General features: G+C 69.8%; 84 protein-coding genes and 15 pseudogenes (1 of these 99 running past the window's edge). 58 read left to right on the top strand and 41 right to left on the bottom strand.

What is annotated here, in order from left to right; translation table 11 throughout:
* Positions 1 to 233, bottom strand: the beginning of a protein-coding gene (locus CW359_RS18665) for a helix-turn-helix domain-containing protein (protein ID WP_232838453.1). It extends 376 nt beyond the left edge of the window; the window shows 233 of its 609 coding nt (coding positions 1-233); its start codon is at positions 231 to 233; the stop codon falls past the left edge of the window.
* A gap of 360 nt (positions 234 to 593) precedes the next feature.
* Here CW359_RS18665 and CW359_RS18660 point away from each other — a divergent pair, with 360 nt between their 5' ends.
* Together CW359_RS18660 and CW359_RS18655 are read left to right on the top strand one after the other, a co-directional pair.
* On the top strand, positions 594 to 1,136 hold the full coding sequence (locus tag CW359_RS18660) for a DUF485 domain-containing protein (RefSeq protein ID WP_198655275.1): 543 nt from the start codon (positions 594 to 596) through the stop codon (positions 1,134 to 1,136).
* Positions 1,133 to 2,698 carry a sodium/solute symporter gene (locus tag CW359_RS18655; RefSeq protein WP_105971081.1) on the top strand — a complete coding sequence of 522 codons (1,566 nt, stop codon included), beginning with the start codon at positions 1,133 to 1,135 and terminating at the stop codon, positions 2,696 to 2,698. Before CW359_RS18660 ends, CW359_RS18655 begins: the two co-directional genes overlap by 4 nt.
* Before the next feature lie 15 nt (positions 2,699 to 2,713).
* Here CW359_RS18655 and CW359_RS18650 read toward each other — a convergent pair whose 3' ends face one another.
* Positions 2,714 to 4,102, bottom strand: a complete 1,389-nt coding sequence (locus CW359_RS18650) for an aldehyde dehydrogenase family protein (protein ID WP_105971080.1) — start codon at positions 4,100 to 4,102, stop codon at positions 2,714 to 2,716.
* Positions 4,102 to 5,199, bottom strand: coding sequence for an acyl-CoA synthetase family protein (locus tag CW359_RS18645; protein ID WP_105971079.1), 1,098 nt, complete (start codon positions 5,197 to 5,199; stop codon positions 4,102 to 4,104). The genes CW359_RS18650 and CW359_RS18645 overlap by 1 nt, the downstream gene beginning before the upstream one ends.
* A gap of 341 nt (positions 5,200 to 5,540) precedes the next feature.
* Between CW359_RS18645 and CW359_RS18640 the strand changes: the two genes are divergently transcribed.
* From CW359_RS18640 to CW359_RS18625, 4 genes are all read left to right on the top strand, one after another.
* Positions 5,541 to 7,280, top strand: coding sequence for an NAD(P)/FAD-dependent oxidoreductase (locus CW359_RS18640; RefSeq protein ID WP_198655274.1), 1,740 nt, complete (start codon positions 5,541 to 5,543; stop codon positions 7,278 to 7,280).
* A 156-nt stretch (positions 7,281 to 7,436) separates the two neighbouring features.
* Positions 7,437 to 8,744, top strand: coding sequence for a cation:proton antiporter (locus CW359_RS18635; RefSeq protein WP_232838452.1), 1,308 nt, complete (start codon positions 7,437 to 7,439; stop codon positions 8,742 to 8,744).
* Positions 8,745 to 8,830: 86 nt separating this feature from the next.
* Positions 8,831 to 10,168 (top strand): MFS transporter, encoded by a 1,338-nt coding sequence (locus tag CW359_RS18630; protein WP_105971078.1) that lies wholly within the window; start codon positions 8,831 to 8,833, stop codon positions 10,166 to 10,168.
* A 60-nt stretch (positions 10,169 to 10,228) separates the two neighbouring features.
* Positions 10,229 to 11,296 carry a pyridoxal phosphate-dependent aminotransferase gene (locus tag CW359_RS18625; protein ID WP_157968577.1) on the top strand — a complete coding sequence of 356 codons (1,068 nt, stop codon included), beginning with the start codon at positions 10,229 to 10,231 and terminating at the stop codon, positions 11,294 to 11,296.
* 144 nt (positions 11,297 to 11,440) lie between these two features.
* On the opposite strand, the gene CW359_RS18620 is transcribed toward CW359_RS18625, so the two are convergent.
* Positions 11,441 to 12,100, bottom strand: coding sequence for an O-methyltransferase (locus CW359_RS18620; protein WP_105971076.1), 660 nt, complete (start codon positions 12,098 to 12,100; stop codon positions 11,441 to 11,443).
* Between the two features lie 123 nt (positions 12,101 to 12,223).
* On the opposite strand from CW359_RS18620, the gene CW359_RS18615 reads away from it, so the two are divergent.
* From CW359_RS18615 to CW359_RS18590, 5 genes and pseudogenes are all read left to right on the top strand, one after another.
* Entirely contained in the window at positions 12,224 to 19,489 is a 7,266-nt protein-coding gene (locus tag CW359_RS18615) for a type I polyketide synthase (protein WP_105971075.1), read from the top strand.
* Between the two features lie 120 nt (positions 19,490 to 19,609).
* Positions 19,610 to 20,422 (top strand): SDR family oxidoreductase, encoded by an 813-nt coding sequence (locus CW359_RS18610; protein ID WP_105971167.1) that lies wholly within the window; start codon positions 19,610 to 19,612, stop codon positions 20,420 to 20,422.
* A gap of 100 nt (positions 20,423 to 20,522) precedes the next feature.
* Positions 20,523 to 20,966: pseudogene (locus tag CW359_RS47355) on the top strand (transposase).
* A complete protein-coding gene (locus CW359_RS18595; RefSeq protein WP_105971072.1) occupies positions 20,941 to 21,456 on the top strand; it encodes an IS5 family transposase in 516 nt (171 codons plus the stop codon). Before CW359_RS47355 ends, CW359_RS18595 begins: the two are co-directional and overlap by 26 nt.
* Before the next feature lie 78 nt (positions 21,457 to 21,534).
* Positions 21,535 to 22,023, top strand: coding sequence for a GNAT family N-acetyltransferase (locus CW359_RS18590; RefSeq protein WP_105971071.1), 489 nt, complete (start codon positions 21,535 to 21,537; stop codon positions 22,021 to 22,023).
* Positions 22,024 to 22,307: 284 nt separating this feature from the next.
* Here CW359_RS18590 and CW359_RS47805 read toward each other — a convergent pair whose 3' ends face one another.
* Positions 22,308 to 22,520, bottom strand: coding sequence for a hypothetical protein (locus tag CW359_RS47805; RefSeq protein ID WP_456300555.1), 213 nt, complete (start codon positions 22,518 to 22,520; stop codon positions 22,308 to 22,310).
* A 107-nt stretch (positions 22,521 to 22,627) separates the two neighbouring features.
* Here CW359_RS47805 and CW359_RS18580 point away from each other — a divergent pair.
* Positions 22,628 to 22,779, top strand: a pseudogene (locus CW359_RS18580) (ATP-binding protein); the annotation flags it as partial.
* Positions 22,780 to 22,783: 4 nt separating this feature from the next.
* Here CW359_RS18580 and CW359_RS18575 read toward each other — a convergent pair.
* The 3 genes from CW359_RS18575 to CW359_RS18565 form a co-directional block, all read right to left on the bottom strand.
* Positions 22,784 to 23,566, bottom strand: a complete 783-nt coding sequence (locus CW359_RS18575; RefSeq protein WP_105971070.1) for a class I SAM-dependent methyltransferase — start codon at positions 23,564 to 23,566, stop codon at positions 22,784 to 22,786.
* Between the two features lie 302 nt (positions 23,567 to 23,868).
* Positions 23,869 to 24,630 (bottom strand): hypothetical protein, encoded by a 762-nt coding sequence (locus CW359_RS18570; RefSeq protein WP_105971069.1) that lies wholly within the window; start codon positions 24,628 to 24,630, stop codon positions 23,869 to 23,871.
* 160 nt (positions 24,631 to 24,790) lie between these two features.
* Positions 24,791 to 25,108, bottom strand: coding sequence for a hypothetical protein (locus CW359_RS18565; protein ID WP_157968576.1), 318 nt, complete (start codon positions 25,106 to 25,108; stop codon positions 24,791 to 24,793).
* Between the two features lie 83 nt (positions 25,109 to 25,191).
* On the opposite strand from CW359_RS18565, the pseudogene tap reads away from it, so the two are divergent.
* A pseudogene (gene tap / locus CW359_RS18560) lies at positions 25,192 to 26,774 on the top strand (telomere-associated protein Tap); the annotation flags it as partial.
* A gap of 3 nt (positions 26,775 to 26,777) precedes the next feature.
* A pseudogene (gene tpg / locus CW359_RS18555) lies at positions 26,778 to 27,302 on the top strand (telomere-protecting terminal protein Tpg).
* Between the two features lie 105 nt (positions 27,303 to 27,407).
* Here tpg and CW359_RS47350 read toward each other — a convergent pair.
* Positions 27,408 to 28,583 (bottom strand): eCIS core domain-containing protein, encoded by a 1,176-nt coding sequence (locus CW359_RS47350; protein ID WP_105971067.1) that lies wholly within the window; start codon positions 28,581 to 28,583, stop codon positions 27,408 to 27,410.
* A 104-nt stretch (positions 28,584 to 28,687) separates the two neighbouring features.
* On the opposite strand from CW359_RS47350, the gene CW359_RS18545 reads away from it, so the two are divergent.
* Positions 28,688 to 28,897, top strand: coding sequence for a hypothetical protein (locus CW359_RS18545; RefSeq protein WP_105971066.1), 210 nt, complete (start codon positions 28,688 to 28,690; stop codon positions 28,895 to 28,897).
* Positions 28,898 to 28,909: 12 nt separating this feature from the next.
* Here CW359_RS18545 and CW359_RS18540 read toward each other — a convergent pair whose 3' ends face one another.
* From CW359_RS18540 to CW359_RS18530, 3 genes are all read right to left on the bottom strand, one after another.
* A complete protein-coding gene (locus CW359_RS18540; RefSeq protein ID WP_157968575.1) occupies positions 28,910 to 29,590 on the bottom strand; it encodes a sulfite exporter TauE/SafE family protein in 681 nt (226 codons plus the stop codon).
* 396 nt (positions 29,591 to 29,986) lie between these two features.
* Positions 29,987 to 30,451 (bottom strand): hypothetical protein, encoded by a 465-nt coding sequence (locus tag CW359_RS18535; protein WP_105971064.1) that lies wholly within the window; start codon positions 30,449 to 30,451, stop codon positions 29,987 to 29,989.
* Between the two features lie 14 nt (positions 30,452 to 30,465).
* Positions 30,466 to 31,014 (bottom strand): RNA polymerase sigma factor, encoded by a 549-nt coding sequence (locus CW359_RS18530; protein ID WP_105971063.1) that lies wholly within the window; start codon positions 31,012 to 31,014, stop codon positions 30,466 to 30,468.
* 454 nt (positions 31,015 to 31,468) lie between these two features.
* On the opposite strand from CW359_RS18530, the gene CW359_RS18525 reads away from it, so the two are divergent.
* The 3 genes from CW359_RS18525 (at position 31,469) to CW359_RS18515 (ending at position 32,511) form a co-directional block, all read left to right on the top strand.
* Entirely contained in the window at positions 31,469 to 31,828 is a 360-nt protein-coding gene (locus CW359_RS18525) for a DUF6247 family protein (RefSeq protein WP_232838451.1), read from the top strand.
* Positions 31,825 to 32,091, top strand: a complete 267-nt coding sequence (locus CW359_RS18520) for a hypothetical protein (RefSeq protein WP_232838450.1) — start codon at positions 31,825 to 31,827, stop codon at positions 32,089 to 32,091. Before CW359_RS18525 ends, CW359_RS18520 begins: the two co-directional genes overlap by 4 nt.
* Positions 32,092 to 32,190: 99 nt before the next feature.
* Positions 32,191 to 32,511, top strand: a complete 321-nt coding sequence (locus CW359_RS18515; RefSeq protein ID WP_105971062.1) for a DUF3892 domain-containing protein — start codon at positions 32,191 to 32,193, stop codon at positions 32,509 to 32,511.
* 176 nt (positions 32,512 to 32,687) lie between these two features.
* On the opposite strand, the gene CW359_RS18510 is transcribed toward CW359_RS18515, so the two are convergent.
* Positions 32,688 to 34,589 (bottom strand): CYTH domain-containing protein, encoded by a 1,902-nt coding sequence (locus tag CW359_RS18510; protein ID WP_105971061.1) that lies wholly within the window; start codon positions 34,587 to 34,589, stop codon positions 32,688 to 32,690.
* A 1,129-nt stretch (positions 34,590 to 35,718) separates the two neighbouring features.
* On the opposite strand from CW359_RS18510, the gene CW359_RS18500 reads away from it, so the two are divergent.
* A protein-coding gene (locus tag CW359_RS18500; RefSeq protein WP_232838449.1) for an IS3 family transposase occupies positions 35,719 to 36,956 on the top strand; the annotation gives its coding sequence in 2 pieces (ribosomal slippage) (positions 35,719 to 36,042 and positions 36,045 to 36,956; 1,236 coding nt in all).
* A 477-nt stretch (positions 36,957 to 37,433) separates the two neighbouring features.
* On the opposite strand, the gene CW359_RS18495 is transcribed toward CW359_RS18500, so the two are convergent.
* The 4 genes from CW359_RS18495 to CW359_RS45875 all read right to left on the bottom strand — a co-directional run bounded on the left by CW359_RS18495 (position 37,434) and on the right by CW359_RS45875 (position 45,640).
* Entirely contained in the window at positions 37,434 to 40,661 is a 3,228-nt protein-coding gene (locus CW359_RS18495; RefSeq protein ID WP_198655273.1) for an alpha-L-rhamnosidase, read from the bottom strand.
* Between the two features lie 145 nt (positions 40,662 to 40,806).
* Positions 40,807 to 43,611 carry a family 78 glycoside hydrolase catalytic domain gene (locus tag CW359_RS18490; protein WP_105971058.1) on the bottom strand — a complete coding sequence of 935 codons (2,805 nt, stop codon included), beginning with the start codon at positions 43,609 to 43,611 and terminating at the stop codon, positions 40,807 to 40,809.
* Positions 43,612 to 43,791: 180 nt separating this feature from the next.
* Positions 43,792 to 44,835 (bottom strand): LacI family DNA-binding transcriptional regulator, encoded by a 1,044-nt coding sequence (locus tag CW359_RS18485; RefSeq protein ID WP_105971057.1) that lies wholly within the window; start codon positions 44,833 to 44,835, stop codon positions 43,792 to 43,794.
* A gap of 433 nt (positions 44,836 to 45,268) precedes the next feature.
* Positions 45,269 to 45,640, bottom strand: a complete 372-nt coding sequence (locus CW359_RS45875; RefSeq protein ID WP_198655286.1) for a hypothetical protein — start codon at positions 45,638 to 45,640, stop codon at positions 45,269 to 45,271.
* Between CW359_RS45875 and CW359_RS46520 the strand changes: the two are divergent.
* Positions 45,528 to 45,929, top strand: a pseudogene (locus tag CW359_RS46520) (transposase); the annotation flags it as partial. The gene CW359_RS45875 and the pseudogene CW359_RS46520 sit on opposite strands and share 113 nt — an antisense overlap.
* Before the next feature lie 425 nt (positions 45,930 to 46,354).
* On the opposite strand, the gene CW359_RS18470 reads toward CW359_RS46520, so the two are convergent.
* Positions 46,355 to 46,945 carry a TetR/AcrR family transcriptional regulator gene (locus CW359_RS18470; protein WP_105971056.1) on the bottom strand — a complete coding sequence of 197 codons (591 nt, stop codon included), beginning with the start codon at positions 46,943 to 46,945 and terminating at the stop codon, positions 46,355 to 46,357.
* A gap of 257 nt (positions 46,946 to 47,202) precedes the next feature.
* Between CW359_RS18470 and CW359_RS18465 the strand changes: the two genes are divergently transcribed.
* Positions 47,203 to 47,520, top strand: a complete 318-nt coding sequence (locus CW359_RS18465; RefSeq protein WP_105971055.1) for a hypothetical protein — start codon at positions 47,203 to 47,205, stop codon at positions 47,518 to 47,520.
* A 32-nt stretch (positions 47,521 to 47,552) separates the two neighbouring features.
* On the opposite strand, the gene CW359_RS18460 is transcribed toward CW359_RS18465, so the two are convergent.
* The gene (locus tag CW359_RS18460; RefSeq protein ID WP_105971054.1) at positions 47,553 to 50,360 is read right to left on the bottom strand and encodes an ATP-binding protein; all 2,808 of its coding nucleotides are present in this window, start codon (positions 50,358 to 50,360) and stop codon (positions 47,553 to 47,555) included.
* Between the two features lie 405 nt (positions 50,361 to 50,765).
* Positions 50,766 to 51,572, bottom strand: coding sequence for an AfsR/SARP family transcriptional regulator (locus tag CW359_RS18455; protein WP_332874983.1), 807 nt, complete (start codon positions 51,570 to 51,572; stop codon positions 50,766 to 50,768).
* Between the two features lie 149 nt (positions 51,573 to 51,721).
* Here CW359_RS18455 and CW359_RS18450 point away from each other — a divergent pair, with 149 nt between their 5' ends.
* Both CW359_RS18450 and CW359_RS18445 read left to right on the top strand, forming a co-directional pair.
* A complete protein-coding gene (locus CW359_RS18450) occupies positions 51,722 to 52,660 on the top strand; it encodes a helix-turn-helix domain-containing protein (RefSeq protein ID WP_105971053.1) in 939 nt (312 codons plus the stop codon).
* Between the two features lie 297 nt (positions 52,661 to 52,957).
* Positions 52,958 to 54,001 (top strand): pyridoxal-phosphate dependent enzyme, encoded by a 1,044-nt coding sequence (locus CW359_RS18445; RefSeq protein ID WP_105971052.1) that lies wholly within the window; start codon positions 52,958 to 52,960, stop codon positions 53,999 to 54,001.
* A gap of 8 nt (positions 54,002 to 54,009) precedes the next feature.
* Here CW359_RS18445 and CW359_RS18440 read toward each other — a convergent pair whose 3' ends face one another.
* Both CW359_RS18440 and CW359_RS18435 read right to left on the bottom strand, forming a co-directional pair.
* Complete coding sequence (locus CW359_RS18440; RefSeq protein WP_105971051.1) at positions 54,010 to 54,756, bottom strand: thioesterase II family protein; 747 nt, start codon at positions 54,754 to 54,756, stop codon at positions 54,010 to 54,012.
* Between the two features lie 56 nt (positions 54,757 to 54,812).
* Positions 54,813 to 55,634 (bottom strand): hypothetical protein, encoded by an 822-nt coding sequence (locus CW359_RS18435; protein ID WP_105971050.1) that lies wholly within the window; start codon positions 55,632 to 55,634, stop codon positions 54,813 to 54,815.
* Positions 55,635 to 55,838: 204 nt separating this feature from the next.
* Here CW359_RS18435 and CW359_RS18430 point away from each other — a divergent pair, with 204 nt between their 5' ends.
* Entirely contained in the window at positions 55,839 to 59,006 is a 3,168-nt protein-coding gene (locus CW359_RS18430) for a non-ribosomal peptide synthetase (protein ID WP_157968574.1), read from the top strand.
* A gap of 52 nt (positions 59,007 to 59,058) precedes the next feature.
* On the opposite strand, the gene CW359_RS18425 is transcribed toward CW359_RS18430, so the two are convergent.
* Positions 59,059 to 60,504 (bottom strand): MDR family MFS transporter, encoded by a 1,446-nt coding sequence (locus tag CW359_RS18425; RefSeq protein ID WP_105971048.1) that lies wholly within the window; start codon positions 60,502 to 60,504, stop codon positions 59,059 to 59,061.
* A gap of 163 nt (positions 60,505 to 60,667) precedes the next feature.
* Here CW359_RS18425 and CW359_RS18420 point away from each other — a divergent pair, with 163 nt between their 5' ends.
* The 8 genes and pseudogenes from CW359_RS18420 (at position 60,668) to CW359_RS18385 (ending at position 71,206) form a co-directional block, all read left to right on the top strand.
* Positions 60,668 to 61,483 (top strand): thioesterase II family protein, encoded by an 816-nt coding sequence (locus CW359_RS18420; RefSeq protein ID WP_157968573.1) that lies wholly within the window; start codon positions 60,668 to 60,670, stop codon positions 61,481 to 61,483.
* Positions 61,480 to 67,389, top strand: a pseudogene (locus tag CW359_RS18415) (beta-ketoacyl synthase N-terminal-like domain-containing protein); the annotation flags it as partial. The gene CW359_RS18420 and the pseudogene CW359_RS18415, both read left to right, overlap by 4 nt.
* Positions 67,390 to 67,532: 143 nt before the next feature.
* A complete protein-coding gene (locus CW359_RS18410; protein WP_157968572.1) occupies positions 67,533 to 68,084 on the top strand; it encodes a 2-oxo acid dehydrogenase subunit E2 in 552 nt (183 codons plus the stop codon).
* On the top strand, positions 68,081 to 69,205 hold the full coding sequence (locus CW359_RS18405; protein WP_198655272.1) for an alpha/beta fold hydrolase: 1,125 nt from the start codon (positions 68,081 to 68,083) through the stop codon (positions 69,203 to 69,205). The genes CW359_RS18410 and CW359_RS18405 overlap by 4 nt, the downstream gene beginning before the upstream one ends.
* Positions 69,195 to 70,259, top strand: a complete 1,065-nt coding sequence (locus CW359_RS18400) for a methyltransferase (RefSeq protein WP_105971045.1) — start codon at positions 69,195 to 69,197, stop codon at positions 70,257 to 70,259. Before CW359_RS18405 ends, CW359_RS18400 begins: the two co-directional genes overlap by 11 nt.
* Before the next feature lie 29 nt (positions 70,260 to 70,288).
* Entirely contained in the window at positions 70,289 to 70,747 is a 459-nt protein-coding gene (locus tag CW359_RS18395) for an allene oxide cyclase barrel-like domain-containing protein (RefSeq protein ID WP_157968571.1), read from the top strand.
* 10 nt (positions 70,748 to 70,757) lie between these two features.
* Complete coding sequence (locus tag CW359_RS18390) at positions 70,758 to 70,976, top strand: DUF6059 family protein (protein ID WP_157968570.1); 219 nt, start codon at positions 70,758 to 70,760, stop codon at positions 70,974 to 70,976.
* Between the two features lie 20 nt (positions 70,977 to 70,996).
* On the top strand, positions 70,997 to 71,206 hold the full coding sequence (locus CW359_RS18385; RefSeq protein WP_105971042.1) for a DUF5988 family protein: 210 nt from the start codon (positions 70,997 to 70,999) through the stop codon (positions 71,204 to 71,206).
* A 425-nt stretch (positions 71,207 to 71,631) separates the two neighbouring features.
* Here CW359_RS18385 and CW359_RS18380 read toward each other — a convergent pair whose 3' ends face one another.
* Together CW359_RS18380 and CW359_RS47115 are read right to left on the bottom strand one after the other, a co-directional pair.
* Positions 71,632 to 74,991, bottom strand: a complete 3,360-nt coding sequence (locus CW359_RS18380) for a S8 family serine peptidase (protein WP_105971041.1) — start codon at positions 74,989 to 74,991, stop codon at positions 71,632 to 71,634.
* A 274-nt stretch (positions 74,992 to 75,265) separates the two neighbouring features.
* Complete coding sequence (locus CW359_RS47115; RefSeq protein WP_269805597.1) at positions 75,266 to 75,397, bottom strand: hypothetical protein; 132 nt, start codon at positions 75,395 to 75,397, stop codon at positions 75,266 to 75,268.
* A 328-nt stretch (positions 75,398 to 75,725) separates the two neighbouring features.
* Here CW359_RS47115 and CW359_RS18375 point away from each other — a divergent pair.
* From CW359_RS18375 to CW359_RS47585, 4 genes and pseudogenes are all read left to right on the top strand, one after another.
* A pseudogene (locus tag CW359_RS18375) lies at positions 75,726 to 75,887 on the top strand (branched chain amino acid aminotransferase); the annotation flags it as partial.
* 549 nt (positions 75,888 to 76,436) lie between these two features.
* Positions 76,437 to 77,492 carry a TolB family protein gene (locus CW359_RS18370; protein ID WP_232838448.1) on the top strand — a complete coding sequence of 352 codons (1,056 nt, stop codon included), beginning with the start codon at positions 76,437 to 76,439 and terminating at the stop codon, positions 77,490 to 77,492.
* On the top strand, positions 77,492 to 79,543 hold the full coding sequence (locus tag CW359_RS18365) for a TolB-like translocation protein (protein ID WP_107503112.1): 2,052 nt from the start codon (positions 77,492 to 77,494) through the stop codon (positions 79,541 to 79,543). Before CW359_RS18370 ends, CW359_RS18365 begins: the two co-directional genes overlap by 1 nt.
* 694 nt (positions 79,544 to 80,237) lie before the next feature.
* Positions 80,238 to 80,435 carry a hypothetical protein gene (locus tag CW359_RS47585; RefSeq protein WP_408647492.1) on the top strand — a complete coding sequence of 66 codons (198 nt, stop codon included), beginning with the start codon at positions 80,238 to 80,240 and terminating at the stop codon, positions 80,433 to 80,435.
* A 69-nt stretch (positions 80,436 to 80,504) separates the two neighbouring features.
* Here the strand turns inward: CW359_RS47585 and CW359_RS46515 are convergent, their stop codons facing one another.
* Positions 80,505 to 80,687: a hypothetical protein gene (locus CW359_RS46515; protein ID WP_232838447.1), complete on the bottom strand. Its 183-nt coding sequence runs from the start codon at positions 80,685 to 80,687 to the stop codon at positions 80,505 to 80,507.
* 46 nt (positions 80,688 to 80,733) lie between these two features.
* Positions 80,734 to 80,943 carry a hypothetical protein gene (locus CW359_RS46510; RefSeq protein WP_232838446.1) on the bottom strand — a complete coding sequence of 70 codons (210 nt, stop codon included), beginning with the start codon at positions 80,941 to 80,943 and terminating at the stop codon, positions 80,734 to 80,736.
* A 201-nt stretch (positions 80,944 to 81,144) separates the two neighbouring features.
* Between CW359_RS46510 and CW359_RS47345 the strand changes: the two are divergent.
* The 4 genes and pseudogenes from CW359_RS47345 to CW359_RS18330 all read left to right on the top strand — a co-directional run.
* Positions 81,145 to 81,648: pseudogene (locus tag CW359_RS47345) on the top strand (hypothetical protein); the annotation flags it as partial.
* 1,427 nt (positions 81,649 to 83,075) lie between these two features.
* On the top strand, positions 83,076 to 84,506 hold the full coding sequence (locus tag CW359_RS18340) for a VWA domain-containing protein (protein ID WP_232838445.1): 1,431 nt from the start codon (positions 83,076 to 83,078) through the stop codon (positions 84,504 to 84,506).
* A 66-nt stretch (positions 84,507 to 84,572) separates the two neighbouring features.
* A complete protein-coding gene (locus tag CW359_RS18335; protein ID WP_105971036.1) occupies positions 84,573 to 85,697 on the top strand; it encodes an ATP-binding protein in 1,125 nt (374 codons plus the stop codon).
* Entirely contained in the window at positions 85,694 to 88,501 is a 2,808-nt protein-coding gene (locus CW359_RS18330; RefSeq protein WP_105971035.1) for a DUF5682 family protein, read from the top strand. Before CW359_RS18335 ends, CW359_RS18330 begins: the two co-directional genes overlap by 4 nt.
* Here CW359_RS18330 and CW359_RS18325 read toward each other — a convergent pair.
* A complete protein-coding gene (locus CW359_RS18325; protein WP_105971034.1) occupies positions 88,484 to 90,061 on the bottom strand; it encodes a hypothetical protein in 1,578 nt (525 codons plus the stop codon). The genes CW359_RS18330 and CW359_RS18325 overlap by 18 nt on opposite strands.
* 1,591 nt (positions 90,062 to 91,652) lie before the next feature.
* On the opposite strand from CW359_RS18325, the gene CW359_RS45870 reads away from it, so the two are divergent.
* Both CW359_RS45870 and CW359_RS47580 read left to right on the top strand, forming a co-directional pair.
* The gene (locus CW359_RS45870) at positions 91,653 to 91,931 is read left to right on the top strand and encodes a hypothetical protein (protein WP_198655285.1); all 279 of its coding nucleotides are present in this window, start codon (positions 91,653 to 91,655) and stop codon (positions 91,929 to 91,931) included.
* Positions 91,873 to 92,217, top strand: a complete 345-nt coding sequence (locus CW359_RS47580) for a nucleoside 2-deoxyribosyltransferase domain-containing protein (protein ID WP_198655270.1) — start codon at positions 91,873 to 91,875, stop codon at positions 92,215 to 92,217. The genes CW359_RS45870 and CW359_RS47580 overlap by 59 nt, the downstream gene beginning before the upstream one ends.
* A 140-nt stretch (positions 92,218 to 92,357) precedes the next feature.
* Here CW359_RS47580 and CW359_RS18305 read toward each other — a convergent pair whose 3' ends face one another.
* From CW359_RS18305 to CW359_RS18295, 3 genes are all read right to left on the bottom strand, one after another.
* Positions 92,358 to 92,534, bottom strand: coding sequence for a hypothetical protein (locus tag CW359_RS18305; protein WP_198655269.1), 177 nt, complete (start codon positions 92,532 to 92,534; stop codon positions 92,358 to 92,360).
* Positions 92,535 to 92,743: 209 nt separating this feature from the next.
* A complete protein-coding gene (locus CW359_RS18300; RefSeq protein ID WP_157968569.1) occupies positions 92,744 to 93,097 on the bottom strand; it encodes a hypothetical protein in 354 nt (117 codons plus the stop codon).
* Positions 93,098 to 93,775: 678 nt separating this feature from the next.
* Complete coding sequence (locus tag CW359_RS18295; RefSeq protein ID WP_105971030.1) at positions 93,776 to 95,077, bottom strand: helix-turn-helix transcriptional regulator; 1,302 nt, start codon at positions 95,075 to 95,077, stop codon at positions 93,776 to 93,778.
* A 192-nt stretch (positions 95,078 to 95,269) separates the two neighbouring features.
* Here CW359_RS18295 and CW359_RS18290 point away from each other — a divergent pair, with 192 nt between their 5' ends.
* Positions 95,270 to 95,746, top strand: coding sequence for a glycine-rich domain-containing protein (locus CW359_RS18290; protein ID WP_408647491.1), 477 nt, complete (start codon positions 95,270 to 95,272; stop codon positions 95,744 to 95,746).
* Between the two features lie 135 nt (positions 95,747 to 95,881).
* Positions 95,882 to 96,562 carry a class I SAM-dependent methyltransferase gene (locus tag CW359_RS18285; RefSeq protein WP_105971029.1) on the top strand — a complete coding sequence of 227 codons (681 nt, stop codon included), beginning with the start codon at positions 95,882 to 95,884 and terminating at the stop codon, positions 96,560 to 96,562.
* A gap of 104 nt (positions 96,563 to 96,666) precedes the next feature.
* On the opposite strand, the gene CW359_RS18280 is transcribed toward CW359_RS18285, so the two are convergent.
* The 7 genes from CW359_RS18280 to biuH all read right to left on the bottom strand — a co-directional run bounded on the left by CW359_RS18280 (position 96,667) and on the right by biuH (position 101,577).
* Entirely contained in the window at positions 96,667 to 96,876 is a 210-nt protein-coding gene (locus tag CW359_RS18280; protein ID WP_105971028.1) for a DUF397 domain-containing protein, read from the bottom strand.
* A gap of 49 nt (positions 96,877 to 96,925) precedes the next feature.
* Positions 96,926 to 97,141, bottom strand: coding sequence for a Scr1 family TA system antitoxin-like transcriptional regulator (locus CW359_RS18275; protein ID WP_157968568.1), 216 nt, complete (start codon positions 97,139 to 97,141; stop codon positions 96,926 to 96,928).
* Positions 97,120 to 97,521 (bottom strand): hypothetical protein, encoded by a 402-nt coding sequence (locus tag CW359_RS18270; RefSeq protein WP_105971026.1) that lies wholly within the window; start codon positions 97,519 to 97,521, stop codon positions 97,120 to 97,122. Before CW359_RS18270 ends, CW359_RS18275 begins: the two co-directional genes overlap by 22 nt.
* A gap of 82 nt (positions 97,522 to 97,603) precedes the next feature.
* The gene (locus tag CW359_RS18265; protein WP_232838444.1) at positions 97,604 to 98,020 is read right to left on the bottom strand and encodes an AtzH-like domain-containing protein; all 417 of its coding nucleotides are present in this window, start codon (positions 98,018 to 98,020) and stop codon (positions 97,604 to 97,606) included.
* A 91-nt stretch (positions 98,021 to 98,111) separates the two neighbouring features.
* Entirely contained in the window at positions 98,112 to 99,833 is a 1,722-nt protein-coding gene (locus tag CW359_RS18260; RefSeq protein ID WP_105971024.1) for a regulator, read from the bottom strand.
* Between the two features lie 145 nt (positions 99,834 to 99,978).
* Positions 99,979 to 100,719 carry a cysteine hydrolase family protein gene (locus tag CW359_RS18255; RefSeq protein WP_105971023.1) on the bottom strand — a complete coding sequence of 247 codons (741 nt, stop codon included), beginning with the start codon at positions 100,717 to 100,719 and terminating at the stop codon, positions 99,979 to 99,981.
* 123 nt (positions 100,720 to 100,842) lie between these two features.
* Positions 100,843 to 101,577: a biuret amidohydrolase gene (gene biuH / locus CW359_RS18250; RefSeq protein ID WP_198655268.1), complete on the bottom strand. Its 735-nt coding sequence runs from the start codon at positions 101,575 to 101,577 to the stop codon at positions 100,843 to 100,845.
* Between the two features lie 709 nt (positions 101,578 to 102,286).
* Between biuH and CW359_RS18245 the strand changes: the two genes are divergently transcribed.
* The 4 genes and pseudogenes from CW359_RS18245 (at position 102,287) to CW359_RS18230 (ending at position 106,945) form a co-directional block, all read left to right on the top strand.
* Entirely contained in the window at positions 102,287 to 102,514 is a 228-nt protein-coding gene (locus tag CW359_RS18245; RefSeq protein WP_105971022.1) for a hypothetical protein, read from the top strand.
* 101 nt (positions 102,515 to 102,615) lie between these two features.
* Positions 102,616 to 103,055, top strand: a pseudogene (locus CW359_RS18240) (ATP-binding cassette domain-containing protein); the annotation flags it as partial.
* A gap of 795 nt (positions 103,056 to 103,850) precedes the next feature.
* Positions 103,851 to 105,101: a group II intron reverse transcriptase/maturase gene (gene ltrA, locus CW359_RS18235; protein WP_105971021.1), complete on the top strand. Its 1,251-nt coding sequence runs from the start codon at positions 103,851 to 103,853 to the stop codon at positions 105,099 to 105,101.
* A gap of 200 nt (positions 105,102 to 105,301) precedes the next feature.
* A complete protein-coding gene (locus CW359_RS18230; protein WP_232838442.1) occupies positions 105,302 to 106,945 on the top strand; it encodes an ISL3 family transposase in 1,644 nt (547 codons plus the stop codon).
* Between the two features lie 56 nt (positions 106,946 to 107,001).
* Here CW359_RS18230 and CW359_RS45865 read toward each other — a convergent pair whose 3' ends face one another.
* Positions 107,002 to 107,535 (bottom strand): hypothetical protein, encoded by a 534-nt coding sequence (locus CW359_RS45865; protein ID WP_198655267.1) that lies wholly within the window; start codon positions 107,533 to 107,535, stop codon positions 107,002 to 107,004.
* A gap of 160 nt (positions 107,536 to 107,695) precedes the next feature.
* Between CW359_RS45865 and CW359_RS18220 the strand changes: the two are divergent.
* Positions 107,696 to 108,010, top strand: a pseudogene (locus tag CW359_RS18220) (endonuclease/exonuclease/phosphatase family protein); the annotation flags it as partial.
* Between the two features lie 226 nt (positions 108,011 to 108,236).
* Here CW359_RS18220 and CW359_RS18215 read toward each other — a convergent pair.
* Positions 108,237 to 108,802, bottom strand: a pseudogene (locus CW359_RS18215) (transposase); the annotation flags it as partial.
* A gap of 268 nt (positions 108,803 to 109,070) precedes the next feature.
* Here CW359_RS18215 and CW359_RS18210 point away from each other — a divergent pair.
* The 4 genes and pseudogenes from CW359_RS18210 to CW359_RS46495 all read left to right on the top strand — a co-directional run bounded on the left by CW359_RS18210 (position 109,071) and on the right by CW359_RS46495 (position 112,819).
* Positions 109,071 to 110,324, top strand: coding sequence for a phospholipase D-like domain-containing protein (locus tag CW359_RS18210; protein ID WP_105971019.1), 1,254 nt, complete (start codon positions 109,071 to 109,073; stop codon positions 110,322 to 110,324).
* A 371-nt stretch (positions 110,325 to 110,695) separates the two neighbouring features.
* Positions 110,696 to 111,062: pseudogene (locus tag CW359_RS18205) on the top strand (catalase); the annotation flags it as partial.
* A 269-nt stretch (positions 111,063 to 111,331) separates the two neighbouring features.
* A pseudogene (locus CW359_RS18200) lies at positions 111,332 to 112,501 on the top strand (PP2C family protein-serine/threonine phosphatase); the annotation flags it as partial.
* A 21-nt stretch (positions 112,502 to 112,522) separates the two neighbouring features.
* A complete protein-coding gene (locus CW359_RS46495) occupies positions 112,523 to 112,819 on the top strand; it encodes an ANTAR domain-containing protein (RefSeq protein WP_408647494.1) in 297 nt (98 codons plus the stop codon).
* Positions 112,820 to 112,825: 6 nt separating this feature from the next.
* Here CW359_RS46495 and CW359_RS18195 read toward each other — a convergent pair whose 3' ends face one another.
* Entirely contained in the window at positions 112,826 to 113,194 is a 369-nt protein-coding gene (locus CW359_RS18195; RefSeq protein WP_105971017.1) for an STAS domain-containing protein, read from the bottom strand.
* A gap of 205 nt (positions 113,195 to 113,399) precedes the next feature.
* On the opposite strand from CW359_RS18195, the pseudogene CW359_RS18190 reads away from it, so the two are divergent.
* The 5 genes and pseudogenes from CW359_RS18190 to CW359_RS47340 all read left to right on the top strand — a co-directional run.
* Positions 113,400 to 114,131: pseudogene (locus tag CW359_RS18190) on the top strand (sensor histidine kinase); the annotation flags it as partial.
* A gap of 13 nt (positions 114,132 to 114,144) precedes the next feature.
* Positions 114,145 to 114,471 carry an IS110 family transposase gene (locus CW359_RS45860; protein ID WP_198655266.1) on the top strand — a complete coding sequence of 109 codons (327 nt, stop codon included), beginning with the start codon at positions 114,145 to 114,147 and terminating at the stop codon, positions 114,469 to 114,471.
* Entirely contained in the window at positions 114,440 to 114,799 is a 360-nt protein-coding gene (locus CW359_RS45855) for a hypothetical protein (RefSeq protein WP_198655265.1), read from the top strand. Before CW359_RS45860 ends, CW359_RS45855 begins: the two co-directional genes overlap by 32 nt.
* A 5-nt stretch (positions 114,800 to 114,804) precedes the next feature.
* On the top strand, positions 114,805 to 115,227 hold the full coding sequence (locus CW359_RS45850) for a transposase (RefSeq protein ID WP_198655264.1): 423 nt from the start codon (positions 114,805 to 114,807) through the stop codon (positions 115,225 to 115,227).
* Positions 115,228 to 115,270: 43 nt separating this feature from the next.
* Positions 115,271 to 115,343 (top strand): annotated as a pseudogene (locus CW359_RS47340) (ankyrin repeat domain-containing protein); the annotation flags it as partial.

Genomic DNA, 115,343 nt, shown 5'->3' with positions numbered 1-115,343 from the left:
CGCTGCACGGTCATTACCTGTTCCTGTTCGGCCACCAGCCGTGTCACGGGTACGCCGAGTGCGCCCGCAATGGAGAACAGCGTGTCGACCGTGGGATTTCCCGTGCCCAACTCCAGTTTGGACAGCGTCTGTTTGGCCAGAGCCGCCTGACGGGCCAGTTCGGCCAACGACAGCCCCCGCTGTTCTCTGAGGTGGCGCACATTACGTGCCACCACGCTGTTTCCCGACGACATGCGTCCACTGTAAACGAGAAGGTAATCGGTGTGTACGGCGGTGCATTTCTGATGCGCCATCGTATTCGGGGAATTGCTCTCCGTCACCGGGGATTGGCGCGGCCGTCCCCGTTCACCTTCCGGAACCTCAAGAAAATGCCGGAGAAGTCCGGTCGGTTCCATCTGACAATGGATTCTCCGTCCCGTGGTCCTTTCCCGCGTCAGGAAGCGGAATGTGGCACGGGTTTCCGCGTGCCGTACAACGGTACGACCGCTGTGCCCGCCGTGGTGACAGAGCGTCTGATGGGGGCCCACATGCCGCTACGGCTCCTTCGTGGACAGGAGTCGGACACGCGGCGACCACCCCGCAGAGAGCCGCCCATGTATCCCCAGAACCGACCTTCCCAGCAGGACCCGCTCGCGGTCGTCGTCCTGTACCTGAGTCGACTCGACCACAGATGCCTGTACTCCGACGACCAGTTGTTCCGGGCGATGAACGACTGCTACGCGTCGTTCGGAGGCCCGGACGAGCTCAGTCTCCGGTACGTTCGATCGCTGACGTCAGGAGACCCCGAGGCCCACACCCTCCGCGAACGGCGGATGTGGGCCTTACGCGTCGCCGAGGACCTGGCAGGGCGCCATCCCCGTGCCCACACGGTGCCCGCCGCCCGCCGCCGCGCCCTCTTCGCGGGCGTCCCGGTCGTCGGGCTGTACGTGCTGATCATCGGCTCGGCCAACGCGGGCCGGGACTTCATGGCCCTGCCGGTGGCGGGCCCGCTGAACGTGGGTCTCGGCCTCGGTCTGCTCCAACTCGTCGTCGTCGCGGCCTGTGTCCTGTGGTACGGGCGGTATGCCGAGACGTCGTCCGGCCCTCTCCCCGAGGGCTCGGGGATCTCCGTCGAGGAGTCGGGGCACCGCCGATGACTCCGGATCGCGTCACCGCTTACCTGCCGGTCTTCGCCGGCTTCCTCGTCTGTGTGCTGTTCCTGGCGGTGTGGGCCGCTCCGCAACGAGGGACCCTCTCGGAGTTCTACGTCAGCGACGGCCGACTGAGATCGGGTCACAACGGTCTGGCCCTCTTCGGGGACGTCATGTCCGCGGCTGCCCTGCTGGGCAGTCCCGGCCTGATCGCCCTCACCGGATTCGACGGCACGCTGTCCGTTCTGGGGCCGGCCGTCGCCTGGATCGTCGTCCTCCTGCTGGTCGTTGAGCCGTACCACGGCAAGGGGGAGTTCACCATCGGCGACCGGCTGGCCCGTCGGCTGCGCCCGCGTGCGGTGCATCTGGCGGCGGGCATCGCCACACTCCTCGTCTGCCTGGTGTACCTGACCGCGCAGCTCGTCGGCGCGAGCGCGCTCACGGTGGGAATCCTGGGCCCGGCCGGCCGTGGCATGGAGGCGGGCATGACGGCCGTCCTCGGCGCTTTCATGATCCTGTACATCGTCCTGGGCGGAATGGGAGCGGCCACGCTGGTGCAGACGCTCAAGGCGGTCCTGTTGCTGGCCGGCGGCATCGCCCTCGCGCTGGCGGTGCTCTACAGATTCGACTGGAACCCGGGCGCGCTCCTGAGCGCCGCGGCCGACCACAGCGGTCACGGCGAAAGCTTCCTGGAGCCGGGGCTGCGCTTCGGCCACGGCGGAACGACGATCCTGGACTCCGCCAGCGAACAACTGGCCCTGCTGGTCGGAGCCGCCGGACTGCCCCATCTCCTGATGCGGATCAACACCGTGCCGTCCCGGCGCGACGCGCGGCGATCGGTCCAGTACGCGGCCCTGATGACCTCCGCGTTCTACGTGGCCGCCGGTGTACTCGGCTTCGGCGCGGCGGCACTGGTCGGCAGGGACGCCATCGTGGCGGACAACCCTTCCGGGAACACGGCGGTGCTTCTCCTCGCGGCCCAGCTCGGGGGTTCGTTCCTGCTCAGCCTCGTCGCCTGTCTGGCGTTCGCCACCGTGCTGGCCGTCGTGTCCGGAATCGTCCTCGCCGCCGCGATCTCGTTGGCCCACGACATCTACGGCGCGGTCATCACCCGGGACACCGCGTCCGAGCAGCGCGAGCTGTTCGTGACGCGGGTGGCGGCGGTGGCGGTCGGCACGACTGCCACGGTGCTGGCCCTGGCCGCCCGGAACCTCAACGTCTCCTTCCTCATCGGTCTGGCCTTCGCCGTGGCCGCCTCCGCGATCGTGCCCGCCCTCCTGTACGGCATGTTCTGGCGGGGCTTCACCACCCGGGGCGCGATGTGGAGCATCTACGGGGGCCTGGCCACCTCCGTGACACTGGTGGGCCTGTCGCCCGGGGTCTCCGGCAACGCCAACGCCCTGCTGCCCGGCCTGGACTTCTCGGTGTTCCCGCTCCACAACCCGGCCATCGTGTCGGTCCCGGTCGGATTCCTGCTCGGCTGGCTCGGATCGGCGCCCTTCCGCGCGGCCGGCCGGGAGACCTCCTTCGAGGACCGCGTCACGGTGGGTGTTCCGCCGTACCGATGACGCCACGGCGGACGATCAGCGGACGCAGGCCTTCGTGCGCATCAGGAACGATTCGAGATAGTCGTCGTGCGGGACGCCCGGGGCGAGCCAGTGCGTCGGACGGTCACCCAGGTAGACGTTGGCGATGCTGGGTTCGCCGACGAGCCGGTCCACCAGCGTCTCGTCGTCGGTGACGACGGTGAGCGCCAAGGTGTCCCTGAGCGGCCCGACCCCGACCTCCGGGCTCCACGGCGCCACCCACACGCAGGGGAAGGGCAGTTCGACGCCGGTCTGCCGGGCATCGGGCCCCGGCACCTGGTGCACGGCCGGGCGCAGTACCGCGGTGCCGTCCCCGAGGTCGTCGACGATCCCGTCGCCGCCCAGCCAGGGGACGGTGCCGACGGCCGTGGCCAGCAGGTGCCGCTCGATCCGCCGGGCTACGTCGAGCGGCTTCACGGGCAGCACCGCCTTGGGGTCCTGGGGCGGCAGGCTGGGCAGCGCGGCGAGCCGCTCGGCGATCGCCTGTGCCAGCGGGGCCGGGTCGCCCTCGACGAACACGGCGGTGGTGTTGATACAGGCTGCACCGCCGTGGGCGCTGACCGAGGAGACGACGGTGTCCAGACAGGACGTCCAGTCGGCGTCCTTGGTGATGAGGATCTTCGACCGCCCCGGCCCCTGCGGGAGCACCGTCGCCATCGAGGAGTACTTGCGGACCACCTCGTCGTCGCCGTACACCATCGCCAGGTCCGCCCCTCGTACGACCTCGTCGGCGGTGGCGTGGTCGGTCGGCAGCAGGGCGACCTGGTCGGCGCCGAAGCCGGCGTCCCGCAGAGCGGTGATCCACCGGTGCGGGCTGAACGGTTCGCGGCTCGACGGCCGTACCGCCACCCGGTAGCCGAGAGCCAGGGACTGCAGCCACAGGGTGTGGGCGCTCGGTGTGTTGCCCGGGGCGTGGACGGCGAACACGTCGCCGCGGCGGACCCATACGCCGCTGCCGCTGCGGGTGCGCGGGTCCCGCCAGTCGTCGACCGCCCCCGTGGGACGGGCCTGCTGGGCGCTGAGGTACGCGTGTTCCGTGTACCGCACGGTGGCCTCGATGGCCCTCTCCGTGGTGACCCAGGGCAGACCCGACACCCGGCACACCGCATGCTGGTAGTCCTCGGCGGACAGTCCACCGACGGTTTCGGTGGCGAAGGCCCGGCCCGCCCTGGCGATCGCGTCGAGGCGTTGTTCCAGCGGCAGCGGGTCGGCCCTGCGCAGCGCCGACATCGTCCTGGCGACGAACAGCGGGGGGACCAGGCTCAGTTCGGCGAACGGCTCGCCACGGATGTCGTTGACCGTCTGGACGTTCCTCGACCGGTACGCGCCGGCCGGCCCCAGCGCGTCGAGCCGTACGACGTCCCTGGTGCCGCTCGTGCCGCCCACTAATAGACTCCCTCGACCACGGCCTCGCCGTCGAAGACCTGGACCGGAGCCACATCCGCCAGGGAGTCGCCCACCTGCCCGCGCGGCCCCGGTACCCGGGTGGCCTCGTCGCGGTCGAGGTTGTTGGGCAGCAGGAAGCTCCGGCTGACGTGGTTGACGACCACCTGGCCACGGCCGCCGTGGGCGACCGGTCTCCCGCTGTCCGGGTCGACCACCCGGAAGGTGATGTACGGCGACGGCGGGTCGAAGACGACTTCGCCGGCGTCCTCGGTGACCCGCTGGGCGCAGCTGTGCATCATCATCGTGCTGCCGAAGCAGCCGATGAGCCGGACGCCGGGAAAGACCTCGCCGCCGAGCAGGTCGCGGGTGTCGGCGTCCATGTGTGTCCCGACCCAGATGACCGCCTTGACCTTCGCCCGCACCAGATCGGTCAACTCGTCGTCAGCGGCGAGACGTTCGAGCAGCGGCGGCGTGATGGCGAGCAGGCCCACATCCTGACTGCGCAACAGGTCCCGGGCCTGTTCGAGGAGATGGCCGGAGTAGTCGCGGGCGTCCTCGGCACGGCCGGCGGAGACGAGCCGCCTGGCCCAGCGCGGGTCCATGTCGATCGAGAACCCGTGGCCGCCACGGTCCCTCGCGAGCCGCGGATAGGCGTAGCCGGCCATGTGCGGACCGCTGGGAAGCAGCGTCAGCCAGTTCACGCCCCTCGGCACACCGTGGGCGTCCAGGTTCGTACTGATCCATTCCTGTGACCGGAGGAACCAGTCCCGCAGGACCACCACCCGCTTGGGCCGGCCGGTGGTGCCGCCGCTCTCGAAGAACCCACAGACGTCCGGATGCTCGCCGTACCCGCGTGGCACGAGGTCCTCGGCGCGTACGTCGCGCAGCTCGTCGCACACGTTCGGGAACAGCGCGAGATCGTCGACCACCTTCACGTCGGTCAGCGGGTCGAAGTCGAGTGTCCTCGCCCGCGCCAGCCAGAACGGGGACCCGGTCCCGGGGCCGAAGTGCCAGCGCATCGCCGCCCTGACGAACTCGTCCGGGTCGGGGCGGTCCCCGATCGGCGTATCGAGAACGCGGTCGATGTCGTCGACCATGGTGCCTCCAGTGTCTCGCTGCTCCTGCGGGCCACGCTCGGTGCCGTCATTCCAGTGCGGAGGCGGTGGTTCGGGAAGGACATGTGCCGGTGGACGGCACGGCGGCGCGCACGGGCCGGCGTCCCTGGCGGCGGGCCGGGGACCCCTCCGGATCTTCTCGGCCGAGGGGCGTCCTGCTCGCCCGCACTCCGCCATCCGTCGTGCCGCTCTACGGCACGACGGGGTGACGCGTGAGCGTCTCAGACCCTCTCCTGGTGCGGCCCGGTAGCAAGTTCTCCGTCCAGGGACGAAGGGACATCGAGGAAGCCGTCCACGAGCAGCCCGAGCAGTGAGGACATGGCATGAGCATGGCATACACGACGGAACAGCGGCCCGACGAGTACGACGTGGCGATCATGGGCGGCGGCCTGGCCGGCCTGACACTGGCGCTGCAGCTGAAGCAGAACCGCCCGGACACCAGCGTCCTGGTGATCGAGCGGCAGAAGCATCCCGTGCCCGAGGCGGCGCACAAGGTGGGCGAATCGACGGTCGAGATCGGCGGACGCTACCTGCGCAACGTCCTGGGGCTGGAGGACCACCTGGAGCGGCACCAGCTCAAGAAGTTCGGCATACGCATGTTCTTCAGCGACGACACCAACGAGGGCATCGCGAGCCGGCCCGAGATCGGGCACTCCGCCTTCCCGCCGCACAAGGTCATCAGCTACCAGCTCGACCGGGGACGGCTGGAGAACGCGCTGGGGCAGGAAGCCCACACGAGCGGTGTGACGTTCGTGTCCGGCTGGAAGGTGCAGGAGCTGGAGCTGCGGCCGGACCAGGATCGCCATCGGCTGAGCCTGGTCGGTGACGACGGTGCCGAACGCCGGATCACGGCCCGCTGGGTGGTGGACGCCACGGGCAGGTCGTCGACGATCAAGCGTCAGCTGGGGCTGGCCAAGCAGGTGGGGCATCGCGCCAACGCCGCATGGTTCCGGATCGGGCACCCCATCGACATCGATCAGTGGTCGGACGATCCCGGTTGGCACGACCGGATCGACGACGAGGTTCCGTACAGCGACCGTGAGCTGTCCACCAACCACCTGATGGGTCCCGGTTACTGGGTCTGGCTGATCCGGCTGGCCTCGGACGCGATCAGCATCGGCATCGTCGCCGATGCGGACATGCACCCGTTCGCCACCATCAACCGCTTCGAACGGGCCATGGACTGGCTGCGCGAGAACGAACCGGAGTGCGCCCGCGTGGTCGAGCGGTACCGCGACAAGCTCCAGGACTTCCGGGTCCTGAAGAACTACTCCTACGGCTGCGAGCAGGTCATGTCCGGCGACCGGTGGTGTCTGACCGGTGAGGCCGGAGTCTTCCTCGACCCGTTGTACTCGCCCGGCCTGGACATGATCGCCATCGGCAACGGCCTGATCACCGATCTCGTCACCCGTGCCCTGGACGGGGAGGACGTCGGGGAACGGGCGGCGATCCACAACCGGACGTATCTCACCGTGTTCGAGGACTGGCTGAACATCTTCGAGGGGCAGTACCCGCTGATGGGCAATGCCAGGGCCATGATGTCGAAGATCATCTGGGACACGACCCGCTACTGGGCCGGCCCCGGCTGGCTCTACTTCCACGACGTGTTCCGCCGCCTGGCCGAGTTCCCGCAGATGCAGGCCGACCTGGCCCGCTTCCACCGGGCCACCGAGCAGGCCCAGCGATTCCTCCGCGAGTGGCACGCCATCGACCAGTCCGGCCGGACGGACCCGTTCGTCCGCTACTACGACCTCGACTTCATGAAGCACCTGCACATCGCCATGTGCGAAAGCCTGTCCGACGAGGAACTGTCACCCCGGTTCGCCGCCAACGTGCGCTTCATGGAGCGGATGACGGGCCACCTGGTCAGCACGGTCATGGCGGAGTGCAGGGAGCAGCCCGAGAACGAGGTCGTGCGGCAGCAGCTCAAGCTGTGGGAGAGCGACGCGTCGCTGATGGGCCTGGCCGAGATCTACCACGAGGACTCCCAGGAGAACCCGGTCAACGACCTCTGGATCACCCTCAGGAAGAGTCCGGAACGGGTCAGGCAGACCACCGGCTGAGAACCTCCACGCAGAGCCCGGCCGCGGCCGGCCCCGGCCGGGCGGGGCTGCCCCATTCCTCCTCCGGCCCGCCGCCGGAGCCCCGAGTCGTCCCGGGTGCCACGGTCCCTCACCGTCGGCGCCGACGCACCTTCCGCATGGGGAGAAGTGATCACGTTGGACCATTCCTCGGTTGCCGCCAGCCCCGCCGATGTCATCACCGGGCAGATGCTCGCGGGACTCGCCGTGATCCTCGCCGTGGCCTACCTGTTCGCCCGGCTGGCCAAGCGCGTTCGGCAGCCCCTGGTGATGGGGGAGATCGTCGCCGGTATCGCCCTGGGGCCGAGCCTGCTGGGCCTCCTGCCGGGAGACCCCGTCGGAGCGCTGTTCCCGGCGGAGGCGCGGCCGATCCTGCAGGCGCTCGCGCAGCTCGGACTGGTCCTGTTCATGTTCGGCATCGGCTACGAACTGGACTTCGCCCGTCTCCGGGGGGCCGGCCGCCGGGTCGTCTGGGTCTCGCTCAGTTCCGTGACGCTGCCGTTCGTGCTGGGGGCCGGGCTCGCCGTCCTTCTGTTCCCCTGGTACGACGAGGCGCAGCTCAGCACCGACGGCGTGCTCGCCCCGGCGCTCTTCCTCGGGGCGGCGATGTCGATCACCGCGTTCCCCGTGCTGGCCCGGATCATCACCGAAGGCGGCATGCAGCGCACCCGTATCGGCGCCATGGCGCTCACCTGCGCCGCCATCGAGGACTTCATCGCCTGGTGCGTGCTGGCCGTGATCGTGGTCATCGCCACCGCGAGCGGACTGTGGCCGCTGGCACGGATGGTGCTGGAGTCCGGTCTGTTCCTGGTCGTCCTCCTGTACGCCGTACGCCCGGGGCTGCGCTGGCTGATGGCTCCGGAGCGGCCGTGGGCGGCCCGTAGCTCCCTCATCCACACCGTCCTGGTCACCGGACTGCTGGTGTCCGCCTGGGCGACCAACGAGATCGGTCTGCACGCGGTCTTCGGTGCCTTCGCCTTCGGTGCCGCCGTGCCCCGCGGCCACATCGAGGCGCAGGCCCCGCAGGTCGCCGAGCGCATCGAGCAGACCAGCCTCTTCCTGCTGCCGGTCTTCTTCACCGTGACCGGGCTGTCGGTGAACCTCGGAGGGCTCGGCGGACACGGTGTGATCATGACCGTCGCCGTCGTCCTGGTGGCGTGCGTCGGGAAGTTCGTCGGGGCCGCCGGTTCCGCACGTCTCTCCGGCGCCTCGACGGCCGAGTCGATGACGCTCGGCGTGCTGCTCAATGCCCGGGGCCTCACCGAACTGGTCATCCTCAACGTGGGGCTGTCGCTCGGGGTGCTGGACACCCGCATGTTCAGCGCCATGGTCGTCATGGCGCTGGCCACCACCTTCATGACGGGACCGCTGCTGCAACGCCTCGGGTTCCACGAGGAACCCAGGCCACTGCCGGTTCCCCGCAAGAGCACGAAGAAGGCCGTCTGACCTCACCCCCCTCCCCATGCGTCACCCCCCTCCCCATGTGTCCCGGGTCCTCCCCGATCCGGGACCGGCTGGAAGCGAGCCGCTCCATGTCCGAGACCTCCAGCGCCGCAACGGTCGCCGTCCCCCCGCTGGGCACGGCCGCCGCCGAACGGAAAGCCACCGCCTCCCGGGTCGCCGTCGCGAGCCTCGTCGGCACCGTCATCGAGTACTACGACTTCGCCGTGTACGGCACGGCCGCCGCCCTCGTCCTCGGCCCGGCCTTCTTCCCCTCCGGCAACCCCACCGTGTCCACCCTGGCCGCCTTCCTCACCGTCGCCGCCGCGTTCGTGGCCCGCCCGGTCGGCGTCGTCGTGTTCGGCGCCATCGGCGACCGGCTCGGCCGCAAGCGCGCCCTCTTCCTCTCCCTGCTCCTGATGGGCGTGGCCACCGTCGGCGTCGGACTGCTGCCCACCTACGAGACCGCCGGACTCGCCGCCCCCGTGCTCCTGGTCGCCCTGCGCCTGCTGCAGGGCGTCAGCATGGGCGGCGAGTGGGGCGGCGCGGTGCTGCTGGCCGCCGAACACGCACCCCCCGGACGCCGCGCGCTGTACGCGTCGATCCCGCAGGCCGGCCCGCCGCTCGGCTTCCTGCTGTCCAGCGCCGTGATCCTGCCGACCCTCGCGTTCGCCGGCAAGGACGGCTTCGCCGACTGGGCCTGGCGCATCCCGTTCCTGCTGAGCACCGCCCTGATCGGCGTCGGGCTGTGGGTCCGCTCCCGGATCGCCGAGTCCCCCGTCTTCGAGGAGCGGCCCAGGGGCGACACCGCCGAGTCCCGCTTCCCGCTCGGCGACCTGGTCAAGGCGTACCCCGGCAGACTGCTGCTCGGCATGGGCGCGGCGGTCGGCGGTGCCTCGGTCTACTATCTGGCGACCGTCTACAGCCTCTCCTACGGTCCGACCGTCCTCGGCATTCCGCAGCGCACGATGCTGACCATCACCAGCATCGCCGCCGCCGTCGACGTGGCCGTCACCGTCCCGTTGGCGATCCTGGCCGACCGGATCGGCAGACGCCCGGTGATGCTGTCCGGTGCGGTGGGGTGCGTCCTGTGGGCCCTGCCCATGTTCGGCTCCCTGCAGACCCGTGACCCCGTACTGATCACCGGGGCCTTCATCGTCGGGCTGGTGCTGTTCAGCATGATGTTCGCGCCCATGGCCGCGTTCCTGCCCGAGCTGTTCCCGGCCCGGATGCGCTACACCGGGGCCTCGGCGACCTTCATCCTCGCCCTCACCCTCGGCGGCGGCTTCGCCCCGCTGGTCGCCACCTGGCTGACCTCGCACTGGCAGTCGCCGCTCGTCCTCGGCGTCTACTGCGGCCTGCTGTGCCTGGTCAGCCTGGGCTGCCTCCTGGCCCTGCCCGAGACGCGCGACAAGGACTTCAGCGTCTGACACCCCTCAGCCGGCGCCCCGCCCCGGCGAACTCTCCATCCGATGATGGCAGGAGACCTGATGCGTACCAGGACACCGACCGCTCACTTCGTCCCAGACGGCCCCTCTCTCGCCCCGATCCTGCTGGACCGGAGCGAGAACCCCTGGGGCGCCAGCCCCAAGGCGGTCGAAGCGGCACGCGCCGAGCTGCTGCGCGTTCACCGCTACCCCGACCCGCGGCACACCGCGCTCATCGACGCCCTCGCCGCCCACCACCGCGTCACCACCGACCGGGTCGCCGTCGGCAACGGGGTGGACGAGATCATCATGATGCTCGCCATCGGGATGCGCGACACCGGCCGCGCGGTGGTCAACGAGGCCACCTACCAGGGGTACCGCAAGAGCCTGGAGGCAGTCGGCCTGCGGGTCGCGTACATCCCCCTCGACCACCACCGGGTGGCGCCCGAGGCACTGATGGAGGAGATGGACAAGGGCCCGGCTCTCGTCTTCGTCTGCAATCCGCACAACCCCACCGGGTCCCTCCTGGACGCCGACGACGTGCGGAGCCTGTGCGAGACGGCTCGCGCGACCGGCTCGCACATCGTCTTCGACGAGGCGTACGCGGAGTTCGCCGACGTCTCCTTCACCTCGGCGCTGCCGTGGGCGCGGGAGGGCAATGCCGTCAGTGTGCTGCGGACCTTCTCCAAGGCGTACGGCCTCGCCTCCTTGCGCGTGGGCGCGCTGATCGGCGGCCCCGGCGTCGTCTCCCGCATAGAGACCGTGCAGGACGCCATGCCGTTCCATGTGAACCGGCTGGCGCAGGCGGCGGCCTGCGCGGCTCTGCAGGACCAGGCGTTCCTGGAGCAGACGAGGATCTACACCGCCACGGCGCGCACGGCGCTGTGCAGCTGCCTGGACCGGCTCGGCATCACGTACCTGCCCTCCCAGACCAACTTCGTCACCGTGCATCTGCCGGGGCACGCGCCCGAGGTCACCAGGCGGCTGCTCGCCGACCACATCCACGTGCGGGACGCCACGGACCTGGGCATGCCCGGCTGGATGCGGATCTCCGTCGGGACCCCCGCCGACGTCCTCACCCTCGTAGGGGCCCTCGAAACCGCCCTCGCCCTCGCCGGAAGGGTCCCCTAGCCACGAGCGGGTGCCGGTGCGCACAGAGGCCGCCGGCCCGGGCGGACATCGCACGGGCCGGCGGCCTCCGCGTACCCACAACGCGGCCGGCCCGCCGGGAGGGCGGGCCGTACGGGTTCCCCCACTGCTTATCGCTGCTTCTCGCTACTTCTTGCGGGCCAGGTTCAGGCCGTCGCCGATCGGGATCAGCACCTGCTCCACCCGGTCGTCCTCGCGGACCCGGGCGTTGTACGCGCGGATCCCCTGCACGTTGGTGGCGTTCTCCTCGGGGTCGACGACCTGCCCGTGGTGGAGTGTGTTGTCACCGAGGATCAGCCCGCCGGGACGGATCCGCGGCACCAGCTCCTCCCAGTAGTCGACGTAGTCCTCCTTCTCGGCGTCGACGAAGGCGAGGTCGAACTGCGGCTCCGCCGGCAGCGCGCGCAGCGTGTCCAGCGCCGGTCCGAGCCTGAGCGTGATCGTGTCGTCCAGCCCGGCACGCTTCCAGTACCGCTGGGCGACCGAGGTCCACTCCTCGCTGATGTCGCACGCCAGCAGCGTGCCGCCGGGCCGCAGACCGCGGGCCAGGCAGATGGCCGAGTAGCCGGTGAAGGTGCCGATCTCCACCACCTGCCCCGCCCCCGCGATCCGGGCGAGGAGCGTCATGAACGCCCCCTGTTCGGGGCCGATCTGCATGTAGTTGTCGTCGGGGAAGAGCTTCTCGGTCTCGGCCGCGAGGTCGAGCAGGACCTCGTCGGGCGGGGTGCTGTTCGCCGCCACGTACTCCTGCAGCTTCGGGATGAGGGCTTCCGTTGTCCGCGTCATGCGTTTCAGCCTCATCGATTCCCCGGCCGGTGGACATCACGTGTGCCGTCCTGCGGCACGGAGAGATGACGCGCGAAGGCCCCGGACCATCTCCTGACTGTCACTTCGAGAGAAGAGGCAGGCATGTCCGCGACACACCGTGCCGAACTGATCCGCCCGCTGCCCGAACTGCTGCGCGCACACGCGGCGTCGAGGGGCACCAAGGTCGCGTACTCCGACGCGCGACGGGCCGTGACCTACACGGAGCTGGAACGGCGTACGGCCCGGCTCGGCGGCCACCTGGCCGCCCTCGGCCTGCCCCGGGGCGCGCGGGTGGTGCTCCTGCTGGGCAACCAGGTGGAGATGGTGGAGAGCTACCTCGGCGTCCACCGCGCCGGCTGCGTCGGTGTGCCGGTCAACCCGCACTCCTCGGACGCGGAGCTGCGGCACCTGCTCGCCGACAGCGACGCCCGGGCGGTGATCACCGACACCGCCCACGCCGACCAGGTGCGCGCGGTCCTGCCGGCCGGACCACGGCACCTCGTCGTGGTCGGCGGCGCCCCGGACGCGGTGTCGTACGAGGATCTCGTCACCCACGAGCCGGCCGTCCCGGCGCGCGACGACCTCGGTCTGGACGAACCGGCCTACCTGCTCTACACCTCGGGCACGACGGGCCGCCCCAAGGGCGTGCTGGTCGCGCTGCGCGCCGTGCTGTGGAACGCCGCCACCTGCTACGCCCCGATCATCGGGCTGTCCGAGACGGACACCCTGCTGTGGCCGCTGCCGCTGTTCCACGCCTTCGGCTACAACCTGTGTGTGATGGCGGTGACGGCGGTCGGCGCCACGGCGCATCTGGTCCCGGGTTTCTCTCCGGCCGAGGTGCTCCACGAACTGCGCTCCCGGCCCTACACCTTCCTCGTCGGCGTGCCGACGGTCTACCACAACCTGGTCCGGGCCGCCGCCGCGGAAGACCTCACCCTGCCCGCGCTTCGCGTGTGCTTCGTCGCGGGCGCGGTCACCTCGGCCGCGTTCGCCGAGTCGTTCGAGACCGCCTTCGGTATCCCGCTCACCGACAACTACGGGTGCAGCGAGATGAGCGGGCCGGTCGCCACCATGCGGCCCGGCGGTGAGCGGGTGCCCGGCTCCTGCGGTCTGCCGCTGCCCGGACTGGACCTGCGCCTGGTGGACCCGGCCACCGGCGACGACGTACCGACCGGCGAGGTCGGCGAGATCTGGGTCAGCGGCCCGAACGTGATGCTGGGCTACCACAACCAGCCGGAGGCCACCGCCGAGGCGCTCCGCGACGGCTGGTACCGCACCGGAGACCTCGCCCGCCGCAACGACGCCGGCTACCTCTGGATCACCGGCCGACGCAACGACGTGATCATCCGGGGCGGGGAGAACGTGCATCCCAGCGAGATCGAGGCCGTCCTCGCCCGGGTGCCCGGGGTGCGCGACGCCGCCGTCACGGGACGGGCGCACGAGGAGCTGGGCCAGGTCCCGGTGGCCGTGGTGGTGCCCGGCCCCGATGGCCCGGACGGGCTCGACTGCGCGGAGCTGTTCGCCCGCTGCCGCCGCGAACTCGCCTACTTCAAGGTCCCGGTGGAGGTCCGCGCCGTGGCCGCGCTGCCGAGGACGGCCACGGGCAAGGTCGCGCGCGAGCCGCTGGCCGAGCTGCCCGGCCGACTGCTCGCGGTCGCCGGCTCCCACGACGGCCTGCACCTCATGGGGGCCGACGGCGAGCCGGAGCCCCTCCCGGCCACCGAACTGCCCGCGGTCAGCGGGCTCGCGGGCCGCGACGTGGCCCTGGCGGGGGACACCGGGGAACTCGCGGACCTGATCGCCCAGCACCTCGTGGCCGGCCACGGGGTCCGCCGTGCGGGGCCGACCGTCACCGAGTTCGGCGCCACGGTCACCGTCACCGGCCGGACCGTGACGATCGCCGTCGACCGGTCCGCCCCCACCACCCTGGTGCTCGCGGAGGATCTGGCCGGCCACCGGATCCGCGACGCCGTGGACGTCGCGCTGAGCCGGCCGGGCAGCACACTGGTCGCGACCGCGCGGTCCGCGCCGGCCACCGTGACGGACCGGCTGCCGCCCAGGGCGGACCTGTCCGGGCTCACCGGGGCCGACCTCGGCAGGGCGCTCGTGGACCTGGTGTCGGGCCAGGTCACCGAGGTCCTGGGGGAGACCGCAGGGGTCGAACCGGGCCGGGCCCTGCGCGAGTACGGGCTCACCTCGGCCGACGCGGTCCGGCTGCGGGACCGCATCGCCGCCGCCGTCGGACTGCGCCTGCCCACGACCCTCGTGTTCGACCACCCCTCCGTGCGCGCGATCGCCGGACACCTGCGCGGCGAGCTGACCGGTTCCCCCACGCCACGGGCCACGACCGACGCGCCGACCGGCGCCGCCGACGACGATCCCGTGGTGCTCGTCGGTATCGGCTGCCGCTATCCCGGCGGGGTCGGTTCCGCCGACGAGCTGTGGCGGCTGGTGGCCGACGGCACCGACGCCACCTCCGGTTTCCCCGACGACCGGGGCTGGAACCTCGACCGGCTGTTCGACCCCGACACCGAACGCAGCGGCACCTCGCGCACCTGGCGGGGCGGATTCCTCCGGGACATGGCCGACTTCGACCCCGAGTTCTTCGGGATCTCGCCGCGCGAGGCACTGGCCATGGACCCGCAGCACCGGCTGCTCCTGGAGACCTCCTGGGAAGCCCTGGAGCACGCCGGTATCGACCCGCTGTCCCTGCGCGAGGCGCGGGTCGGGGTGTACGCGGGCCTGATGAACCAGGACTACATCACCGACCCGGACCGGGTGCCCCCCGAACTGGAGGGCTACGTCGGCACGGCCACGGCCGGCAGCGTCGCCGCCGGGCGGGTCGCCTATGTGCTGGGGCTGCGCGGTCCGGCGATCATCGTCGACACCGGCTGCTCCTCGTCCCTGGTGGCCATCGACCTCGCGGTGCGGTCGATCCGCCGGGGCGAGTGCGAACTCGCGCTGGCCGGTGGGGTGACCGTGATGGCGACGCCGCAGCGGTTCGTGGAGTTCAGCAGGCAGCGCGCGCTGGCCGACGACGGCCGGTGCAAGGCGTTCGCCGCGACGGCGGACGGCACCGGCTGGGGCGAGGGCGTCGGAGTGGTGGTGCTGGAACGGCTGTCCAGTGCCCGCCGCGCCGGGCACCCGGTGCTGGCCGTGATCCGGGGTTCCGCCGTGAACCAGGACGGCGCTTCCAACGGCCTGACGGCGCCCAGCGGCGCGGCACAGCGACAGGTGATCCGGCTCGCCCTGCGGGAGGCCGGTCTGACACCGTCCGAGGTGGACGCGGTCGAGGCACACGGCACCGGCACCCGGCTCGGCGACCCGATCGAGGCCGGCGCGCTGCTGGCCACGTACGGGCAGGACCGCGACACCCCGCTCTGGCTGGGCTCGCTGAAGTCCAACATCGGGCACACCCAGGCGGCGGCCGGGGTCGGCGGCGTGATCAAGATGGTGCAGGCCATGCGGCACCGCACGCTGCCGAAGACCCTGCACGTGGACGAGCCGTCGCCGCACGTCGACTGGGCGGCGGGCGACGTCCGGCTGCTCACCGAGAACATGCCGTGGCCCGAACGGGACCGGCCGCCGCGCGCGGCCGTCTCCTCCTTCGGGATCAGCGGCACCAACGCGCACCTGATCCTGGAGGCACCACCCGAGGAGCCCGCCCCCGCACCGGCGCCCACCGCCGAGCCGTCCGCCGTCGCGTGGACCTTGTCCGGCCGCACCCCCGAGCGGCTGCGGGAGTGGGCGGCCCGCCTGCTCCCGGTGGCCGGTGACGTCGCACCGGCGCACCTCGCGCACGCGCTCACGGTGTCCCGCAGCCGCTTCACCCACCGAGCCGTCGTGGTCGGCGGCGACCGCGAGGAGCTGCTTGCCGGGATGCGGGCCCTCGCCGAGGGGCGGACGGCGCCCAACCTCGTCTCCGGAGCGTCGGGCACGGACGGGAAGGACGGGAAGGTGGCGTTCGTCTTCCCGGGACACGGCTCCCAGTGGGCGGGCATGGCGGCCGGGCTGATGGGGGAACGGGCGTTCGCCGAATCCCTCCAGGCCTGTGAGCGGGCGCTGAAACCCCACGTCGACTGGTCGCTCACCGAGGTGCTGGCCGGGGGCGCCGACCGGCTGGAGCGGATCGACGTCCTGCAGCCCGTGCTGTTCGCGACGACGGTGTCCCTGGCCGCCCTGTGGCGTTCCCGTGGCGTCGAACCGGACGTGGTGATCGGCCACTCCCTGGGCGAGGTGGCTGCCGCGCACGTCGCGGGTGCCCTGTCGCTGGAGGAGGCCGCCCGCGTCGTCGCCGTGCGCGGCCAGGTCATCGCCAAGCTGGGCGTCGGCGCCGGCACCGGCATGGTGTCGGTGACCGCGTCCCGCGCACAGGTCGACTGGCTGCTGGAGCGCTGGCCGGACCGCCTCTGGATCGCCGCCCTCAACGGCCCGTCCACCATCGCGGTCGCCGGTGACGACCTGGCGGTCAACGGACTGCTCGCCGAGTGCGCGCTCGACGGCGTGCACGCCCGCCGCATCCGCATCGGCTACGCCTCGCACTGCCCGAGGGTGGATGCCCTGCGCGACGAACTGCTGGACAGACTGGGGGAGGTGCGCACCACCGGTCCCTCGGTGCCGATGTACTCCACCGTGGACCTGGCACCGGTCGGCGCGGCCACGCTCTCCGCCGCGTACTGGTACCGCAACCTCCGCCAGCCCGTGCTGTTCCAGCCGGCCGTCGAGCATCTCCTCGGCCAGGGCGTCCGGGCCTTCGTGGAGTCCAGCGCGCACCCGGTGCTGACGCCCGCGATCGAGCAGACGCTGGAGGAGAGCGGCACCACCGGGACCGTCACCGGAACCCTGCGCCGAGACGACGGCGGCCCCGCACGGTTCCTGATGTCCGCCGCGCGGCTGTACACGCGAGGGATGGACGACGTACGCCTCACCACCACCACCGGCGGCCGGCCGGTGCCCCTGCCGACCACACCGTTCCAGCGGCGGCGGTTCTGGCTCACCACCACCGGCTCGCCGAGGGCGGGCACCGGTCACCCGCTGATCGGCCCCCCGGTCGAATCCGCGCGCAGCGGCGAGTTCGTGGCCGCCGGCCGGGTCTCGCCGGCCGAGCAGCCGTGGCTGGCCGACCACGCCGTGAACGGCACCTGCGTCCTGCCCGGCACCGCCCTCCTGGACCTCGCGCTGCGCGCCGCGCACCACGCAGGCGGCACCGGAATCGGCGAGCTGGTCATCGAGGCGCCCCTGGCGCTGTCCCGGCAGGGCACGGCGGAACTCCAGGTCGTGGCGGACCCGGACCGCCGTACGGTCGAGGTGTTCAGCAGGCCGGACCGCCCCGGCAGCCAGTGGCGACGGCACGCGCAGGGCACGTTCGACGACACCCGCGACGAGCCCTTCGCCGGGGAACTGCCCCCGGCCGACGCCGAGGAGATCGACTTCGCCTACGCGTCACTGGCCGAGCGCGGCTACGAGTACGGTCCGGCGTTCCGGGCCGTACGCAGGCTGTGGCGGCGCGGCCGGGAACTGTTCGCGGAGCTGCGGCTGCCCGAGGAGGCACCCGGAGGATTCACCGGCCCCGGACTGCACCCCGTGCTCGCAGACGCAGCCCTGCACGCCCTGGCCCTGACCGAACCGCTGCCGGACGGCCATGTCGCGCTGCCGTTCGTCTGGCACGACGTGTGGGCCGGCGACCGGCACAGCACCCACGCGTACGCCCACCTGACACCCGCCGGCCGGGACGAGTTCACGGTGTCCGTCGTCACCGCCGACCGCGAACCGCTCTTCCGGGCCACCCTCGGAACCCGTACGGTCGCCCTGCACGAGCTGGCGGCCACGATGCCGACGGACTCGGTGTACCGGACCCGGTGGACCGACCTCACCGGCCCGGCGGGCGCACCCGCACCGAAATGGGCGCTGCTGGGCACCGACCGCCTCGGGGTGACCGCCGACCCGGTCGATCCCGCCGATGCCGAGGCGGTCCTCTGCACCCCGGCACCCGACGACGTCCGCGCGGCGACGCTGGACACCCTCGCCCACATCCAGCACTGGCTGGCGGCCGACCGCCCGGCCGACGTCCCGCTCGTCGTGCTGACCCGCGGCGACGACCTCGCCCACGCGGCGGCGGGGGGCCTGGTGCGGTCGGCGCAGTCCGAGCACCCCGGACGCTTCCTGCTGGTGGAGACGGACGAGGACCCACGCTCCACGGCCCGGCTGGCCGACGCGGTGGCCGCCGGACGGCCGCACGTGCGGATCAGCGCGGGACGCCTCCAGGCGCCGGAACTTGCGCTGGCCGCGCCGGCCGGGAACACCCGGCCGGACCTCGCCGGCGGCACCGTGCTCATCACCGGCGGCACCGGCACGCTCGGGTCGCTGCTGGCACGGCACCTGGTGACCGAGTACGGCGTCCGCAGCCTCCTGCTCACCGCTCGCGGCGGGGCAAAGGACACCGACCCGCTCGTCACGGAGCTGCGAGAGCTGGGCGCCGAGGTCACCGTCGCAGCCTGCGACGTCGCCGACCGGGACGCCCTCGCCGCCGCCCTCGGCCTGGTGCCCGCCCGGTATCCGCTGATCGCGGTCGTGCACGCGGCCGGGGTGCTCGCGGACGGGGTGGTGACCGGGATGACCGCCGACCAGATGGAGCGGGTCCTGCGCCCCAAGGCCGACGGTGTGCTGAACCTGCACGAGCTGACCATGGACACCGAACTGGCCGCCTTCGTGCTGTTCTCCTCGGTGGCCGGACTGCTGGGCAGCCCGGGACAGGGCAACTACGCGGCGGCCAACGCGTTCCTGGACGCGTTCGCCGAACACCGCAGGGCCCAGGGTCTGCCGGCCCAGTCCCAGGTGTGGAGCGGATGGGAGGAGACGTCCGCCATGACGCGGACGCTGCGCACCCGCGACCGGGGGGATGCCACCCTGCCCCTGCCCACCCCGTTCGCGCTGGCCCTGTTCGACGAGGCGCTGCGGCGGGACGACCCGGTACTCACCCTCGCCAGGTTCGACACCGCCAAGCTGCGCACCCGCGGAGCCCCCGCGCTGCTGCGCGCTCTGGCGCCCGCCGGACCGGCGGCCCCCACCACCCCCACCGTCCCGCTGCGCGACCTGGCCCCGGCCGAACGGGCCGAACGCCTGCTGGCCGAGGTACGAGCGCTCGCCGCCGAGCTGCTCGGCCACCGGGACGCCGAGGCGCTGCCCCCGGACCGGAGCCTGCACGACTCCGGACTGGACTCGCTGACCGCGGTGGAACTGCGCAACAGGCTGAGCGCCCTGACCGGACTGCGACTGCCCCCCACACTCGTACTCGACCTCCCCGCCCCCCAGGCCCTGGCCGACCACCTCCACCGGGCGCTGGCGACCCTGGCGGAAGCGAACGAATGATGCGGGCGTACGGCTAAGCCGCCGACGGGGGATCACCGACCCGGCCCCTGTCACCAGCGCCTGGTCGGCGCAATCACAGCGGAGCCCTGGAAAACTCACTTGATCGTGGTGGAGGTTGTGATGTCTCAAGACACGACGGACCTGGCCGGGCTGCGGGTCCTGGTGACAGGCGCGGCCGGAGGGCTCGGGCGGGCCATCGCCGAGGCCGTCCACACGGCGGGAGGGCACCTGATGCTGACCACGCGCGATACCGACTCGCTCCCCAGGGCCGCCGCCGGTCTCGACCGAGGCCCCGAAGTCGTCACGGCTGCCGCAGACGTCACCAATGACGCCGAACTGGACAAGGCCGTCGAGCTGGCCACCGCCCGGCTCGGCGGGATCGACGTGTTGGTCAACAACGCCGGTGTGCCCGGGCCGGTCGGACCGGCCTGGGAGAGCGACCCGGCCGAGTGGTGGCACGCGATGGAGGTCAACTTGGGTGGCACGCTGGCAGCCTGCCGGGCGGTGCTGCCCGGCATGATCGAGCGCGGCGCGGGGAGGATCGTCACCATCTCCAGCAATGCGGGGCACACCCGCTGGCCGTACGTCAGCGCCTACTCGGTGTCCAAAGCGGCGGTGAACAAGCTGACCGAGAACATGGCCATCGAACTGCTGCCACACGGGATCACCGTGCTCAGCTACCACCCGGGGATCGTGGACGTCGGCCTCGGATCGGTCGCGGACGCACCACGGGACAGCGACAACCCGTGGCAGCGCCGAGTTGCTTCCTGGCTCGACACACAGCGCGCGGCCGGCCGGTACACCCCCGTCGCCGAGGCGATCGCCAACCTGCTTCCGCTGATCCGGGGCGAGGCCGACGCGCTCACCGGCCGCTACCTGACCTACGAGGACGACATAGCGGGGCTCGTGGCGGGGCTGGGGAGGCCGATTTAGGGATGCCGGGAATCAACACGTTCTTTTGTTCTTGATCTCGCCTAGGGGCTGTTCGGGGTTCGGATCTCTTTGTCTCGTTGGGTGCTGCTAGGACTCGGGTGTGGCGCGTCTTGATGTGACGGATGCCGAGTGGGCCCTGATCGAGCCGCTTTTGCCGGTGGCGGCCACGGGGCCGTTGCCCCGGCGGGTGCGGGACCAGTTCAACGGGGTGATCTGGCGGTTTCGTACCGGGTAGGGCTGGCGTGATGTCCCTGAGCGGTACGGTCCCTGGTCCACGGTGTACTCCCGGTTCAGCAGTTGGGCCGGGGTCGGCGTGTGCCAGGGGCTGACGGACGCGTTGATCGTGGAGGCGGCCGGGCGTGGGCCGGTCGGCCTGGATTTGGTGAGCGTGGACTCCACGGTGGTGCGCGCGCACCAGGACGCTTCAGGGCTGGCCGTCGCCGGGGAGACCCTGGACGCCCTGGAGCAGGCGCTGACGGAGGAAAAAGGGGGGTTCCGCTGGCGTACCAGCCGCCGGTGTGGCGGGTGGTGCAGCACACGCTGAGGCGGACGCGGCCGGTGCACACCGGGCGGGTGCGGATCGTGCCGCGAAGCGGCGGCGTCGCAGGGCCCGTGCGAAGGCTGCCGGACTCGGCAGGTCCCGGTGCGGCCTGAGCAGCAAGGTCCATGCCGCGGTCGACTCGGCCGGGCTGCCGCTAGCTTTCGTCCTGACGCCCGGTCAGGCAGCGGACTGCCCGCAGTTCAAAGCCGTGCTGGACAAGATCAGGGTCCCGGGGCCGGTCGGCCGCCCGCGCACCCGCCCGGACGCGGTCGCCGCCGACACGACCTACTCCTCCAGGGGCAACCGCTCGTACCTACGCAGGCGTGGCATCAAGGCCGTCATCCCGGAGAAGAGGGACGATGCCGCCAACCGCAAGAGGAAGGGCAGTAAGGGCGGCCGGCCCGTCAGTCACGACACCGACCTCTACAAGGAGAGAAACACCGTCGAACGCTGCTTTCAGAAGGTCAAAACCTGGCGCGGGGTGGCCACATGATCCGAACCCCGAACAGCTCCAGTGCTGTGACCGCGTAGGTTCGCCGGATCACTGAACTGCGAGCAGTAGCCTCATCGGATGATTGACCGCGAATTTTTCGACCGGACCGGACGGCGCGTCACCCTACGGGAGGTGGGCGACGAGAACTGGCGCGCGGTCGCCGACATCGTGCCTCTCGACGGGCAGCGAAGTCATGTCCCCGCCATGGCGGCCCGCTACCTCTTGTTGTCGATGCGTGAGGACAACTGGAACTCGCTGGCGGTCTACGCCGACGACGTGGTCGTCGGACACGTCATGTGGGGTCTGGACGATGACGGCTCGCACTGGATCGGGGGAATGCTGATCGACGGCGCCGAGCAGGGCAAGGGCATCGGCCGCGCCCTTCTGCTGACCATGACGGGCTGGTTGGCGGCGCAGGAGGGCTGCTGGACGATCCGGCTGTCCTATCAGCCGGACAACGCCGTTGCCGGACGGCTCTACACATCGCTGGGTTTCGTACCGACGGGAGCAGTTGACGGTGATGAGGTCATCGCCGAGTTGGCACCCAGCCGGGTCGGTATTCGCTGAGAAGTAACGGGGGCGGATCACCAGGCCCGGTCATGCTGCGGCCGGGTGGGGTTGTCCGCCCCGGCGGATGCCTTTCGCTGCGGATACGAGCACGCTCGCGGCGTTGGGCTGCCAGGCATCGGGGTGGCGGGCGTTGGCGTTGCGCGAACGCAGGCAGGCGTGCAGGGCACGGGTCTGGACGGGGTGGTTCGGATGGCGGGAGTAGTCCAGGGGAACTGCCGCAGCGGTCCGAAGTGGGCCTCGATCGGGTTGGCCCGGGAGGCGTTGGTCGGGGTGAAGCACAGTTACACCTTGTTTTTCTTCGCCCAGGCGCGGATCTTGGTGCCCTTGTGCGCGGAGAGGTTGTCCATGATCGCGTAGATCGGGGCGCCGTCCGGGCGCGCGGCGCGGATCGACTTCAGCGCGGTCAGGGAGTTCACGGCTTCCTTGCGTCGGCGGTTGACGCCCCACAGCGTGTCGTCGCCGACTGGGTAGCAGCCGTGGAAGCAGGTCACCACGTGGGTGCGGTGGTAGGTCGCCGGAACCCGGTCAGGACAGCCCCGTTCGTCCCAGTAGGACCCACCGATGGAGCGGATGCCCAGCGGGCCGAACTCGCCGAACGCGGAGCTTCAGCGGCTGGACGAAGATGTTCACCGACCCCCGGCTCTCTGCGCGGCCATCGTGGCCCGGCTCACCTTCGGCAGCAACATCATCGAAACCGAAACCGATTCCTACCGCCTCGCCCAGACCCGCGCCCAACAGGGCACGGTCAGCTGACAGTTCAACTCCGCAGACCGCTGACGAGCAGGAACGGCGGCAGCCCGGCCCGCAGCGGATGCTCGCCGACCACCCGCGCGTCCGGAGCCGGCTCCGCGACACTTTCGATCACGAACCCGTGCTCAACCAGGCTGGTCACATAGGTGGAGAGCATGCGGTGCTGGTTGCCCGCCCGACGGGCGCCGACGGGATTGACCGAGCGCCAGAATCCCTCGGCGAAGTAGTTCCCCACCACACGGCCCGGCGGCTCGTCCGCGCCAAGGCTCCACCGCGCATGCGGCGCCTCGAAACACGGGTGCGGAATGGTGAAGACCAGACGTCCCCCGGGCACCAGTACCCGCCGCACGGCACGGATCGCGGCTGCGAGGTCGGGCACGTTGTTCAAGGACAGTCCAGCGGTCACCCACTCCACACTGCCCGCCGCGACAGTGGCCGGCGAGGCCCCGTCGTCCACGGCATAGAGAGCGCCACTCGGGCTGGCCTGCTCGGCGGTCTGGGCATGGCCGATCATGCGAGGAGACGGGTCGATACCGACGACGGACCCGCCGCGAAGGGCCAGGGCGCGTGTGATCAGCCCTTCCCCGCACCCGAGATCCAGGATGCGCTGACCATCAAGGTCAGCAGGAAGCCCGTCGAGCAGGACATCGCGGGCGAATTCGTGCATCGCAGAGCCGGTGCGTACCCGCTCGACATACCAATCAGCGATCGTGTCCCAGGTTTCAGTCATCAAGACCTTCACGCTACTGACCAACCACCCGCCGAACCAACGGAATTGAAGAAGATCCACCGACCGACTCCGGGCGGGGCCAAAACACTCGGTCAGATCATGCTCTGGTGATCGCCAAACGGGGCCATCCCAAGCGGGGCGGATTCCAGGCACCGGCCCACGACCGAGTTCGGTGCTATCTCCAGGGAGGACTCTCAAGATCCCGACAGTTTCAGGTGTCAGCGGTCACGCTTTTCCCCACGATCTACATGATCAGCCTTACGTAATTCCCCACCCGCACGGTCACGCTTCCCCATGGGGATGGCGGTTGCGAATGGATGGCCAACGGCAGGGGAAGGCCGAACCCCGTCTCTTCCTGCCGTTCACCCGGACGACAGGTCGATCGGCGGCCATGGGTAGCCCAGTTGCTCGGCATCATGCGAACCTCCCCAGACCTCGGCGGTGGCACGGGGATCGCCTGCGGTCAGCCGCGCTTCAAGGCGTTCGGCTTGGACCGATGGGGCGTCCGCGGAGATCGGGAGGGTCATCCCGAACTGCAGCCAGGGCAGTTCTACATCGGCCCGGTTGCGGGGATGCCACAGGACGACGTGGATGCGATCGGGTTCCTTGCGGGAGGCCCAGACACCTTCCAACTCGCAGTCCCACCTGACGAGCCAGTCCCCGCGTCCTCTCAGCCCCGCCTCAAGTAGCCGCGCAACCGCTCCTGCCGGCCACTCCCAACTGCGGTCCTCGCCGGCTCGCAGGACCTCGGCCTCGTACTGACCTGCGGTGAACCGAAGCTCCGGCAGGTCGAAGTCCTGATTGGCCGGGTCGCGCCAGCCCGCCCAGACAATATGATCCTCGTTACGCGTGATCGTCATGTACAGCGCGCCACAGCACTCCTCCACGCCGCACCCGGACCAGGCGAGACGAACCTCGTGGGGTGTCGCCGTGGCATGCAACGGCCCGTCCTGGCCAAGCAGATGCCTGGGGCCCACTCCCAGGTACCGGGAGCCTCCCACGCCGCCGGGGATCACCTCGGCCAGAAGATCCCGGCCATTGACGATCGGGCGGACCTCCACGCTGCCCTCGTCGGGTGGAGGGCACGCGATGCTCAGACTGAGAAGGTCCGGTCTCGTGGTCATCGGCCAATGATCGCGGAGCCGGCTCGCACCTGTCCTGTGAATTCGCGTGGCCTCCGCTCAGGGCGGTAGGCCGGGCCGCCTTCAGGCACGCCTGCCCCGCCCTCCCTCCGGAACGACGGGAGGGCAGCCTGGGGATTACGTGACCGTCCACATCAGGCATTCAAGAGATGTGCGACAGCCCTTCCGGTACCTCGCCGGGGCCGCTGTCGGCGCATTCGGCGGTGCCGAGCGTGTTGGCGATGCTACAGGCGGTCTTCAAGATGGCGTTGAGGTCGTCTATGGTCTCGTCCGTCTGCACCGTCTGCACCGTCTGCACCGTCTGCACCGTCTGCACCGTCTGCTGGTCCTGCTCCTGTGCGGTCCGCGCGGCCTGCGCGTCTTCAGCCCAGCCGTTTTGCAGTAGGGAGCTGCACAGGCTCTGCCCGTATATCTGGGCGTTGGCGTCGCGGACCACCACGACGACGCCGCTCTTCTGCATGGCGCACACCGCGGGCACGAGTCCCTGCACGGTGACGGCCTGCGTCGTCCAGAAGTCACCGCTCTGGGACAGAGACGAGGCCAGACTGCGGCACTCACACCGTCCCGCAGCTGGTGGAGTGGACGCTCAAGGAGTCCGGGCTCGGTGCGCCGCGCCTGCACAAGAACGGCAAGGACAGCGACCCGCTGATCGTGCTCACCGCCACGGCCGCCGTGAAGCTCGCGCTCCCCGAGCGCCTCGAGCGACACGAGCAGCGCCGCTCGCTGCGCCTGCCCGAGGACCACCCGGTCGTCAAGCATGTGGCGAAGGCGAAGTGGGGGCTCACGCAGCGCGGGTTCGGCCCGTGGGCGCGGATCTACCGCAAGGCGCAGGGCAACCAGCGCCAGTGCGTGCAACTCGCGATCCTGTTCTGGGACGCGCTCGATCCCCGGTCGTGTCCCGGTGTCGCGGAGATGGAGCCGGCCGACGTCGCCCGAGTCCTGGGGGTGTACGCCCAGCGGGTCATCACTCCGCGCGGGTCGACGGCCGTCTCCGGGCTGGAGCTGATGACCGCGCTGCGCCCGCCCACGCGCGGTGCGCGACGACGCGACCGGGAACTGGGTGCCCGGCCACAACCCGGGTTCGCTCGGGAAGGAGCCGATGGACCCGGCGCCGCCGGAGGCCACCCCCGAGCACCCCGTGGTCGTGCACTCCGGCTGGACGGGCGGATTCCTCAATGAGGAGGCGTACCAGTGGGTGCGGCCGGTGAACCTGCTGACCGATGAGGAGTGCCAGCTGCCGTACGCGGTCGGCCTGGACCTCAACACGGCGTTCCTCGCCGCTGCCGCCCGCCTGGTCGTCGGCCTGTCGCAGCCCGACCACTTCCACGCCCCGGCCTTCAACCCGAAGATCCCCGGCTCCTGGCTGGTCGACCTCGCCCACATCGAGCTGGACCCGCGCCTGCCCTCGCCGTTCACGCCGACCGGCGAGCGCCCGACGGGCCCGGCCTGGTTCCAGACGCACACCGTCGCCTACGCCCAGGAGCTCGGCTACAACGTCGCTCCGATCGAGGCGTACCTGCGCCGCGAGACCGGCGCGTACCTGGACCGGTGGCACGACCGGCTCAAGAACGCGTACGTTGACACCCTCGCCGACCTCGGCGTCACCAAGGACCTGGACGACCGGGCCTTCCTCGCGGCGATGGAGCGGCACAAGGACGTCGACCCCGCGCTGGCGGCCGTCCTCGCGGCCATCAAGGGCACCGTCAAGGGGGCATCGGCAAGCTGCGCGAGCGTCACCAGGGCAAGAACTACCAGGACGGGGACCGGTGGCGGGCCCTGGAGCGCCCGACCTGGCGTCCCGACATCCGCGCCGCCGTCATCAGCAAGGTCCGGGTGAACATGCACCGCAAACTCAACAACATGGCCAAGATGACCGGCCTGTACCCGCTCGCCGTGCTCTCCGACTGCGTCGTCTACCCGAGCCCGGCCCCTCGCCGCTGGACTTCCTGCCGTACGCGGCCTCCGGCAAGCCCCAGCCCGGCGGCTTCCGCCTCGGGCCCACGCCGGGCCTGGCCAAGCTGGAGGGCATCCAGGAGCTGCCGTGGGCGGTCGACCTGATGGAGAAGGGCTACAACCCGGCCCGGCACATCAAGGGCGGCGACGCCGTCCTGGACGAAGGCGAGTAGACCATGGTGCGACGTATCCGGCCGACGAACGCGGACGCCGACGACGCGGCGATCAGCGACGCTGTCGAGCGCGCCAGCCAGGGGAAGTTCACCCGCGAGCCGCCCCGCACACTCCAGGGGCGTATCAACTTCCTGCTCAAGCAGCTCAAGACGACCAAGGGCGTGGCACAGGGGCTCGGCGTCACCCAGCGTTCCGTGGAGCGCTACCGCAAGGGCGAGCGCAAGCACCCGCCGAAGGCGATCACGGACCGGATCGACGCCGGATCACCGTGGAGACCCGGGCTCGGTTCGGCTACGACGCCCCCGGCGGAACCACCGACGACGGCCGCTTCCGCCGCCTCACCGTCCGTCTCCCGGCCTCCTGCGCCAGGCGGCTGTTCGACGCCCATCAGGGGACGTAGCACCGAGTCACCGAACGAGGCGATCGCCGAAGGCCTCCAGGAGCACTACTTCAAAGACAACGGCCACCGCGCCGACCACCTCGAAGTGGAATTCACGGATATCGGCTACATCGATTTCGAATACTGAGGGCACAGTGGCGAGTATCGATTACCCGTTTCCTGTGACTGAGCGCTTCATCTGGCGAGCGAGTGCGTGACCAGGCGGCTTGACAAGTGATTGAGCCGACTCTTTTCAGGACGCATTGGCAGGGCGTCGGCCGGAATCCTGCTGGCGTGTGCGGTCGACCATGTCCACCACGATAAGCGGCGCCTTGGGGCTCGCGATCCAGCCCTCCTCGCTGGAGCTGCCCTTGGAGAGATATTTCGCGGCAATGTAGACGACGACCAGCGCGTTCCGGAAGCTGAAGCCTTCGGCCACCCCCGTGTTCGTGGTGAACTCCGGGAGCTGGCCGCCATGTCCTACCTGGGATCGGCTGCTTGCGCTGCTCGGCGCTGCGACGCTGGCGTCGGCCGTCCTTCCTCCCGCGCTTCCCTTGCGTGCCATGGTGTTGGCGGTGCCCACGCTGGTGCCGCGCCAGAGGTAGACCCCGTCGTCAGATCCCTCCGCCACCATGCTTGCCACGGTCGCGTAGTCCGTGGGAGGAGTCAGATTCCCGATCAACGTGTCAAAGTTGTCGTCATCCGAGTCGTAGTTGTCGCTGTCCGGGTCACGCTCTGTTTTTGAGGTCTCGTAGCGGGCCCGTTGTACGGATGTCTCCGGGCCGGCCGACGCGGTCGTCTCCTCCGACTTCACGCGCTGCACGGCGGGGGTGGGCTGCGACATGACCCGTGAGGCGTTGGCCTCGGCCTCCCTCTCGAAGCGGTCGCCCGGGTCGCTGACCTTGAGGCCGTCGCTCCCGACAGTTCCGTCGACCGTGCCCGAGCGCTGCTGGATCACATGCGTGAGTTCATGGGCCAGCGTGTGATCGTCACTGCCATCCTTGCCCATGACGACATGGTTGCCCGAGGTCCAGGCCCGGGCGCCGAGGTCGGTGGCCGAACGCTGGGCCACAGCATCGGTGTGCACCCTGACATCTGAGAAGTCGGCCCCCAGCCGGGCTTCCATCTCGGTACGTTTGGCGGATTCGAGCGGTCGGCCGGCCGACCGCAGGACCTCGTCGGCGGTGGAACGCTGTACCGGCTGGTGCCCACAGGCCTCGCCGTGCTGATGCTCTTCCTCGGCTCGCTGGGCAGCAAGCAACTGCACCACGGCGGCATTGCCGACGCTGCGCTGCAAGGCCATCAGGGCGGCGGGAGACCGCACCCCTGACAAAGAAGCGTCCGCCGCTGCCGTCCGGGATGGCACCGGTTTCAGTGACGTCCGTGCCAGAGGCTGAGGGGACGTGCGGGCCTTGTCGTCGTAGCGCATCGGTGAGGACCTCTCCCTGGACTACCGGGAACTCCACCATGCCTAGCCGCAGAGGGAAACCGCCTGGCGCGGATCTTGCACCACGGTGCAACAGGTTTGCCTCTATGGGCAGCGACCGTTGGACATGTGCCTGCTCAACTCGCCAACTGAAGTGCTCAGTCACATTTCCCGACCCGAAGAACGACGCCGAACGCGCGGCGAACCTCGACGGCGAGGACGTGCGCATCGCGTCCGTCGGCCAACTGTCCGCCATCTTCTTCGCGAACCGCGCGCTCAGGCACCTGTCCGTGCTGGACATTGTCTGGCTCGGCTGACACGCGAAGCTCTCAACCCCCGCGCAATGCCTCGACGGCCTGCTCGGCAGCCATGACAGCATCGGCAAGCGCGCTGGTGGCCCGACCTTGCTGCGCGGCACGCTTGAGCAGTACCGCCAGGCTCCAGCTCAAGGGCACCTCGTCGGGCGTGGATGCCTTGCAGTAGATCTCCATCGCCTCAGCGACATCGGGGACGGCCGTGGCGATGTACGCGTCCATGCAGCCACTCACGACGCCAAACGGCTGCTTCAGGGCGTAGGGGCCCCGGTCGGCTACGCGCTCAACGCGCACTTGGAGATCTTGCAGGTGCGCGAGATCGCCTCGGCCTGCCGCGCTTTCCAGCCGGGACAGCCTCCGCATCTCAAGGTCGGCGTCTTCGAGAAGCCGGCGATTGGCGGCAAGGTCCTCCCGCTGCCGGTCTTGGTGACGGTGTTGATCGTCACGCCGGTGATCACCGTGTCGGTGCTCGTCTTCGCGTTGGTGGTCCTCGCGACGGTACGTACGAGTGAGCCACCAGCCGATGCAGGCAACTGCGATCACCGCGATGGCGCCGACGACGGGCACCCATGCTGGTGTGCCGCTGCTGTTCTGTGCGGCATTCCCCATGCTGAGGCGGACCAGACCCGAGTGATATCCGGAGTGGCTATTCGGGCCGGTATCGACCCATAGCTGGATGCCGCGTGCGATGTTCACGTCCCCTCCCAGGGATACTCAGCTCAGTGGTGCGTGAGGTGCTACTGGGGAAGACGTCGAACAGCTCAGAAGTTCACCATCCGCTGGTCAGGGGGACGGCACGAAAGAAGCGGTCCTCGCCGGTTAGACGAGGACCGCCTCGGTCACCGATACCGCTCCCAAGAGAGCGATTCGGGAAGTCAGACCCCGACTCCAGGGTCAGACTAGATCGAACGCGCATGGACTTACCGGTTTACGACCCCGGTAACCCTCAACGCTATTGATCTCAACCTTTCGAAAACTTTTCCTGTCTTTCCGCAATGTCATTGCGGATATTTTTTTCGTTGGTTTCTCTTTAGGCGACCTCCTAGCTATTGGCGCCACCGCCTAGGCTGAGGGGCGTAGCGAACGCCACCTTCAATCTCCGTGAGCTTGCCTTCTCCCGGGCCCATCGGGGGTTGTGCCCGTCCACTCCGTCACAATCATCTGAGCGAGCCTGTCACCCGCATCAGCCGCTCGGATCCACCACTCACGTGCCTCCTCATTCCCCTGGCTGAGGAGTTCCGTGAGTTCGGCGATCCTGCGCAGCACTCGTGGCTGTGTGTGAAGAATGGGTGTGTTAACGAGTTCTTGCAGCTCCAGGTTGAAGAACTCGTCGTGACCGGGGCAACGGTCACTGTCACTGCGCCTTCCGCCTCTCTCCGGGCCAGCCTGTGGCGGGCGGCCGACCCGGACAGAGGAATCCCCAGCGCAGCCCTCACTGGTTGCAGTGATCCCTAGCCTGTCCCGCATCTGCTGGATGAAGGCTTCGGAATCAATCTGGAGGGCCTCCCTGTTGAGGGATTCGGCGGCCAGGCGCAGACGCTCTTCAGCGTCAAGCATCCTGGACCTCCTTCTCATTCGTCGTCGCCGATGATCTCGCGCAGGAGCGCCAGTGCGTCGACGTGATATCTGCTGGCAGTTGTCCACTTAAGTCCTGCCACTCGGCAGGCCGCGTTCAGGGACAGTTGCTCAACATAGAGCAGATGAATCAGGGTCTGCTGTACTGGGTCCAGTGTGGCCACAGCAGCCCACAGATCGCGCGCCGTGTCACGGAAGATGGCTTCTTCCGATGTTTCCGACGATCCCGGGATCTGGCCACCCCTCTCGTCGTCCCATGGAATTTCGGATACAGGGGTTTTATTCTTACCCGTCAAGCGGCTCGTTTTCTTCCGGTGAAGATCGGTTGCCGCATTCTGGATAATCCTGTACGCCCATCCCTTAAGGGGTGCGCCTTCCTGATTCCTCTTGCTCGGCCATCCCTTCCACATTTTAGCTAGGGATTCCTGAAGTAGATCTTCTGCGAGATGTCGATTTCCGCAAACCCGGAAAGCAACGGCGTAGAGGTTGGTCAGGTTCCCCTGAACAAACTCGACAAACTCCCGCTCGGCTTCGTCCGTGTTCATAGGACTTCACCGATCTTCAGGACACGCGTCGGCTGAAAAGCAGCTGACGCGGCGGCCGAACCCTCCGCGACACGGTCGCCGATGACCGTGCGCACCTTCGGCTGTTCCCCGCTGTCCCGCCATCGTGCGCTGCGGTCGGCAGAGTCTGGCCCTTCCATACTCTTGTTCGGCGAGCAAGCCTGGAGCAATGCCCACCCCTCGGTCGGGGTCCTGGCAAGGAGGACCGGTGAAACCCGGCCCACCGGACGTGAGTCCGGGCTTGTTGCTCAATGGGATAGACGCAACGCGCGGCAGAGTTCACCACCACGGGAGCGCCTGAAGATAGCCAATCCCGAGAGAGAGCGGCACTGAGCTGCGCAGATGAATCAGAAAAAATCTTCAAGCTGTCGGTCACATGGCACTCCAGGCAGGTAGCAGCCGCCGCGGTGTACGGGTATCAACGAGGGATCACGGCATGTCCGTCCCCACCGCCCCGCACCGCGCGTACGGTGGCGATACGACCAGCCAGGAGGACTCGATGAGCGCGCAGCCCGAGGAAGCCCTCGCCCCGCCGGCCCCGGCCGCCGCCGCCCAGCTGCTCCGGGAGCTGCGTGCCGACCACCGCGCCGACACGTGGGTGTCGGCGTTCGAGCAGGACTGGGCGCGCGCCCTGGACGACGCTCGGCACAGCTTCAGCCTCGCCCCGGTCCACACCGTCATCGGAACCTGGCGGGCCCGCCTCGCCTCTGCCCCGGTCGTCGACGCATTCCTCGCCGGCGGCTGCGACGACTCCGACGGCGTCGACCTAGACCAGGTCCTCGGAGCCCGTACGTGAGCGACGGACAACCGCCCTGGCCCGCCCGCCTGTCGCCCCAAGCCGCAGGCACCGCAGCCGAGTTGCCCGACCACGCCCGCGAGATACCGCGGGACGTCCTGGACATCGCCGGCCGCGACCCGTGGTCCTTCCCGCCCTTCAACCCGCGCGACCCCGAAGGCGAGGACGTCCGCTCCGCCGCGGTCGGACCGCTCACCGCCGTCTACTGGATCAACCGCCCCGGCGGACGCCTGTGTGTCGTGGACATCGTCTGGCTCGGATAAGCCCCCGAACACGACAACGCCCCGTCCCCGGCATGTCCGCTGCCGGGGACGGGGCGTTTCGCCTGCTATCCGCGCCTGCCCAGCAGGTCAGCTGCGGACATGGACGGTCACCTTGACGATCACGCCGCCGGCCGCGACGGTTGCGCCGAACAGGGCCACGGCGGTGATCTGCTCCGTGTGTCCGAGGGCGGCCAGCAAGCAGATGGCGACCATGGCCAGGAGGGCGGTAAGACCGGCGACAACACGCGGGCCCAGCTCGTCGACTGGATCGAGAACCAGGGCGGCAAGGCCTACACCAGCGACCGAGCCGGGCACCGCACGGAGGTCGCCGTGGTGACGCCCGCCCGCGGCGAGAAGTACCTGCGGACTCGCGCCGACTGGGTGTGGACCAACAATCTTCTCGCTCTTCCCCAGCGCTGACCCCACAACGCGGCTGTCCGGCGTGCCGCCCCCGCGGTAGCCCGCCGGGTACCCGCCCCGTCCGGGGCACCTCCGGGCGGACACACGACGCCCACACTCCAGGAGGATCCCTACGTCCCAGGACGGCCACCGCCCCGAGCCCGTCACGGCCAGCGCGGTGGACATCCGCTCTCGTCTCAGTTTTGATGGGGGGTCTTCCGGTAAGACCACGCGAGGGCGATCAACCCGATGTACCCCGTCATGTTCGCTGTGAAGTCCCGTCCGGTCCAAGGCAGCGTGACGGCGATCGCGGCGAGCGCGGAGAGCGCTACGGCGATTCCCCTGTTGCGTCGGGAACTGCCCCGCTCGGCGTGCCTCGTCAAGGCACGCCAGCCCGCGCAGAGGCTGACGAAGCCGAAAGTCTGAAGGAGTACCGCAGGAATTTGGGAGGGCCCCCCGGCCAGAAGACCGTCGTCACCACCCATGCTCATGGCCAGGAGTCCACCGATCAACATGGCCAGGGAGCCTGTGAACCGGAAATACTCCCAGGAGATGCCCCCAGAGGGCACTTGGGCCGGTATACGGTGGGTGCCCCCGGTGGGCTCGTCAAGCACGGTGCTGGTACGCGTCTTGTACCAAGGGGGCTGCTTCCGGAGCCCAAGGTCCACGACTCCTTCGAAGTACTTTGCGCTAGTGAGCTTCCTTACCTCGCCCCCGGTGAACTCACTGCACTTCGATGAGAAGAGAAGCAGGAATGCCAGATACTGATCGGTCTGGTACCTCTGTGGTGAGTCAACCTCGTCCTCCACACCGGTGACCTCACACTCCCGGCGCGTAGCGGTGCGGCTACGCCCAGGGGGATGGTAGGTGATCTCGTCGAGTTTGAGCTTGACGATGGGTCGGTCTTCCCCCGTGAGGTGCGGCGAGTGCGAATCCGAGAACCGGCGTACCAGCCAGGCCTTCCGGGTCACCTGCACCTCAAGGCTCGGCCGAAGCCCCATTCTTTCCAGGGTGTCGTGGAGATCATCGAACGAGACCGGGGCTGGCGCTTCTGAGACATGCTGATATTTAGTCAGCAGGCGGCAGATGTCATCCCACTTGGCCTGGATATCGTCGCTTTCACGGATGGAGGACTCCTCCTGTTTGGACATGAAGCTCTTCGGGGCCCCTCTCTCCTTCAGGCGGCGGAAGGTCAGCTGCCGGCGCCCCTCTTCCCGCCGGATTCTGATGTACGCACCCCGCAAGAAGAGGTTGCGCGCCTTGGTGTCGTAGTACATGTCTGTGATCGTGCGGTTCGCGGCGCGCTGGAACCGATACCCATCAATGAACTGCTCGTTGTGCTCCAACTCGCGCAACAGGGCGACGTACTGGTCGTCGTTGCCGAACTGGAGCTTCAACTCCGCCTTCTCTACGGAGCCGTTCATGTCGGCTTGGATGATCGCCCGCTCGAATTTCGACTGAAACACCTCACGCGCCCCGTAATTGACCGCGACCATGCGCTTCATTTCGGTGAGGTCGGCGCTCCTGGTCTGGTCAAGCAGTTCGAGTTCGATCCGGTACTCGGGGGTGGAGGGGTCTTCCTTGCCGCGGTATTTGCTCTCGTCCAGACAGAGTTCAACGAGGTCGACTCCGTTGCTGCCCACGATCCAGAGTTCGCGGGTAGTTTCCACCGGATACTGATGATCCAAACCCATGGCCTGGAGGGTTGCAGCAGCGCCGACGCTGTGGACCGCGTACTCGATGTTCGTTCCGACCGTGGCACCGATGTTCTGGGCCGCGAGGATGGTGGCGACCTGGTTCATCACTTCCACCAAGGAACCGTCGCCGGGATTCTCGATCTCCTCACGCTGGGTGGGGTCGCCGCTGGGGTGCGGACGCTTGAAGGTCACTCGCAGCGAGTCCGCCTTCTCACGTATACGCAGTGACCAGTGACGGGCAGCGAGCTGACCCAGGGAATCGAAGTACGTGTCAAGTTGGACGTTGCTCTGATCGCGGCGGATCTCAAACCCACCAAAGTGGGATTGCTGCGCGAGATCCTCGCGGATTCGTTCGAACTCGCCTCGTGAGACTTCAAACCGGACCTCAACCTCGACAGCCATGCACGCCTCCTGTGAGTGTGAGGAGCAAGCCCTGAAGAACACTAATGTAGTCGCTGCCCGGTACAGCCGAGAATAGCTGTTTTCTAACGAAGTCCTTGGATGGGCAGAAGAGTTGGTCCGCTCGCTGCCTTGACGACCCAGACGGATCGCCGTCGACGGCGATACCCGCGAACTCCTGTGCGACGCCGCCCTTCTCGCTCGCACCTACACCCAGGCACGCCAGCTGGGCGAATTCCGTGCCATCCAACTCGCCGGAACACTCGCTATCTCACTACCCAATGCCAACAACTGTCTCAAGCGCCTCGTCGAAGCCGGCGCCCTGGTGTGTCCTTGCGGAAGTGACATCGCGAATAGAACAACGGGCGATTGTCCGCAACGCGGTACATGTCATGGAGTCCCTGAGGTTCCCCCTGCTGGCAGGACAGCTTGATACTGGGACGGATGGTCCCGGAGGAAGTAGTCACAGGTAGTGAGTAGCAAGAGCAACATGAGCAAGCGGTACACGGCCGAGTTCAAGCGGGACGTGGTCGCCTTGGCGTTGTCCTCGGAGAAGACGGTCGCCGAAGGTCGCGAGGGATCTGGGCGTGAGTCCGGAAGGGCTGCTGACGCTCGGAGGGGGGCTTGTTGGTGTACGGGGTGGTGGCTGACCTGGTGTGTTGATGGTTTGTTGAGAGGTAGTGGTTAGTGGGCGGGTGGGGAGGGTGGGGTGTGTGAGCTGGGGTTGTGTGTTCTGTGCGGAGAGGAGCTGGGTACGTTGTAGGTGTTGGTAGGGCTAAAAGGCTTGGTGCGTTTTTGTGCTGGTCAGGGCATTTTGAATGCTGTCGTTGGTAATGGCTGCTCGGTGTGTATCCGCTGGGTGGTGATCGATCTGTGGGGCTGCCGGACCGGTGCCCGCTACGTTTCCGGCTCGTAGAAGAACATGTCTTTCTCTGAGCCGATGTCGGAAGAGTGCCAGAGCGCGCGGATCTCCCCGACGGGGCTCGTGCGTGGTGGCATTGCTTCCCCCCCCCGGAGGTAGGCGCCCAGGCAGGCGATGGCGTCACGGCAGAGGTGGATCGGGGCCTCCCCCTGAGTGGTGGTCACGCTGATACTGGATCTGATTGATCCGGAGGAAGCGAGAAGACCGCCGATGGCGATGAAGGACTACTCGGACGAGTTCAAGGCCGATGCCGTGGCCCTGTACGAGTCCACACCCGGGGCGACGTACAAGAGCATCGCCGCCGATCTGGGCGTCAGCCGGGCGACCCTGCGTGAGTGGGTACTGCGGGGCCGCGAACGCCGCGGCGTCACCGCCACGGCTGCAAAGCCGGGCGCCCAGCCTCGGGAGACGGTGTCGTCCGCTGATCCGGACGAGCGGGTGCGGCAGTTGGAGGCGAGGGTGGCCGAGTTCGAGGCGAGTGAGCGCAAGCTCGCCACCGAGCGGGACATCCTCCGCAAGTCGGCCAGGTATTTCGCCGGAGAGACGAACTGGTGATCAGCCGCTTCCAGTTCGTTGACGACCATCGCAACACGTACGAGGTGAAGCGGCTCTGCCAGGTCCTGGACGTGAACCGGTCCAGTTACCACAAGTGGCTCGCCGGCGCCGAGGCCCGGGCCACCCGGCAGCGCAGGGACCGGGTCCTGGCCGAGGAGATCCGCCGGGTCCACGGCGAGTCCGGTGGCGCCTACGGCTCCCCGCGCGTGACCGCCGAGCTCCGCGAGAAAGGGCGGCGGGTCAACGAGAAGCGGGTCGCCCGGATCATGCGAACGTTCTCCATCACCGGCATCCGCCTGCGCAGACGTGTGCGCACCACCGTCCCGGACCCGGCCACCTCACCGGTTGCGGACCTGTTCCAGCGGGACTTCACCGCCACCGAGCCGGGGCGCAAATACATGGGCGACATCACGTATCTCCCGCTCGCAGGCGGGAAGTTCCTGTATCTCGCGACCGTGCTGGACTGCTTCGGCCGCAAGATCGTCGGCTGGTCCATCGCCGCCCACATGCGCACCGACCTGGTCGCCGACGCACTGCGGATGGCAGCCGCGACCCGAGGCGGCCTGGACGGCGCCGTGTTCCACTCCGACCACGGGGCCCCATACGGATCCCGGGCCTTCGCCGGCCTCTGCGACCAGCTCGGGGTCACCCGGTCGATGGGTGCGGTCGGCACCAGCGCGGACAACGCGGCCTGCGAGAGTTTCCACGCGTCCCTGAAACGCGAGACCCTCCACGGCGCTTGCGACTACGGCGACGCCCGGACCTGCAGAGGGACGGTCTTCGCCTGGCTGGCTCGCTACAACACCCGCCGCCGGCACTCCGCCAACGGCCACCTCAGCCCCAACGAATACGAACACCGACACCACACCGCCAAACTCACGCTCGCCGCGTGATCAAAATCGCGTGCCCACCTTCACGGGGGAAGGCCCTCCCGAGCCTCCGTCCGGGCCCGTCGCAGTGGCGGACCCGGTCCGCGGGCGGTCCGTGATGCCGAGCCGGCCGAAGAAAGGTCTCGGAAGTTCACGGGCGGTCCCGTGGGACCTACGGAGCCCCGTGCGTTCGTGCGTGTGGCGGACAGGCGACCCCGTACGTGCCCGGCCGGCGCCACAGGCCCGGAGCGTCGGCTGAGGAAGCCGACACGCCCGCCAGGTGCGACAGCAGGTACGGCAGGTCGACGCAACATACTGCGCGCCGGTCGCCGACGCCGCTCGGCACACGGCTCCGACGCATTGCCCCTCGGTCAGGCGGACGGTGTGCCGGTGAGGACCTCGACCTGGCCGGTGTCGGGAGAGCAGCAGGTGCTGACCACGGCCAAGTCGCCCGCTTCCGCAGCGGCGCGAGGTCCCTGTCGGACCTCGCGCCGGAGCGGCCTACTTGTGAGGGGTGCGGACGCCGAAGCGGTAGGAGCCCGACCCGACCTCGAACACGGCGGCCCCGTTCTCCATCCGGAGGAACCGGACGCCCTTCGCCTTCTCGACCGGTCCACCGCCCTCGGTGACCGCCCGGCGGGTCTCGGCGGGCACGTGGACCTCGGCGACGGTGTTGACCGGCACGGTCACCTTCAGGTCGAGAGCGCCGTCGCGGGTGCTCCACTTCGAGGAGAGAGTGCCGTAGACGGTCTTGAGGTTTCCGGAGCCCTCGGTCAGGTTTCCGCCGGGCACCGGTGCGATCCGGGAACGCTTGTAGCCGGCTTCGATCGCGGAGAGGCCGCCGATGTTCTGGAACATCCAGTCGCCCACGGCGCCGTAGGCGTAGTGGTTGAACGAGTTCATGTCGACCGGCCCGAAGTCGCCGTTGGGCATGATCGAGTTCCAGCGCTCCCACATGGTGGTGGCGCCGCTGGCGACCTCGTAGCCCCAGGACGGGTAGTCCTTGTGGAGCAGCATCTTGTAGGCGAGGTCGGCCCGGCCGATTCTGCTCAGCGCGGGCAGCAGCAGCGGTGTGCCGATGAAGCCGGTTCGCAGGTGGTAGTCGGTCAGCGCGAGTTTGGCGACGAACTTCTCGCCGACCTTCTCGACCAGTGCCGGGTCGGAGACAAGGTTCATACCGAGAGCCATGGCGTACCCGGTCTGGGAGTTGCCCTTGACGGTGCCGTCAGCGGCGACGTAGGCGCTGGTGAAGGCGGCGCGGATGTCGGCGGAGAGCTTGCCGTATTCGGACGCCGCCGCGTCGTCGCCGAGGGCCTTGGCCGTCTCCGCCATCATGCGGGCGTTCTCGGCGTAGTAGGCCGTGCCCAGGATGCCCTGTTCGGTCGGGTCGTTCAGGTGCAGCCAGTCGTTGGTGAAGAACGTGGTGCGGCCGGGTTCGAGAAGGTCCTGTCCGGCGCTGTCGCGCACGAACTGGAAGAACTTCCGCATGGCGGGGTAGTTCTCCCGCAGGATGCGGGTGTCGTCGTAGGAACGCCACACGGAGTACGGCACCGTGATCATGACGTCGGACCAGCCGACACCGCTGTCGCCGAACTGGCCCTGAGGGGTCGGGACGACGGCGGGCAGATCACCGTTGGCGTACTGGGAGTTGCGGACGTCCGCCATCCAGTGGGACAGGAACGCGCGGGTGTCGACGAGGTAGTTGGCCGTCGGCGCGAACAGACTGATGTCTCCCGTCCAGCCCAGGCGTTCGTCGCGGGCCGGGGTGTCGGTGGGGATGGAGAGGAAGTTGCCTCGCTGGCTCCAGGAGATGTTGCTGACCAGCTGGTTCAGCATGGTGTCCGAGGTTTTCAGCGTGCCGGTGGACGGGAGGTCGGATCCCCACACGACGCCCTTGACGGCGGAGAGTGCGGGAGGCGCGCTCACCCCGGTGATCTCGATGTAGCGGAATCCGTGCTGGGTGAAGGTGGGTTCGTAGGTCACCGTGCCGGTCTTGGCGAAGGTGTAGCGGTCGGTGACCCGGGCGGTGCGGAAGTTGTCGGTGTAGAGGGTGCCGTTCTTGTTGAGCACCTCCGCGTAGCGGATCTTGACCGTCTGGGCGGCGGAGCCGGTGAGGGTCAGCCGGGGCACGCCGACCATGTTCTGCCCGAGGTCGTAGACGTAGGCGCCGGCGGTGGGCTGGGTCAGCTCGCGGGCCTTGAGCACCTGGGTCGCGCGCACCGGTTCGTCGCTCTGCGGGACCAGGAGTGCGGTCCGGGACTCCAGGCTCGTGGCGGGCTCCCATGCCGCGTCGTCGAATCCGGGCCGGCTCCAGCCCGACGGCTTCAGACGTGCGTCGTAGGTCTCGCCGTCCTGCAGATCGGCCCTGGTGTAGGGGCCTTCAGCCGCTTTCCATGAACCGTCCGTGGCGATCCACTGGACCGAGCCGTCGGTGTAGGCGATGCGCACCTTCGCGACGAGCGCGGGGGTGTCCCCGTACTGGCGGCTCCAGCCGATGCCGACCTTGCCCGCCCACCAGCCGTTCGCCAGGGACGCGCCGATCGCGTTGTCGCCGCGGGCGAGCAGCTTCGTCACGTCGTACGTCTGGGACTGGATGCGCTGGTGGTAGTTCGTCCAGCCCGGGGCGAGCTTCTGGTCGCCGACCGGCTTGCCGTTGATCTCCAACTCGTAGACGCCGAGCGCCGACGCGTAGACGCGTGCGGAGGCGATCTTCTTGCCGGTCTTGGTGGTGAAGCCCTTGCGCAGCAGGGGGAGCGGCCGGACCGCGGGGCCGCTGAGGGCGTCCGTGGTGCCGGACACCACGAGGGCGGAGCCGACGATCTCACCGCCGGTGAACGGGTTCTTGTCGGCGGCGAAGTCGGTGTCGAGCAGTGTGCCGCCGTCGGCGCCGGTCACGGCGGCGTCGTAGACGGTTCCCTGCTCGCCGCAGCATCCGTGGGTGCGGAAACCGAAGTAGCCCTTGCCGAACGTGGTGTCCGTGAAGGTGTTGACCAGCTTGCCGTCGAGGGCCGTCCTGATGGTGCTGCCCGCCACGTCGTAGCGGACGGTGTGCCGGCCAGTGAGGAGACTCGCGTTGGTGAAGCCGAAGGGCGCGAGATCAACCTCCTGCAGCACGCTGTAGTTGCCCTTGACCTGCTTGTGCAGTCTCAGCATAGGAGTCGGGCCCGTGACGTTGAACTGCCACATGTAGCCGTTGCTCGCGTCGGAGGCGCGCAGGAACATACCGAGGGCGGCGCTGTCGATCTTGAAATCGGCCGTGGCGACGTAGTCGGTCCACTTGTCCAGCTCACTCGCGGCCTCCGGACGAGTGATCCACTGGGCGCCGTCCCAGTCGCCGGAGTCCAGCAGGCCCGTCTCGAAGGACGCGGGAGCGCTCCACGGGCTCGCGGCCTTCCTGTCGTCCCAGGCCCGCACGTGCCAGTAGTAGCGGGTGGCCGGCTTCAGGGCAGGACCGCCGTACCGGACGCCGACCTGGCGGTCGGAGGCGACCTTGCCGGACTTCCACACGTCGGCGGACCCAAGCGTACGTCCGACCTGGACCTCGTACGCCTTCTGCGAGGTCGCCCGCCGGGCCGACGCCAACTGCCAGCCGAAGACCGGGTCCTCACCCCCGATGCCCAGGGGGTTCACCCGGCCGTTGGTGGTCGGAGTCTCCACGGAGAACTTCCCGTCCGAGCCCGATGCGGCGGAAGAGGCGGACGCGGGCAGGACCGCTGTGCCTCCGACCACGGCGAACACGAGAAGGCCTCTGAGGAGGACGGACAGAAACGAGCGTTTACGCGGCATGGCATCCCCATGTGAGCTGTTCCAGGTGCTCGCGGATGGTGGCGCCGCGAAGCACGGTGTGCGGATGTGCGGGTGTGCGTTGTGGAGGTCAGTCCGTGGCGGTGCTCAGCAGGGTCTCCAGAGCGGCCGACGCGTCGGCGCCGCCGTCTTCGAAGAGGACCCTGTTCAGCAGCGCGGGCAGCCGGCCGGCCGGTATGTCGAGGAACGGCGCAAGATGCCGGGCCAGTTGTGCGGAGTCGTCACCCAGGCCGTTCCGGCTCAGAGCGTCGACCGTGCGTGCCCAGAGGCCGGGCTCGTCCATGAGGTCCCGCACGGTGACCACCTCGAACGGTGCCGGGGCGAGGCAGGGATCGTCGGTGGTCCAGGTGTGCGTGCCGTGGGCCACGGTCACGGGAGGCTGTGCGGAACCGGGCAGGTGGACGCTGGCACGTGCGCCCACGGGTACGACCACGTCCAGGTGGAACCGGCCGTTGGTGCGCCGCCAGCACACCGACGCCTCCCCGTACGGGGTGAGATGCACGGCCGCGACGTGGGTGAGTGCCCGGTACGGCAGCGGGCGTACGGTGAACTCCCGGTATCCGGGGGCGGTGGGGGCGAGTCCGGCGACCGTGCGGTGCATCCAGTCGGCGACGGCTCCGAGGGCGTAGTGGTTGAAGGACGTCATCTGGCCGGGGTTGACGGTGCCGTCGGGCAGCATGCTGTCCCAGCGTTCCCAGACCGTGGTGGCGCCCATCGTCACGGGATACAGCCAGGAGGGGCAGCCCTTCTCCAACAGCAGGCGGTGGGCGAGGTCGGGATGGCCGGCGGCGGTGAGGGCGTCGGTCATCAGCGGGGTGCCGACGAATCCGGTGGCGATACGGAAGCCGTTCGTGCGGACCAGGTCGGCGAGCCTGTCTCCGGCCACCGAACGATGCCGGGGGGAGGCCAGCAGGTCCCATTGCAGGGCCATGGCGTACGCGGTCGGTGAGTCGCCCAGGATCCGGCCCACGGGGGTGACGTAGGCGCGGGCGAACGCCTCACGGGTCCGGGCTGCGAGCGTGGAGTACTGTTCCGCGTCCGCGTGGCGGCCCAGTACTTCCGCGGTGCGGGCGACGACGTCCGCGCAGCGGGCCAGACACGCGGTGGCGACGACGTCGGTGGGCGTGCGGGCGGCGAACGGGTCGTCGGGCGGTGCGGTGGGGTCGAGCCAGTCGCCGAACTGGAAACCGCCCGCCCAGACTCCGTCGGTGGTCAGCGAGGCCGCCTTGTCGACCCAGGCACGGGCGCTGTCGAACTGTCGCCGCAGGATGCCGATGTCGCCGTACCGCTCGTACAGCACCCAGGGCACTACGGGGGCGGCGTCGCCCCAGGCCGCGGCGGTGGGGGCCGTGTCGTCCAGGATGTCGGGGATCACCCAGGGGACCGAGCCGTCGGGGTGCTGCTCGGCGGCGAGGTCGGCGAGCCAGGAGGAGAGGAAGCCGGCGGAGTCGAAGAGGAAGGACGCGGTGGGGGAGAAGACCTGGATGTCACCGGTCCACCCGAGGCGTTCGTCGCGCTGCGGGCAGTCCGTCGGTATGTCGAGGAAGTTGCCGCGCGTGCCACGGACGACGTTCTCGTGGAACTGCTCCAGGTCCGGGTCGGAACAGGAGAACCAACCGGTCCGGCGCAGGTCGCTGCCGACGACCATGGCGTGCAGGTCCTCGACCGCCAGGTCAGGTATGCCGGTGACCTCGGCGTACCGGAAGCCGTGGAAGGTGAGCGAGGGTTCGAGGACGGCCTCGGCGGCTTCCGCCAGCAGATAGGTGTCGATGGCGTCGGCCGTGCGCAGGGGCCTGGTGCACAGTTCCTCTCCCTCCAGGACCTCGGCGTGACGGACCGTGACCTCCCGGCCGTCCGTGGCATCACGCACCCGCAACCGGACCCAGCCGACGACGTTCTGCCCGAAGTCGACGAGCGTACGGCCGGACGGTGACTGCCAGACCTTCAGCGCTGGCAGCACCTCGGTGACCCGTACGGGCGGGCCCTCCGGGGCGACGAGTCGCGACAGGTCCGCGTCCTCGTCGGGCAGTACATCCACCAGGCCGGTCGCTTCGCCGGGCGCGATGCGCAGATCGGTGCGCTGGCCCTTGTAGAGGTCGTCGGCGAGGATCCCGGTGTCCCGGGTCCGCCACTGATCGTCGGTGCCGAACGTCTCCACCGAGCCGTCGGCGTAGCGGACCTCCAGCTGGGCCAGCAGGGCGAGCCGGTCGCCGTACCGGGCGCGGGCGCCCCACCAGCCGAGATGGCCCCGGAACCAGCCGTTGCCCAGCAGGACGCAGAGGGTGTTCTCGCCCTCCGCCAGCAGCGCGGTGACGTCATGGGTCTGGTAGCGCAGCCGGTGACGGTAGCTGGTCCAGCCGGGCGCGAGGACCTCGTCACCGACCCGGGCGCCGTTGAGGGAGGCGGTGTAGACGCCGTGGGCGGTGGCGTACAGCCGCGCGCTGACCATCCCGGGGCGCAGGACGACCGTCCGGACGAGCTCCGGGGCGGGCGCGTCCAGGGCCCCGTGGTCGCGGGGGGTGATGAACCTGGCGCTCCAGTCGGCCGGGTGCAGCAACCCCGTCTCCACGGCGGCGGGCGCGCTCCACTCGCTCCAGCGCGGTCCGGACGCCACCCGGACCCGGACGCCGGCCCGGGTGCGGGAAGGCAGGGGCCCGAACGGCCAAGCCACCAGGATCTGCTCGGCCGACTCGACCCGCACGACGGTGGCGCCGTCCAGCTCCACCTCGTACGCCGTCTGCAGCCAGGCGGGGTCCTCCGTGCGGACCTGCCAGGACAGGCGGGGCTCCGGGGTGCCGACGCCGAGTGCGTCCTCCCGGTGCTCGAACCGGACGGAGACCACCGTGGTGTCGGGTTCCGGACGCTCAAGGCTCATACCGACCTGCGCTCCCTGCATTGTGTGGCACGTTCCACGCTTGAAACGACTCAACCCTGAAGCGAAGATGTCCGGCACGTCAAGAGGAGAGGCCCGGAAATTTCCCGGCGGGCACCCCGGCGCGAGTCCGAAGCCCGTTCGGCGCAGGTCCGCATGCGAGAGGCGAGGGTGTCGAGCGGATCAGGTGCCGAGCAGCGGTGCGGTGCTGCCTCGTGTCACCAGGCGCGGCGTCGAGGCCGTGACGACAGAGCGGTCGCGCCGCTTCTCGATCCGCTCCACCAGGAGCCTGGCCGCCGTCTCGCCCATCATGGCGCCCGCCTGGTCGACGCTGGTCAGGCTCACGGGGATGAGCGCGGCGATGAAGGTGTTGTTGTACCCGGTGAGCGAGAGGTCCTCGGGGATGCGCAGGCCGAGTTCGGCGGCGGCCCGGAAGACGCCAGTTGCGGCGACGTCGGCGCCGGCGAAGATCGCGGTGGGTGGGCGTGTGGAGGTGAGCAATTCCATGGCACCGCGGTAGCCGCCCTCGTCCGAATACCCCGAGTTCACGACCCGGGCCAGGTCGGCCAGACCGTGCCGGGCCATCGCCTCGCCGTAGGCGGCACGCACGTGGTGCTCGGGCCGCTGCTGCCACTGACTGCCGGGCACCGTCGGATGCGACACATGGGCGATGTCCCGGTGTCCGAGCGCGACCAGGTGATCGACGATCAGGTCGACACCGACTCCGTCCTGGTTGACCACGCAGTCGTACGCCGGTGAGGGATCGTGGTGCCCGATCACCACCGTCGGCACGTCGGCGGCGATGCGCACCACCTCCGCGCGGGGAACGGCGGGGGCGACCAGGATCAGACCGTCCATCTGCCGGTCCACCATGGCGTGGATCAGCTTGGTCTGTTCCTCCATCTCGGCGGAACTGCTGGAGCCGATGAACACCGCGTACTCGGTGTCGCGCAGCGTCGCGTTCACGCCGTCCAGGAGGTCGGCGTAGAAGGCGTTGCGGACGCTCGCGAGCAGCACGCCGATCGTGTAGGTGCGGCCCCGCATACCCCGGGCGGCGGCGTGCGGGCGGTAGCCCAGCTCGGCCACGGCCGACTGCACCCGCTCGCGCATGGCGGGGCTCACGCCGTAGGCGTTGGTCAGCACCTTCGACACGGCGGAGGTGGACACGCCCGCGGTGCGGGCGACGTCCGTGATGGTGATCCTCTTCGAGCCGCTTGCCGGTCGCACTGGTGCGCACCTCCGTTGTCATTCACCGCTCTGCCCGATTTGTATTTCCGGAACGTTACTCGCGGATGACTTGACGATTCGGGCCTGTTCGCTTCAATCTGTGGGGCATCCGCTTCGTGGAACGTTACATGAAACGGATCGCATGACCGGGCCCACCAATAGGTGGCTGCGCCAGAATCGGGCCGCCTGTGTTGTCAGATGTGTCCTTGTCGGATGCACCGACCACAAGCAGCGGGCTCGAAAGCCGCAGTCGAATCACTGTAGCCCCGTCTTCCCCCAGGCCGGTCCGATCCGGCCGCGACCCGGTGGAGGCTCTCCATGAGTCGGCACGTCGCCTTCGCGCCGACCGCCCTGCGGCCGATGTGTGCGCCGGTGGGAGGTGGTGACGAGTGGGTGCTCATGTTCGTCACAGGGTCGCCAGGCCCTCGCAGCGTCACCTCGAAATATCGCATCTTGCCGTTTGAAACGATTCAGTCAGTGATTCGGTCGACGCATGAAACGAAGGAACAACGATGAGGTCAATCACTCGCACCAAGAGAAGAGCCGCAGTCGCCGCTGTCGCGGTTCTGCCGCTCGTGCTCAGCGCGTGCAGCGCGGGCTCGCTCGGCTCCTCCAGCGGGAACGACAGCGCCACGACATCGATCAAGCTGCTCGTCGACAACGCGCCCGACAACCTGAACGCGGCCAAGCAGCTGGCGAAGGACTTCGAGGCGAAGAACCCGAAGATCAGGGTGAGCGTGGAGACGCGTCCGGGCGGGACCGAGGGTGACAACCTCATCAAGACGCGGCTGCAGACGGACAGCATGTCCGATGTCTTCTCCTACAGCAAGCACGATTCGGTTGACAAGAACGGCGGCAACTCCCGCAACGGCAAACGCTCCAAGACCGTGCTGACCGACATGGGCCCGGTGGAGACAACCGTGCCGCGCGACCGCGACGGCTCCTTCGAACCGAAGATCGTCAAGAAGCGGCAGAAGCGCCTTACCGGCGTCGACGATATGGCCATCTCACTCGCCGCGAAGGGCCTGACCACCGGCGAGGTTCAGGCCCACCTGGCCGAGGTCTATGGAGCCGAGCTCTCCCGCCAGGCCGTCCCGGTACGGAACCTCCACACGATCCCGTTCGGCATCGGACAGTTCATGGCGACGTATCACCCGACCATGATCCACCACCCAAGATCTTTTGAGGACGCGGCCTGGGGCAGTCGCCTGAGCCACGACACGGCAAGGCCGTCAGCAACAGCCGACACAACAAATCCCGCGAGGACCGTAGCGGTGTACGCCCAGCCGGGCAGCGTCTGCCTGAAGAAACCGAACGTGACGTCCCGAGTGGTGAGGAATGCTGCGACGGTGGCGAACATCGCCCCCGCTGACTGCCGGGTCCACCGTCCATGCTTCGATGCGACGCGGCCACCCGGGCAAGGAACAAGAGGTTCTTTCGCTCGTCGCTTCTACCGGTCCCGATGCGACTCATCAACAGCAGCTGCCCCAGGCCTGCACGCGGCAGGGCTCCTCCAAGTTCAGCGGTGCAGCAGAGGGAGGAAGACGTCGTCGACGATCTCCTCCAGCGTCGCCTCGGCAACGGGTGCCTGCGTGCGGAAGAGTTCGTGCCGCACCAGGTCGACGGGGAGGGATGCCACCCGTGAGGTGATGCGGTCGAGCTGCACCTCGCCGCGCTCGTCGGCGCGCTCCAGGATGGTCATCATCGTCTCCGCGCCGAAGAACTGTCCCTGGAGATAGCCCGCCACCTCCGGGCTGCGGAAGTACTCGGCGAGCAGACCCTGGACGATCTGACGCTCCGTCCCCCCGAACCGCTGGGACATCCTGCGCAGGAGAAGCAGCACGTCCTCGCGGAGCGTGCCACTGTCCGGAACCTCGTCGGCGAACGACCCCTCCCGCCGGATGGCGTCGACGACCAGGGCCACACGGTTGGGCCAGCGCCGGTAGAGCACGGCCTTGCTGGTGCCCGCCCGGTCCGCGATGCCCTCCATGGTCAGCCCGGCCATGCCCACGGCGTTCACCTCGTCCCAGGCCGCCCTGAGGATGGCCGACTCCAGCGCGGCCCCGCGCCGTCTCGACGCCTTCGGCCCTCCACCGCTCACCGTTGCCATGTGTGCTCCTTCAGCAGTATTGCGTGACCCCGTACTTGCCAGTCCGTGATTAGAAACGTAGAGTATCTAAAGGAGTCCGGAAGTCAGCTCGTGGCAAGCGGGCGCCGTAGGCGGAGGGGTCACGCGATCCCGTCCGAGGCGAGGCTACGCGACCCGCGCCACAGACGTCGGCATATGCCGAAGGGGAGGGGTTCCTCGTGGAGAACGGAGCTGCGGACGGGCCTCGGTCGTCCCCCGAGGGGGCCGGCTTACCGGCCGTGTCGGTCAACGTCCGCCCCGACCGGAACACGGTCAACGTGTCCTTCCGGGCCGGGGGACCGGACGAGACCCGGCCCGGTGGTCCGTCCCCGACCCATGTGGTGGTCCGTGTCTACACCGCCGAGGGCGCGTCCGAGAGTTCAGGGGTCGTCCATGTCACCGGTCGGCGCGAGGCGGACGTCCTCGGCGCCGCCGCCCGGTGGATGGCGGAGAACGACACCGGGACGTTCATCCGGGACGTCTCCTTCCACCAGCACGACGATGTCCCGGTCGACGAGCACGCCTTCGAACTCCGGCTCTACGTGACGTTCCTCTGAGGAGGCGCGCAGCCGGCGCGGGGACGCGGTGTTCATCCGAGCCCGATGCATCGGCCGGGGGCCGGACGGGCGTGCCACACGGGCACCGCGTCCCGGTGCGGGGCGCGCGGACCGGCGTACTCCATGTCGCCGAGCGCCAGGCGCAGGGTGAGTTCGGAGCGTCTGCGGATGTGCAGTTTGCGGTACACCCGCGTGAGGTGCTGCTCGACCGTACTGACCGTGACGTGCAGCTTCTTCGCGATCTGGCGGTTGGTGTGCCCCTGTGAGGCGAGCATGGCCACCTTGTGCTCGGAGCTGCTGAGCGCCGGGGCGTCGGGGCCGTCCGGCGGTGGCGCGTCGTCCGCCCGCAGCTCGGGGAAATCCCGGAACACCTGGTCCAGCAACGGGGCCGCCGCGCACTCCTCCGCCAGGATCGCGCACTTGTGCGCGGCCGTCCGGGCGAGCGCCTGCTCGCCCAGGACGTTGTGCGTGTGCGCCAACTCCGCGAAGGCACGCGCCAGTTCGAGCCGGTCCTCGCTCTGCTGGAGCAGGCCGATCGCCTTGCTGAGCACCGGGGCGCGATGGTCCGGCGGCTCCGTGGCCGCGCGCAGCCGCAACGTCATTCCGCGCATCCGCACCTGATCCCGGGTGAGCGAGGTCAGCTGCTGGTCCATCAGCCGCCGCGCCTGGCGGACCTCACCGATGTCGACCAGCGCCTGCGCCGCGTAGGAACGCCAGGTCGCGAGGCCCGGCACCGGCAGCCGCCAGGCCGAGACACGCTGCTCGCACTCCCACAGGTCGCGCAGCCCGTTGCGGGGGCGGCCGGTCGCCAGATAGAACTGCCCGCGCGCCTGGAGGTAGAGCAGACCGAACGGCGTGTCGAACGCCGCGGCGGGCAGCGTGACGGCGAGGTGGGCCGCGGCCTTCTCGTAGTGCCCCATCACGGTCGTGGCGGACACCGCGCAGGCCAGCGGCACCGCGAGAGCCACGCCCCAGCTCTCCGCGGGCATCAGCGACAGCGCCTCCTCCGCATGGGAGAGGGCTCTACGGGTGTCACCGGCGCGCAGCGCCACCAGCGCCCGGCACGCCTGGAACAGCGCCCGCACGGCGACGGGCGCCCCGGCGACCTCCGGTTCGAGTTCCTCGCACCGCGCCACGGCCTTGTCCGCCGGATCGCAGTGCACGAGCGCGGTGAGGGCCGCCAGGACCTCGCCCAGGACCGGTCCGTCCGGTGTCCCGGCGCACAGGAAGCCGTCCATGACCGCCGGGGCCCCCTCCGTGGTCCGCTGCTGCCAGAGGTCGTCCATCGACAGGGCGAGGGTGTCGGTCCGCTGTCCCGCGCCCGGGGCGGGGTGGTCGGGGTACCAGGCGGTGAACCAGGTGGACATCCGCGCCAGCTCCCGGGACGGGGCTCCGTCCTCCGCGAGCCGCTCCAGGACCCGGGCCGCCTCCGCCGCCCGGCCGGTCCAGAAGAGGCCGCCGTAGACGGTGAGGGCGTCGGGCTCCTCGAGGTATCCCGCCCACAACTCCTCCAGCAGGCCCGAGAGTTGCCGGCGGGCCGCGGCCGGGTTGTCCCACCATTGCACCCGGATCAGGGCGGCGGTCAGCCGGGCGCAGTCCGCCTTTCCCGAGCAGGACTCCCGGGCCGGCCGGAGACAGCTGGTCGCGAGCGTGACATCGCCCCGGGCCAGGGCGTGCTGCGCCGACTCGGCCAGGACCGAGACGCCCCAGGCGTCCTCGATCTGCTGGGTGGCCGCGAGATGCCTGGCCACCACGGTGGCGGACGCCCCCTCGTCGTACAGCAGACGGGCGGCCCGGCCGTGCAGCGTGGAACGCTCGTCGTCGGTCATGTCGTTGAGTGCCGCGGCCCGGGCCCCGACATGCCGGAACCGGCAGTCGTTCAGCAGCCCCATGTCGGTCAGCTCGTCGACCGCACGGCTCACGGCGTCCCGGTTGCGCCGCGCGAGCAGCGCGACGACGTCCGTCGAGGCGTCGTCACCCAGTACGGCGACGGCGCGGGCGATGTGCAGGACGCCCGGCGCGCACCGGTGGAGACAGGAGACCACCACCCGGGAGAAGTGGTCGCCGACCAGGGGCTCGCTCCCGGCCGGATAGGAACCGGCGTTCATGTCCTGGGCCAGCGCGCATAACAGGACGGGGCTGCCGCCGGTGATCTCCAGGCATCGTCTGGCGATGCCCGCGGTGGGCAGGAAGCCCGAGCTCTCGGCCAGCAGCTCCGAGACCTCGGCCGCCGCGAGCGGCCTGAGCGGAATGAAACGGCAGTGCGTCTGATGGACCAGGCTGGACCAGCGGATGGCGGTTCCCTCGGCCGCTCCGGTGACCTCGCCGGCCACCACGAGGACACGGGCGGACCAGATCCGCTCGATCAGCCCGGTGAGGAAGCCCAGCGACTGGTCGTCGACGCTGTTCAGGTCGTCGACGACCAGGAGGATCGGCACCAGGGCGCTGAGCGCGAGGAGTTCGTTGGTGAGGTGGTCGATGTGGCGCGCAGCCTCCTCGGTCATGGCGCCGTCATGCCGCGCAGCCTCCAGCGCCAGGTCGCCCCACAGGCCCGCGAGGTTCTTCCGGTGGGCTGCCGCGTCGTCGGGCAGGAACGCGGTCAGGTCGCGCAGGAGGTGCTCGACCACGGAGAACGGGGTGCACGCGTCGTTGAGCGCGCAGGAGCGCAGAACGAGCACACCGTCCCGCGCCGCCTGATCGCCGAACATATGGAGCAGAGTGGTCTTTCCCATACCGACAGGACCGCTCACCACCACTACTTTTCCGCGGCCCGCCGCTGCCTCGTCCAAGGCGTTCTGGAGTTCGCGCAGTTCACTTTCTCGCCTGGCCAGCTGAATCATGCTCGCCCCCGTACCGTAATGTTCGTTAAATTCAGACGAAGTCCGATTTTGACGTGCAGAAACAAAGCGGTGGATGTCGCGTTGATTTACTCACGTATTGGCGCGCGGGGTGATTTTCGCGAAAAAGTTCAACACTGGGCGATCGTCGCCAGCATAACTCTACCATCGTAAGAAACGCAAGGTATCTAGTGGGCTGGTGGCAGTTCGCTGTTGTCGCTGGTCAAGGGCCCTTTCGGGGGCGCATTTTACTGATCCGGTATGAGGAGCTGAAAAACTGTTGACCTGGGGGAGGGGAGGTCGTGGTGCGGCTGGTCCGGTCCATCCCCGCTCGGTGGGCGCGGGCGGACACGGGCGGACACGGCGAACCGCCGCGACCCGGAAGGGTGCGGCGGTCGGTGTCCGGACTCACACGGACAGGGGGAGTTGCAGAAGTGATTCCTCGTCCAGGAGAATCGCGCGCTGGACGGCCTGCAGGGCACGACAGGGTTCCAGGCCCAATTCCTCACTCAGGATATTGCGGGCCTTCTGGTACACCCGCAGGGCGTCTGCTTTTCGCTCCGAGCGATAGAGGGCGAGCATCAGCTGACGGTGGAACGCCTCGTGCAGTGGACTTTCCGAGACGAGTGAGAAAAGCCGTCCCACGGCCTCACGGTGCCGGCCGAGCCGTAGCTGCGACTCGACGAGAAGTTCCAGGCACTCGGTGCGCTCCTCGTTGAGACAGGTGATGAAATTGCTGATGATGGGGCCTTCGGAGAAACCTCCCAAAAGGGGGCCGTGCCACAGGGAAATTCCGGTTTCCAGCAATTCCAGCGCTTCTTCGTCCCGGCCTTCCACGGCCGCCCTGCGACCGTCCCGGAGCAGTCGGAGAAAGCTCTGGAAATCGATCTCCGCCGTGTCCTGGCGCAGTGTGTAACCGGGCGAGCAGGTCTCGATCGACCGGCCCGGGATGTTCTGCCGGCCGAGGAACTTCCGTAATTCGGAGACATAGACGTGCAGGCCGGCGGTGGCCCGGCCGGGTGGCCGGTCGCCCCAGAGCTCGTCGATCAACTGCCCTGGAGTGACGATGTGGTTGGCGCGGATGAGCAGCACCGCGAGCAGAATCTCGACCTTGTGCGCACTGATCGCAGCGGTGCGCTGCCCGACGGAGACCCGCAGTGGTCCGAGGAGTTCGTACCTGATCCGGCGCTCCGGCGGGATTTCGCTTCGTAACACGACAACACCCCTCTGTCGACTGTCCTGATCAGCGGTCCGACACCGCCGACGCTAAGCGCGCCCCAAGGCCGGGATAACCCCAGACGACCCCTAGCGCCCTGTCAACAAAGTCCCTGGACGGTGCCTCCCGGCGTGCGCTTCAATGCCGTATGGCTGTCGCCGCACCGCTGGTCGTCCCCGACTCGGACCGCGAGGTCCTGTCCGCCTGGCTGACCTCCCCCTCGGTCCCCGCCGAACTGGTCATCAGGGCCCGGATCGTTCTCCGGGCCGCTGACGGATCGTCGAACACCGAGACGGCGCGACGGCTCGGGCTGTCCCGGCAGACCGTGGTCACCTGGCGCAGCCGCTACCGCGCGTACGGAGTGGCCGGACTCCGCGACCGGCCGCGTCCCGGGAGACCGGCCGTCGTCGACGAGGTGGCCGTCATGGTGCGCACCGCGCAGGGACCACCGGACGGTTCGGGCGTACGGCACTGGTCGTCCCGGTTGCTCTCCGCCGAACTCGGCGTCTCCCACGGGGCGGTGGCCAAGGTGTGGCACAAGTGGCGGGTCCAGCCCTGGAGCACCAGGACCCTGACGTTCCCCACCTCCCCGGAACTGGACGCGACGGTCCGTGACGTGACCGGGCTGTACCTGGCGCGGGAGGAGAAGGCCGTCGTGGTCCGCCTGGGCGGGGCGAGCGGGCCGGCCCACCGCGCCTCCTCCCTGGTCTCGGCCCTGGAGATCGCCACTGCCACGCAGAGCACCGACACCGGAGGCGAACTCCTCGGCTTCCTCAAGGGCGTCGCCGCCACCCATGCCAGGGAGCGGCTGCACCTGGTGGTCGACGGCTACGACGAGCGGCGCCACCCCGTCGTACGGGCCTGGCTGGCCGGGCAGCGGCGGATCGCCCTGCACACCGTGCCGGACGGCTGCTCATGGCCGGACCTGGTGAAGATCCTCCTCGGCATCAGCGCCGGTCCCGCCCCGAACAGCGCCGCCCCGGCCCCGTACACCGGCGTCGGCGCCGCCCTCGACCGGTACACCGAGGCGTGCGGGGGCCGCCGCCGGCCCTTCACCTGGGTCGCGAGGCCCCGGACCCCGGAGTGAGCTGGGGCCTGTCCGGCTGATCATGCCGGAGACGCGGGGCTTGGCACGCCCGTCCGCGGCGTTGTCGTGGTTGCCGACTTCCCCACGCTCGGCTTCGCTCGCGCGGGACCCCCATCGCGTCGACGCCCTCCTCCGCCTTGCGGCCAGACGCGGCAAGCCCCGCTCACCTGCGCCTGTTCGCCACCGTGGCTTTCCTCCCGCCCGACCCGCCGGACAGGCCCTAGCCGCGCGTTAGCGGTGACTTAGGGCTCCTGCCGAGGATGCCGGTGACATGGAGCCGACCGGAGGGCGAAGCCGATGTCACAGACCTGGACGCGGGCCGCAGCAGGCCGTACCCGTCGGACCGAGATGAGCCGGGACGACATCGACCGGGCTCGGAGCGGGCTGCGGGAGCGTGTGCTCACGACGCCGGTGGTGCGCAGCGACGAACTGGACCGGCTGACCGGTGCACGCCTGTGGCTGAAGGCGGAGAACCTCCAGCGGGGCGGGTCCTTCAAGGTGCGGGGCGCGCTGCTCGCCGTGGACCGGCTGGCCGCGGCGGGCAGTCGAGGAGTGGTCGCGCAGAGCACCGGCAACCACGCGGTCGCGGTCGCCCTGGCCGCACGCGCGAGGGCTCTGCCCGCGGTGCTGGTGCTGCCCACCGACGCCCCCGCCGCCAAACAGCGCCGCATCCGCGAGGCCGGCGCCGAACTGGTGCTCGCCGGTTCCCTGTTGGCGGAGCGGCTCGCGGTCGCCGAAGAGATCCGGGTCCTGCGCGGCCTCGACGTGGTCGACCCCTACCAGGACCCGGACGTCGTGGCCGGGCAGGGCACGGCGACGGCGGAGCTGATCGCCCAGGTCGCCGACGCGGGCGGGCGGCTGGACGCGGTGGTGCTGCCGGTGGGCGGCGGCAGCGCGCTGGCCGGAGCCTGCCTCGCCGCGCAGGGCACCGACATCGAACTGATCGCCGCGGAACCCGCCGCCGTCCCCGCCCTCGGAGCGGCCCTGCGGGCCGGGGCGCCGGTGACGGTGCCGGTGGCGTCCACCATCGCCGACGGGCTGCGCCCCGACCGTGTCGGAGCGCTGCCCTTCTCCCTCGTACGGGACCGGGTGCGTACGGTCGAGGCGGTCACCGAGCCCGAGATCCGCGAGGCGCTGTGCGCCGCCGTGCTCCATGCCCGGCTGCTGGTCGAGCCCGCCGCGGCGACCGCCCTGGCCGCCGCCCTGCGGATCGCCCGCGCGCATCCCGGCCGGTTCACCGACATCGGCGTGCTGCTCTCCGGCGGGAACGTGGAACAGACGCTGGTCGCCTCCCTGCTGACCGCCCATCGGGCCGGGCCGGAACATGTCCCGGCCCGATGAGGCCGACATCAGCGCGCCGGCCTGCCGACCGCGTCGGACACCAGCCGGGCCAGCTCGGGGAGGCGGTCGTCGAGGTAGAAGTGGCCGCCACGGAAGACCTGGTACGCGAACGGGCCGGTCGTGGCGTCCGCCCAGGCCCGGCCCTCCTCCAGGGTGGTGTGGGGATCGGCGTCCCCGGTGAACATCGTGATCGGCGTGCCGTGCAGCCGTTCCGCGGTGCGCGGGTGCGTCTCGATCGCGTGGTAGTCGGCGCGCAGCGGCGGCAGGACCACCGCGAGCACGTCAGGGTCGTCCAGCCACCGCGGGTCGATGCCGCCGAGCAGACGCAGTTCGGCCAGCAGCCCGGCGCCGTCGCGCCGGTGCACGGTGCCGCCGCGCAGCCGTGACGGCGCCGGATACCCCGACGCGAACAGCAGACCGGGCGCCATCTCCGTGCGCTGCTGGAACCTCCGGGAGACCTCGAACGCGACGACCGAGCCCATGCTGTGCCCGAAGAAGGAGAAGGGCCCGTCGAGCGTGCCGGAGAGCGCCTCGAACACCGCGTCGGCGAGTTCCGAGATGCTCTCCGCATTTTTCTCCGCGCTGCGGTCCTGCCGCCCGGGATACTGCACGGCGAGCAGTTCGACGTCCGGACCGAGGAGTTCGGAGAACGCGTAGAAATACGATGCCGACCCACCCGCGTGCGGGAAACAGACGAGCCTCCCGGTGGCTTCCGGACGCCGGTGGAAACAGCGCACCCAATTCGACTCGGCCATGTGCCGTACTCCTGTCCTGAAAGCCCTTCGGGAGGGAAAGGTGACGCAATCCGGATTCAGCCGACCAGCAGATCGGAGACCGTCGCGGCGAGCCCCGGATCGGCGAGCAGGCCGCCGTGCTCGACGTCCACCTCGATCTCCCGGGCCACCTCGACGTCCTGACCGGCCGCACGCATGCCCCGCAAGCCGCTCATCGGGCTCGTCGAGCCGAACGCCACGGCGGAGCGCCACTGTTCGAGCGGCGACAGCTCCCCGGCCAGAGCGAGGAACCGCAGGAACGACTCGAAGACGTCGAAGAGTTCGGCACGGCGGGACGCGTCCAGCCCCGCCTTCGCGAGCGCCGGTCCACCTGTCTCCCGCACCAGCGCGACCAGTTCCGCCTGGATGCCGGCGACACTGTCGTGCCGCTCGTGGGCCAGTCGGCCCGCATGGCGTGCGGCGGCCAGCTCGGTCTCCGTGAGCTGCCCCGCCATCAGGCCGACGACCTTGTAGAACTGCCACAACAGGGTCTGCGCCACGGACAGTTCCGGGTCGAACAGCACCAGCAGCGGCTCGCTCTCCTGCCGGCCGCGCAGCCGTTCGGCGAGCGCTCCCGCATACACCGCCCCGGCGCAGTAGCCGAACAGGGCGCGCACCTCGACCCGTTCCTCCTCGATCCGCCGCGCCCAGTGCTCGACATAGCCGGCCCCCGTCGGCACCACCCCGTCGGTGAGCGGCGGCGGCACGGCCTCCCACAGGGCGTGGTCCGTCTTCAGGTTCCGGGCGAGATCGGAGAAACGGGCCTCCAGCCGGCCGGTGGCATCGAAGTCCACGGCGAGAATCCTCGCCGACGACCCGTCACCGGGCAACAACGTCTTCCACGCGGGGAACGGGGACATTCGGCGACTCCTCGGCCGTATCGACAACTCATCCTGCTCCGGACGATATTCTTCGCCGCTTCCCCCGGAAAACCCCTGACACCCCCTAGGCGCCCCCTTATCGAGAGGGGTTTCCGATGAGCCCGCCTCTTTTCCTTGTACCTTCGCGAAAAAGGTCGTTGTCGGTACGACAGGTTCGGCACCGCTACCTGGGAGGAAAATCCGTTGAGTCCTGCAAGCGATTCCGGAACCGCGCTCGGTACCCCGCGTGACCTCACCGCGGCCACGCGCAAGGAAGAAGCCATGTGGCTGTTGGAACGGCTCGTCCCCGACGCCTCGCCCAACAACCTCTCCCTGGCGTTCCAGGCCGACGGCGCCCTGGACGCCTCCGCCCTGCGCGGCGCCCTGACCGTGCTGGTCGACCGCCACGAGGTGCTGCGCACCGTCTACCTGGCCACCGGCGCCGACCTGATGAAGACCGTCCTGCCGCCCGAGCGGTTCACCGCCGACGTCGAGGAGATCACCGGGCTCACCGCCGACGAGGACGGCCTGGAGCGCGGACTGCGCCCGTTCGTCAACCGCAGGTTCCCGCTCGACGGGCGACCACTGCTGCGCGCCGCGCTGTTCCGGCGGCCCGCGGGCGACGTCTTCTGCGTCGCCTTCCACCACCTCGTCTACGACATCATCTCCGCGACCCGCATCCTCGAAGAACTGGTCGCGGCCTACAACCACCTGGTCGCGGGGGAGCCCGTACCCCCCGAACTGCTCGTCCCCGTCGCCCCGTACACCGAACCCGAACCGAAACCGGAGAGCCTGGAGTACTGGCGTACGCAACTGGCCGGCTTCGACCCGGCCGGGCCGGCCCTGTGGTGCGGCACCCCCGATGCCGGGGAACCGACCCTGGCCGGCGACCAGATCACCCGCGTCCTGTCCGACACGGCCCGGGCGACCGTACGGCGCCTCCAGGGCGAACTCCGCGCACCGGAGGCGGTCGTCCTGCTCACCGCCTACTACGTGCTGCTCGCCGCACACGGCGCCGGACCCGACATCACCGTCGGCTCCCCGGTGAGCGTCCGTCCGCGCGAGGACCCGCGTGCGGTGGGCCACCACACCAACGTGCTGCCGCTGCGCCTGTTCACCGACCCGGCGGAGAGCTTCCGGACGCTGGTGCTCAGGGCCAGGGACGCCTTCTTCGGTGGACTCGGGCATGCCGACGTACCCGTGGACAGCATCCCGGACCTGGTGCCGCGTGCCGGGTCGTCCTGGCGCAACCGGCTCTACCGGCATCTGTTCAACTACTTCCCCGGCCTCGGGCTGCCGGACTTCGAACTCGGTGGCGTCCCCGCCCGGCCGGTGCTGGTGGAGAACGGCTTCAACAAGTTCGACCTGGAGTTCTTCGTCGCGTCCGCGACGGACACCCTCCGCGTCATCGCCCGGTACTGCACGGACCACCTCTCACGGGACGACGCCGAGGCACTGCTGCTGCGCTACGAGGCCCTGCTGGAGACCCTCCCCGAGGTGCTGGACGTGCCGACCGGTGAGCTGCGGGTGTGGAGCGGCCACGACCGGAAGGTGATCGACGCGGCCAACGACACCGACGCCGAGGTGCGCCCCGCCACCGTGCTCGCCGCCGTGCACGCACTGGTCGTGGCCGCGCCCGACGCCGTGGCCGTCCATTACCAGGACCGTACGGTGACCTACCGCGGCCTGTGGGCCGGCGCGGTGGCCGCCCGGGACGCGCTCACGGCCGGGGGAGTGGGCCCGGGGGACATCGTCGCCATCGCCGCGGCCCGCACCCCCGAGCTGATCGCGACCGCCCTCGGCACCTGGCTCGCCGGGGCCGCCTATCTGCCGGTCGACCCGGAGCACCCCGCCCAGCGCGTCCACCACCTGCTCACCGACTCCGGAGCCAAGGTCCTGGTCACCGACCGCGACCTGGACACCGCCGCCGGCCCGGACCTGCCCAGGCTGCCGCTGTCCCCGATCCCCGAGCACCCCTCGGACGTCCCGCCCGGCGAGTTCCATCCGCCGGTCGCCCCCTCGGATCCCGCCTATCTGATCTACACCTCCGGGACCAGCGGAAAGCCCAAGGGAGCGCTGATCACCCATCGCAGCATCGCCAACATCGCGGCCGACTACGAGGACCGCCTGCACACGACCGCCGCCGACGCCACGCTGTGGATGACGACGTTCGCCTTCGACATGGCCAACCTGGAGCTGTACACCCCGCTCTGGTCGGGCGGACGCATCGTGATCGCCCCGGACGAGGCCCGGGTCGACGGCCAGGTGCTCCTCGACACCGTCCTCCGGTACCGGCCGGACATCATCCAGGCCACCCCCACCACCTGGCGCCTGGTCCTGGACCGAGTGGCCCCGCACCTCGCCGGACGCCGTGTGGTCACCGGCGGCGAGACCGTGCCGGTGGAGCTGATACGCCGGCTGCTGGACGCCGGCAGCGAGGTGCACCACGCCTACGGGCCCACCGAGACCGTCACCTGGTGCACCTGGTCGGTCCTCACCGACCCCGCCCGACTGCCCGACGAGCGGCTCGACATCGGTATCCCGATCCGCAACACCCGCGTCATGGTGACCGCCCCCGACGGCCGCGAACTGCCCGTGGGTGTGCGCGGCGAACTGCGGGTGGCCGGCGCCGGTGTCGCGCTCGGCTACCACAACCGGCCGGAGCTGACCGGCGAGCGCTTCGGCACGCATCCCGTGCACGGCCGCTACTACCGCACCGGAGACCTCGGGCGCTGGCGGGCCGACGGGACACTGGAGCTGTTCGGCCGTGCGGACCGCCAGGTCAAGCTGCGCGGCAACCGCATCGAACTCGGCGAGGTCGAGGCCATCCTGCTCGGCCATCCCCTGGTGCGGGCGGTGGCGGTGGTCGTGGTCGGCGACCGCAGCGCCGACGCGCACCTGGTCGCCTTCGTGGAGAGCACCGGGGAGGGGGACGTGTCGGACGACCTGTGGGCGTACGCCCGCACCGAACTGCCCCGAGCCGCGCTGCCGCAGGAATTCGTCGTCCTGGACGCCCTCCCGGTCAGCGCCAACGAGAAGGTCGACTACGTGGCCCTGGAGGTGCTGGCAGCTGCGGACCGCACGGGCGCCGCGGACTCCGCGCGGGCCGCCGGTGCGGCGGTGGCGGCGGACGGCACCGTCGAGGAACTCGTCGGGTTGTGGCGGGAGTTGCTCGACCGGGACGACATCGACCCGGAGACCAACTTCTTCACGCACGGCGGCCACTCCCTGCTCGGTGCCCAGTTGCTCCAGCGGCTGGAGAACGCCACCGGCGTCACCCTGAAACTCGCCGATCTCTTCGCCGCCCCCACACCGGCCGCACTGGCCGAGCGGATGAGCGGGCCGGCGGCCCTCCGGGCGACGGCTTCCTGACTCCCGGACCCGCGGTGTCCCCGGCTCGCCTCCGGGGGCACCGCGCCCTGCCTCACTTCGTACCGGCGGGCTGCCCGGCGGGGCCCGCCACCGCCTCCTTCGCGGCGCGGGCCGCCTTGCGGGACGGCAGCAGCAGCGCCGGGACGAGCGCCAGGACGCTGAAGCCCGTCACCCACCAGAAGGTCGTCCCGAACCCGGCCGCGCGGTCGGCGAGCGTGCCGCCCGTCGTCTCGTGCGTCAGGATCACCACCAGCGCGGCCGTGCCGAAGGAGCCGCCCAGCTGCTGCATGATCCGGATCACCGTGGTCGCGTTCGGGATGTCGTCCGGCGTCAGGTCCACATAGGCCCCGGTCACGATCGCCACGGTCGCGGCGCCCAGCCCCGCGCCGCGCACGACCAGGGCGGCACCGAGGTACCAGTTGCTGGTGTCCGTCCCGACCTGGGTGTACGCCAGGGTCCCCACCAGGGCCAGCAGCATGCCGGACACCACGATCGGCTTGGCGCCGATCCGGTCGGTGAGCCCGCCCGCCCAGCGGGTCAGCAGCGCGCCGAGACCCTGGGGCGCCAGCAGGAGGCCCGCCGTCAACGCCGTCTCGCCCCGGATCTGCTGGTAGTACAGCGGCAGCAACAGGATCGCGCCGTACAGCGAGAGACCGGCGAGGAACAGCAGGACCGCGCACATCGAGAACGAGCGCACCCGGAACAGGCGTACGTCCAGTACGGCGTCCGGCTTGCGCAGGCTGTACACCAGGAAGAGCACCAGGAGCAGCGCCCCGCCGACCAGCGGCACGACCGACCGGGCCCGGTCGAGGCCGCCGTCGCGCCCGACCTCCGTGAACCCGTACACCACGGCGGCCAGCGCGGGCGACAGCAGGGCGATGCCCATGACGTCCAGCCGCTTGCCGGTGCGGGCCTCCTGGGCGGGCAGGTGACGCCAGGCGAGCAGCAGGGCGATAAGGCACAGGGGCACGTTGACGTAGAAGATCCAGCGCCAGCTGGCGTTGCTGATGATCAGGCCGCCGAGCACCGGGCCGAGGATGGGCGCGATGACGGCGGCCAGAGTGACCACGGTCAGGATACGGCCGAGCCTGCGGGGTCCCGCCGAGCGGACCAGCATGATCTGCAGCACGGGCTGCATGAAGCCGCCCGCGATGCCCTGTAGCACCCGGATGGTGATGAGGCTGCCGATGCTCCAGGCCGCGCCGGCCGCCGCGGAGGTCAGCAGGAACAGGGCCAGGGACCACATCCACACCCGCTTGGCGCCGAAGCGGTCGGTGGCCCAGCCGGTGGCCGGGATCGCCATGGCGAAGGCGAGCAGATAGCCGGTGCTGACCCACTGCACGGTCGTCACCGTGCTGTGCAGCTGGCGGCTCAGCCCGTCGATGGCGACGTTGACGATCGTGGTGTCGAGCAGGGGCGCGAGACCGCCGATGACGAGGATCCCGGCCAGTTTCAGCAGTGCCGGATCAAGACGTTCTTTGGTCTGGGCTTCAGGCATCAGCCGACTCCTCTCCAGTTAGGAAACTCACCGTATCTAAGATAGGAGACTCACCGTATCTAAACGTGGGAGGAAGTCAACCAAGAGGGGGTCAACGGGCCGCCTTAGACCGGGTTTGGCGGCGGCCGTCACGATGACGCGACCCCAGCTCCCGGAGGCGGCAGTGCTTCAGAACCGACTCGAGGCCCCGGCGCCCCAGCGCCACGAAGCGGGCACGCTCACGCCGTACCTGTCCGTACGGCCGGCCGACGACGAGCGCCCACGGCTGTTCTGCTTCCCCCACGCGGGCGGCTCCGCGTCCGTCTTCACGCTCCTGCGCAACGTGCTGGCCGACCGGGTGAACGTCGTCCCCGTGCAACCGCCCGGCCGCGAACGACGGCTGCGCGACCCTCTGCGTGCCGACCTGACCGCCCTCGTCGCGGACCTCGACGCCCAGCTGGACCCGTACCTCGACCGCCCCTACGCCTTCTACGGCCACAGCATGGGCGCCCTCGTCGCCCACGACCTCGCGGTCCGCCGGGCCGCGCGCGGAGCCCGCACCCCGCTCCGGCTGCTCGCCGGCGCCTGCCGCGCCCCCCATCTGCCTGCGGCCTTCGCCGCGGCGCACGCCCAGCCCGACGACGCCCTGCGCGCACAGATGGTCACCTGCGGCGGACTCCCCGCCGAACTCCTCGCCCACCCCGAACGGGTCGCCGCCGCGCTCGGCCTCACCCGCGAGGACCTGCGGCTGTGCGCGAGCCGGGTACGCACCCCGGCCGCCCCCCGGCCCTGGCCGGTCGAGGCGTTCCACGGCACCACGGACCCGCTGGTCGCCCGCAGCGAGGCGGCGGCCTGGGCCGAGCACGGCAACGGGGAGTTCGCCCTGCACCGGCTGCCGGGAGGTCACTTCTTCCTGGTCGGCTCGGCGGGCAGGCAGTTCGCGGCCGGGGTCGCCGAAGCCGTCCTGCGACTTGCCGTACGGGAAGGGAGCACCCGATGAGCGCACTGGAGATCGCCGTCGTCGGCCTCGCCTGCCGACTGCCCGGCGCGGCCGACCCCCAGGGCTTCTGGCGACTGCTCCGCGACGGGACCGACGCCGTCACCGAGGCACCCCCGGGCCGCTGGGAGAGCGACCTGCTGCCGCACAGGTTCGGCGGGTTCCTCGACCGCGTGGACGGCTTCGACGCCGAGTTCTTCGGCGTGTCCCCGCGCGAGGCCGTCACCATGGACCCGCAGCAGCGACTCATGCTCGAACTGAGCTGGGAGGCCCTGGAGGACGCGGGCATCGTGCCCGCCACCCTGCACGGCAGCCGCACCAGTGTGTTCGCCGGCGCCATCTGGGACGACTACGCGGCCCTGCTGCGCCGGCACGGCATGGCAGCCGTCGACCGGCACACCCTCACCGGATCGCAGCGCAGCATCATCGCCAACCGCGTCTCCTACCTCCTGGGCCTGCACGGACCGAGCGTGGCGGTGGACACCGGGCAGTCCTCCTCGCTGGCCGCCGTCCACATGGCCTGCGAGAGCCTCGGCCGGGGCGAGTCCACACTCGCGATCACCGGCGGCGTCAACCTGAACCTCCTGCCCGAGAGCACCATGGGCGCCCTGAAGTTCGGCGGCCTCTCCCCGGACGGGCGCTGCCACACCTTCGACGCGCGGGCCAACGGCTACGTCCGGGGCGAGGGCGGCGGCGTCGTGGTCCTCAAGCCGCTGTCGGCCGCCCTCGCCGACGGGAACCGCGTGTACTGCGTGATCACGGGCACCGCGATGAACAACGACGGCGCCACCGAGAGCCTCACCGTGCCCAGCGCCGCAGGCCAGCGGGACGTGCTGCGCACGGCGTACGAACGGGCCGGCGCCGACCTGTCGGACGTCGCGTACGTCGAACTGCACGGCACCGGCACGAAGGTCGGCGACCCCGTCGAGGCGACGGCGCTCGGCAGCGTGTTCGCCGCCTCCAGGGCGCCCGGTGACCCCCTTCTGGTCGGCTCCGCCAAGACCAATGTCGGGCACCTGGAGGGCGCCGCCGGGATCGTCGGCCTGCTCAAGGTCGCCCTGAGCATCGCCCACCGGGAGATCCCACCGAGCCTCCACTTCACGGAGCCGCCCCCCGACATCCCCTTGACCGAACTGTGCCTGCGAGTACAGACCGAGCGCACACCCTGGCCGCCCGGACGCCCCCTCGCGGGCATCAGCTCCTTCGGCATGGGCGGCACCAACTGCCATGTGGTGGTACGCGAACCCGATGCCGCCGGGACTGCGGCGCCGCGGGCGCGCTCCGACATCAGCGGGGCGGATCGGCCCGTCGACCGGGTACGGCGTCGGCCCGAGGTGCCCCCGGCGGCTGCGGGCATCACCCCGGCCACCGCCCGGACGGGCGATTCACCGGCTTCCGTCGACCCGGCACCGGCTACGGCGCCGTGGTGGCTCTTGGGCCGTACGGAGGCCGGGCTGGCTGCCGAGGTCGATCGGACGGCCGATCACGCCGATCATCGGCCCGAGGCGGCCCCGGAGGGTGCGGGCATCACCCCGGCGACCTTCCGGACCGGCGACTCACCAGCCCACGCCGATCCGGCACCGTCCAAGACACAGCGGGCGCTCCCCGGCCGCACCGAAGCGGCCGAGGCCGACCGATCGGCCGAGGCCGACCGATCGGCCGACCCTGTACGCCGTCAGCCAGCAGCGGCCCCGGCGGATGCCGGGTCCTCCCTCCCCTCCACCTGTGCCGACGGTTCATCGGCCCCTGCCGGGGCCGATCGGCCGGCCGATCGCGTGCGCCGACAGCCCGGGGCGACCCCGGAGGACACCGGTCCCCGCCTCGCCTCCGCCCGCACCGAGGGCCCATCGGCCTCCGCCGATCCGGCGTCGGCCGGAACGCACGGGGGGCTTCCCGGCGGTACGGAGTCCGCGTCGGCCGACCGCGTGCGTCAGCAGCCCGGGGTGCCCTCCGAGGACACCGGCTCCCCCCGCAAAGACGGCTCGCCCGCCCCCGCCGACCCACCACCCACCGTGGCCCCCTGGGTGCTCTCCGGCCGCACCGAAGCCGCGCTGGCCGCCCAGGCCGACCGGCTGGCCGATCATGTGCGCCGTCACCCCGGGCTGGACCCGGCGGATGTCGGGCTCGCCCTCGCCACCACCCGGACCGTGTTCAAGCACCGTGCAGCAGTCACCGGGGCCGATCGTGCGGGCCTGCTCGACGGGCTCGACGCGCTCGCGCACGGGAGGTCGGCCGCGCAGGTGAGCCGGGGTGTTGTCGGGGGCGGTGATGTGGCGTTCGTGTTCCCGGGGCAGGGGGCGCAGCGGCTCGGGAGCGGGCGTGAGCTGTACGCGGCTCAGCCGGTGTTCGCGGCTGTTTTCGACGAGGTCTGTGTCCAGTTGGACCGGCATCTGCCGCTGCCTCTGCGCAGCGTGTTGTGGGCCGGTGAGGGTACCGCAGAGGCCGGGTTGCTCGACGAGACGCAGTACACGCAGCCCGCGCTGTTCGCCCTGGAAGTCGCGCTGTACCGGCTGATGGAGCACTGGGGCGTGCGGCCCGGTGTGCTGGTCGGGCACTCCATCGGTGAGGTCGCCGCCGCGCATGTCGCCGGGGTGTTCTCCGTCCCGGACGCGGCGGCGCTCATCACGGCGCGCGGTCGGCTCATGCAGGCGCTGCCGGGTGGTGGGGCCATGGTCGCCGTGGAGTCGGGCGAGGCGGAGGTCCGGGACCGGATCGGTCCGGCCGGGCGGGACGACATCGGCATCGCGGCGGTCAACGGGCCCTCCGCCGTCGTGCTCTCGGGTGCGGCGGACGCCGTGGAGTCGGTCGTCGCCCACTTCCGCGACCTGGGCCGCCGGACCAGGCGCCTGACGGTCAGCCACGCTTTCCACTCCCCGCTGATGGCCCCGATGCTCGACGACTTCCGCGCGGTCGTCGCCGGGCTGGACCATGCCCCGCCCCGGCTGCCGATCGTCTCCACAGTGCTGGGCGCCGAGATCGGCGACGAGATGAGCGGGCCGGACTACTGGGTCGATCATGTGCGCCGCCCGGTACGGTTCGCCGACGCGGCGGTCGCCGCACATGCGCGGGGCGCGCGGATCTTCGCCGAAATCGGCCCCGGCCGCGCCCTCACCGTGAGCCTGCGAGCCTGCCTCCCCGACGGCGTCTGCCTGGCCGGGCTGCGGGACGGCGCCGAGAACCGGTCCCTCACCTCCGCGCTCGCGGGACTGCACGTCCACGGCGCCGACGTCGACTGGCACGCGCTGTTCGGTCCGCGAGCCCGCGCTGTCGGGTTGCCGACCTACGCCTTCCAGCGCCGCAGCCACTGGATCGGCGCCCCCGTCGCAGAGGACACCCCACCCCCACCCGCGCCCGTCGCGCCTCCCGGCGGCGCGGAGCCCGACGCCCCGCAGGGCCTCGGGGCACAGCTCGCCGGACTGGGCGAGGCCGAGCAGCTGCACACCGTACTGGAGCTGGTCCGTACCGGCGTCGCGATCGTGCTCGGACACGTCGGCCCCGGGACGGTCGACCCCTCGGCGACCTTCAAGGAACTCGGGTTCGACTCGCTGGCGGCCGTCGAGATGCGGGAGCAGTTGGCAGCCGCGACCGGGCTCGCCCTTCCGGCCGCCCTGCTCTACAACCACCCCACGCCCACCGCGCTCGCCGGGCATCTGCGCACGGAACTGCTGGGCACCGGAGCCGTCGAGGACATGCCGGTGCACGGTCGCCCGGTCGTGGACGAGCCGATCGCCGTCGTCGCGATGAGCTGCCGTTACCCCGGAGGGGTGCGCTCGCCCGAGGATCTGTGGGACCTGGTGGCGGGCGGGACCGACGCGATCTCCGGCTTCCCGGACAATCGTGGCTGGAACCTCGACGCCCTCTTCGACCCCGGCCGCCGACGCCCCGGCACCACCTACGTCGACCGGGGCGGATTCCTCCACGACGCAGACCGGTTCGACCCGGGGTTCTTCGGGATCAACCCGCGCGAGGCCACCGCCATGGACCCGCAGCAGCGCCTGCTCCTGGAGACCTCGTGGGAGGCGCTCGAACGAGCCGGGCTCGATCCGACCGGGCTGTGCGGACGACCGGTCGGCGTGTTCGTCGGGGCGATGTCCCAGGACTACGGGCCCCGTCTGTACGAGGAGGCGGGCGGCCACGAGGGCTACCTGCTCACCGGGACCACTGCCAGTGTGGCCTCCGGGCGTATCTCGTACGTCCTCGGTTTCGAGGGACCGGCGGTCACCGTGGACACCGCGTGCTCGTCGTCGCTGGTCGCGCTGCATCTGGCGGCGCAGGCGCTGCGGCAGGGCGAGTGCACGCTCGCCCTGGCCGGCGGGGTCGCTGTACTCGCCAACCCCGGCATGTTCGTGGAGTTCGGCACCCAGCAGGGGCTCGCGCCGGACGGCCGCTGCAAGGCGTTCGCCGCAGCCGCCGACGGCACGGCCTGGGCCGAGGGCGCGGGCATGCTCGTCCTGGAACGCCTCTCGGACGCCTGCCGCGAGGGCCACCCCGTCCTCGCCGTGCTGCGCGGCAGCGCGGTCAACTCCGACGGCGCGAGCAACGGCCTCACCGCGCCGAACGGCCCGTCCCAGGAACGCGTCATACGCCAGGCGCTCGCCGCCGCCCGGCTGACCGCCGCCGACATCGACGCCGTGGAGGCCCACGGCACCGGAACGCGCCTCGGTGACCCCATCGAGGCCGGTGCGCTCCTGGCGACCTACGGACACGACCGGGACCCCGGCCGGCCACTGCGGCTGGGCTCGCTGAAGTCGAACATCGGCCACGCCCAGGCCGCCGCGGGCGTCGGCGGGGTCATCAAGATGGTGCAGGCCCTGCGGCACGGACTGCTGCCGAGGACCCTCCACGTCGACGAGGCGTCCCCGCACGTCGACTGGTCCTCCGGCGCGGTCTCGCTCCTCACCGACCCCGTGCCCTGGCCGGCCTCCGACGACCGCCTCCGTAGGGCCGGCGTCTCCTCCTTCGGCATCAGCGGCACGAACGCCCACGTCATCATCGAGGAGGCGCCCGCGTCGCCCGAGGACGCGCCCGGCCCCGACCGCCCGGACCCCGTGCCGTCCCGGCCGATGGTCTGGCCGCTGTCCGCGAGGACCGAGCCGGCGCTGCGGGCCTCTGCCGCCGCCCTGCGCGAACGTGTTGCGGCCGATCCCGGCCTCGACGCCGGGGACCTCGCGTACTCGCTGGCCGTCACCCGTACGGCGTTCGAGCACCGCGCCGCCGTCGTCGGCGAGGACCGCGCCGACCTGCTCAGCGGCCTGACCGCACTGGCCGCCGACGAGCCCGCCCCGCACGTCGTGACCGGCCACGGCACCCCGGCCAGGACCGTGTTCGTCTTCCCCGGCCAGGGCTCCCAGTGGACCGGCATGGCCCGCGAACTCCTCGACACCGCACCCGTGTTCGCCGCCGGCATCACCGCCTGCGAACACGCGCTCGCCCCGTACACCGACTGGTCGCTGACAGCCGTCCTGCGCGAGGAACCCGGCGCGCCCGGACTGGACCGCGTCGACGTCGTCCAGCCCGCCCTGTGGGCCGTGATGGTGTCGCTGGCCGACCTCTGGCGTTCGCTGGGCCTCGAACCGGACGCGGTGATCGGGCACTCCCAGGGGGAGGTCGCGGCGGCGTACGTCGCCGGGGCGCTGTCCCTCGACGACGCGGCGAAGGTGGTGGCCCTGCGCAGCCGGGCGGTCGCCGAACTCGCGGGCAGCGGAGGCATGGTCTCCGTACCGCTCTCTGCGGACGACACCCGGGCCCGCCTCACCCCCTGGCCGGACCGGATCGGCGTCGCCGCCGAGAACGGCCCGACCGCCACCGTCGTCGCGGGGGACGCGACGGCGCTCGACGAGTTCGTCGCCGCGTGCCGCGCGGACGGCGTCGACTGCCGCCGGATCGCGGTGGACTACGCCTCCCACACCGAGAGACCCGGCGCGCCGACGGCACCCGCTACTCCGTCGTCAGCTACGTCCTGCAGGCGGCCGGCCGGGTCCTCGCCGAGCACCCCGAGGCCAACTCCCTCGTGCGCGGCGGCCTCGTACCGCGAATCCACACACCCGCCTCCGTGCACGGAAAGCTGGCCCTCGACAAGACCGTGAACGGCCGGCGGATCGTCCTCGCCACCGTCGTGCCCGACCTGCACACCGCCGAACTGGACACCATCCGGCGGCAGGTGGACCGCTTCCGCGACGAAGACCCCACGGACCTTCCGGAGTTCGCCCCGCTGTGGCGGCTGACCCGCCTCCCCGCACTCCTGGGCTACGCCGCCTTCCGCGCCGCGACCGCCTCCCCGCGCCACCGGACCCGCCTGCTGGGCACCTTAGCCGTCACCTCGCTCGGGCACAGCGTCGTCGACGGCTTCCACTCCATGGGCGGTACGACCGTCACCCTCGGCGTCGGACGCGTCGTGCACCGCCCGGTCGCCACCCCCGACGGGCAGGTGCTCGTCGCCCCGATCATGCGGCTCTCCCTGACGTTCGACCACCGAGTGATCGACGGAGCCGAGGCCGCGGACGTCCTGAAGGAACTGAAGGCACGCCTGCAGACCTTCACGCCCGCACCGCCGACCACCACCGAGACCGCCCCGGGCCGCCGCACACAACAGGCCGTGTCGTGAACGACGTCGAGGAACTCAAGGCGTACCTGCTCCTGCACGCCCGGGTCCAGGGCATGTCCGCCGAGCAGTACCGCAGGGTCGCCCGGACCGTGCGAACCGACGACGAGGGCGACCCCGACTCCTGGACCGCGCGCTGGCACGCCGAGGGCGAACGCCACGAGCGGGCCGGACGGCTCCCGGACGCGTGCCGCGCCTACAACCTCGCCCGCTTCCCCTACGTCGACGGCCCCGCACGCCGGCGCTCCCACGACCACTGCGTCGCAGTGTTCGACCGCTGGCGGCTGGCGGGCACCGGCATCGAACCGCTCACCGTGCCCACCCCGGACGGCGAGATCAGATGCTGGACCACCGGCCTGTCCGCGGGAGGCGACCGACCGCTCGTGGTGCTGATGGGCGGCCAGGTGAGCATCAAGGAGCAGTGGGCGCCGCTGCTGCCGCTCATCGCCGAACAGGGCTTCGCCGCCGTCGCCACCGAGATGCCCGGCGTCGGCGAGAACACCGTCCCCTACACCCCGGCCGCCTGGCGGATGCTCTCCGACGTCCTCGACACGGTCGCCGGCCGCTGCGACATCACCCGCTCCTACGCCGTGTGCCTCAGCTTCAGCGGCCATCTCGCCCTGCGCTGCGCCGCCCACGACCACCGACTGCGCGGCATCGTCACCGCGGGCGCGCCGGTGACCGAGTTCTTCACGGACACCGGCTGGCGGGCCGGGGTCCCACGCCTGACCACCGACTCCCTCACCCATCTGACGGGCCGTCCCACCGACGACCTGACCGAGTGGGCGATCGACGGCGCCACCCTGGACCGGGTCACCGTCCCCGTGCACTACCTGGTCAGCCGCCGCGACGAGATCGTGCCGCCCGGCGAGACCGCGGTCCTGCGCCGGCACCTGCCCCGACTGCGGATCCGGGAGAACGACGACGTCCACGGCTCACCGCACCACCTCACCGAGTCCCGCCTCTGGGTGGTGCGCTCCCTGCTGGAGCTGACCGGCGGCCACCGGGTCCGCACCGCGCTCCTCACCACCGCACTCGCCCTGCTGCGGCTGCGCGCCCTCGCACCGCCGCACAGCACCTCACCCAACGTCCCAGCGAAAGGAACCGCAGGCCATGGAAGCTGAGCAGAAACACGCGATGGCGGTCGGCCAACTGGCCATCGGAGGCTGGTTCTCCCGCGCCCTGGCCGTCACGGCCCGGCTCGGCATCGCCGACATCCTCGACGGCGGACACCTGCCGCACACGGAGATCGCCGAACGCACCGGCTCCGACCCCGACGTGATGCTCCGGCTGCTGCGGGCCCTCGTCTTCGTCGGTGCCGCCGAGCGGGACGCCGACGGAGCCTTCGGCATCACCGAGCCGTTCCAGCAACTGCGCACCGACCACCCGCTCTCCCTCCGCCACACCGTCATGCTGTTCGCCGAGACCTACGACGACGCCTTCGGCGCCCTCCAGCACACCGTCAGCACGGGCAAGTCGGGATTCCAGAAGGTCTTCGGCGCCTCGATCTTCGAACACTTCGAGAGGGACCCCGAAGCGGCCCGGGTGTTCGACCTGGCGATGGTGGAACTGGCCCGCCCGGTGGCCGTCTCCCTCCTGCGGGCCCGTGACTTCTCCGGAGTCGGCACGATCGTCGACGTAGGCGGCGGTGGCGGCGCGATGCTGCGGGGAATCCTCCGGTCGCTCCCGGACGTCAAGGGCGTCAGCACCGACCGGCACAGCGTCTGCGAGCGGGCTGCCGCCGACCTCGCGAAGTCCCCCGACAGCGGGCTCGCCGACCGGCTGACCTTCGAACCCGCGGACTTCTTCCAGGCGGTGCCGGCCGGCGGCGACCTCTACCTGCTCAAGAACGTCCTGCGCGACTGGGCCTTCGAAAGCGGCAGGCGCATCCTCGGCACGGTCGCCCGGGCCATGACGACCACAGCACAGAAACAGGGCGCCGACACCCCCGTCCCGCACCTGCTGGTGATCGAACCGCCCATCACGCAGGACTTCGACGCGGCCCGCGAGCTGTTCCAGATGGTGGCTTGCGAGGAGGGCATGCACGGCCTCTCCGAGGAGGGCATGCGCGGCCTGCTCGACGCGGCGGGCTTCGACGTCCGGTCCGTCCACCCCCTGCCCACCGGCCACAACGTGTACGACGCCACGGTCCGCACCACGACCGAAGCCCCCCGCTAGAAAGCTCCGCAGAGCCAGGAAGGACAACCATGTCAGCAGAGACAACGTCCGTGACCACCACCGTGCCCGCCGAGCGGCAGATCGTCGTCGAAGTCGTCGAGAAGATCACCAAGAGCGAACTCAACGTCGCGACCCCGCCTCACACCTGGGGCCCCGGGACGATGGCCACCTACTGGTGCGACGTGTTCGACGCCGAGGGAAAGGCCATCGGCACGACCGTGGGGACCATGGTGATCCTCTACGAGGACCCCGAGACCGGTCACTTCATCGAGCAGGTCTCGGAGCAGATCTCGCTCCCCGACGGCACGATCGCCGCCTCGGGACTCGTCGACCGCACCGAGGTACTCCAGCAGCGGTGGCTCGGCTACCGGGCGGAGGGCACCAGCGGACGCTACCTCGGCATGACCGGCCACCGGAACTTCCGGATCACGTCCCTGACGGACCCGGCGTTCCCCATCGACGCCAAGTGGGAACTGAGCGCCGGGTGAGATGCCCGACATGCTGCGTCCCCTCAAGGTGATCGCCCGCGGCTGTCTGCGCCTGCTCTGGGAGAGCCTGGTCGCCTCCGGAAAGCTGTCGTACGCCGTCCTGGACCTCCCCGAGCAGACACCCACCGCGGCCGACCCCGGCCCACGGCACCCGGAACGGGTCCGCCGCGACCTGCCCCTGAGCCGCGCCGAGAAGGCACTCCAACGACAACTGCGCGATCCGGCCTGAACCACACGGAGGTGTTCACCATGTCACAGATCAAGGTCCTGCTGGTCGGAGGGCTCTCCTACTTCCCCTCCGACCAGCGCGTCCAGTTCACCGAAGAACTGGGCGAGAAAATCAAGTACCGCTTCGGCGCAAGCTACGAACACTTCGTCCACCAAGGCGACTACACGACGCTCGACGGCGAGGAACTCCCGGTCTTCCAGTGGACAGCACGGACCGCCATCGCTGAATGAACCACGACCGGGACAGGCGTGACACCGGGCATCCAGACCGGCCCCGGTGCACGATCATGCCGCCCCGGTCGAGGTGCGCCTCGTACGTCTCGGCGAGGCAGGTGAAGCGGGCTGTCCACGTACCGTCGCCCTGGCGGCGGAGATCGGCGCCGTCGAGGGCGGTGGGTACGGTAACGAGGAGGATCTCGCAGGCTTCTCGCAGGCGGGCGCCGACCTGGTGGAGCGTCGCGGGCACCGGCAGCATGCCGGCGTGCCCGGCCATACACCGTCCACCAGCCGCCGACAGCCAGGCCACCTGCGACTTATGCCCACCGCAGGCAGCACGACTCCAGCACCGACCACTGCTCATCAGAAAGATCCCCTCGCCCCACATCTTGATCATCACAGTGCAGGACGCGCACAGGAATCCGAACCTGGAACACGGCCTAGCGTGTCAGGCGGTACGCGTCGGTGATCGTCACTATGTGTGCGTTCCCGCCCGTGTCCGTCAGACGGGCTCGGAAGGAGACGGACCCGGCGTCCGCGGGGTGGGTCAGCGTCACCTGGCGCGTGCTCCCGGAGGAACGGACGTCCGTCTTCCGCCAGGTGGCACCCGCGTCGTACGAGACCTCGACGTCAAGCGCCTTCACTCCCCGCGTGGCCGCCGCGCCCTCGACGACGAGCGGCACCGTCAGACGGGTGCCCGCCTTCGCCGTGCTGGCTGACGTCAGTTCGGGGGCGAATCGGACCGAGGACAGCGGCAGTACGGTTTCACGCGTGCCGGACACACGACCGGAGACGAACGTCCAGGAGGCGCTGACCCGGGTGCTGACCCCGGAGACCTCGGCAGGCCGGGAGAACTCCGAGGTGAGGCGGTAGGACTGCCGGGCCGCGGGGAGCGTGGTGACGGGCCGACAGCGCAGGTACTTCCTCTCCAGTGCGCTCGATGTGCGGTACAAGTAAGGGACGCCACCCGAGGTGAGGGTGACCTTGGCCGTCCCCGTCACGGAGTCGCCGACATGGCCGGAGCCGTCGGCGAACTGCGGCAGACATATCTTCAGGTCGTCACCGGTACGCGACACGCCTCCGCCACCCGGTCCTTCGGCCAGGCTGGGCCCGAACACTCCGGTGTTGAAGGTCTCCGAGTAGCTCCGTCCGGCCCGGTACGTCCGGCCCGCGCTGCTCTGGAACGTCTCGTGGCCGTCGTCCGCGCCCTTCTGTACGAAGTCGAAGCCCCAGGTGTAGTTCTTGGGCACGGTGACGTAGTGCCGCTGACGCCCCGGGAGGGCGAAGTCAGCGGCGGCGACGCTGTAGCCCTCGTCGAACGGCGAGTACCAGGCGGCCCCGACACTGCCTGTCTTGCCCGCCGCGGGAGAGCCCGCGCTGATGTCCGCGCGCGCGAGTTCGCTCGTACTCGTCGTGTGCGAGAAGCCGTCGAAGAACGAGCCGGATCTGGTGTACAGCAGGTCGTACGCGGTGTCGGTGCCCTTGCTGAAGGTGGCGCCGACCTGGGCCTCGAAACCGTCGGCGGGTGATGCCGAGGCGCCGGACCGGGCGGTCCTGAGCCGTGAGAAGTCACTGCCGGTCAGAATGCCCACGGCGAGGCCCGACCCGGCCGCACGCATGATGTACGAGGCGTAGGCGCCGTTGGACGTGGCGTCAGGGTCCGGTGGGGTGAGCGAGACCGGCTTGGCCTCACGGGCGTCCAGGACCGTGCGGGTGTCCGCGGTCAGCGACAGCCGCGGCTGCACCAGTTCCGCAGTCCCCGCGTCCGCACCACTCCAGGTGGTGACAAGGGCGAAGACGTTGTACGCCCCCTTCGGCGCGCGGAACCGCGCGATGCCTTCGGTGCCCCCCAGGTTCCACAGCAGGGCCGGGCTGTCCAGGCCGTAGAGGATGATGAACGGGAAGAAGGCCGGATCGCCGTTGCCGTCGAGGACGTTCAACGTCAGGTCGTACGACTCCACCTCGGCGTCGGCCGCCAGGGCGGTGCGTACGCTCTGGCTGCCGCCGGTGGCGACCAGAGCGCCCGAGTAGTCGCCTCCCGCCGGAACGGTGCGGGTGTCGGCGGTCACGTCCACGGAGGCGGTGCCGCCCGCGGGCACGGTGACGCGCTTCGGCGAAACGGTGAACAGCCCTCGGGGAGCGGGCTTTCCGTCGGCGTCGGTCGCCTGGACGGCCAGGCGGAGGGTGACCGCCGAGGTGCCGGTGTTGCGGTACGTGATCTTCTTGGTCAGCGGAGTGTCGTCGGTGTGCGGCCACTGCTGTGCACCGAAGCCGACGGACGACGCCTCACTGCTCACCGTCTGTCCGACGGCTTTCGCGATGTCCACCCGCCCGGTGCCCTGCTGCTGCGCGGTCAGGCCGACTGTCGGCTTCGTGGAGGAGACGAGGGCCTGCTTGAGCTGCTGCCCGGTCCAGTCGGGGTGCCGCTGGGCGAGGACGGCCGCGGCGCCCGCGACATGCGGGGTGGCCATCGAGGTGCCGTTGAGGGAGACGTATCCGTCGCCGACGGGGGCGCCTATCGTGCCCTCGGCCGCCTTGGCCGCGACGATGAACCGGCCCGGCGCGGTGAGGTTGGGCTTCAGGGAGCCGTCCTGGGCGGGGCCCACGCTGGAGAAGGTGGCGATCCGGTCCTGCTTGTCCACCGCGCCGACGGTGAGCGCGGCGGCCGCGCTGCCGGGAGAGCCGATGGTGCCGGCGAGGGGCCCCTCGTTCCCGGCGGCTACCACGAACAGTGTTCCGGTCTTGGCGGAAAGGGCGTTGACGGCCTCTTCCAGCGGGTCGATGCCCGCGGTGTCGGTGCCGCCCAGGGAGAGGTTGACAACGTTGGCATGCTGGTCGACGGCCCACTGCATGCCGGCGATGATGTCCGACTCGGAGCCCGATCCGCTGTCGCCCAGGACCTTGGCGTCGAGGATCTTCGCGCCGGGGGCGACACCCTTGTAACGGCCGCCGGACTTGGCGCCGGAACCGGCCGCGATGGAGGCGACATGGGTGCCGTGGCCGACCCGGTCCACGTTGTCCGGCGAGGAGCCGAAGTTCTTCTCGGCGATCTCCTGGCCGGCCAGATCCGGGTGGGTCTGGTCCACGCCTGTGTCGAGTACGGCGATGGTGACGCCCTTGCCGTCGTAGCCGGAGGCCCATGCTGTGGGCGCGCCGATCTGCGGCACGCTCTGGTCCAGGCTCGCCGTCCGGGCGGCGTCCAGCCACACCTTTTCGATGCCGGAGGCGATCCGGGTGGCACCCGCCCTGGCGCCCGTTCCGGCGTCCGTGAGCGCGTTCCACACCTGCGAGGCGTCGGACCCGGACACCTCGAACGCCTGGCCGTTGATCACCGGCAGGTTCCGCTCGACGTCCACGTCGGCGGCGGCGAGTTCCCGTTTCGCCGATGCCTCACCGGCCGTACGGTAGGTCACGATCAGCGGCGTCGAGTTCCGCTGTGTGTCGCCGTTGTCAGAGGCGAGCAGCTCCGTCACGTCGAACAGCCGCCGGTCCACGGTGCCCTCGGCCAGCGGCCGCACCGCGTCCCCGGGGATCACGTAGCTGCGGTCCTGGTAGCGGTGGACCGAGATCGCGATGTCCTCGCGTCCCTCACCCGCCCGGACCCCGGTGACCCGCCCCGCACCGTCGGTCGTCACCGTGTCCCCGGTGATCAGGGTGACGGTGCGGCCGCCACTGTGCGCCGTACCTCTCGTCGGTGCGGTCTCCGCCGCGGCCGACAGGCCGGGTCTGATCCCGGGCGCCATGCCCAGGGCCAGCGCGGCGGCAACCGCCACGGCCCCCGAGCGCATCCATAACCTCATGCAAACTCCTTTGTAGCCATATGAGTTGAGCAGTATTCAGGTGCTGCCTTCGCGGGCGGCGGCCTCATGATCCCCATTGCGGTACCTCCGTACAAGGCCTCCCTGTCCGGGGTCGCGTTGCCCCACCACCAGCCGTCGCAGCTCCCAGCGGCGGATCCTCCCCATCGCAGGCCCTTCGAGCCACGGGTTCGATCGTGTTCTTGTCGCTGGGTTTTGGCCAAGGCGTCCTATGCGTAGTGGGCGTGGAGGGAATCACGCGCGGCGTCGAGTGCCGTCAGACGGGGGCGAGGCGGGTGTGGTCGATGCTGGTGGTACGGAGCAGTTCTTCCAGGGTGTCGGTCAGGTCGGCCAGTTCGTCCCAGCGGACTGATGGGGTGGCCAGAAGACGGGCGAGACTTTCATCCACCGCGGACCAGCGATCGAGTGCCGTGGAGACGACGATGCGGGCCGCAGTGTCGAAAGGCTGCGGCGGACGGACTTCCGGGTGCGTTCAAAAGAGCCCCAAGCCCGGGGGCGGGTCAGCGGCGATCCCGGCTTCACTCGCTCCACCTGCTTTCCAGCGGGTGGAGACGAGGGCGGCCTGGATGTCACGCCTGCCTTCGGCTCGCTTGCGTTCGTAACCGGCGGGACTCATAGCAGTATCCGTTGCTGAACAAGGCGGAGATGCAGAAGGCGCGTTGGAGTCGGCGGTTGTAGTGCCGCGGCCGGTGAAGACTGCCGAGGTCTTCGCCTGAGGCACCGCCGCGGTGGTCACCCCGATCGGCCACGTCAAGACCAGGACGGACGCCTGGACCCACGGCTACGGCACCCCCGGCGAGGTCACCCTGAACCTCCGTGATGCCCTGCTCGGCATCCGGCGGGGCGTCCGGGACGACAAGCACGGCTGGATGCCCTGACTGGGCTGAGCCCCGCGGGCCACTCGGCCCGCAGCCCTTCCAGGGCCCGTCCGGACGAGTTCCGGGCGGGCCCGCTCTGCGTATTCCTTTCCGTTCCCTCCCGTCCATGCTGCCGCCCGAACCGGCCAGGCTGCCGTACGGATCCTCCTCGACCGGGCGCTGGACGACTCCGCGTTCGACGTCCTGCGCGACCTGGATCTGACCGGATTCGGCGGCGCAACCCCGCGCTACGACACCACCGGGGCCTGCTGGGTACCGGTCCCCGCCGACGACAGCCCGGAAGCCGACTGGCCGAGCCGGTCCGACGGCTCGACGAGATGCCCGCGTACCCCGGGTGGGGGACGGGTTGCGGACGATTCTCGGCCACGTACGGGCGTCCTGGACGAGCCTCTCCTCGCGGACGCGCGACCTTCCGTCCGGGTTGTACGCAACAAGGCCGATTGACCCTGTGGTAGTTGGTGCGTTTGCCTCGAAGGGAGCCCTCGGCGCGGGGCCGGGGGTCATGCGTCAACGGGGAACACAAGGGGGAACATGTCCAAGGCTTCAGCCATGTCCGGCAGAGCTGTGACCGTGTCCGGCATCTCCTTATCGACGGCGCTGCTGCTCGCGTTCACCGGAACGACCGCCGGTGCCGCGCAGCACGCGCCCCGGACGGAGCGGGTCAGCACCGCCGCCGACGGCACCCAGGGTGACGGCGCCTCCAGTGCGGCCGTCACCACGCCGAACGGACGCTACATCGCGTTCCGTTCGTCGGCCACCAACCTCGTGCCCGAGGGGGTCAGCCGCCCGGGCACCTACTCCTACATCCGTGACCTGACAACCGGCGAGGTCACCAAGATCGAGCGGGCGCTGAGCACGCCCCGGCTCAGCGCCGACGGACGCTGGGCCACGTACACCGACTGGGGCAGCCGCAACATCAACGTCTTTCTGTCCGACCTGAGCACGGGCACGAGAATCCGGGTCGGGGCCCCCGACGGCCGGGACACCGCGTCCTCGCCGACCATCAGCGAGGACGGTCGCCACATCGCCTACCGGTGGCTCGGGCACCCTGATTTCCCGACCCGCATCGACCTCTACGACCGTCTGACCGGCACCCGTGAGACCGTCAGCGCGGGCCCGCAGGACTCCAACCGGGACATGGACAGACCGTCGATCAGCGGCGACGGCCGCCGGGTCGCCTACCAGGACAACGGCACCGGTGACGTGTGGGTCGCCGACCGAGTCACCGGCGCGCAGACCGAGGCCGACGACGGCACGCCCTCGACCGTGGTCCAGCTGAGCGCCAACGGCCGTGTCCTGGCGATGGATTCGGCCGACGGCTCCTATGTACGGGACCTGCGCACGGGCCGCGTCCGGCACTTCCCCGGCGTCCGCGTCCTGGCCGTCAGCCCGGACGGGCAGCGGCTGTTGACGCGGGACGCGGACGCGAACCTGACCCTGCGCGGCCTGCGCGGCGGACGCGAGATCCCCGTCGGACACGGCAGCGCCACCGCGGGCTCGGTCTCCGCCCACGGCCGCTCCGTCGTCTACTCCACGGAGGACGCGGACGTCGTTCCCGATGACACCAACGGTCTGTACGACGTCTTCCAGTGGAGGTCACGCTGATGTTCCGCGCCTCAAGAGCCGTGCTCGGCACGGCAGTCGCGATCGCGCTCGCCTGGACGCCGGGGGCCGCCGCACAGGACCGGGGTCACCAGGGGCCCGACGAGCCCCGTACCGTGCGGGTGAGCACGGCCGCCGACGGCGGTCAGGCCGACGGACCGTCGAGCGGGGCCTCGATCAGCGCCGACGGCCGCCAGGTCGCGTTCACGTCCACCGCGCCGAGCCTCGGCTGCGAGCGCCTCTCGCCGTGCCTGTTCCTGAAGGACCTGACCGACGGCGGCCTGACCAGGATCGACCTCGGTAGCGGCCACACCTACGACGCGCCGCTGTCCAGCGCCGACGGGAGCCGTGTCGCCTTCTCCGCCGGCACCCGCTTCCAGGCTCCTTACCTGTACGACAGCGCCACCGGCCGTTCGGAGCGGCTGTGGCCCGAAGACCCGCCCGGATCGGCCGAGTTGGGCCGCGCCCAGTCGATCAGCCCCGACGGCACGCACGTCGCGTACACCGTCGGCGGCCGCAACGGAGGGCAGACCGCGCGGCTGCTGTACGTCCGGGACACGGAGACCGGCACCGAGGAGCTGATCTCGACCGCCGAGGAGGGCGACAAGAACAAGGCCTCGGTGAGCGGTGACGGCAATCGGGTCGCCTACTCGGTCCAGGGGGACGTCGGGGGCGACGACCCGAACGACGTCTTCGTCAAGGACCGGGCGACGGGCCGGCGCATCCACGTCGACGCGGACCTCGGTGTCGCCCATCTGATCCGGATCACGGCGGACGGCCGCCGGGTCCTCCTCAACGCCAACACCGGGGTGTACGTCCACGACCTGAGCACGGGCACATCGCGACGGGTGGCCGACGGAACCGCCTCCTCGGCCACGGCGGACGGCCGGTACGCCGTCGTCACGGGCACCGACGGCGTGCGGGTGCGTGACCTGCGGACGGGGCTGCGAGGGGCCGCCCTCTCGTGGACCGCCACGGTGATGGGCGACTCGCTGGCCGCCAAGGGACGTGTGGTGGCGTTCAGTTCGACGGAGTCCCACCTGGTGTCGGGCGACACCAACCGGCAGTCGGACGTGTTCGCCTTCTCGGGGGGCCTCGGGAAGAACCCGGCCCCGATGCCGTCCGTCACCGAACGGCTCGGCGGACCGGCCGGGGCGTCGCACGACCCGGTGATGGGGGAGAACAAGGTCGTCACCTTCACCTCGGAGGAAGACGTCTTCATCAACGCGGCTGTCCGCGTCGTCCAGGTCAACTCCGACGCGGAGAAGCCGTCGTCGGAGGGCACCCCCTGCTACAGCGGACGCATGGTGAGCTATGTGATCCCGTCCGCCGCCGACGGCGCCCCGGAGATCCACATCCGCAACCGCTCCGTCGGCAAGGTCACCACCCTGGACTCCTACCAGAGCGCCCGCTTCACCTGGATGGGGCAGTCCCGGATCAGCCCCACCTGCCAGTGGATCACCTACGCGGCGACCCTGCCCGCCACCGACGCCGACCCGGACCCGCAACCCCGCGTCTACCGCTTCAAGTTCGACGGCGGCACCACGGACGTGGTCAGCGCGCCCTCGGGCGGTCCGGCGGGCAACCCGTCCATCGACTACGACGGCCGGTACATCGCCTTCGAGCAGGGCGACGACGTCTACGTCCGTGACCTGGACACCGGCGACCTGTCGAAGGTCGCGGACGGCGCCTCGGCCCCGTCCCTCAACGCGATCGGCCGCACGATCGCCTTCCAGCAGGGCCGGTACGTCTACGTCCGGGACCTCGACACCGGCACCACCACGGCCCGGGTCAGGGGCACAGAGCCCTCGATCTCAGGGCACGGCACAGAGTTCGCGTACACCTCGGGCAGTTCCGTGTACCTGCTCGAAATCGCCACGGGGAAGAGGCAGTTGGTCAGCGTCGATCGCTGGGGCGGCCGCAACGACCTCCCGGCCGGGCACCCCTCGGTCAACGCCGACGGCACGGTCGTCGCGTTCGAGTCGGCCTCACCCGATCTGGTGGAAGGGGACACGAACGGGGTGACGGACATCTTCCTGCGGACAGTGCGGTAGCAGGCGACAACCACCACGAACAACAGGCAGCACCACAACGGGGGACCACCATGCACAACACCAGCCGAGTCTTCGCGCTCGCGCGCACGCCAGTGGTGTTCCTCGGCGATTGCCCGCCGACAGCTGAAGCGTACGACCCGCACACCGCTGCGGGACCAGCCAGTAGGGGCCCCGGTAACGGTGGTACGGCCTTCCAGACGGATCTGGTCGAGGGGGGAGGCCCCAGAGAACAGGCAGTCGGTCAGGTTGGCGTCAGTCGGTACCGGGTGCGCAGCATCCACACCCTGCACCGAGACGCCCGGTTGCGGGCTTGAGCCGGCCGACAGGTCCTGACTCATGGCCGTGCCGTTGTGGGTGAAGGGGTGGGGTGGGTGCTGACCGACGCAGGGGCGGTCAGCACCACCTGGCTGAGGTCAACGGCCCCGTAACGCACCCGCACGGTTGCCGTCGCCTCCCATCGCGTCCGCATGCACACCACTTCCCGCGCTGTTGTGGGGTGGCACGAGTTCGTGGGTCCGTCCGTCGCGGAGGAGGGCCCAGGACGTTGACACGGCGGTGGGGCAGGGTGAGGACGGCCCGGATGTGATGACCGTTCCAACCGGTCGTTGAACAAGGAGCGGGTGGATGTCACCACCACCCGTAACACGGTCAACCTCCACGGCTGGACGCTGGAGGAAGCCTCCGGCCACACCGTGTGGCCGGCCGTGCCACGGCCCGTATCCACACCGGTGAGGGCCGCGACACCCGCACCGACCTCTACCAGGACCGCCGCAGCTACGTGTGGAACAACGACCACGACACCGCCACCCCGCGCAACGACCACGGCCGCTTCATCGACGACGAGTCCAGGAGCCGTGACCGTGACCGCGACCACGGCGATGCCCGCCGCTGAATCCACCCACCACGCGGACGGCTGAGCACGCCACCCGCCCCTGCACCCTGAGATGACGGCGTACCCGGCTCAGAACGGACCGGGCGTGCCGCCGGCATGAGGGGCGGGAACGCTCGCGCACCCGACCACAGGCCCGACCATGGCCTGGGGACCACCAGGTCTGGCGATGACCTCGTGCGCCGCGAGCGCTGCCGAGCGGGCCAACTCCCGTTCCCGGAGCACGAAGTCGTCGACGCCCCGCGGAAGCGGCATAACGCCCACCGGGCTGTAGCCCCGGTGCACCCGGCCCGGGCCGCGGTCAGCAGCCGCTGCCGCAGTGCCTCGTCCAGGCCCAGTCCGTCCGCGAGCGCGGCGACGGTCCGCCGCTGCGGAGCCGCCCGCCGTCCCCGCTCGAGATCCCCGATGCCCCGTGCACGCCCGACGCCTCCGCCAGACCTTCGATGGTCTGCGACGCGGACAGCCGCAACTCCCGCAGCAGCGCCCCGAACGCCGCCTGCTCCCCGCTCAACCCCGCCCCCGAGCATGATCATTTGAATTCTGGAAGAGCCGGGGAGTGCGCGTCGGTTGGCGGCGCTGCTCAGTGGTCGGAAAAGGCGTTGTCAGTGGTCGCCGGTAAGTTCGTCAGTGTCGCGCCGATCGGTCGCGACATCCCCCCTGGGCTGCGCCGATTCGGCGTGCGCAAAGCCTTGTGCCGTAAAGGAGATGGTGCGTGTCGGACTGGGAGAAGTCGAGTACGGCCCGGGTGGTGCCGCCCGCGAGGCCGCGCAAGCTCGCCAAGGTCCCCTTCGTCGAACTGGCCGACGGACGCCTCCAGGGAGTGGTCTCCAGCGGCTCGGACATCGAGCGGGTGTACGTCTCGTCGGTCGCCGCCAGCACCTACGCCTTCGCGTGCAGCACGAACAACAACCGCCCCTGCGGCGGCGCGCGGGGCTCGTTCTGCAACCACATCCGCGCACTGGTCACCGAGGCCGTCCTCCAGTACGGCGCCGACCGCGTCGCCCGCTATCTGCGCGTCGAGCCCGGGGCCGCGCAGACGGACGCCGCCGCTCTCACCGCCGCGATGACCGGCGCCCGGCCCCCGCAGGCGGACGGCAAGGCCGCCGCGGCGTCCGTCTTCAGCCGGTTCCTGCGCCACCTGGCCTACCTGGAACTCGCCCCGGTCACCGCCCCGTTGCCGGAACTGCAATGGTTCCCGCCGACCAGGGCGGCGGCTGCCACGGCCACATTCGCCGACGAGTCCGATCCGGCCGGGGAGGAGGAAGCCGGCCGGCTCACCGCGCCGGTGGCGGGGCTGGACGAAGCGCTGGTGGCGGCCGACGCCTTCGACCGGACCCTCGTGGCAGGCCTGCTGCGCCCCCGCCCCGACCGGGTGCAGGACCTCACCGAACTCGCCCGCGCCGTCGCCGGCACCCCGCTCGCCACCCGGGTCGCCGAAGCGGCCGAGAAGGCTGCGGCCGGAGCCGCGAGCGAGGAGCACTTTGTCGCCCTGGCCGCCGCCCGCACCGCCCTGTTCGGCGCCGTGCACGACGCGCTGACGCTGGGCGCCGACGAGCTGACCGGCCGTACGCGGGAGGAGCGAGGGCCGACGGCCGTCGGCGCGCGGCCCGAGGCCAACCTGCTCACCGCGGCCCGCAGTTGGCTGTCGGACCTCGCGCGCACCGGCTGGCAGGGTATCGACCACGAACTGGTCGGCGGGGCCGCACCGATCGTCTCCGCGATGCTGCCCGACCCAGGGCTGCGCCGCCTGGCCACACTGCTCGACGGTTTCGCCGCCGAACTCGCCGCCTCCTGCCCCGGCGCGGCCCTGGACCGGATCCCGGCGCGCCGCTGGGGCGATCTGTGGGCGCGTGCCCTGCTGCTGACCCGGCCCGGAGCCGCCGAGGTGCCCGCGGTCGAGGCCGTCACCGGCCGGCTGTTGCCGCTCGGCGTGGACCTGCACGAACACGTCACCGCCGCGCAGGCCCAGGTCCACGCGGTGTTCGAACCCGCCGACGGCACCACGCCCCGGCTGGTCCGCGCGAGCGTCTCGGTGCCGAAGCCGGACACCGTCGTCGAGGCGGGCGTCTGGCAGTTGCTGCGTCCGCATCTGTCGCTGCTCACGGCCCTCGGCGAAGGCCGGGCGATGGACCTCGACGCGATGCCCCTCACCGGCGAGGGCGATCTCCTGTGGGACGACGCCCGGGCCCGCCAAGGCGATCCCGCAGACGCCCTCGCGACCGCGCGGGTCGTCCTGCCGACCGCCACCGCCCTGTCCACCGCGCCCTTGGACCGCCACCCGGCGCGCATCGCCGAGCCGGTGTTCCTGGAGGGCTACGGCAGGAGCCAGGACGGCGACACCCTCACCTTCACCGTCGCCGGCCAGGCCCTCCCCGTCGACACCGACCGCATTCCGACCGCGAGCCCTCTGACCCCCGAGGCCGTCGCCGCCTCCGGCGCGTGCATCGCCCTGCTCCGCTGGGACGGCGGCGGGTTCCGGCTCCAGCCCCTCGCCGTCGAGACCACCGTCCGAAGGAAGGCCGTCGCCCTCCACGCGGGCGCGTGGGCCGGCGGCACCACCGACAAGGCCGGCGCCCGGGCCGAGAAGGCCGCCACCGACGCCGTGACCGTCCTGCGGGAACGGGCGGGAAGGCTGCTGCGGAAATGAGCGACGACATGGAATACGCGGCCGACGTGCTGGACGCGGCTCCCGACGACAACCGTCGGCAGGTCCTCTACTGGCGGCTGCTCGCCCGTCTCTTCGACCCCGAGGAGCAGGCCGGCCTGGAGGCCGCGAGCCTCGCCGTCGTCGAGGACATCGGTCTGCCGCCCGCGCTGCTGGACCCGCAGGCCTCCGTCGACTCGATCGTGCAGCGCCACCCGGAACTGGCGGCGGAGTTCGACGGGTTGATGGTCCCCGAGACCGCCACCGAGGATGCGGCTGACCGAGACACTCGCGACCGGGCTGCCGAAGTCCGGCGCGCGGCCCTGGTGTCCAAGGTGCTGCTGAACGTCTTCGCCACCGGCTCCGGGGCCGTCGGCGCCGGACAGCTGTCCCGTTGGCAGAGCGACGCCGGCTGGCTGGAGCGTGCGCTCGGCTGCGCACCGGGCGAGCTGCGCGGCGGCCGTGTGCCGGGAGGCCCCGGCGTCAGCCCGACCGGCTCCGGAGGCGGCGGCCGGACGCCCGACCTGAGCAACCTGATCCCTGCGATCGGCCCCGAACTCGGCGCCCTCGAAGCCGACCTCGTCCGGCGCATGCATCTGCGCGAGGTGCTCGCCGACCCGCAGCTCGCCGCGCGGCTCACCCCGAGCATGTCGCTCATCGAGCAGCTGCTGCGCGACAAGAACAACCTCTCCGGCGTCGCCCTGGCCAACGCGAAGGCGCTGATCCGGCGCTTCGTCGACGAGGTCGCCGAGGTGCTGCGCACTCAGGTGGAGAAGTCCTCGGTCGGCGCGATCGACCGCTCGGTCCCGCCCAAGCGCGTGTTCCGCAACCTCGACCTCGACCGCACCATCTGGAAGAACCTCACCAACTACAGCCCCGAAGAGGAACGCCTCTACGTCGACCGCCTCTACTACCGGCACACCGCCCGCAAGACGACGCCGCAGCGGCTCATCGTGGTGGTGGACCAGTCGGGCTCGATGGTCGACTCCATGGTCAACTGCACCATCCTGGCCTCGATCTTCGCCGGCCTGCCGAAGGTGGACGTCCACCTCATCGCCTATGACACGCGGGCGCTCGACCTCACCCCGTGGGTGCACGACCCCTTCGAGAGCCTGCTGCGCACCCAGCTCGGCGGCGGCACCGACGGGACGGTCGCGATGGCCCTGGCCCAGCCCAAGGTCGCCGAGGCCCGCAACACCGTCGTGGTCTGGATCTCCGACTTCTACGAGTGGCAGAGCCAGCCCCTGTTCGACAGCATGGCCGCCCTGCACCGCTCGGGGGTCAAGTTCATCCCCGTCGGTTCGGTGACCAGCTCCGGGCGCGGCAGCGTCAACCCGTGGTTCCGCGAGCGTTTCAAGGACCAGGGCACTCCGGTGATCTCCGGCCACATCCGCAAGCTCGTCCACGAACTCAAGACGTTCCTCACCTGAGTTCCTGGGACTCCTGAGATTCCTGGGACTTCTCCCGCCTCACGAACTTTCGAGAAAGGCCTCTCCATGTCCGACCTGCTGCGCGCCCCCGCCGAGTTCAAGTACGCCGAGGAACTCGACTGGCTGGAGTCCGTCGACGACGGCCCCAAGCCGTTCTCCTGGCGGCTGTCCCCGAAGATGGTCCGGCTGTTCATCCTGGGCTCCGAGCGCGCCGACGGCCTCGACCGGGAGATCTCCCAGAAGTGGTTCGGCGACCGCAGCTTCGTCGAGCGCTCGATCGTCACCCTCGCCTCCGACCGCGGCCTGCTGCTCATCGGCGACCCCGGCACCGGCAAGAGCTGGCTGGCCGAGCTGCTGTCGGCCGCGATCTCCCGCAACTCCACCCTGGTGGTGCAGGGCACGGCGGGCACCACCGAGGACCACATCAAGTACTCGTGGAACGTGTCGATGGTCATCGCCAAGGGCCAGTCGAGGGAGTCGATGATCCCCTCGCCGATCATGACGGCCATGGAGGCCGGCTCGATCGGCCGCTTCGAGGAGCTCACCCGCTCCACCAGCGACGTGCAGGACGCGCTGATCTCGATCCTGTCCGAGAAGTACATCTCGGTCCCGGAGCTGGGCAGCGACCAGGACAGCGACAACATCGTGTTCGCCAAGCCCGGATTCTCGGTCATCGCCACCGCCAACAGCCGCGATCGGGGCGTCAACGACCTCTCCTCCGCGCTCAAGCGCCGCTTCAACTTCGTCCGCATCCCGGTGGTGACGAACAAGAAGAGCGAGGCGGAGATCGTGCGCTTCCGCACCGAGGAACTGCTGCGCCGCCACCAGATCGAGCTGGACGTCCCGCCGACCCTGCTGGACGTGCTGCTGCAGAGCTTCGCCGATCTGCGGGCCTCCTCGGCTGCCGCCGGCAGCGACGACGAGAAGCTGGAGTCCGCCCTGTCCACGGCCGAGCAGATCGGGGTCCTGGAGGACGCCATCCTGCACAGCAACTTCTTCGGCGAGCGCGCCCTCACTGCGCATGCCCTCGCCGCCTCGCTCGTCGGGTCCTTGGCCCGGCGCGAGCCCGAGGACCTCGCCATCCTCAACAAGTACCTGCACGGCGTGGTCGAGCCGCGCAGCAAGGAAGAGGGCGGCTCCTGGCCGGAGTTCCTCCAGGGCGGCCGCGACGCGATCGCGACCCTGTCATGAGCGGCGGCCCCTTCGAGGCGCTGCGCGGTCAACTACACGAGGCGGCGACGGAGTTCGCCGACGGTCCCGGAGCCCTGGAGGGCATCCTGCGGGGCATCGTCGACGACGTCGAACGCGCGGTGCGCGAACCGCTGGAGATCTTCCCGGTCTGCCACCACTCACCGGCCTCGGCGAGCGCCATGTCCCGCCGGCTGCGTGAGAAGCAGCCGAAGGTGGTCTACCTGGAGCTGTGCGAGGACATGGCGCCGCTGCTCACGGAGCTGCGCAACTGCCGCCTCCCGGTGGCGGTCCAGGCCTTCGCGAGCGAGATCGAGGGCTTCCCCCTCGACTGGGCGCCGCTCTCCGTGGTCGCCCCGGTCACCGAGGCCTCCGCCGAATACCAGGCCATCGCCTACGCACTCGACACCCCGGGCGTCGAACTGGTTCTCGTCGACCGCTCCTCGGACCACGTCTTCCAGTGGGAGACCGAGCACCTCACCGAACCAGACGCAGCTGCGGACACCGACCCCGAAGCTCCCGAGACGCCGCAGCAGGCCGCCCTGCACGGCGACGCCGTCGGCGTGGAGATCGGCGACCTGCGCCCGCGCTTCGCCGAACTGGAGGAGCACCTCCTGCGCCACGGCCGGGTCCGGCACTGGTCGGAGTGGTGGCACCAGTACGTCGAACTGCCCCTCGGCGACAGCGACCACGACACCTACCGCCAGGTGATGCTGCTCATCGGCAGCCTCTTCCGGCGCCTCGCCCCCGGCGACCCCGGGAAGGTCCGGGTCGACGAGGACCGCGAGCGGTACATGTGGACGCGGATGCGCGAGCACCTCGCCGCCACCGGCGCCGACCCCGCCGACTGTCTCTACGTCTGCGGCGCCTTCCACGCGGCCAGCCGGGTCGAGGAGTTCGGCGTGCACGGCAGCGACACCTTCACCATCAGCCCGCCGAGCCCCACCAAGTGGCGGCACGGTCTGATCCCTTCCAGCCACGCGGCGATCGAGGCGCAGTTCGGCCTCGCCGCGGGCTCGGTGTCCATCGCCGCGACACAATGGGCGAAGAACGTCAAGCGCACCGGCGTCCGCCCGTTCCGCCTGGAGGGCCAGGCGGGCACGAAGAAGAGCACGAAGAAGCCCACGGTGAGGAAGGCCCTCCCCGCGCCGGCCCAGGCCGCCCCGCCCGCTGACCGGCTCACCGGCTTCCTCCGGCGCCCGCCCGCGCTCGACCCCCTCGACGAGGCCGAACTGCTCGGCTGGTCGGTGGAGATCGTGCGCGCGGCCCGCCGCAACGGCTATCTCGCCTCCACCGCCGACGCCATCGCCGTCTTCGAGACGTCGATCCTGCTGGCCGGGATGCGTGAGCGCGCCAAGCCGACGCCGTACGACTTCCAGGACGCGGCCGTCACCTGCATCGAGAAGGACGCCGTCCCGGGCCGGCGGGACGTCGGCCGACTGGTCGAGATCATGATGGGCGGCGACCGCGTCGGCCAGGTCGGGTACGACGCGCTGCCGCCGCTGGCCCGTGACGTGCACGACCGGCTCGCCCCGCTGAACCTGAAGCTCCAGCAGCGCGGAGTGCAGCGGGCCCTCCTGGACATCGCCTCGCGGCCGGAACTGGAGCACTGCTCCGACCTGCTGTGGATGCTGCGCCGTCTGCTGCCCGACGGCGCCGCCCGGCCCATCATGGGCGAACGGCGGCTCGGCGAGCGCCCCATCCAGGAGTCCTGGGACCTGGCCCTGGGCACTCACCAGCGCGCCCTCATCGAGCTCGGCTACGAGGGCGTCAGCATCGAGCAGGTCATGGAGCAGCGGCTGCGGCGCGCCGCGTACGCCCCGCAGGCCACGGCGGCCCAGGTCCTGGAGGCGGTCGAGGACGCCATCCTGCATCTGCGCAGCAGCCGGCTCGCCGACGAGCTCGGCACCCGTGCCCTGGAGGTGCTGGCGGGCGAACGCAGCGTCGACGGCGCGCCGGAGGTGCTGCGGCGGGTGCGCCGGCTGCTGGCCTACTACCGCACCGCCGAACCGGTGCTGCCGCCCTGGATCGAGTCTTTCGTCAAGGCCGGCTACGCGCACTACTGCACGCTGCTGCCGACGGCGTTCACCGACGACGACACCACCGTCCGTCAGGTCGCGGCCATGCTGGGCTTCCTGTTCGGCATGGAGAGCCTGGCCCTGTCCCTCGGCTGCGACCGCACCCAGCTCGAACTCGCCCTCGCCCAGTCCCACCCCACCGAGCCCTCCCGCACCGCACTGCTGTGGGCGGCGCAGACCCACCTGGGCACGCTGTCGAGGACGGCGCTGCGGGCACGCTGCGCCGAACTGCTCGGCAACCCGCTGGTCGTCCCCGCCTACCCCCGCTACCTCAGCGGGTTCGTGCACGCCCTGGAACCGGTGCCGGGTCTGGCCGACTTCGTCGTCGAGGCAGTGTCCAACGCGTTCGCCCGGCTCCCGGACCCGGTGCTGCTGCCCTGGCTCCCGACGCTGATCACCGGCCTGCGGGCGGGCGGCAGCGAGTTGGCCCCGCTGCTGATCCGCGAGGCCGGCCGTGTCTTCCCCGCCCGGCTGGCGGAGCTGGACAGCTGGGTGCCGCCCTGGCGACTCCCGCAGGAACCGCCGCACGTGCACCTGGAGTCAGCAGCGAGCACCGGGACCGGCCTGGCGCTCCTGTCCGCCCACCCCGCGACCTGCGATGCGCTCGCGGACCTGCTGGGCTGCGAAGGGACATGGGGGACCGCCGAAGCCACGCCCGCCGGAGCGGCCCTGCTCGCCCGCCACCCGGAGACCGCGACGGCGCTGGAAGTGCTACTCGCCGTCGGCTGACCCGGCGCAGGCGCTCACCAGAGCGCGGATCGCCGGTGCGGGCAACGCCGGGTTGGCGGCCGCGTGGTGGACCAGCTCCTCGTCGTCGAGAAGCTCCGCCAGCCGGGACTGCGGAAGGTTCGGGTGGCGTGCGAACGCGGCCCGGACGGCGGGGTCGGGGTCCCGGGTGAGCCGCTCCACGGCGGCCGGCGGGACCTTGGGGTCGCGGGCGGCCAGCGCCCGGACGGCGGGATCCTCGTCGTCGGCGTGGACGGCCAGTCCGTCGGTGGGGAAGTCCGGGCGGGTGAGGAGGCGGTCGCGCTGATGGCCGGTGTACTCGACGAAGCTGCGCAGGAGCAGGGCCGCCGGGGCGTCCGGGTGGTTCTGGGCCAGCAGGACGCGCACGCCCAGGTCGTCGTCGACGGCAAGCCGGGCCACCAGGTCGGCCGGCAGCGTGTGCACCCGCGCGGCGTCTCGGCGCAGCAGCGGGTGACCGGACAGTGCGTCCCGGCGGACGACCTCGGGGTCCGGGGGCGTCAACGGCTCGGGACGGAACAGGAAGAGCCCGTCCAAGGGGACCGCGTAGTCGATTGCGGCCCGTTCCTCCTCGCTCCACGCGGGGTGCACGGAAACCGCCAGCCGCACGCCCGGATCGGGATCCGTGGCGAGGGCCTGCCGCTGGGCAGGGCCGAGGTCCGGGTGACGAGCGACCGCCCTGCGCACCTCCGGCACGGGGTCGGCGGCGAGGATGCGGCGCTCGGTGGGCCCGAGGTCGGTGCGGCCGGCGATCTCCGCACGGATCTCCGGGTCCGGATCGGCGGCCAGGAGCCTCACCACGTCGGGCGGCAGGGTCGGGTTCCCGGCGATCATCGACCGGTCCTGCGGGCCGGCCGGCGCGGTGAGGACCGCGTCCACGACCGCCCTGCTGAGGGCGCGGTGCATCAGAATGTCGGTGCGGCCGTGACACGGTCTGTCGGGCAGGACGCTCTCGACCCACACCGGATCCTCGCCGCGCAGATGCCGCTGGGCTCTCGACCGGACCTCGTCGTCGGGGTCCGTCAGCAGCGCGGCCTGTGTCTCGGCGGGCAGCCACGTCCACTCCATGCCGACGCCCCAGGCGCGGACCTTCGGATCCGGATGCGTGTGCATGCACCGGCGCAGCCCGGGCGAGAACTGCCGGAAGAAGGAACCGCCGAGGTGTTCCTGCTCGTAGCTGTTGAGCATGTGCACGATGGCGTCGTCGGGCAGGGGCGGCCCGTCGTAGTCCAGCCCGGGGCCCTGGGCGAGGTGGGCGCGGACGAACCAGTGCGGATCGTCCAGGAGCCTTGCCCGCTGGGCCGGATCGACATGGGGGTTGCGGGCGAAGAAGCTGCGGGTGCGATGGTCGGGGTGCGCGATCACGGCGTCGACGACCGCCGCCGACAGGACCCGGTCCCGGCACAGCACCATCCGTACGGCGAGCGGGGCCTGGGCCAGCAGGTGCAGCAGGACCTCCAGCGGAGCGGCGGGATTCAGCGCCAGCCCGGCGAGCCGTCGGGTGGGCAGGTCGGCGTCCTGCCAGATGTCGTCAGGTGTCGGCACGCCTCGAACCCCCAAGGAAAGACCACGGGACAGGCCCCCTGCCACACAGAGCAGGGGGCTCATGACCCTAACCGCTCACTGCTGCCCTACCGGTGTCGGACGCCGACCGTGACGATGCCGAGGACCATCGTTGCGGCACTGCTGTCCTGGACTTACCTGTCCGCCGGACGTCTTCCAGATCTTGATGCGGAAGGTGTCCGAGCCGTCCGTCGCCGTGATCCGGTGTCCGCATCGTCACCATTGTGGGGCCCGTGATGAGGCAGTCGTGTCCCAATGTTCAGAACACTTCCAGGCCCCGCGATGCGCGGATTGACGCTGCTAATGCTCGACCTGATGCAAGCGTTCCTTCCGGAACTGCAACCAGATGGTGAGGCACGCGGTACCCGCTACCCCTGAGAGGGTCGCCAAGGTCGGCCAGGCAGGCCATCTGCTGACCGTGGTCATGAAGCCCATGGTGCCAGCCGCCCCGAACAGCTCGCAGCCGAGCGTCAGCATCACCGCTTCTCGCGCACTGGGAGACCTGACCACCTGACGAGTCGGGGCCAGGGGTTGAACATCGCTCAACGTCTTCCTCCTCGGTGCACGCCCGTCCAGAGCCCTGCAACGGGCAGCGATCAAGAGCCATCCGGCTCGATTCCCAACCTCACGGTCCCAGACCTCAGTAGGTTGCCGCCATGGATGTCTCTCTGAGGAATCAGCCCGACTATCTGGAGGGCCTCTGGTCAGGGCTCTTTGTCAGTGCCACCTTCCATGACGGAGAGGAGGGGGTGTGGTGCCGGGACAATCTCGTCCCTGTCGCCGGCGCATTCTTTCCTCGGCGGTTCCGGTTGAACCTCTCCCCGGCGTACGACTCGGAGATCGATGCGTGCACTGCCTTCGAGGTGGAGAACGGGACCTTCGTGGCAACGAACGGGATGCCGCTGCTCGGCGTGCCGTGCGCTGCGGACCATCCCAGGGCGCTCGCTGATCTCATGGAACCGCTTACCCGCGCGCTCGCCATGGTGCCGCACCTCGTCGCAATCAGGAACGACGGAACGTGGAGATGGAAGCCAGACGGTTGGAAGCCCTGGTCCTGCTGGGCCCGTTCCCGAACACTACGCCCGACAGCTCAAGAAGGAACGGAAACGCTACCCGTTTGCGTACCAAGCGTTGAAGCTCCGGGAGGACCTCAAGAAGAGGATGCACCCTCGATGGCACAACTACTTCTTGCCTCGCATTGAAATCGTCGCCCGTTCGGTACAGGCAGCACAGTCCGCTGGCCTTCCGGTCGCCGACGGTATCCGTGAGGCCGAGAAACTACTCATGGTAGGGGCTGCAACGGCTTATGACTTGCTGAAGATGGCCAGAGAGATGGGGCTCCTGCCTTACGGTGACGCCCCACGGCCTGAGATCCCGTGGTGGACGTATGACGAGAAAGTTGATCGCGCACTGAAACGCGGCCACGAGTTCGCGGTGCCACCTCAGCTTGAGGGGTCTGAGCTGTACTTGGATATGTGGAGTCCCTAAATTTGACTTTGCCGGTGAGCAAGTCCCGTCTCTGACCGCGCAGATTGCACGGGCGAGTGTTCCCGGCGGTACGACGGCGATGTGGATGAGGACCGGCTGGACGGTCTGTGGTGCGACGAGGACTTCGCACGCGGGTACCCGCGTGCTCGTACGGGAGCTGCTGGACGCGATCGCCGTCGACGGCTTCCCGCTGCTGCCGCCCCGGACGCTGCGCTACATCGAGGCCCCCGCGTGCTACGACGGCGACGCCTCGTCGGTCTTCGGGCGGCGGAATCACGGGTTGTCCGAACTGGCAGCGGCGGGCAGTGCTCCAGCTGGACGCGATCGGCTCCCCGGCCGTCGTCATCAACCCGCGCCGCGATGACTTCCCAGCTGGCCAGGTGGAAGCGGCACGGGAACAGACCGCCTGGGAGTACGAGCACCTCCGCATCGCCGACGTGATCCTCTTCTCGTTCTGCGCCGAAGCCGTCCAGCCCATCGCCCTGTACGCACTGGGGGCCCACGCCGAAGTCCTCCTCCGCGAAGTCGGCGGACGCCTGTCCACACTGCTGGAGGGCACCGAACGCTGCGCCCAGAACCGCGCCCGCCTCGTACAGGCCCTCTACACGCGGCTGGACCGCCTCACAGAACCCCTCCCGGACGCCACATAGCCCGAAGGGGGAGCAGCCCCTGGGACGGTGTCGCTGACCCTGTGTCAGCGAAAGACCCCGGGCCGCACAGCACGCCCAGGGTCTTGCCAGCGTCACAGCGCCGCCCACTCAGCACGGGGCGGCGGCACGATCCGGTGCACTCACCAGTCGGCGGGTGCGCTGCCCACCCATGCGGTCGGCTGATCCTCGCTGTTGCGGCCCCAGTGCGGTTCCTCCATCGAGGTCTCCTGATCGTCGGGCAGGACGCAGATCCGCTCCCAGCCGCCGTTTTTGCCTGGATAGATCCCGGTGAGCCGGGCCAGGTCGCCGTCGCGCACGGCCTGGTCGTAGCGGGCTGGGCGTGGAGTTCACCGACGTGGAACGGCTCGACATCGAGCTGTAGCTCCAGCCCCACGTAAACGCCTCGTCCCCGGTGTGATCCGGTTACCCGACCACACCAGCAACTCAGTTGCCGGGGATGAGGCGATTAGACATGCCACGAGGGCAGATCCACAGTCGTGGCTGACGGGTTCTGTCGCCTCGGGGGTCAGGAACTGTGCTTCTCCACTTCCACCATGACCTGGGCGACGATCTCCTCCGGGGTCTCCTTTAGACGATTCACCGCCGTCGCTAGCAGCACCGTCCCAACTCGGGCGTTGGCGTGCGCGATGTGCGCAGTCACGTCAACGAGCTCGTCCCAGCCAGCCTTGGCCTTTTCCAGGTCACCCGCCTCGACACCCGCTCGGAACGTGGACTCAGCCGCATCGAGCAGGTCGCGGTACGCAGGCGCTACCGCTTCCCCGCTATGCCCGCCACCAGCCTTGGCCAGGTTGTAGAAGGCGACCAGCGCCTGGCCGGCGCGACGGTCGTAGTCACGTGACTTGTCGTCGTAAGTTCCCATACTGCAAAGGCTATCGAGCGCCACTGACACGCAGCGGTCAACCGCCCGCTCACACGCCTCAGCCCCGACGAACTCCTGCGTCAGGTCACGCGTGCGGCACGCCGATGTGCCCACCACAAGCGCGGCGCGGTGACCGCGTTGACGGCCCGGCCGAACGCTTCCATGGTGGGAGTGTCTTGAAGTAATCCTGATAGCCCCACTCCCGCGCGAGTCGTTGCCGCAGGTCACCAACAAGATCCACGCCGATGTGACGTACACCACCTGATCCCGAGAGTGATGGCGCGCCGCTCCGCGCATCGGGCACAATCACCGCAGATCAGGAGCCCTCTCCATTAGGAAGGGGTTCCGCCGGAGCTAACTAATAATTCCCAAATCGGCGTCTTCGTCCGCGCGGGACTGATCTTGAGGAGATCCGGAGGTGGTGGCGTCCGTGGTGGGTCGCCCGGCCTTGAAGCGTGCGGGCCGCGTCAGCCTCTCAAGGACGTCTGTCGGCGTCGCCCCAGGGATGGTCTGCGCTCATCTTTGACCACCCGCCCCGTCTCTTGATATCGGGCGGCTCGGTAAGTTGCGGCAGCCCCGGCGTGGCGGAGGAACTTCGCGTTCCTCATGGAGGTGCTCGTGAACTTCAGCCGGAAGGAATCGCGCGAACTGTGATCATGCAGCGGTCCTCGCTTACCGTCACCCCGGCCTGCCCGACACCACCGCGCCCAGTTCCCGTACACCGGCTGTGCGCGGGTGTCGGGCGGTGAGGTCCGTGACGATCTGTCTGATCGAGGACCGGTCCCGGACTTCGCCAGGGCTGACCCGGACGGCGGCCAGCAGTTCGGTCGCGGTCTGTTCGGGCTTGCCCAGCTGCCACCAGGCGCGCGCGAGGTCGGTGTGCATGCGGCTTCTGCGCTCGGCGGTCGTGAACTGCTCGGGGCGCAGGTTGCGGCCGGCTTCGAGTGCCGCGCCCGCGTCTCCGAGGGCCCAGTGGACGCCTACCGCGTACAGGTCGACGGCCGCGCCGGTCAGCGGGAACAGGCGCCCCCTTGGTGCCTGCTGCGGGAGTCGGCGCCCGGCACGGTGTGCTTCCTGGATCATCGCGAGGGCTTGGTGCCGGTCTCCGGCGACCGCGGCCGTGTACGAGGTGGTGCACAACATCTGTGCGTACGCGGCGGCCTGCGCCGATGTCGTGAGCCCGGTGGACTCCACGTCTGCGGCGGCTTTGAGCATCAGGCGTTGGGCGGCCGTGGGCTGGTCCTGGTGGCGCAGGACGATTGCCAGCTCGCGGGCGGCTGCCGCGGCGACGAGCGCGGACCCGGAAAGGTCCGCGTATGTGCTGGCCCGGTCGGCGGTCAGTCGGGCCTGCTGGTAGCGGCCGAGCTTTCCGAGGAGCTGGGAGGCCAGGGTGTAGGAGGCGGAGAGCCTCGCGTAGTCCAGTTCTGTGCGCGACCGGGCGGCGAGATGGCCGTCACCGAGCAGCCCCGGTAGCTTCCCGGCCAACTCGGCGTGCCGACCGCTGTCGAACAGCGCGCGGACATGCGCGAGTTGGGCGTCGAAAGGAACTGTCCTCCCGCTGGGGTCGGGCGTTCCGGCGAGGGCGTCGTCGACTCCGAGAAGGAGGTGCGTGGGGACTGCTGCCCCGGCTGCTGCGAGCAGAGTGCGGCGGCGCATGGGGTCCTCCTCGGCGTCACACTGAGTGTCCGGCGCCACTTTAGTGGTGGTGAGGACCCCGTTGCCGGTAATGCCGAGTGCTTCCGTCAGGACGTGTGATGGCATCCCCACCGTACGGGCCGCGTGCCGGAGCAGTTCGAGGTCGGTGACCCGGCTCCGGGTTTCCAGCCGGGACACGGTGGCGGCCGAGCATCCCAGCCGGATCCCGAGGTCGGCCTGACGCCAGCCGTGCCGGACGCGGCCCATGCGGACGAGCCTTCCGGGCGCCCGTTGCTGGATGAGCGCGCGGGCCTGCACTGACGTCCATAACGGATCGCTGGGCATGCTGCCCTCCACACGCCACGAAGACGGGGCCTACCACCGTAAAGGGGGTGCGCTGGGGCCGTCGAGGGCGTGTGCACGGTCTGCAAACCCCTTGCTCAGCCTGAGAGTTGACCACCACGGTGCTGCGCGGGGTGGTGCCCTTCCCATAGGGCCCCTCGACCCCGTGGGGCCCGCAGAAGGAGGACAACCGACATGGTTACCGCCCTGGAAACCCCCGCTCCTGCACCGACCGCCCGGCCGGAGTCGTCTCCGTTCAAGGACCCGCGCTCCTTCGTCACGCCGGAGCTGTGGGACAAGCAGGTCGCCCTGTTGATGCGCGACTACCCCTACGACGAGGTCATGGCGACCCGTGTGCTCGGCCAGGCGTACGCCTACCTACTGACCGCCATGGCCAGTCGTGGCAAGGGGCTGGGACTGACCCCCGGTCACATCGTCGACATCGGCGTCCACACGGTCATCCTCGACACCGTCGCGTACGCCGAGCTGTGTGACCGGTTCAACGGCGGCGCCTTTCTGCACCACATCCCGCTCGTGGACATGAAGGCCGACGGGTCGGTCATGCGTACCGCCCACGAGATCGCGGCGTACGGCTTCGAGGTCGACCTGCCGCTGTGGACCGCGGACGCGGCCGACTGCGGTCCCTGCCACCCTGGCAGTGACAGCCACTGACCCTCGACCCGGTCGGGCCCGCCCTCACGCGAGCGGGCCCGACCCTGCCGGACAGCGACAGGCCGACCGACACAGTCCCGGGTGAATCAAGGGAGACAGCCTCGGCGATCACGGACAGCCCACCAGGATGGGCCCGTGACACTCTCCCCATCCTCAACACCCGCCGCAGACCATCCCGGCGGCATCGTTGACCGCTTCCACTGGGACTGGTACCAGCGCGCGGAGCCCGGCGCGGAACTCCTCGGCGACCTCACCGACCGGGCCGTGGTCGAACTCGGCGCCGGTTCGGCAAGACAGGCCGCGTACCTCGCCCACTCCCACTGGCCCGCCCGCGTGGTCGCCGTCGACCGTGACCCCGCCCAGCACGCCCGTGGTCGTGACCGCTTCGGGAACATCTCCCGCCTGGACCTGGTGCACGACGACGCGGCCACCTACCTGAACAGGCACCCCAGCGCGTTCGATGTCGCGTACTGCGTGTTCGGCGCACTCGACTTCACCGACCCCCACACGCTGCTGCCGGCCATCGCCGGGGGACTGCGACCCGGCGGACTCCTCGCCTTCTCGACCCTCGCGCACTACCGCAACGGCAGACCTCCAGAAACCGAACCCCGACCCGCCAAGATCTCCACCCGCCGGCCGGACGGGTCGCCGGTCACGATGCTGCGGTGGGTCCTCGACACCCCGGTATGGCACAAGCTCTGCGACCAGCACGGCTTCGACATCGACCACACCGACGCCATCCATGACCCGGGCAGCACACACGAACCGCCCATCGCCACAAGCGTGTTCCGTGCCGTACGACGAGGGACAGCCTAGAGTCGCACCCGCACGTACCGAGGGGCTTCTGACGCCTCACACAACGCGGTGGTCCTCCTCTACTGCCTAGAGGAGGACCACCGCTTGGTATTGCCGACAGCAGATCAGGCCATGATGCCGCCGATGAACACGTTGAACGCCTTGCTGGAGACGAGGAAGGCCGGGCCCGCCTCGACCTTCGAGTCACGGACGCCGACCTGTCCGGTCAAGGCAGCGATCTCGACGCAAGCGCCCCCCTCACCGGAGCTGCAGGAGGACTTGAACCAGGCTCCCTCGGGGGCGAGGTCGGTGGAGACGGCGTGCTTATGGATCATGTCTTCTCTCGCTTCAGTGTCTCAACGAATCCGGGGTTTCCTCGGGCGGTTACGCCGAGGCGATCATGGTGTTGAACCAACGGGTGAACCGGGCAACGGCGGCAGGCCTGTCGGACATGGAGACGGCGCTCCCCAGGCCGCTGCCGACCTGCACGGTGGTAGGGCGGTCTCTGCCAAGGTCCAGGATCATGAAGTTGCTCCAGAGACGCTTGACCGGGGCGTCCGTCAGGAGCACCTGGATCGTCACATTGGACAGAGAGGCCATGCGGAGAACATTCCAAACAGCTCCGTGATGGTGAGCCCTTGCAACTGCGGCAACTGGTTCAGGGCTGCCGCCGAGGTGAGCGTACCCAGGTTCCCGGACAGCGACAGGCGGGTGAGATCCGGAAAGGCGGCGACAAGGAGGGTGCAGTCGAGCCTGCTGATCGCGCGGACGGTGAGGTGGTTGACGCCCGCTCGTACGACGCCCCGGGTGTGTTCGGTGGCCAGTTCGTCGGCTGTGCAGGTCAGCGCATAGGGGGCGTCCCAGTCCTCGCGGTCGCCGCTGTCCCAGTGCCGCTGCCGGGCCAGTTGTTCTCCCCGCCCCCATGCCGAGCCATAGGAGTACGAGGGTTCGGTCACCAGCGGGGGCAGGGAACTGATCACTGTGAAGCTTTTCGGGAGGACCCACCCGTGGTTGCAGCTTCCATGAGGCGGTCTGTCTCGTGGGTATGGTCGCGAAGGCCGTTCACGCGCCGGGCTGGGGGGTCTTGTCCGGTATCTCCGACACGTGGGCGCTGACAATGCGCCAGCCTGTGGGGAAGCGTGTCCACGACTGTGTCTGGCGGCCGACGGCGTTGCCGCTGGGGTAGGCGAACAGGGTGGTGACGACGGCGTAGTCGGTCCCGAACGTGCTGATTCTGGTGTCGTAGAGTTTTCTGCCCGGGGGAAGCGGCGGTTGTTGCCGTCGCCAGTTCCGGATTTCCTCGATGCCGGCCTGCCGGTCGGCGATTCCGAAGCGGACTGTGTCGGGTGAGGTCCAGAAGTACCGGGTGACGCCTTCGTGGTCGTCGGTGACCAGTGCTTTCTCGTAGCCGGCGAAGGCCGCCGTCACTTCGGCGACCGTCTGTGGCAGGTCCACATCCATCCGCTCTCCGTTCGTCATGGGGCCGATCCGTCCTCGCGCGGCCGTGGAGCCAGGCGGTCACCCGGCTGCACGGGAGGCGTCTTCATCGTCGTCGGTTGTCTGAGCGACGTCAGTCGGTGGCCGCCGATTTGTCCGGCTCGGCTGTTTCGTCGGGCGGGACGCCGACGCCGGCCGGCGCGGTTTCCGGGACCGGGTCGGGTCCTTGCTCGTCCTGCGTCTGTGGTGCCGCAGCCAGGGAGGAGGCGCCGCCGTGCAGCCGCTCGAGTTCCAGTTCCTCGGCGTCCGGCTGGCGGGGCGTCGGCCGGGTCAGGGCGAAGGCTGCGCACAGGACGGCGGTGAAGAGGTAACCGAGGCTGACGCTTCCGCTGGCGTTCCAGTCGATTTTCGGGGCGTGGATGAGCCCGATGAAGGAGAGCGCCGCTCCGGCCAAGGCCACCGCTGCCGCCGGGACGAACCGTTTGTCGATGACGAACGCGACGAGCGCGCCCAGGACCAGGCCGGCCAGGATCGCGCCCTGGCCGAGGACCATCAGCCCGTGGTAGACGACACCTGACGATTCCAGACCCGCTTCCCCGACCTTGGACGCGCTGGTGCCGGCGGCCGCGAGGGCGTTGTCGATCTGGCCGACGGCCCAGGAGGCGAGGTTCGGCACGAGTGCGGCGACGACGGCCGCGGCGTGTGCCTTGGGTGACAGCTGGAAGGCCTGGGCGCCGATGAGCAGGCCGATGTACAGCAGGATGGGCACGATCGCGGCGACCGGGAAGATCGCACCCAAGAGGCTGAACATGCCCAGGAAGCACATCAGGGCGATGACCGCGCCGGTGGCCAGCGAGTAGCCGGTGCGCCCGCCGGCTTTCTTCCACCCGGGGTGACCGACGTACACGGCGGGCGGGAAGGGTGAGCCGAGCGCGGAGCCGATGACGGCGCCCGCGCCGTCGGCCAGCAGTACCGAACGCAGGTTGTAGTTGTCACCGGCGGCAGCGGCGCTCTCGACGTTGCTCATGCCCTCGGTGAAGTTGTAGACGCCCAGCGGGATGGCGGTGGCGAGCAGCGGTGCGACGTCCGAGAGACCGGAGAACAGCGTGTCGAGGTGGAGGCCCGGGAGGGCGAGGGTGATGTCGTCGGCCGCCGCCGAGACCGCGGAGCCGTCCATCGCTCCGCCGGCCCAGCCGATGGCGGTGCCCACCAGGAGCGCGGCGAGTCCGATGGGGATGTTGCCGGGCAGCTTCAGATCGGTCATGAGGCCGATCAGGAGCAGCAGGAAGACCGGCAGGGCGATCCACAGGTGGTCCCACATCTGGCCGGCGGGCCGCATGGAGATGAAGGAGACGGAGATACCGGCGAGGGTGCCGAGCAGGGCGGCTCTGGGTGCGTACCGGCGTATGTACGGGCCGATGAAGGCCCCGATGATGACGATGACGCCGATGATGAAGGCCCAGGCGATACCGGCCTTCCAGGCCAGCAGCGGATCCTTGGTCTTGAGGTAGATCGGCAGCATGATGACGAACACGACGATGAACATGTGCGGCACGCTCGGCCCGTAGGGCATCGCGGTGACGTCCTGCCGCCCCTCCCGCAGCGCGAGTCTGCGGCCGAGGTAGGCGTAGTAGATGTTGCCCGCGATCAGGGCGATGCCCAGCGCCGGCAGGATGGTGTGGAAGACGTCGTCGGCGGGAATCTTGAGGACTCCCAGGCACAACCCGGTCAAAGTGAGCACATTGACCAGGACGTTGACGGCCAGTCCGAAGAACGCGTTGGTGTCGCCCCGTACCCACAGCGGGAGGGGCATGGGTCTGGTCTCGGCGGGGGTGGTGCGGCGCAGTGGCAGCATGGTGGGATCACCCTTCGTCGGGTGGAGCGGTGGATTCCGGCGCGGGGTAGGCCGGGTGACGGGGCACTGGTGGACAGTGGGCACCGTCGAGGTGGCGGTGCGGTCGGGGCGGCCGGGGCGCGGCGGCCGGGCGCTGGTGGCCCTGTCAGCGTGGCTGTGGCGCCGGTTCGCGGGCGGTTTCCAGAGCGTCGGGGCCGACGGGCGACGCGGTGGCCAGTGCCGCCAGGAACGCGGCCGACTCCGCGGTCCAGCCGAAGATGCCGCCCTGCGCGGCCACCATCTCCAGGCCCGCCTGCTGGAACTGGGGAAAGTAACTGCCGACGCAGTCCGACAGCACCAGGCACTCGTATCCACGGTCGTTGGCTTCGCGGACCGTCGTGTGCACACACACTTCGGTGGTGACGCCGGTGACGACGAGACGGCGGATGCCGCGGGCGGTGAGCAGCTCACCGAACCCGGTGGCGTAGAAGGCGCCTTTGCCCGGCTTGTCGATCACGGGCTCACCGGCCACCGGGTAGAGCTCCTCGATGATGTCGTGGCCCTCCTCACCGCGGACCAGTATCCGGCCCTTGGGGCCCGGGTCGCCGATGCGCATGCTGGGGTTTCCTCGCAGCAGCTTGCTGGGGGGACAGTCGGACAGGTCCGGCAGGTGTCCCTCGCGGGTGTGCATGACCGCCATGCCCGCGGCGCGGCAGGCGTCGAGTACGGCCCGCAGCGGAGCGATGGTTTTCCGCAGGTGTTCCACGTCATTGCCCAGGCTCTCGCCGAATCCGCCGGGTTCGAGGAAGTCCCGCTGCATGTCGATGAGAACGAGTGCCGTCTCGGCGGGGTCGAAGGTGAACGCGTACGGGGCGGCCTCGACACGGAGCGATTCCGCAACTGCCATGGCGGTTCCTGCTTTCGTCGATGGGGAACGGGAGTCGACGCGGTCGGCTCGGGCGGATTCGGACCGTGCGCCCGGATGTGCAGGACTGTTCGAGCGGTGCGGGGTCCCGTCCGGTGGGTCAGCTCAGGAGGTGGCCTCAGTGGTGGCGGTGATCAGGTCGGCGGCGGTGGAGACGCATCCGAAGACGCCGCCCTGCATGGTCACCATGTGCAGCGCGGCTTCATGGTTCGAAGGGTCCGTCGCGCCCGTGCAGTCGGAGAGGATCAGACATTCGTAGCCGCGGTCGTTGGCCTCGCGCATGGTGGTGTGGACGCACACGTCCGTGGTGATGCCGGTGAGGACCAGATGTGTGATGCCCCGGGTGCGCAGGACGAGGTCGAGGTTGGTGGCGTAGAACGCTCCCTTGCCCGGCTTGTCCACGATCACCTCACCGGGAAGCGGGGCCACTTCGGGCACGATCTCCCAGCCGGGTTCTCCCCGGACCAGAATGCGGCCGCACGGTCCGGCGGCGCCGATCTCGGCGCCGATCTGCGCGGACCGCCAGCGCTTGTTGGCCGGCAGGTCCGCCAGATCGGGGGCGTGCCCCTCACGGGTGTGGACCACGAGCATGCCCGTGCTGCGGGCGTGCGCGAGCAGCTTCTGGGTCGCCGGGAGCCCGGCCCGGGTCAGCGAGATGTCGTATCCCATCGTGTCCACGTAACCGCCGGGTCCGCAGAAGTCCGTCTGCCAGTCGATGCAGAGCACGGCGACACGGTCGGCGGGCACGGATGTGTCGTACGGCCATGCGTAGGGCTTCGCGGCGACCGGACCGATGATTACTGTCGGGTTTTGCGGACTTATGGGCGTACTGTCAGCCATGGACCCCCCACGCCAGGTGAAGTGGTGTACAGGAAAGTAGCCGCAATATTTCTGGTATTCCGTACACGGTGATTATGTGGAAATTAGTTTCGGCCAGACGATTGCCGCGTTACGCGGGAATGACGCGGCCACGGGTGGGCGCAGGGCCCGGGCCAGGGCAACGTCGCGGGCGGGGTCTGCTTCCGTTCCGGCCACCGTGCGCGCCTGGTGTACCAGCTGCACGTCACCACGTCACCACGGCCGCGGGCGAGCCCGAAGACCTTCGCCGGGCGCGACTGCTGTGACCTGATCATCACCGTTTGCCGGCAGTTGGACGCCCGCTGGTGTGGTGCCGGACAACCTGCTCCGGCATGCGGCGGGGGAGCCGGCGGAGTTCGCCGAGGTGAACAGGCGTGGCTGCCGGTGTTCCAACTGCCGGCTCAGGAGCCGGAGTTGAATCCGGCGGAGGGGGTGTGGTCGCTGTTGCGGCGGGCCATGGCGAACTGTGTTGTGGCCGACCTGCCCGCGCTGGTCCGCATCCTCAGACACAAGCTGAAGGAGATCCATACCGCCCGCACCTGCTCGACGGCTGTCCCGCCGGTGTGGATGTGGCCGGGCCACGCGGTGGCAGCCGGGGCGGGGAGGCCTATCCGCTCCCGGTCGGTCAGTGTGACTCCTCGTCGAGTCGGTGCGGGTCGGTTCGTGCCGGTGCGGGTCGGTTCGTGCCGGTGTGAGTCGCTTCGCGTCCGAAGGAGGGGTCGTACCGGGCGGCGGATGCATCGTCCATGTCGGCCACGGCGGCCCGCCATACGCACGGCCGCCTGCCGCCTGCCGCGCCGTTCGCCGGGCGGCGAAGGCCTCCGGGTATGGGCGCTTCGGCGGCCGTTGGGGGATCACGGCGCTGTCCACCACCCGCTGGGTGACCATCGCCACGCAGCAGGCGCACCACCCCTTCTGAACCGACCTGCCGGACACTTCGCGACAGGCCTGGGAACACGCCGCCCGCGACCTGGGAGTCGTCGCCGATACAGGGACAAGCCGAGGACTTTCACGAAAGACCTGTCCGGCGATGACTTCCGACACGCCCCCGTGGTCCGGGACGTCTCCCTCACGATCGAGTCAGGCGAGGCGGTCGGCCTTCTCGGGCCCAGCGGCTGCGGCAGATCCGCCCTCGCACGCATCTCGGCGCTCCTCCACCGCCCCGGCGCGGGCACTCGGCTGCTGGACGGCGAGCCGGTACACCACTGTCGCCACCGAGCCCCGCGCGCCCAACGCACCGCCGTCGGCGTCGTCTTCCAGCAGCCCAGACTCTCCGCGGCCCCCGGCTACGGCTCACCGACCTCATCGCCGAGCCCCTGCGCGCGAACGGCCGACGGGCCGAAGCACCCGACCCGGTCGCCGAACTCGCCCCCACGGTGGGCCTGACACCCGACCTGCCGACCCGACGCCCCCACAAGGTCAGCGACGGCCAGCACCAACGCGCCTGCCTGGCCCGCGCCCCCGCTGGCTGATCTGCGGGTTCTTGCCGGGACAGCGGAGGCGGCCGTTCTCCACGCTTCGAGATGTCGAGTAGCGACGCGCGAGAGAACGGCCGCTGCCCATGAGTCTCTCCGCTGGCTGCGAAGCTCTCTCCGAGTGTCGTTTGTCGATGAGTCTGGATGTCAGTTGAGGGCCGAACAGCCGTCGAGTGTCGATGAGTTTGAGGTTCTGGCGCAGAGTGCGCCACGAACGCAGGAGGGATTTGTGTAGGAAGTTCTGACTGTGATGCTTCGCAAGAGATGAAGGAATTGGCCCTTCGGAGCCGCCCTGCGGGGGGAGGCTTCAAACCGCCACATGCTGCGGAAGTGGTAACGCGACCGTGGTGAGCGATGTGGAAAAGGCGCCGTGCTAGGCGTCAGGTAGGGATCAGGAAGACGAACGAGAGTGAACCACTGCTGAAGTGTCGTTACAGAATAGGAAGCGTCAAAACCGGGATCTTTCTGTGTTTCCCTGGATGAGCCTGGCGGGAGCCCGTCTATTGGCCAGGTGGCGCTCGGCACGAAGGTGGCGTGAGCCTGATCTGCCGCTCTTGCGGGGAACGTGGGAAGGCACTCCTCGACACTGCCCTCGGATATCGGGGGCGAGAGGGAGCGCACCAAGCGGAGGTCCCGTGAGGTGCTGAGTACCGTCACGAGGAGTGCTGGCGGACCGGCCTGTAGTAGTGCTGAAGCCCTGGTAATAGGGGTGGAGCGAAGGGGCCGGGTCATCCGTGGCTATGTGTGTCTGGTCAACCGGACGTGCTCCGGGAGGAACCGATGGACAAGCTGAAGTCACCGAACAAGCCGTTTGATATCTCGAAGTGGGAAGTGCTGGAGGCGTATAGGGACGTCAAGAGGAATCAGGGTGCACCAGGTGTGGACGGTCAGTCCATTGACGACTTCGAGAAGGACCTGAAGGGCAACCTTTACAAGATCTGGAATCGTATGTCTTCGGGGACGTACTTCCCGCCAGCGGTGCGCGCGGTGGAGATTCCCAAGCAGCATGGTGGCGGAATGCGCATGCTCGGCATTCCCACTGTCGCCGACAGAGTTGCGCAAACCGTTGTGGCCCGGCATCTGGGCGTCCGAGTGGATCCTGCTTTCCACGAAGACTCCTACGGATATCGACCCCGGCGGTCGGCTCTGGACGCGGTGGAAACGTGCCGGCGGCGCTGCTGGAAGAGGGACTGGGTGATCGATCTCGACATCCAGAAGTTCTTCGACAGCGTCCGCTGGGACCTCATCGTCAAGGCTGTGGAAGCTCATACCGACGCCGTCTGGGTGAAGTTGTATGTTGATCGGTGGCTCCGTGCTCCGCTTCAACTGCCCGACGGCACCTTGCAGATGCGAGACCGGGGAACCCCGCAAGGGTCTGCGGTCTCTCCCGTGCTGGCCAACCTGTTCATGCACTACGCGTTCGATATGTGGCTCACCCGGGCATACCCGGGGATCCAGTTCGAACGGTACGCGGACGACGCGGTCGTGCACTGCGTCAGCGAGCGCCAGGCCCGCGCGGTTCTGACGGCGCTGGAGAACAGGATGGATGAAGTCGGGCTGCGGCTGCATCCCGACAAGACCCGGATCGTGTACTGCAAGGACGGGAAACGGCGCGGCTCGTTCGAGCACACGTCGTTCACTTTCCTCGGCTTCACGTTCCAGGCCCGGAACGCACGGAGCAGGCACGGGGTGAACTTCACCAACTTCCTACCTGCGATCAGCAAGGAAGCCCTGAAGAAGATCAGCAGGGAAGTCCGCTCCTGGCGGCTTCACATGCGGATGCACCTCACGTTCCACGAGCTCGCACGGCGGATCAACCCCGTCGTGCGCGGCTGGATGCAGTACTACGGAGCGTTCTACCGCAGCTCGCTGTTCTCGCTCCTCCAGCGCATCAACTCCTACCTGGTGCGCTGGATCCGCAAGAAGTACAGACGGTTTCGGACGTACAAGAAGCTCCGCGCGTGCTGGCAGCGGATCACCCGCCAGCACCCACGGCTCTTCGCCCACTGGGCAACGACGTCCGCGTTCTGATGATCAGGATGACAAGAGCGGAGTGACGAGAGATTGTCACGCTCCGTTCTGTGGGAGCCCGGGGGTGCGATTCCCCCGGGCGACCCGACTCTTGGGGAGTCGTCGCAGAGCGTTACCCCGATGTTCGATTGCGAGGAGACAGGGGTGTGTGAGACCGCGTACGCCTTGTCGTGCGACAATCAAAATTGACGCTCCATCAGATGTCGGCCGATCGCTGCTGCGGTCGGTTGTGGACGGTGATGGTGCTGGTCATGCAGACCGATGCACCGTTCTGGGACTCGCTGGTGTTCGACGGGATCGACGAGGTGGACGTCGAGGCGGATACGGCCGCGTTCGGCACAGCCGAGGTGGTGGCGAGAGGCCGCGCGGCCGGGGCGGCGTGTCCGGACTGCGGCCGCTTTTCGGACCGAGTTCACGACCGGTACCAGCGCAGGCTGAAGGACCTTCCGCTCGCTGAGCAGGGCTTTGTGATCCGGCTGACGGTCCGGCGCTTCATCTGCGGGGCGGCGGGCTGCCCGCGCCGGACGTTCGCCGAGCCGTTCTCGCAGCTGGCCGCCCCGCACGCACGGTTCACCACGCGGCTCAACCACGCCCTGGAACGAGTGGGGCTCGCGCTGGCCGGGCGGGCCGGCGCCCGGCTGGCGGCCCAGCTGGGCTTCGGCGCGGGACGGATGACTTTGTTACGCAGGGTCATGGCATTGCCCGATCCGCGGCTCAGTACGCCGCCTGTGCTGGGTGTGGACGATTTCGCGATCCGTCGCGGTCAGACCTATTCCACCGTCTTGACCAGCGTTGAAGACCATCGAGTGGTCGATGTGCTCCCGACCCGTGAAGCCGGGCCACTGGCCGCCTGGCTGATCCGCCACCCTGGCGTGGAGATCATCTGCCGGGACCGGGCGGGTGCATACGCCGAGGGTGCCCGGCGCGGTGCTCCGGAAGCTCTGCAGGTCGCTGACCGGTTCCATCTGTGGCAGGGCCTCGGCCGAGCCGTGGAGACTTGCGTCGCCGCCCATCGCGACTGCCTGCGCAACCCTTCGCCCGGCGGGGTGTTGCCGGAGGCCACCGGAGGGGCTTCGGGCCGACCGCAGGACGACTCGAAGCCCGTCGGTCGGCGGGCCGAGCGCAAGAAGGCAGCACATACTCTGGTCCACGAGCTGCTTGCCCAGGGCCACTCGCGTCGGGCGATCGCCCGGCACCTGGGCTGGGGTCTCAACATCGTGCTCCGGTACGCGAACGCCGCACGCTGGCAGGACACCATCCGCGAGAACCGGCCCCGGTCCAGCAGGCTGGACCCCTACAAGCCCTACCTGGAGCGGCGATTCGCTGAGGGATGCACCAGCGTCACCCGACTGCACGGCGAGCTGGTTGCCGAGCACGCTCCCGTCACCTACGCCATGGTCCGCGCGCACATCGCCACCTTGCGCGGGGCTCCGCCTGCTGCGTCGCCTCGGGCGCTGCCGGTGCGGCAGGTGACCGGCTGGCTCACCCGTCACCCCGCGACCCTGACCGAGGAAGACCGGGCCAGCCTGAAGGAGGTCCTGGCCCGCTGCCCCGAACTGGACAAGGCGGCCGGACACGTCCGTGATTTTGGCGAGATACTCACCGACCGCCTCGGCTCCACACTCCCCACCTGGATCGGCGCAGTCGACGCCAGCCGGCTGCCCGGTCTCACGGGCTTCGCACTCCACTTGCTCCGAGACCTCGACGCCGTGACTGCCGGGCTCACTCTCGACTGGAGCTCCGGCAGCATCGAGGGCGCCGTCAATCGCATCAAGAAGATCAAGCGGCAGCTCTATGGGCGCGCCGGATTCGAACTCCTCCGCAAGATGATCCTGCTTCAGTGAACCTCCGCGATCGCGACCCCAGATGTTGCACCAGAAACGCCTTCCGACCCCACTTGTCAGAAGCGCGGCCCGACAGGCCCGACAGTGGGATGCGAGACCAAGGCACAGGCCGCGACCTGCAGTTGCGCTTCCCATGCCGCCTCGTCGAGCCCCAGCGTGTACTCGATGCAGCACGCGCATGGCGGGAGTAGCGCCACGAATGCTTGCTCCTCAGCGGTCTCGACCTCCGTCTCCGACCACTCGTCCGATGCCAACTCGGCGAGATCCACCTCCCCTGCGGTGAATCGCGTGGCCAGCCTGCGCAGCGTGTATCTCCGGGCCAGGTGGTGATCGGGCAGAATGATCCCCAATTCTTCGAGAGCCTGCTCGAATGTGTCGCGGATGTCCCGGGGGTCCGCATGCCGCGGCAGGCCAGCGAGCTCGCACAGGGTCGGCGTGTCCATTCCCATTGCGAGTGCCTGGGCAGCGGTCATCGGCAGGTCTTCCGGACACACCTGATCCGCCTGATACAGCCACGCTGCCTCCACCAGGGGCGGATAGGCGCTGCGGACAGGGCTGTCAGGTTCGGATGTGTCGTCTATCGCTGCCATGGTTCATACGATGCCAGCACGGCTCGCGAGAGCGCCTGGAAATTTGGACTGTCCCGGCAAACCGCCCTGCGGGCCGACCCACCTCATGCTGTTGCCCCGGTGACGTTCTGCGACCGCTCCCCAAGATCTGTGCCAGTACCTACGACTCACCGACAGAGCCAGACGTCAGGAAGCGGTGTGGGCGAGGCAGGTCCAGGTGCTCGCGGCGGCTGTCGCCGGGCAGGAGCGCGCGATCGTTCTCGGCGATTTCAACGCGGTGCCGGACGCTCCCGAACTCGCCCCGATGTGGGCACAGGCCTCGGACACGGACACCCGATGCCAGGCCTCGTCCATCGGCACGTGTGAGGCGACCACCGACTGGAACAGCAAGTTCGACTACGTCTTCCTGCGAGGCATCGCTCCGCTCCTGCGCCGGGTGCAGCCCACCGACTACTCGGACCACCATCTGCTGTACACGGACCTCGACCCGGCCTAGAAGCGGAGAACCGGGTCCATCTGATCACTCCGGCCGCCATGAGCCGGTCGGCCTGCCGTGCAGGGGAGTCCCCGACGTGACACCAGGAACCGGAACGCCGCCCCACCTCATCGCGGCCACTGCCACATCCCTGCCGCTCGTCTGATCCTCGTCGCCCCGCACATGGCGGGCGTTCTGGCCGGCTGGAACGGCACGTTCCTCGCCCACAGCCACGGCTATGGCGGTCCAGCCGCCGCCGCTGACGACCCGGCCCGGGACACGCCTCATGTTTCCCCGCGGCGATGACCAGCTCTTTCACGCTCTTCACCGTCTCGGGGCAAGCGGGCTGGGGCGGGCGCCCGCGGCCGTTGTGGGGTGGGGTGTCGCGTCGTGCGGGTGGGCAGTGAGGGTGGTCGAGTTGCCCACGACGTGGTGCAGCCCGCGTGTCTGAAGGCCGAGCCGGAAGGCTGCGGTGTCGCCGTAGCCGCCGTCGGCCACGGTGGGGGGGCATCGACGCCCCCTGGACCGGGTCTCGTCGATCATGTCCGGGGCCGGCTGCCACTTCTCGACGTGGCCCACGTCCGCCGGGACGCCGCCCCGCTCGCGTCGGGCGACCTCGGCGGGATCGGCCTGCGGCGAGGCCGGGTCCCAGCTTCCGGGGAGGAGCAAGCGCCAGTCGATCGCCGCCGAGGCGGTGTCAGCGGCCAGGTGCAAGGACACGCCCGCCTGGCGGTTGGTCACTTTGCCCGCGGTGCCGGTGTACTGCCGCGACACACAGGCCGACGCGTCGCCGTCCTTGAGGAAACCTGTGTCAGCGCCGCGAAGTCCTCCAGACGGCTGCGGACTTCATCCAGTTCCTCAAATGTCAGATACCGGTCAACGGCACAAGCCCTCAACCGGACACGCCACCGACAAACGAACCCGACCAGGTCCTACTGGCCGCAGGGAGAGAACACCGACCAGTTCGTGGACGATCCCGCGTGCGACGAACCCCGTGGCCCACCGGATGTTCCCGGCGAGGGAGGGCATCCCGGTTCCGGCTCGTTTTGTCTTCCTGCCCGTTGTCGAGGATGGTGCAGCCATGGCACACAAGCAGAACGCACCCGATGGATCCGCCGGGAAAGCCGGAGGCGTCGGATCCCGGAAGGCCGGAGGCGCGGAGGACACCGGCGGACTCCTAGACGACCGGGTCCGGCGTACGAGACGCAGGCTGGAGCGGCTCATAGGAATCGCTGCGACGGAAGGCAACGCCCTGCTTCCCCTGCGTAACGGGGACGAGATCTTCGGCGCCATGCTGGGCCGGATCCGTTCTGCCCGGCACACCGTGGACATGATGACGTTCGTGTACTGGAAGGGGGAGATCGCCCGGCACTTCGCCGAGGCGCTCGCGGAACGGGCGCGCGCAGGAGTGCGCGTACGGCTGCTGCTGGACGGCTTCGGCAGCCGGCTCATCGAGAAGGACCAGTTGGAGTCGATGGAGCGGGCCGGTGTGCAGGTGGCCTGGTTCCGCAAGCCGCTGTACCTGTCCCCGTTGAAGCAGAATCACCGCTGTCACCGCAAGGTCCTCGTCGTCGACGAGGAGACGGCCTTCACCGGTGGCGTCGGCATCGCCGAGGAATGGTGCGGCGACGCCCGCAACCCGGACGAATGGCGCGACACCCACGTCCAGGTGAGTGGACCAGCCGTGGACGGGCTGGCCGCCGCCTTCGCCCAGAACTGGGCCGAGTGCCACGACGAACTCTTCGACGACCGCGACCGGTTCACCGACCACACCCCTTGTGGCGACGCCGTGGTTCAGGTCGTGCGGGGCTCGGCCAGTTTCGGCTGGCAGGACATGCAGACCCTGTTCCGCGTGGTGATGGAGACAGCGGAGGAGAGGATCCGGCTGGCCACCGCCTACTTCGCACCCGACGCGTACTTCATCGAGTTGCTGTGCGCGGCGGCCCGCCGGGGGGTCGAGGTGGAGATCCTGCTGCCGGGCCCGTACACCGACAAACGGGTGTGCCAACTGGCCGGCCAGGGCTACTACGAGGACCTCACCGGATGCGGGGTGAAGATCTACCATTACCAGCCGACCATGCTCCACACCAAGGTCGTCACCGTCGACAGAGCAACGGCACTCATCGGCTCCACGAACTTCAACCGCCGCTCCCTCGACCACGACGAAGAGGTCATGCTGGCCGTACTCGACCCGACGTTCACCGCGACGCTGGACGGCCACTTCACCGAGGACCTTGGGCACAGCGAGCGCATCAGCTCCGGCCGGTGGAAGCGACGCGCACTGCTCCAGCGAGCCAAGGAAACGGCCGTCCTGCCGATACGGCGTTTCCTGTGACCTCGTGCCGACATCACGCTGCTGCACCGGACGCGTGAGCGGCCTTACCTGAAGCGGCTGAGGTACCCGCCGCCTTCCAGCACAGCGATGATCCTCCGAACGGCTCGGGAGTGGTCGGTCGGGCACGTCCAGGTCGGACGTGGGCCTCCGCCGTTCAACGTGACGCGTCCGCCGTCGCGAGGAGGACCCGGTCGACGAGTTCGTGCGCCCCTGGAAGCGCCCAGGATTCGGGAGCCCGGCCGCGCGGTCGGCAGGTCGGCGCCGGCTACGGCGCCGCCGTGGCGGCCGTTCGCCGAGTACGTGTCTCAGCCGTCGTGTCGAGGGGTACTCGTGAGCGCGGTCGATGACGGACCCGAAGTCCGATGTACCGGCGGGCATCGGCCGACACCGTGCGCGATCCCCGGGGCTTCGCGACGAGGTTCTACACCGACGAGGGCGTCTTCGACCTGGTCGGCAACAACATCCCGGTGTTCCTCGTCCAGTACGCGTTCAAGTTCCCCGACGTGGTCCACGCGGGCACGCGGCATCCTGACCGGGAGATCCTGCAGGGAAGCGCAGATCAGCGCGGGCGTGGACCCCGACTTCCACCGCCGCGACCTCGCGGACGCGATCGAGGCCGGGGCGTTCCCCGAGTGGGAGCTGGGCGTGCGGACCTTCCCGGACACCGAGGACCAGGTGTTCGAGGGCATCGACCTGCTCGACCCGGCGAAGATCGTCCCCGACGAACTGGCGCCCGTCCTCCATCAACGCCTTCTCAATGACCTCTCCCGAATTCGGCCCGTTCATCTGGATCTCGGCCCGGGTGACCGTGCTGGTCGGACGGAAACCGCTGGACCGGCAGAAAGGCCGATGGTGTGAGGGAAGGCCTGTCGAGGTTCAGCCCTCGTCGGCCGTCACCGCGGAGTCCGGCCGGATTCCTCATCGTGTGCGCGTGCTGAGGCAACCGTCACACCGGTGATGCTTCCCGTCGTCGGCGGGAAGGCGATTCCGTAACCAAGGAGGCTGATGTGTTGCGTGACCGGGTGGGACTGGCGGATGTGCTGGCAGCGGCCGAGGATGCCGCGCCGGTGGACTCCCTCGACGTCGTGGCGCGCGATCTGCGTGACCGGTTCGGTGCGCGGTACGTGTCCCTCCTCTTCGTCGATGTCGTCGGACGGCGCCTGCTGCGCGTCCACGACACGGCGGCCGTACAACAGGAGCACCGCGCCGTACAGGTTCCCCTCCTCGGCAGCAGCGTCTATGACGACGTCCTGCGCACCCAGAAGCTCGTACAGGCACCGCAGGGCGAACAGGGGCAGCGGGTGCTCGCCCCGGTCACCAACCGCGGGGACGCCATCGGTGTCCTGGAACTCTTCCTGGACGAGGTCACCGAGGGCGTGCTGGAACAGGTGGAGGAGGCGGCGCACGCGCTCGCCTACATCATCGTGGCCGACCGCCGCTTCACCGACCTCTACCACTGGGGCAACCGCACCACCACGGTCAGTCTGGCCGCGGAGATCCAGCGTCAGCTCCTGCCCTCGGCCTCATCCTGCGAGGCCCCCGAGTTCACCCTTGCCGGCGCACTGGTCCCGGCCTCCGACATCGCCGGAGACACCTACGACTACAGCCTCGACCAGGAGACTCTGCACCTGTCCGTCACCGACGCCATGGGCCACGACGTCAACGCTTCGCTCATGGCCACCCTCCTGGTCAACGCTTCCCGTGGTGCCCGCCGCGCCGGAGTGGACCTCGCCGAACAGGCCCGCCGGACCCACCAGGCACTCCTCGACCACGGCCGTCGGACCTTCGCCACCGGCCAGCTGCTCCGCATCGCCCTGGACGGGAGCGGCGCACAACTGGTCAACGCCGGTCACCCCTGGCCCCTGCGGCTGCGCGGGGGCACGGTCGAGGTCCTGAAGCTGATCGTGAACCTGCCCTTCGGCATCGTCAGGCAGGGCTCCTACCAGGTGCAGGACCTCGATCTGCGCCCCGGCGACCGGCTCCTCCTCCACACCGACGGCATGCAGGAACGCGAAGCCGGGGCAGTCGATCTGTCCGGCCTCCTGCGTGCCACCGCTGCCGAGCATCCGCGTGAGGTCGTGCGCACGCTGGTCGCCGCGGTCACCGACGCCTACGACGGCCGGCCGCCGAGAGACGACGCCACCGTCATGTGCCTGGACTGGCACGGCCCCCAGGGCACATGCCCGCGTGACTCCGCCGTGCTCAGGGAGATTCGACAGGAGGCCGCCGACGAAGGGATCTCGCACGCACTCGACTCCCATGCGGCGGTCGAACAGGCCGTCGGTGTTCTCCTTGCGGTGCACGGCATTTCGCCGACCGCCGGAATCGAGGTACTGCGCGAAGTCGCCCAGCACACCGACATCCGGGTGCACTCGGTCGCGGAAACCCTGATGGCCTGGGCGCTGGGCCGACCGTTGCCGGAACCGGTGGACCAGGAGCTGAACGCGGCGGTAGAGAGACGGGCCCGAGGAGACGCCACGAACCATCGGGAGTAGGGGCTGTCAGACACGCAGGGCGTGCTCGACGGTGGGATGGCAGGAAACGATCGTGTCGAGGCCGACGATGTGCAGCAGACGCACGACGGAATCCTGGGCGCCGGCGATGCGCAGCCATCCCTGGGCGTCGCTCACGCGTTGATGCGCCGTCACGAAGACGTTGATCCCGCTGGAGTCCATGAAGGTCACGTCACTGAGATCCACCACGATCCGCGCGGGCCTCGTCGGATTGGCCGCGGGCAATAGCGCCTCGTAGAAGAGAGCCTCGACGTCTTTGTCGATCTCGCCTCGCACGGTGACGACCCGGATGCCGTCCACGACACGGTGCCTGATCGGCAACCCTTGTGGCCCGCCTGCTTGTTCGATGTCGGTCATCGTCTCCTCGGCTGCCCTTACGCTGTCCCAGGATCCGGGCCTGCGCGGATGATTCTGCCCCGACGCCCCTGCCGGATGCACTTGGCGGCTGCCGGACAACATTCCTCAGCCATGTATGCGGGAGCGGTGGGCAGGCGAGTACTCATGAACGTGAAACGAGGGAGTCAGTGGTATCTCATGCCGACAACGAACCCTCCGAGCCGGAATCGCCCGTACCATCGCCGCCGAGCCCGCCGGAAGTCCCTCTACGCTGGTCGCGGAACACGCCGCGGAGGGGAAGAAGGACTTCGACGCTCTCCGGGCCGCCCTGGACCACCAGCAGAAACGGCTCCGGACGGAGCGGACCCGGGCCGCGGACGAACTCGCCTCCACCATGGTTCTGCGGAACTGGGTTTTCGCCGCGATCGCGGTCGTCATCGCCGCGCTGAGCGTGCTGGTCTTCGAGGGGCTGCGTCGTGGCATCACCGCGCCCCTGGGGCAGCTCGTGGCGGATGCCCGAGCCATCGCCGGCGATGACTTCGGCCATCCCATAGTCCCCACCGGGCCGGCGGATCTACGTAGGCTCAGCGCCGAGATCGACTTCATGCGTCGCCGTCTGGTGCGGGAGCTGGCGTTCACCGAAGAGGCGCGCGTGAGTCTCCACGCCCAGGCGGCCGACCTGCAACGCTCCAACGCCGAGCTGGAGCAGTTCGCGTACGTCGCCTCCCACGATCTGCAGGAGCCGCTGCGGAAGGTCTCCAGCTTCACCCAGTTCCTCCAGCGCCGCTACGGTGGCCAGCTGGACGCCCGGGCCGATCAGTACATCGAATACGCGGTCGACGGCGCGAACCGTATGCAGGTCCTCATCAACGACCTTCTGGACTTCTCCCGCGTCGGCCGCGTCCATCACGAGCCGCAGAGCGTGGACCTCGGCGACAGCGTGTACTCCACGCTATCGACCGGGAGAAACAGTGAACAGCGGCGAACAGCACAGGTCCGGGCACGTCGTGATCGGTGTCGACACGCACAAGCACGTGCATGTCGCGGCAGTGATGGACACGATCGGCGGCATCCTGGCGACCTTGACGATGCCCACCGACACCGGAGGCTTCCAGCAACTGCTGGACTGGGCCGCATCGTTCGGCAAGATCCTGGCGTTCGGGATCGAGGGCACCGGTTTCTACGGTGCCACCCTGACCTCGCTCCTTACGCCGGTCCGGGCACAGGGTGGTCGAGGCCGACCGCCCGGACCGACGGTTGCGGCGGATGAACGGCAAGTCCGACACTCTGGATGCTGAGAACGCCGCACGCGCAGTCCTGGGCGGGTTCGCGACCGCCACACCCAAGAGCGCCGACGGCGGGGCCGAGATGATCCGCCAGCTCAAGGTCGCCCATGACCAGGCCGTCGAACAGCGCACCGGAGCCATGGTCCCTATGAAGGCCATGCTCGTCCACGCCCCCGACGCCCGGCGTCGGGAGACCGCGGGCAAGACGCAGATCCGGCTGGTTCGGCTGCTGGCGGCTCTGCGTACTCGCCGTCTGAAAGAACCCGAGGACGCCCTCGGCACACCCTGCGCACGCTCGCCAAGCGGTGGCAGTACCTGGACGCCGAGGCCAAGGAGCTGACGGAGATGATCGGAGGCCTGGTCCAGCGGGTCGCCCCGCAACTGCTCGAGCGCTTCGGTATCGGCGTGGACACGGCTACGGAGATCCTCGTCGTGTCCGGCGACAACCCCGAGCGGATCAAGTCCGAGGCCGCCCTCGCCAAACTCGCGTGCATCGCTCCCGTGCCTACTGGCTCCGGCATGACCGGCGGCAGGCATCGCATCAACCACGGCGGCCACCGCCAGCTGAACGCCGCAATCCATAGAACCGTCATCGTCCGAATGCGGTTCCACCAGCCCACGATCGACCACGTCGCCCGCCGCACCGCCGAGGGCAAGACGAAACGCGAGATCATCAGATGCCTCAAGCGCTACGTCATCCGCGAGGTCTACCACTTGCTTCGGCCGGCCCCACTTAGACGTCATCTCAATTGGTGGATAATTGTGTAGATAGTCGCTGGCAGACGTGCTGTGGTGGCGGTTGAATGCCTTGGTGAGCGACTACTGGACACCCGCGCATCACGCGGTCGAGCACGAGGATGCGGAGACCCTGGCCCGGTTGCTGA

Origin of the sequence: Streptomyces geranii (assembly GCF_002954775.1) — a bacterium.
GTDB classification, from domain to species: domain Bacteria; phylum Actinomycetota; class Actinomycetes; order Streptomycetales; family Streptomycetaceae; genus Streptomyces; species Streptomyces geranii.
Note: the sequence above shows the minus strand (reverse complement) of the source record. Positions and strands in the feature narration are given on the sequence as shown.

Bases quoted from the DNA above. Each gene is read 5' to 3' on its own strand.
- CW359_RS18660 (WP_198655275.1), top strand. From the start codon at position 594: ATGTATCCCCAGAACCGACCTTCCCAGCAGGACCCGCTCGCGGTCGTC.
- CW359_RS18655 (WP_105971081.1), top strand. From the start codon at position 1,133: ATGACTCCGGATCGCGTCACCGCTTACCTGCCGGTCTTCGCCGGCTTC.
- CW359_RS18645 (WP_105971079.1), bottom strand. From the start codon at position 5,199: ATGGTCGACGACATCGACCGCGTTCTCGATACGCCGATCGGGGACCGC.
- CW359_RS18640 (WP_198655274.1), top strand. From the start codon at position 5,541: ATGAGCATGGCATACACGACGGAACAGCGGCCCGACGAGTACGACGTG.
- CW359_RS18630 (WP_105971078.1), top strand. From the start codon at position 8,831: ATGTCCGAGACCTCCAGCGCCGCAACGGTCGCCGTCCCCCCGCTGGGC.
- CW359_RS18625 (WP_157968577.1), top strand. From the start codon at position 10,229: ATGCGTACCAGGACACCGACCGCTCACTTCGTCCCAGACGGCCCCTCT.
- CW359_RS18620 (WP_105971076.1), bottom strand. From the start codon at position 12,100: ATGACGCGGACAACGGAAGCCCTCATCCCGAAGCTGCAGGAGTACGTG.
- CW359_RS18615 (WP_105971075.1), top strand. From the start codon at position 12,224: ATGTCCGCGACACACCGTGCCGAACTGATCCGCCCGCTGCCCGAACTG.
- CW359_RS18610 (WP_105971167.1), top strand. From the start codon at position 19,610: ATGTCTCAAGACACGACGGACCTGGCCGGGCTGCGGGTCCTGGTGACA.
- CW359_RS18590 (WP_105971071.1), top strand. From the start codon at position 21,535: ATGATTGACCGCGAATTTTTCGACCGGACCGGACGGCGCGTCACCCTA.
- CW359_RS18570 (WP_105971069.1), bottom strand. From the start codon at position 24,630: ATGACCACGAGACCGGACCTTCTCAGTCTGAGCATCGCGTGCCCTCCA.
- CW359_RS18565 (WP_157968576.1), bottom strand. From the start codon at position 25,108: ATGCAGAAGAGCGGCGTCGTCGTGGTGGTCCGCGACGCCAACGCCCAG.
- CW359_RS47350 (WP_105971067.1), bottom strand. From the start codon at position 28,583: ATGCGCTACGACGACAAGGCCCGCACGTCCCCTCAGCCTCTGGCACGG.
- CW359_RS18545 (WP_105971066.1), top strand. From the start codon at position 28,688: ATGGGCAGCGACCGTTGGACATGTGCCTGCTCAACTCGCCAACTGAAG.
- CW359_RS18535 (WP_105971064.1), bottom strand. From the start codon at position 30,451: ATGCTTGACGCTGAAGAGCGTCTGCGCCTGGCCGCCGAATCCCTCAAC.
- CW359_RS18530 (WP_105971063.1), bottom strand. From the start codon at position 31,014: ATGAACACGGACGAAGCCGAGCGGGAGTTTGTCGAGTTTGTTCAGGGG.
- CW359_RS18525 (WP_232838451.1), top strand. From the start codon at position 31,469: ATGTCCGTCCCCACCGCCCCGCACCGCGCGTACGGTGGCGATACGACC.
- CW359_RS18515 (WP_105971062.1), top strand. From the start codon at position 32,191: ATGGACGGTCACCTTGACGATCACGCCGCCGGCCGCGACGGTTGCGCC.
- CW359_RS18510 (WP_105971061.1), bottom strand. From the start codon at position 34,589: ATGGCTGTCGAGGTTGAGGTCCGGTTTGAAGTCTCACGAGGCGAGTTC.
- CW359_RS18490 (WP_105971058.1), bottom strand. From the start codon at position 43,611: ATGAGCCTTGAGCGTCCGGAACCCGACACCACGGTGGTCTCCGTCCGG.
- CW359_RS45875 (WP_198655286.1), bottom strand. From the start codon at position 45,640: ATGCTGTCCGTCTGCAGCCGCGTCTTGATGAGGTTGTCACCCTCGGTC.
- CW359_RS18470 (WP_105971056.1), bottom strand. From the start codon at position 46,945: ATGGCAACGGTGAGCGGTGGAGGGCCGAAGGCGTCGAGACGGCGCGGG.
- CW359_RS18460 (WP_105971054.1), bottom strand. From the start codon at position 50,360: ATGATTCAGCTGGCCAGGCGAGAAAGTGAACTGCGCGAACTCCAGAAC.
- CW359_RS18450 (WP_105971053.1), top strand. From the start codon at position 51,722: ATGGCTGTCGCCGCACCGCTGGTCGTCCCCGACTCGGACCGCGAGGTC.
- CW359_RS18445 (WP_105971052.1), top strand. From the start codon at position 52,958: ATGTCACAGACCTGGACGCGGGCCGCAGCAGGCCGTACCCGTCGGACC.
- CW359_RS18440 (WP_105971051.1), bottom strand. From the start codon at position 54,756: ATGGCCGAGTCGAATTGGGTGCGCTGTTTCCACCGGCGTCCGGAAGCC.
- CW359_RS18435 (WP_105971050.1), bottom strand. From the start codon at position 55,634: ATGTCCCCGTTCCCCGCGTGGAAGACGTTGTTGCCCGGTGACGGGTCG.
- CW359_RS18425 (WP_105971048.1), bottom strand. From the start codon at position 60,504: ATGCCTGAAGCCCAGACCAAAGAACGTCTTGATCCGGCACTGCTGAAA.
- CW359_RS18400 (WP_105971045.1), top strand. From the start codon at position 69,195: ATGGAAGCTGAGCAGAAACACGCGATGGCGGTCGGCCAACTGGCCATC.
- CW359_RS18395 (WP_157968571.1), top strand. From the start codon at position 70,289: ATGTCAGCAGAGACAACGTCCGTGACCACCACCGTGCCCGCCGAGCGG.
- CW359_RS18390 (WP_157968570.1), top strand. From the start codon at position 70,758: ATGCTGCGTCCCCTCAAGGTGATCGCCCGCGGCTGTCTGCGCCTGCTC.
- CW359_RS18385 (WP_105971042.1), top strand. From the start codon at position 70,997: ATGTCACAGATCAAGGTCCTGCTGGTCGGAGGGCTCTCCTACTTCCCC.
- CW359_RS18380 (WP_105971041.1), bottom strand. From the start codon at position 74,991: ATGAGGTTATGGATGCGCTCGGGGGCCGTGGCGGTTGCCGCCGCGCTG.
- CW359_RS18370 (WP_232838448.1), top strand. From the start codon at position 76,437: ATGTCCGGCAGAGCTGTGACCGTGTCCGGCATCTCCTTATCGACGGCG.
- CW359_RS18365 (WP_107503112.1), top strand. From the start codon at position 77,492: ATGTTCCGCGCCTCAAGAGCCGTGCTCGGCACGGCAGTCGCGATCGCG.
- CW359_RS46515 (WP_232838447.1), bottom strand. From the start codon at position 80,687: ATGCCGCTTCCGCGGGGCGTCGACGACTTCGTGCTCCGGGAACGGGAG.
- CW359_RS18340 (WP_232838445.1), top strand. From the start codon at position 83,076: ATGAGCGACGACATGGAATACGCGGCCGACGTGCTGGACGCGGCTCCC.
- CW359_RS18335 (WP_105971036.1), top strand. From the start codon at position 84,573: ATGTCCGACCTGCTGCGCGCCCCCGCCGAGTTCAAGTACGCCGAGGAA.
- CW359_RS18330 (WP_105971035.1), top strand. From the start codon at position 85,694: ATGAGCGGCGGCCCCTTCGAGGCGCTGCGCGGTCAACTACACGAGGCG.
- CW359_RS45870 (WP_198655285.1), top strand. From the start codon at position 91,653: ATGAGGACCGGCTGGACGGTCTGTGGTGCGACGAGGACTTCGCACGCG.
- CW359_RS18300 (WP_157968569.1), bottom strand. From the start codon at position 93,097: ATGGGAACTTACGACGACAAGTCACGTGACTACGACCGTCGCGCCGGC.
- CW359_RS18295 (WP_105971030.1), bottom strand. From the start codon at position 95,077: ATGCCCAGCGATCCGTTATGGACGTCAGTGCAGGCCCGCGCGCTCATC.
- CW359_RS18290 (WP_408647491.1), top strand. From the start codon at position 95,270: ATGGTTACCGCCCTGGAAACCCCCGCTCCTGCACCGACCGCCCGGCCG.
- CW359_RS18280 (WP_105971028.1), bottom strand. From the start codon at position 96,876: ATGATCCATAAGCACGCCGTCTCCACCGACCTCGCCCCCGAGGGAGCC.
- CW359_RS18275 (WP_157968568.1), bottom strand. From the start codon at position 97,141: ATGGCCTCTCTGTCCAATGTGACGATCCAGGTGCTCCTGACGGACGCC.
- CW359_RS18265 (WP_232838444.1), bottom strand. From the start codon at position 98,020: ATGACGAACGGAGAGCGGATGGATGTGGACCTGCCACAGACGGTCGCC.
- CW359_RS18260 (WP_105971024.1), bottom strand. From the start codon at position 99,833: ATGCTGCCACTGCGCCGCACCACCCCCGCCGAGACCAGACCCATGCCC.
- CW359_RS18255 (WP_105971023.1), bottom strand. From the start codon at position 100,719: ATGGCAGTTGCGGAATCGCTCCGTGTCGAGGCCGCCCCGTACGCGTTC.
- biuH (WP_198655268.1), bottom strand. From the start codon at position 101,577: ATGGCTGACAGTACGCCCATAAGTCCGCAAAACCCGACAGTAATCATC.
- ltrA (WP_105971021.1), top strand. From the start codon at position 103,851: ATGGACAAGCTGAAGTCACCGAACAAGCCGTTTGATATCTCGAAGTGG.
- CW359_RS18230 (WP_232838442.1), top strand. From the start codon at position 105,302: ATGTCGGCCGATCGCTGCTGCGGTCGGTTGTGGACGGTGATGGTGCTG.
- CW359_RS45865 (WP_198655267.1), bottom strand. From the start codon at position 107,535: ATGGCAGCGATAGACGACACATCCGAACCTGACAGCCCTGTCCGCAGC.
- CW359_RS18210 (WP_105971019.1), top strand. From the start codon at position 109,071: ATGGCACACAAGCAGAACGCACCCGATGGATCCGCCGGGAAAGCCGGA.
- CW359_RS18195 (WP_105971017.1), bottom strand. From the start codon at position 113,194: ATGACCGACATCGAACAAGCAGGCGGGCCACAAGGGTTGCCGATCAGG.
- CW359_RS45855 (WP_198655265.1), top strand. From the start codon at position 114,440: ATGAACGGCAAGTCCGACACTCTGGATGCTGAGAACGCCGCACGCGCA.
- CW359_RS45850 (WP_198655264.1), top strand. From the start codon at position 114,805: ATGATCGGAGGCCTGGTCCAGCGGGTCGCCCCGCAACTGCTCGAGCGC.